Origin of the sequence: Vagococcus carniphilus (assembly GCF_014397115.1) — a bacterium.
Classification (GTDB): Bacteria; Bacillota; Bacilli; order Lactobacillales; family Vagococcaceae; genus Vagococcus; species Vagococcus carniphilus.
Genome location: NZ_CP060720.1, coordinates 2,766,847 through 2,882,189, shown reverse-complemented (window position 1 = coordinate 2,882,189; position 115,343 = coordinate 2,766,847). Strand labels below are relative to the sequence as shown.

Genomic DNA, 115,343 nt, shown 5'->3' with positions numbered 1-115,343 from the left:
AACTAATAATAACAATTTCTTTTTCCATCCCAATACTGTTGGAGACAAGGTGCGTATAGATATTGCTTATAATTATTCAACCCCTGCTAAAAACGGTTTTAATGATTCATTAAAAACACCTCTTAGAGTAATAACAATATCTCGAACTAATCCACAATTGGTAAAAGCAGTCCATGTGGATAATAAAACAGGGAAAGTTATCCAAAATGTAGAAAATTATGGATTAAAGAAAAGCTTTAATGATTCCGTTACTATTAATAATAAAAATTTTTCTAATTACAATTTTAAGTCATATGATGTATATAGGAATGGTGAATTTGTTTCATCCAGTAACAGTAACACATGGCAAGGAAATTTAACAAGACAAAAACGTGGAATAGTTTTTAAGTACGCTCCAATATACACCGTTAGTTTTGAAAGTAATGGTGGTAGTAGAATTGTGAATCAGAGAGTAGAAGATAGTAAAAAGGCAACTCAACCAATTAATCCAACTTATGCAAATAAAAAATTTGAAGGCTGGTATGAAGATAAAGGTTTGACTAAAAAATTCGATTTTAATCAGCCAATTACTGGTGATAAAGTACTTTATGCGAAGTGGACTTCGATTCATACCGTCAGTTTTGAAAGTAATGGTGGTAGTAAGGTTACAAGTCAAAAGGTAGAAAATAATAAAAAAGCAACCCAACCAACTAATCCAACTTATGATAATAAGAGATTTGAAGGTTGGTATGAGGATAAAGGGTTAACTAAAAAGTTCGATTTTAATCAGCTAATTACTGGTGATAAAGTACTTTATGCAAAGTGGACTTCGATTCATACCGTCAGTTTCGAAAGTAATGGTGGTAGTAAGGTTACAAGTCAAAAGGTAGAAAATAATAAAAAAGCGACGCAACCAACTAATCCAACCTATGCAAATAAAAAATTTGAAGGCTGGTATGAAGATAAAGGCTTAACCAAAAAGTTCGATTTTAATCAGCTAATTACTGGTGATAAAGTGCTTTATGCCAAGTGGAGGAGTAAAATTTTAGATCCAATTGATGGTAAGACACCTGTTACACCTATTATTGAAGATGAGGAAAAGCCTCAAAATAAAACACAAGAATCATTACGAATTCAATATGTTTCAGATTTTGATTTTTCAAGTGTTATTAATAGTTATCTATCAATAGAAGAAATAAGTTTAGGAGATACGGTGAAACTAGATGATGGGAAAGTTAAACATGTTCCGGCTTTTGTATCAGTTATAGATGATAGACCAGGGGAAAACAAAGGTTGGCGACTACAAGCTAAGGCATCATCCTTTAAAGATTCTATTAATCACGAAATTAATGGCGCCGAACTTTATCTATCAAATTTGAATTTCTCCAAAAACTTAACTAATGCACCTTTAATTGAAAATGAGACAGTTAATTTATCCAATTCAGTAACTTCATTAATATCTCAGAAAGCAGGAACTCATGAAGAGAAATCTTGGTCATTAGCTTTTGGAGAATTAACTAAAGAGAATAAAACATCGGGAGTATCTTTAAAAATACCATCTGGTACACAAAAAAATAATGAAGAATATTTTTCTGTAATAGATTGGCAGCTTGTTCCATTAATAGATTAGGAGAATGAGGTAGAAATGAAAAAAATAGTAAATGTATTATTAATAATTTTATTGTCAATATTTTTCTATGATATCTCTGATGCAGCAGAATATAATTCTGATAATAAAGTCAATGGAAAAGGAAGTATTACAATAGTTGATTCTTTAGGTAAAAATCAGTCAAAAATTATGGATGAAGATATAGAAAACAAAATAAGTAGTAAGTATTTACCTAGAACAAATGAAGTAAGTAATGATTATTTAGTGATATGTGGACTACTAATTTTTACATTAGTAGCCTACTTATTATATAAAAAAAATATTTTAAGGAGAGAAGTGGAATGAATAAAAAAATAATTTTCAGTTCAGTTTTAGTTGCACCTTTATTTTTACTAAGTAGTATGGGGAATGATTTTGAAGCAGCAACGTATAAAGATAGTAATAATGCTAGTTCTATTGGAAAGGTAAAATTTATTGAAGGTGAATCTGAGATTGTTGATCCAAAAGATCCAGATAAACCTGTCGATCCAGTGGAGCCTGTGAACCCTAATAAAGGTGATTTAATGATTCAGTACGTTTCAGACTTTGACTTTGGTGTTCACAAGAAAACAGTGAATGGGATAACTGCTAATTCAAAACCAGATTTAGTTGTTGATAAAAAAGATGATAAGAAGGAAAAATATGATGTAGTTCCGTTTGTTTCGACATTAGATACACGTACTAATAGAAATGGTGGTTGGAATTTGAGAGTTTCAGCTACTGAGTTTAAAGGAACAAACAAAAGTAATAATGAAGTAGTATTAAAAGGAGCAGAAGTTATATTTAGTAATGTTTCTTATGCTCAACCAAAAGCAGAAACTCCAGTGGTAAATAGTGAAGCAGCTTCTGCTGTTGTAAAAGATGGATTTAAATTACAGCAGTCACCTCAAAAAATTGCAACATCAGATGAAAGCAAAGTTGAAAGCCAAGGGATGGGGTCATATTCTTTAGCTCTAGGTTCAGAATTAGTAAATCAAACTGATGATAACTTAGATAGTACTAAGAGTAATTATAAAGTAACAAATGGAGTAACATTTAATTTACCAAAGAATACATCTGTGTCGGTGGCTGATTATACTGCTGATATTAACTGGGAATTAGTACCAGGAATTTAAGAGGAAAAATACTATTTTTCCTTTTTTTAAAAGGAGAATGTTTTTGAATAAAAAATCTTTAACATTATTTATTATCTTGTTTAGCATATTTTGTATTTCAAAGAATACTCAAGCAAGTAATAGTAATTTTAGTGTCAATCCTATTTATCCTAGTGCTCAGGACAAGGAAATAGGAGATAGTGGCTATTTTATGTTAAATATGAACCCAGACCAAAAAGAAGTATTAGAAATTGAGGTTAACAATTATAGTAATGAGAAGATAAAAATTTTAATTCAAGCAAATCGTGTACTAACCTCAGATACTGGAGTTCTTTTATATGAGCCAGTTAAAAATAAGAAAACAAGTGTAGCTATAGATGACAACTTTAACTTTGATAAAATGATAGGCTCATATGAAAAAGAAGTTACGTTAGAGGCGAAAGAGACGAATATAATATCTATTCCTATACAGACACCTAAAAAAAAGTTTAGTGGAGAAGTATTAGGAGGAATTCATTTTAGAGAAATAAATCCAAAAGAAAAAGAAGATAAGAAAATGGTGACGAATACTTTTTCTTACAGTATACCGATCATAATAAGAGAGGATACAACTTTTATTCCAAATAAAATTTCTTTAGGAAATATAGAGGCTAATTTAAGGAATTACCATCCTTATATTGATGTTAATATAAAAAACTCTAGTTTATCTATTATTAGGAATATGGATATTGATGGGGAAATCTATAATTTAGATAGTAAAAAAAAATGGTATGTTAGTAAAATATCCAACATGCAGATGGCACCATATTCAGATTTTAATTTTGGTTTTGATTTAAAAGATACTGAAATACTACCTGGTAAATATGAGGCAAAACTGAATATTAACGCAGATGGTAAAAAATATGTGTTAAATAAAAAATTTTCCATTTCTAATTCTACAGCAGAAGAAAAAAATGAAAAATCTGTATTTGTTGACTATACTAATAAAGATAAAACAAAGTATTATGTAACTGCATTTGCTCTATTAATTTTATTTCTCTTAATATTTCTATATGTATCAAAGAAAAAAAGAGCAAAAAAAGAATATTTAAAAAAGAAAAAATCTAAAAGAAGAAAATAGTATATTTTTAGGGGAGATATATCATGTGAAATATTCTTGAAGATGATAGTAAAAGGTACATAGCTATTTTAAATAGTTTGACATACAAAAAAAAGTATATTTCGTTAGTTGATTTATCGATTTTTTTGAAAGAATCGGAAGAAACTCTTTCGAGAGACTTTGATTATTTAGAGAATTTTTATGGTGATTTTGTATGTATTGACAGAGATAGGTCAAAGATAGAGCTATTGGGAAGCTATTCTTATGAAAAAATAAAATACATTCAATATAGTATTTTAAATAAATCTCTAAATATATTGTTATTAAGACAAATATTTATTAGACCATATCAGAATGTTAGATTATACGCTAAACTATTTGAAAAGAGCGAAGAATTTATAATAATTAGTATTAACCATATAAATAGTGAACTAATAAAGTATAGTATGGAAATTAAAGTAGTTAATAATAAGTGTTTTATAACTGCTGAGGTAGAAGAGAAACTTAGAAAGTTAATGAGTGTTTTTTGGGTAGAGATTAATTTATTTGCTCTTGATGAAAATTTATTCGGTTACTTGAAAGATCAAACAGAACTATCACTTGATGAAAATGAAATTTTAACACCTTATTATTTAAGTTATGTCTATGTATCATCAATAAGGGAAAAGAATGGATTTAAAATAAACAAAGATGAAAAGGTATTAGAATATTTATTTAAAGAAAAATTGATTAAATTTTTAAAGAAAGAGCTATTTAATACAAAAAATGAAGAGTTAGTAATACCCTTATTTAATTTACTAGTAAAAATTTTTGAAAACGAAACGTATTATAAAATCCCTATAAAGTTATTTATTAGCCAATTAGATTTTTTTAATAAATCATTAAAAAATAAGGTTTACCTATACCATGAATTACAATCTATAATAACTAGTCTAGTTAATATATTGGGAATAGATTTATTTGAATATGAAAATTTACTTAATTATATTTTAATTGTTAACTATCCTGATATTGTTAAATTTTATGCAAGCAAAAGAAGGTTTTTATATGTTAATAGCGAATTTTCTGTTTATCATGCAAATTTTTTAAAACAAAAATTAGTAACTTATTTTGATAATTATTATACGTTTAAAATTATATCAACTGAAGAGCTCAAATGTCTAAACGAAAATGAATTGGTAATCACTAATCAGAGGTATTTACCGTGGAAAAATAAAGTATTGGTTGATGATTATGCGAGTAGTTATGATTTAAAAAAAATTGAATTAGATATTGTATCACATATACACTTATAAATTAGTACTTCTTAATAAACTTAAACTTTATAGGGGGGAGGGGAATACACTAAAAAGTGTATAAGAGAAGGGGATAGGATAAAGTTAATTAATTTATTTATAGCATTATATGGAGATGGATAAAGAATCATATAAAATAATATGAGTTATTAACAAAAAATTTTAAAGATGTTATTTCAATATTGATAATTTGAAACTAACTAAAAATTTAAAATCGGATAAAGGATTTTTATAGCTGTTATATTGATAAGAATATGTATTCAGATTTATCCAATAAAAATAAATGTAAAAAAGAAAAAAATATCTAATTATCATAAACCAAAAAAATTAGTTTTTTGTAATATACTGGAGCATATAATTCTTCATTTATTGATAGATAGCGAAAGATAGAAAAAGTAAAGAATTTAGATTATAGTGGATATAAAACCATTATTAAAGTAAGTATTTAGAATTTGTGTATTGAAGGGGATCTACTAGGCTGTGATAAACGACAAAAGTGCATCACTAGTGTATCACTATCAAAAAAATGTTGAAATTTTAATAGAAATAACAGATCAAATAAATTCCTTTAAGTCAGTTAAAAAAATGATATACGTAACGTACACAAGTAAACCTTTTTACTTGTGTATTTTTCGTATATGTATTCCTTGGTAAATATTTCCTTCATCTGATAACATCTTGTAAGAAAAGGAAAATGACATATAGTTTTCTCTTCGTGAAATTTAAACATTACTTTATATTAATTGTATAGTATATTTGTCCCTTTAATATCGTTAATTTTTAATAAATTTTGTGAATTGATTATATTTTTAAAATTAGACATAATCAAATTTACCACCCCAATATCAAATAACGCAAAAGAGCCAATAGTGTTAGATGTACTGGGTAAAACCAATAGAATCCCCATTTTATATAGGCATTATTTTTTCCTCTTTTTCCATTATAAGAAAGAAGTAGAGGAATATTAATTAAAGGTCCAAAGCCGGTTAACAATATTCCTATATTAGGAATACTAGCTGGATAAACAAAGTATAAGATAATATAAATAAGCATTATAAAGGAAGTCATGAGGCTGACCCATAAGTCTCAAATATAAAAATAAGGATGCAAAAATCAGTTTTGTGATTTATGCGTCCTTATTTTTTTGCCTATTTTTATTAAAACACTGTCTTGTGACAGTCATCTTCCTTAAATTGATGGCCATTAAGGCAAACCCTAACTCGTTCTTCACCTTCTCTTTTCCTCTAACTGAAAAGCGAGTGAAACCCAAATTAGCCTTCAGGTTCCCGAAGGCTGGTTCTACATCTATTTTCCGACGACGGTAAATATCGCCTGTTTCTTTTGACGCTAATAGCTCTCTCACATGGGCTTTGAAATAGTCCCAATTGCCATTCTTTTGTATGACACGGTTACAGTCACTTTTAGCTGTCGTACATTGAGAACGAAGCGGACAATTTGAACAGTCTTCGCACTCATACAGTTTAAGGTGGCGCTTAAAGCCGTATTTATCTGTCCGTGTACTGTGATTTCTAAATCTTACTTCCCGATCATTTGGGCAGATATAATGATCCGTTAATTCGTCATACGACCAATTCTGTGGGTTAAATGGATGTTGTTTAAACTTCTTTTTTTGCTCTTTTCGATACATCGTATAAGTAATTAAAGGCGTCCGTTCGAAGTCATCCATGATTGCTTGATAATTTTCTTCACTCCCATAACCGGCATCTGCCACAATGTACTGAGGTAAGTCAAAGTAACGTTCTTTAATAGTGTTTAAGAAAGGGAGAAGTGTTTTAAAATCCGTTGGATTTGGAAAAATGTCGTAAGCTAAGACATACTGAGTGTTTGTCGCTATCTGTAAATTATAGCCAGGTTTTAATTGTCCATTCCTCATGTGATCATCTTTCATTCGCATAAACGTGGCATCAACGTCTGTTTTTGAATAGCTGTTTCGCGTACCAAACTTTTTTCGATGCTCTTTGTATGTTTGTTTTCTTGCCTTAAAATCTTTGAACTGCTTCAATCGTTTTCTAGGTTCTTTTCTTTCGGAGCGAATGGTCTTACGTTCTTCCGTTACTTCTGATGCCTCTATTTGAACGGTTAATTCATCGACTTTTTGCTCTAGAGATTGAACAATCGTCGAAAAATCCTCTTCTGTCAGTTGCTCATCTTCCTTTTGTAAAGCAGGTATAATCTCTTCTGCCACCATCTTCTGATAGAGTTCCTTTGATTTCCTTGTCAAACTCGTTTCGTAGTTGTCAATACTTTTCTTCCAAACAAAGGTGTACTTGTTGGCATTAGCTTCTAGTTTAGTTCCATCAATAAAAATCGCATCGGTGTCGATTAAATCTTGTGAAACCAGTTGGTTTCGGAATTGAATAAAACATTCCTCTAGAAGTGGCTGTACAAGGGGATTCACGCGAAAGCGATTAATGGTTCTGAAATTAGGGTATTGGGATTGAGTCAACCAACGCGCCCGGATACTATCTTTTGCGAGACCTTCTATTTTTCGACCAGAGAAAATGGATTGAGTGTAACCACATAAAATGAGTTTCAACATCATTCGTGGATGGTATGATGAGGCACCCATGTTATGTTGAAATAAGTCAAAAGAAGGTTCTGGTATACTTTCAACCAATTGGTTGATGGCAAAGGCAATATCATGTTCTTCCAATTCATTTTCTAAATCTAGTGATAAAACAACTTGTTTCATGTTATAATTTTTGTACATAGATAGCACCCCTTCTAGTTATTGATTAGGTACTTTAATTATACAAGGAAGTGCTATTTATTTCGTCAAAAAAGGCCAAAAATCTTAAAAAAGATTTTTGGCCTTTTGACTTATGTTGAGGACTTATGGGTCAGCCTCTTCTTTTTTTTATCTTTAATAATGTAAAAAGCAAATATAATCAGTGGCCCTATCACATTTAAATCAGATAAAATAGTAGCTAAACTAAAGAATACAACGATGGCTATCTTCATTATTTTATTTGTTGTTTTTGAATAGGACCAGATAAGTAAAAGTCCCATTAATAGAGTGAAAAAGATGTTATTTACTAATTCATCAGGTGTAATCAAACTTTTTAGCGGGTAATGTAGCCAGTGAAATGGATAGATAGAAATTAGCCAAAATATCGCTAAACGAGAAGCGTATTTTTTTACATTATGAGTATAATGAAAACCTTCAACTAAGAGAAAAGCCATTACTGGAAAAGTGATTTTTCCAATTATTTCAGTAAAACAAAAAAGTAATGGATAACTGTGGGATAGTTGAAAAGATGCTCCGAGATGATTGATAAACATAGCAACAATTGCAATGATTTTAAGATGAAAACTATCTAAGGAGATACGTTGAAACTTATTTTTTTCCATATAAAAAAACTTCCTTCATACAAATTTTTAAAATAAAATTTCTTGGGCCCAAGAAGTTTATTTCAAAAGTAAGTATAGAAAAAAGTTTTGCTGTAGCCAATGACTTATATAAAACATGGTGCACTAAATAGAAAAATTGATGTTAAATAAGTTAACTTTAGGTGTTAAAAATAGTAGCAATCCCTTTATATCAGTGTTTTATATAATAAAATGCAGAAGTAAGGAACCCACCAATTATGGTAATACCAACAAGATAAATAAGATATTTAATGATATCCCAACCGTTTGTCCTAGCAATAAATTTGTTTTCTTGTAAAGAATCTTCTAATTGTGTCACTCTATCTTCCAATATTTTTAAGCTTTCATCATTCTGAGCAGCCTCTTGATGACCACTAATTAAATAGTTTAAATCTACATTGAATATTTCAGCTATTTTTTGAGCTTTTTCAATATCAGGTAGAGATTCTCCCTTTTCCCATTTTGAAATAGTTTGTCTAGATACATATAAATTTTTAGCAAGTTCTTCTTGAGACATACTTTTTTCTTGTCTTTTTTGGGTTAGAATTGTTGAAAAATTTTCATTCATGGAAAAACTTCCTTTCATTTATATAACGTAATAGTAATTGTTTTGTACAATAATAGTTAAACATAATTGTGCTGAATCATAAATATAAACCTAGTTATTTTTTTGTTAATGTAAAACTATCATCAATTAAATTTTTTAATTCATTTATATTTCTAACTTCAGATAAATCTACCGAAATCCAATGTTCCTTATTCATATGATAAGCAGAAAAGTACTCTTTTTTTCCTTTTAAAATTGAGATTAGTTCAGGATCCACTTTTAAATCTATAATGTCTACTTTGTTTTTCCTTTTACCATAAATTTTTTCTTTTGAAACATTCATAATAAGTGCAAACCATTTATTATTTTCAACGTGCCTAAAAACACAATATTGAGGAAATTTAGCAAATGTGTATTCTGGTGAAACTTCATATTTATTACTTATATATGTAATAATATCTTCTCTTGTTATAGTCATTTTTTATTCAACGCTCCTATAAAGTTATTTTTAATCCGTGATATAATATAACTAATTATATCAAAGAAAGAATTGCATGCATTTATTTCTTAAAGTAATCAATCTTATCATTTAGGAAAACTATTTTCTAAGTTGCAGAAAAATAGGAAAGAGGTGGCTTTAATGTCTATTCGTTATTATTTTAGTTGGTTTGATGAGGGAATTCCTAATAATATTGCTACACGTCTAAAAAAAGATGTTATTGAGAAAAAATCACTTGTATTGATTAGTGGGAATCCTGAAGAAGAGGTATTTGAGAGTGATTTAATCGTAAAAAAGTGGTTTAGTGAAATAGGAATATTATTTGATGAGTACCATATTCTTAATAATAAAGTTACGAAAAAAGATATGCAAAACATACTAACTGAGGCTTCTATTATTTTTTTATGTGGTGGATATCCTAAAATCCAAAATGAGTTTCTTGTAGAAAATGACCTAGGGAATACTATCAAGTCTTGTAACTCTATTATTATTGGAGCTAGTGCTGGATCTATGAACATGTCTTTCAAATGGTTATCTTCAAAAAATACAGATCAGGTTGTAGAAAATACTTCAGTTGTTAAAGGTATTGGATTAGATGATTTTTATTTTTGTACTAAAGCCAATCAATCAATTACAGATAAAAAATTAATAGATGAATTAAATCAAAATTTACATGATACACAAACCTTTATTGCGATTGGAGAATCAGCAATTAGAATTGAGGATAAGGAAATAGGTGGTTATGGTGAAATATATTCTTTGCTAAATCAAAATATTACTAAAATGAGTCCTTCTTTCTAGTGCAGTGGATTTATTAATAATACTTTAAAAGGAGTTTTTATTATGGCTAAAAGAAAAGCTTTATTCTTAGTTTATGATGGTATGTCCCTTAGTGAGGTAACTTTATTAGCTGATTTTTTAACGGCCTTTCAACCATGTGATTCTTCTTGGCAAATTGATACAGTAGGTTCTAAAGATAAGAAAATGGTCACGACAGAGGAATCATTTCAAGTGTTGCCCAACAAAAGTTTTGAAGAAGTAGATTTTTCTGATTATGAAGTGATAATTTTAACAGGAAATATAAATCCTTATCCGATTGCTGAAGACATAGACCTGATTGAATTTTTGAAAAAAATGAATGGATTGTCTAACCGGCCACTGATTGCAGCTATTTCATCTGCACCAATGTTTCTTGCAAAAGCAGGAGTTTTAGAAGGGGTTAAATTTACTTCAGGGTTATTTGAAGAAACATTAAATGAGTTTGATTTTTTTGATAAACAAAATATTGTTAGAAAACCAGTTGTATTTGATAAAGAGAAAAATATTGTTACAGCAATTGGTTTTGCATATAGAGAATTTGCAGTGAAGGTGGCAGAGCTTTTAAGTTACGAAAATGCAGAAAGAAGTTTAGCTGGACCAAGAAAAGATAGAGAGTACACGGATGAAGAACTAACTTTTAATCGACCTTTATAGTTTAAGAGGACTGTTTAAAACCTTAAAGTATTCAAAAGACTAAATTATCAGATAAAAATAAAACAGCTCTCAAATCTTGAGAGCTGTTTACTTATGTAGCAATTATTTAATTAAAACGTTGAAGTTAAAATCAGCTGATAGATAACCTAAAACTAATAAAATGCCAGATAAAACTATTTTTTTAGTTAAATTCTTACTTTTTTCAGTCATTTTTCTCAATCTTTTTATTTTTAAGATAGACCTATTTTTTCGAAATGTCAATTATAATCGGAATTAAATCGATTAAACATCAATAAGAACATTAAGTAGTTAATTCTTTATAAAATTTACATTTCCTTTAGCTTTTTTACCGTCAACAGAAATGGTATATTCTCCATTCTTAGGGGCTTTGAAGGTAAAATAATCGGTCTCTTTTTCATAATTTTTTGTTACTAATTCTTCTTTGTCTTCATTTAAAATCTGAACAGTTATTTTTCCTTTGTTATTTGTTATCTCACAATTAACACTGTCATCCTTTTTTAAATTTAACTTGTTTTGTCGTTTCATATTTAAAATATCATAGGACATAATAAATTGCTCCTCATTTCCAGTGCTACTTCCATTAAATTTTCTTCCCAAAGTACATGAACTTAAAAGCAGTAATAAAGTAGCTAAACAAATTATTCTTATCTTTTTTGAGTTCATTTTAAAGTCTCCTTTTAAAATTTATTTTCGCTCTGATCGTAGAATACTATAAAGGGCTACGTCAACAATACCTCGATTATTCAATTTTGCCTCTCGTAAAATACCTTCAAAAGTCATACCAGCTTTTTCCATCACTCGGCCAGAGCCAGGATTTTCTGTATCATGCTCTGCTTCAATTCTATTAACATCAGTTGTTTCAAATAAAAAATCAATTACTTCTATCAGAGCTTCACTCATATAACCTTGATTCCAAAATTTCTCTCCTAATACATAGCCTAGTGCTTTCGTTTTTGTTTTAGGTTTATCATCAACAACAGAAATGTTTCCAATCAATTGATTGGTTTCTTTTAAAACGATACCCCAACCTTCATTTCTATTGTGTTCTTCAAAAGTTAAGTAGTTCTTTGTTACTTCAATCTCGGAGTGTGGAGCCCACGTTAAATATGTTGCTACATTTTCAGAACTTGTCCAATTCTCAAAGACTTCGTCAGTATCATCAACTGTCATTTTTCGTAACTTTAAACGATTCGTTTCTAGTGTTGCTACCATTTTAATCACCCTTATTTTATTGTTAATTATATCACAAATGATAGTGATATTATTTTTTCGTAGTATACTTTAAATAAAAGGAAGTGATTTTTGATGAAGCCAATAACCATTATTAGTTTAGTTATATCTGTTTTATGTTTTATTGGGGCGATAATTTTTCACTTGTTAAAATCAAAAGGAGCTATATTAGTTAGTGGTTTCGATAATATTCCCAAAAACGAACAAAAATATTATTATAAAGAAAAAATTAGCTTAGATATGAGGAATTCCTTAATAACTTGGGGAATAACGTTACTACTAGGTTCATTTTTTTCTCAGTTTCTTCATGAATATTTTGGGATAGGAGCTATAATCATCTTTTTTATTTTAATGATTCATTCTTTAGGTCCATTTGATCAATACAAATTTAAATAGAGCGCTTCTTTTTTAGTTTTAACTGACGAAAAAGCATACTCCCAATACCAGCACCGATAAAAACGATAATAAATTTAATAAGGTAACTCGAACTAAAGTCAGCAATAAAATATAGTGCTCCGTAAAGAATAAAGTAAAAAATAAATTCTAACCAATCTTTCTTATCCATACCTCTCAACATCCTTTTTATTTTTTATTATACTACTATAATGTTGCTAATTGTACTTTAACTGACGAATTAATAAATAAAAAAACATTTTAATGCTTTTATTATTTAAATACCTCTCTTTATGATACAATTTGGTTGTAATCAAAAATAATAGATAAGGAATGATTTTAATGAAAACAAGTACAAAAATTGGTGTTGGATTTAGCGTTGCAGCAGTAGCAGGTATTTTCACAGCTGTTACTTTTTCAGAAAAAATTATTGAGAAATTAGAACATGAAACAACTCGCTATAAAACAAAAAAAGTGGTTAATGAAAAATTTGGCGGTAATGAAAAATTATTGAATATGGTAGAAGATTTATCAGATAAAGAACTAGATTCAATTGGTCAAGTGGTTAAAGAAATCAAAGGAACTAGAAAAAAAGTGAATGATTTTGGAGAAAAAGTAAAGAATAGTGTTGATATTTTTTAATTGAAATTATTAGAGTGAGAAAAAATAATTTATCTTAACAAAGACAAAAAGCTTTCAGAAAAATTCTGAAAGCTTTTTTTAATTTTAAGAATTAAAACCAAAAAATAGAACAAATAACATACCGTATAAACCTAGGCCAAATGTTAGTAGACCTAAACAGCAGAGAATCAATTTGATAAATTTATTGTTAGATTTAATTCGAAACACACTGATGATTAACAAGACACCGATAAAAATGAGAATTAGAAATAAAAGAATGAGCGGTAGACGATCTTTAATTAGATTTATCATAATTATCATTCCTGACTGTTTGACTAATTTTTTTAGGTTAATAAATAATTAAAAAAACGTTTCACAACTCACCGGGTTTAGTAGCAGGGAAATAAGAAAGCGATTCTTGATTTTTAGGTATGGTAATACTAAAAATAGTAGGTCCGACCTTTGGATAAAAACCAATTGATGTAAATGAATTATCTGTCAGTATTGCTGATTTAGCATCAACTATGACTGCATTTACTTTTTTACTGAAACTAATTTTAGTGTGTAATGTATCTCTTCTATAAATCTTTTTATTTTTTTCAAAATAAAAATAATCAGGAGATTTACCTAAGTAGATGAGTGGCTCCGTTGTTTCATCGACTAATTGATAAAAAGGTAATCTCAGAGTTTCCTGAACCATGTCTTTATGTGGTTTCTTTTCTTGAAGTGTACTTATATCTAAATAGTTTAAAAAGCGTGATTCAACACTTCGATTAACTCGAGAAGCATAAGGCCTTAAATAGCGATAATCTGTGGCATATAGAAGAATACTTGATGCTATGATACCTTCGATAACGGTTAAAACAAGCATGGTTATTAAATTGTATTTCTTTTTCTTAACATAAGGAAGTGTGACGAATAAAAAGAAAAGGAGCAAGAGACATAAAAGAAGACTACAGGGTAACAGAGAGTCTACTAATTTTTCTGATTGTGCCCAATAATGACTTGTAACTGGCATAAAACTCACTCCTATTCTTTAAGTGTCTTTCTTTTATTTTACCAAATAAGAAGCTGAAAAGATATTTTAATTCTTTTATTGTTATAGTTGACATATAACAATAATTGTTATACTATGTGTATAACAAAAAGAGGTGATGAGATGATTATTGAAATAGATGTATCGAGTGAAACACCTATTTACACGCAGTTGGTCTATCAAATCAAGTTGGGACTTATTCAAGGAAAAATAAAACCTGGTGATAGTTTACCAAGTGTTAGGAGTTTAGCAGGGGATATTGGTATTAATCTACATACGGTAAATAAAGCTTACAAAGTTTTGGTTGGTGAAGGAATCGTTGAACAAGTAAAAAAAGGCTACCAAATTTCAAGCGAGACACCACCCAAAATCAGTGATGATTATTTATCGGTCTTTAAAGAACAACTATTTGATTTAATGATTGATGCTCATGTATTTAATATTGATGTGGATCATTTATTAGAGGACATGCAAGGAAAGCTAAAAGGAGATGGTACAGATGATTAATGTACTAGTGATGCTATTTTTTAATTTGATGATTGGTTTGTTAATGGGACTGACTCCTTACTATAGTAAGAGAGATATTCCTTTTGGAGTGACGCTACCAGAGACAGATGAAGCCAAAACAGTTATGGCTCATCAAAAGAAAAGTTACTTAATGATTAATCTTTTTTTGAGTTTCTTAATTGGATTAGGCATTGTGATGTATGGCTTGTTTCAACATACAATTGACTTAGAAAGATTAATGTTCTTTAGTGTTTTAGGACTCTTTATTCAATTAATTGTTTCGATGGGTGTTTACTTAGCTAAATATAAACAGTTAAAAACTTTCAAAAAGGGATTAAAAACTGATGGATTGAAACAACCAAAAATGGTAATTGATTTGTCTTTTAGAGATGAAAAGTTGATTTTTCCAACAGGTTACTTGGTCGGTGTGAATCTTGCTTTTGTATTATTAACAGTTGTTTTAACTGTTTCTCAGTATCAACACATCCCTGAATCATTTGTCACTAAGTGGGATATGAACATGAACCCTATCATCATGACAGATAAAACATGGAAGAGTGTCCTAGCAATTCCAGCATTTCAACTATTTTTAACATTTGTGATGGGAATTAGTAATCAGTCTTATCTAAAAGGAAAGCAACGAATCGATGTGAAAAATACTGAAGAGTCTATCGCTAGAAATAAAAAATTTAGAAAGCAATCCTCTTTATTAAACTTTGTTCTTTCTTTATTGGTTCAACTATTAATGATGATGATTCAGTTGTCTATTATTTTCCAACAAATTACGCCTCAAACGTTGATGGTAGCATCTCTTGTCTTTACTGTCGCTATTCTAGGAATTGTTTTATGGTTCTCTCTTTATTACGGTCAAGGTGGAGACAGGTTGAAGACGGTGAATGTTTCTAAAGAGGCACCAGTTAAGATTGATGAGTCAGCTTCTTTTGATGATGATGATCACTGGAAATTAGGCATGTTCTATTTTAACCAAGAAGATCCTTCTTTTTGGGTAGAAAAAAGAATGGGATTAGGAATGACTTTTAATTTTGCTAAATGGCAAAGTTGGGCTTTTTTAATAGGTGTTATCATCATCCCAATTGGCATTGCCTTTTTAATGATGTAATAAAAGAAACAGGATTAAGGTAAAAAGTAATGAACTTTTCCTTAACCCTGTTTTTTCTTATAGTAAGAATATTTTTTCGTGACAAGCATTGATGGTTTCTTCATCCCATAAAGAAACTTGGACTTCTCCAATATGTGCTTTTCCAAGAAGCAGCATACACATACGACTTTGGCCAATTCCACCACCAATTGTTAGAGGTAGTTCATTGTTGATAACTTGTTGATGATAAGGAAACTCTAGTCTTTCTTTAGCATTTGCTTTTTCTAATTGAGCTAATAGGGCTTGGTCATCCACTCGAATTCCCATACTAGATAATTCCATTGCGCATTGAAGAGGTTCGTGCCAGAATAATAAATCGCCATTTAAAGCCCAATCATCATAATCAGGTGCTCGGTTATCATGAGGGGTACCGTGTTTTAACACATCACCGATTTGTAAAATGAACGTTGTGGGATGTTCTTTTACATAAGCATGTTCTCTTTCTTTAGAGTCTAAATCAGGATATAAATCAGCTAATTCTTGGCTAGTAACAAAAGAAACGCTAGTATCAATTGATACATCGACATTTGGGTACTTGGTATGTAAACGACTAGCTGTTTCAGCCATTGCATTAACTAATCCTTGTACTGTCTCTTTTAAATAATCAATGGTTCGTTGTTCTTTTGTAATAACACGCTCCCAGTCCCATTGATCGACATAAATAGAATGTAGGTTGTCTAACTCTTCATCTCGTCTAATAGCGTTCATATCAGCATACAAACCATTTCCAGAGTGAAAATCGTATTGCTTAAGTGCCACTCGTTTCCATTTAGCAAGAGAGTGAACGACTTCACCGTTATCAGAAAGGGCAGGAACATCGAATTTTACAGGTCGCTCAGTGCCACTTAAGTTATCATTTAAACCGGAACGTTCATCAACAAACAAAGGAGCAGATACCCTTTTAAGTTTTAGACTTCCTGTTAAAGCTTCTTCAAAACAGCGTTTAATAAAACCGATTGCTGTTTGAGTATCGTAAACGTTTAGTGTGGATTGGTAGTTGTTAGGTATAATTGTTTTCTCCATAAGTATATGATAACTCCTCCATTATTTTTTACAGACTATTGTATCACATAATAAAAGAGGATTTAAGTCTTTCAAGCAAGATTCTCTCATTAAAATCTAATTGATTTTTTTAATGAAAACGATATAATTGAAATTGAGATTCATTATCAATAAAAAGTCAATTTTTTTGATTTTACTTGTTAAAGAATGATCATGAAAAAGATGGGGGAAAAAATATGTGGAAAAAAGTTTTATCTTTATTGAGTTTAGGGCTATTAGCCGTTTTAATTGTTGGTTGTTCAAGCGGTAAGGAAGATACAAAGGAAAAAGCAACAACTAAAGTAGTGGAAACAGAGATGGGGAAAGTAGAAGTACCTACAAAACCTAAAAAAGTAGTCGTTAATTGGTACATTCATGATGTTGCTTCATTAGGAGTAAAACCTGTTGCTTATGCTGGTTGGGCGCAAGAAGCAATGCCAATGTATAAAGAAATAAAAGATATCCCTACTATTGAAAAATGGGAAAAAGAAGAACTTTTATCATATGAACCAGATTTAATTATCTCATACGATAAAGATGATTTTGATAAATTTTCTAAGATTGCACCTGTAGTTGTTATTTCTGAGAAAAAAACACCAGAAGAAAGACTTGAACTGTTAGGTGAAGTTCTTGGTAAAGAAGAAGAAGCTAAAAAACAAGTTACTACTTTTGAAGAAAAACTTGCTAAAGCAAAAGATTCATTTGCTAAAGATGAATTTAAAGGAAAAACATTTAGTATTTTTGAAGACTGGGGTAGTGCTTCATATGGTGTTTACTATGAAACAGGCTCAAGAGGTGGAACATTACTATACGATCACATTGGCTTGAAGTACCCAGATAAATTAAAAGAATTGATTGAAAAAAGCGGTGAAACAAGAGAAGGTTTATCCTATGAAGTTGCTGCTGATTACTTTGGTGATTATGTCATCTGGTTCTTACAACCTGGTAAAAAAGATTCTGAATTTGAAAAAACAAAAATTTGGCCAACAATTCCAGCCGTTAAAGATGGTCACATTTTAACAGTGCCAGGAGACTTGAATGGATTATTCTATTATTCAGATGTTTCAAGTTTAACGCATCAATTAGACTATTTTGTTGAACATTTTGATGCTTTAGTAAAATAAGATAACAATCAATTAAGAGGCTTACTCGCGCAATGTGTAGTAGCCTCATTTTTGTTGAAAGGATAAAGACATGGAAGTAAAAGAACGTAAGAAAGGCTCTGCTAATTTTTTTGTTTATGTTGTGTTAGGCATTGTGTTGCTGTTAATAGCTTGTTTCTTTTCAATCTCATATGGAGCGGCAGCTATCCCTTTAAAAACAGCTTGGCAAGCCATTTTCTCTTTTGATGAAACGTTAACAGAACACCAAACGATACTAACTCTACGATTACCTCGAACAATAGCAGATATGATTGTTGGAGCAAGTTTAGCTGTCTCAGGAGCTATTATGCAAGGAACGACGAGAAATCCATTAGCTGATTCAGGTTTAATGGGAATCAGCTCAGGAGCCACATTTGCTATGGCGCTTAGCTTAGCTTTAATGCCTCAGTTTAATTATATTGAGATGTTAGTTATTTCTTGTATTGGAGCAAGTTTAACCACAGGATTAACCTACTTTGTTGCTTCAACTGGAAAAAAAGGCATGACACCACAACGACTTGTTTTAGCAGGAATTTCAATTTCTATGTTATTTGGAGCCATGAGTAGTTATCTTTCGATTAAGTATAAATTAGGGCATGCTTTAATGTATTTTACGGCTGGAGGAACTGCAGGAGCTAAGTGGGGAGAACTGGCTGTTATTTTCCCATTATTTGTCCTTGGTGTTTTAGCATCTATTATGTTGTCTCCCTCAGTAACAATGCTTAGCTTAGGAGAAGAAGTAGCTCTTGGATTAGGACTAAATATTAAACGTGTTAAAATTTTTTCGACCTTAATCGTTTTAGTTTTAACAGGACTTTCAGTTGTGGTAATTGGACCTGTTAGTTTTGTTGGATTGATTGTTCCTCATATGATTCGTTTTTTTGTTGGTGTAGATTATCGATTTGTTATTCCAGCAAGTATGCTTTACGGGGCTCTTTTAACTGTTGTAGCTGATATTATTGGACGTGTGATTAATCGTCCTTTTGAAACACCAATTGGTATTATATTTTCTTTAATTGGCGTTCCATTCTTTTTATATCTAGTCAAAAAAGGGGAGCGTGAATTTTAATGGAAAAGCATTTACTAAGAAAGTTTCTTTTATTGGGTTCTTTAGTTATTTTAGTCATTTTTTTAGGTGTGATTAGTATTAACTCAGGAAAGATGAGTTTACCACCAAGTACAGTTTGGCAAGTATTAAATGGTAATGGAACTTATCAAGAGAATTTGATTGTGTTTGAATTTCGTTTTCCACGAATTATACTAGCTATTTTTGTAGGTATTGGTATGGGGGTTTCAGGTGTCATTATGCAAAGTCTGCTTAAAAATGATATGGCAAGTCCTGGAACGTTAGGAATTAGTTCTGGTTCAGGTTTATTTGTTTTAATGTATATTGTTTTATTTCATTCAGAGAGTATTTTTTCAGCGTATGCTCTACCTGCTCTTTCTTTTGTTGGTGGCATTTTATCAGCTCTTATCATTTTCTTTTTATCTTATAGTCGAAAAAAAGAAATGTCTCCGACAACCTTGATTTTAACCGGAGTTGCAGTTGGTAGTGGCTATAGTGCTCTTACAACCATGCTTAGCCTTAGAATGGATGAAAGGCAAATGGAGTTTATGCAAAAATGGCAAGCTGGAAATCTTTGGGGTGACGATTGGCGTTATTTAAAAGTCTTTATCCCATGTATCATCATTCTTGTCGGCTATACCGTGTTTAAAGCCCAAGTTATTAATACGATTAATTTAGGAAATGAAACGGCAAAAGGATTAGGAGTTTCTGTAAAAGTAGAGTTTATTAGTTTGATGTTTGTTGCAGTAGCCCTTTCCTCATTAAGTGTGGCTTTAGGAGGTAATTTCTTTTTTGTTGGTTTGATTGCTCCACATATTGCAAGAAAACTTGTAGGGGCTAATCACTTCTTTGTCATTCCTGTTTCAGGTTTATTAGGAGGAGGTATCATCTTACTTGCTGATACGATTACAAGATCAATTAGTTTAGGTAGTGATGTTCCAACAGGGATTGTGATTACTGTACTTAGTACGCCGTATTTCTTATATTTATTATCAAAGGCAGATTAGGAGATTATGATGAATCAAATAGAAACCAAAGAACTATCTATTGCATATGATGAGCGAGTGATTGTTGAGGATCTGAATTTATCACTCCCGAAAGGAAAAATAACTTCAATTATTGGACCCAATGGATGTGGCAAATCAACGATTTTAAAAACAATTGGTCGAATTCAAAAGAAAAAATCAGGAATGGTTTATTTAGATGGGGACGATATATTCAATTTACCAACAAAAACAATTGCTAGAAAAATGGCAATACTTCCGCAAACACCCACAGCACCAAGTGGCTTAACAGTTAAAGAATTAGTTTCATACGGGCGTTTTCCTCATCAAAAAGGATTTGGAAAGCTAACAACTAAAGATAAAGAAATAGTTGAGTGGGCTTTGAAGGTAACGAAATTAGAAGAGTACGCTCAAAGAGAAATTGATAATTTGTCGGGTGGACAAAGACAACGAGTTTGGATTGCTATGGCATTAGCTCAACAAACGGAATTAATTTTATTAGATGAACCAACAACTTATCTTGATATGGCGCATCAATTAGAGGTATTAGAATTATTAGAAGAATTGAATCAAAAAGAGGGTTGTACGATTGTGATGGTTTTACACGATTTAAATTTAGCAGCTCGATTTTCTGATTTTATGGTGGCTGTTAATCAAGGAAAGATTAAAGCCACAGGTACGCCAGAAGAAGTTATTACGAAAGAGTGCTTGCGAGATGTTTTCCAAATAGAAGCAACGATTGTTAATGAGCCCGAAAGTCAGCGTCCCGTCTGTTTAACCTATCATTTAATGAAATAAAAGAGTATGCTTTAATTAATTATATGAGTGGAGGTTTGATGAATGAAGGCTGAACTAATAAAACAATTACAGGATTACATTCCTTTTAATGAGCAAGAAGAAAAAGATAAAGAAGTCATTATTGAAGCATTAATCAATTATGAAGACATTTTTTATCGAAGTAATTTGATGGCTCATATAACCGTTTCAGCATGGGTTACAAATGCTAATCGAGATAAGGTACTGATGGCTTATCATAATATTTATGATTCTTGGTCTTGGCTAGGCGGACATGCTGATGGAGATGAAGAGTTACTTCAAGTAGCTTTAAAAGAAGTGAAAGAAGAAAGTGGTTTGGAACATGTGACTCCAGTCAGTTCAGAAATCTACTCTTTAGAGGTCTTAACCGTAGATGGTCACATGAAACATCAAGCTTATGTTCCGTCTCATCTTCATCTCAATCTAACTTATTTGATTGAAGCAACAGAAGAAGAAACACTTCAAGTTAAAGTTGATGAGAATAGTCAACTGGGATGGTTTTCTTTAGAGAAGGCCGTTCAGGCTTCTAGTGAACCGTGGTTTAGAGATCGTATTTATTCTAAGTTAAATGAAAAATTGCTTAAATTTTAAATAAGTTGGAGATACATACGTCTACAGTTGTCGATAAATTTGTTATAATGAAATAAATTAACAAAAAAGGATGTGTTGAGATGGCTTTAACCATTCGTGATATCGCAAAAATGTCAGGCGTTTCAGTTACAACGGTTTCTCAAATACTGAATAATAAAGGTCATCGTTTCAGTAAAGAGACGAAGGGAAAAGTATTGAGCGTTGTAAAAGAGAATGAATACACACCAAATTATTTTGCTTCTAATATCATTAAAAAAAAGTCTAAGTTAATAGGTGTAGTTATGCCTTCGATGAATGAACCTTTGGCTTATTCAATTGTTAGAAATATGAGAGAATTTCTGGGACAAGAGGATTATCATCTGTTAATCAGCGAGTCTTATGGAAAAAAAGAACAAGAAGTTGAGTTGTTAAGCCAATACAACCAGCTGTCTGTAGAAGCAATTTTGCTGATTTCAACCCATGAATTTACTAAAGAAGTAATTAATCAAGGGCATTATCGTGAAACACCAGTTATTTTTTTGGACTATGGGAAAAAGGATCATTTTTTTGGAACAGTTGTTTTAGGAGAATACAAAGGAATTTATGATGGTGTTACTTATTTGATTAATAAAGGACATCAAAAAATAGGTCTTATTAAATATGAGGGTAAGGAGTATTCATTACCTGAGAGAAAAAAAGCTTATGAAGATGCTTTAACCACTAATCAATTGCCAGTTGATCCAAATTTGGTAAAGAAAACAGAACTATCTGTTCAGGCTGGGTATCAAGCAACGATTGAATTATTGAGAAAATCATCTGTAACAGCTATTTTTTGTTGTGATGATAATGTACCTATAGGTTGTTATCAAGCCATTATTGATGAGGGAAAAAGAATAAATGATGACGTTGAAGTGATAGGTTATGACGGCGTTTCTTTCCTTTCACAAGTTCGACCATCAATTAAAACGTTAAAGACACCATTTAAAGAGATAGCAAGAGCATTATCTAAGAAATTAATTCAAGCAATTAATTACCCTCATACTAAACAGAACAATCATTATTTAGAAATGAGTTTTCTTGAAGAGTAAGAATAGTCCATCCCAAAAAAAATTGTTTTTGGATGGACTTTTTTGTTGGCAAATTATTTAATTATTGATATAGTTAGTTAGACGAACTAATTAAAGGAGGTAGTAAAATGTCTGAACATATTAATTTTGACATTTATCAGTCGCTACATGAAATTTCAAGAAATATGCATCATTTAGCTCATTATATAGGTGGAGAACAAGGTGAAATGCAAGACTTGGGTCGTACTTTAAATTTTATCAAGGAAAAGGAAAGAGTCACTTCAAAAGATTTAGCAACTTATTTTAGTATTAAATCTTCTTCTGTAACAGTAAAAGTTAATAAGTTAGTTGAACAGGGATATGTTGAAAAGACAAGAGATACAAAAGATTTGAGAGTTTTCTTTTTATCGTTAACACCAAAAGGAGAACAAAAATGCTCGGAAATAAACGGGGACACACAAGTATTGGTACAAGATATTTTTGATGATTTAAGTGCTAATCAAAAGCTAGTCTTATTAGATGAGTTGAAGTTAATTGAAAAACGATTAAAAGATAAAAAGAACAGCTGGGAAAAATAAAATGATTGACAAATAAAAAAGATACTCTTATTATATAGTTAGTTAGACTAACTAGTTAAAAATATAGGTGGTGTCTTTAATGACAAGAAAAAATATTGTCTTTTTTGCCTTATTAATGGCGACAGCCTTAGCAGCTATTGAAGGAACAATTATTTCAACTGTTGCTAACTCGATAGTGGGTAGCTTAGGCAATTCGTCTTTAATAGGTTTGGTGTTTTCTGTTTATTTATTATTTAGTGGTGTGTTCTCTTTATTGTTTGGTAAGTTAGCAGATGCTTGGAGCCGCAAGGGAACTTTAATCATCGGTCTATTAATCTTTTCTAGTTTTTCTTTATTGTGTGGTTTGGCTACTAATATGATGACTTTAATTATTTTTAGAGCGTTTCAAGGAATAGGATCGGGTGCGATTGTTCCTGTTTCTCGCTCAATGGTTGGCTTTTTATTTGAAACAAAGGAAAGTCGTGCAAAAGCTCAAAGTGTTGAAAGTTCTGTTTGGGGAATTGCAGGATTAGTAGGGCCTTTTCTAGGAGGATTTATCTTAAACTATTTTAGTTGGCACTATGTCTTTTTCTTAAATGTTCCTTTAACTGTGATCGCTATTTTACTGATTTACTTCTTTGTAGATGAACCGAAAAGGCAATCACAGCTATCACTTGATTATGTTGGAAGCAGTCTTATTTTATTAGGAGCAATGACTTTATTTGGCTCATTGTATGTTAGAAATACTTTGTTAATGTTAGGGTTATTTCTTGGTTCTCTTTTACTTTTTACCATGTGGTACAAGCGTGAAAAAAATAATGTAGGAAATAGTTTAATTGATTTGAGTGTTTTGAAAAATAAGCATGTCTTAAAAATTAATGGGTTAACTCTAACAACGGGAATGATTGCGGCAGGAGTTAATGCCTATCTACCACTCTGGGGACAAGAAATGATGTCAATGAGTCCTTTAAAAGCAGGTTCACTTTTAACTCCGTTCTTAATATTTTGGACGCTTGGAACTATTATGAATACCTATTTAATTAAAAAAGTTTCGATTAATCAAGACTTGATAATTGGAACTATGTGTTTAGTTATAGGAACGCTTAGTTTAAGTTTTATGGGTATGGCTCATGGTTTAATGGCTTATTTAACGATGATGCTGATAGGGATTGGCATGGGAATTACAGTTTCTTCTTTAATGATTTATTTACAATTTAATGCACCAAAAGAGTCACTCGGAAGTGTTATGGGGTTAAATTCGTTTGTTTTGATGATGTCTAAATCAATTGGAGTTGCTCTTCTTGGGGCGGTGTATGGTAGAAATCTGACCTTCTTCTCTTATGGTTCTACATTCAGTCTCATTTTTGTTCTTATTTTTATTTTAGGGATTCAGGCTTTAAGCATTGTCAGAAGATTGCCTGAAAGTCATGTTTAATTTGAAAGGAGTTTATTTATGAAAGAAACATTGAATAATCGCCTCCGATATTTTGAAAACTTGAAACAAAGTATCGGAATTGCGTATTTAAATTTATTTGTTTTTATTGTTTTATTTATTGCTGAAATTAGTATTGCTTTAGTTAGTGGTTCAAAAGCTTTGTTGGCTGCTGGTTTTAACAATTTATCCAGTATTATTATTTCTGTTGGGTTATTGGTTGGGCTTAAGGTTTCTCTTAAAGACCCTTCTCATTCTCATAGCAAAGGCTATCAACAGTTTGAAACGTTAGGCAATCTTTTTAGTTCTTTTGTTATGTTTTTAATGTCTGCCTATATTGTGATTGAAGGAGGAAAAGGTGCTATATCTTCTTTTTATACAAGTCCTGATTCTCCAGGGAACATCTCTGTTATTGTGGCAGGAGGTTCTGGTTTTGTTATGTTAGCTACCTTTTTAATTAATCGAAAAGTCTATCAAAAAGTTGAGAGTAATTCGATTAATACATTGATGAAGGATGCACTTAGCGATACATTAATGAATTTTGGAACAGCGCTAGGGATCTTACTTTCCATTGAAATAAACCCGATGTTTGATGGATTAACAGCAGTTGTTCTTGGTTTGATTTTATGCCGTATGTCTTATTTAATTGTTAAGGAAAATGTCTTTCATTTATCTGGTGGTTTTGATCCTGAAATGGTTGAGAACTATCAAAATGTTATTGAAGGCATTCCAGGGATTGAAAGAATTGTTGATATTACTGGTAAAATGTTTTGGGACGCTGTGGCAGTCGATGTGACGATTGAAGTGACGGGTAAAATGACTGTAGAAGAGGGTGCTGTGATTGCTGAGACGATTGAGCAGGAACTTGCAAGTCGTTTTGATGTTTTTGATGTTGATGTTCAAGTTAGACCTAAAAGGTAGATAAGAAAGTAAAAAATACTTCTTACCTACCTTTTTTGTTTTGTTTAATGAGATAGATGACTAAAGAGCAAAAATAAAGAAAAAAAGTATGAATCCGTTTTATATTTCAAGATGATTACCATAAAAATAAAAGTTGTTTTAACTTAAAATAGACTGATAAAAGTAAATAAAACTTAATTATAAGATATAATTGTATTGTATATATATTAGTGATAGAATCATTTTCGGTAAGAGGAAAATGATTTTATTTTCCTTATTCGAGAATATGGAATCAAATGATTCTAACTTTTGGGGGACGCAATGAAGATTAAAATTATTGGTTTAGGTAAAATGGGATTAAATTTAGTTAGTAATTTAGTAGCAAATAAGCATGAAGTTGTTTGTTTTGATATTAATGACTCTCAAAGAGAAGCTGCAAAAAAATTAGGAGCAACGCCAACAGATACATTGGATGAATTTTTTGCCTTAGATACAGAACAAACAATCAATTGGTTAATGTTACCATCTGGAAAAATTACAGAAGACATGATTAAAACATGTCATGAAAAACTGAATGCTGGTGATATTTTAATTGACGGTGGTAATTCAAAATTTGCTGATAGCGTTCATCACTATCATTTTTTAAAAGAAAAAGATATTCACTTTTTAGATGTGGGTACTTCTGGTGGTATGAGTGGTGCTAGAGATGGTGCTTGTATGATGGTTGGTGGCGAACAAGCTATTTTCAACCAAATTGAAGAATTATTCGAGGATTTATGTGTTGAAAAGGGCTACTTATACTGTGGTGAAGCAGGTAGTGGTCACTATTTAAAAATGGTTCACAACGGAATTGAATACGGTATGATGCAAGCAATTGGTGAAGGATTTAATTTACTCCATCATTCACGATTTGATTATGATTTAGAACAAGTTGCTAGAGTTTTCAATAATGGGTCAGTTGTTCGTAGTTGGTTAATGGAATTAACTGAAAAAGCTCTAAAAGAAAACCCAACTATGTCTGGTATAAGTGGACAAGTTCCTTCTTCTGGTGAAGGTAAATGGACGGTAGAAGAGATGCTTGAGATGCAACAATCAGCTCCAGTTATAACCCAATCATTATTAACTCGTTACGCGTCTATGGATACAGAAAAATATGGTGAAAAAGTTATCGCTTCATTGAGAAATCAATTTGGCGGACATGAAATACCTAAAAAATAATAATTAAAAAGATTTAAAGATGGTGTTAGATACTAATGCCATCTTTTTTGTCTATAAAAAGACAAAAAACTAAAAAACACTGTTTACTATTTAAATGACACGATGTATACTTGATGTATTTTAAAACAACATTTCGAGGAGAATGAATATGAAAACGAAATATATGATACCTGTATTTGCAATAGGTATGTTCATAGTAGGCGGTAAAAATGTTTTAGCAACTCCAGAAGTTTACTCAGCAGTTAATGTGATTTCTATGGAAAATGAGCAGGTGCAATTACCTAATGAGATTGTTTCTTTAGATAATAAAACAACCATAGTTAAAGAAACAATCCAATGGGATAATGCAGAAGATTACATTTTTAGTCAAGCCGGAAGTTACGAAGTTTATGGAAAGACAGAAAATAATAACAAGGTAAAAGGTATAATAAATGTTTTCCCTAAAAATCAAAAAATAAAAATTGCAGCTGTAGGAGATAGTATTACTTATGGAATGAATGTAGAACGTCGAACAGTTAATTCTTATCCTAACCAACTGAATTATAGATTAGGTACTGATTATGAAGTGGAGAATTTTGGACATTCTGCTAAAACCTTATTAAGTAATGGGGATAATCCCTATTTAAAATCACCGCAGTATAAAAAAAGCTTAGCATTTAATCCGAATGTAGTGGTTATTCAGTTAGGAACTAATGATACTAAAAAACAGAATATGAAGAAGATAGAACCTTTCGTTGCTGATTATGTAAGTTTAATTGAAAGTTATAAAAATTTATCAACTAAACCTGTTGTCTATATTTCTTTACCACCTCATGTTTTTAAACCGGCTTACGGTATTACACAAGAGAAACTAGATGATATTTTACCTCAAATATTTGAAGCTGCCAAAAAAGCTGATATTGATGTGAGTATTATTGATAATTTTACAGAAACAGATTATGCTGCTGAACTTGTTCCTGATGGTGTACATCCTAACGCTAGAGGAGCTGCTATTCTAGCTAATAATGTTTACTATAATCTTAAGGGAGAAGCGCCAGTTATTAGTGAAGGCATGGCTTTAAATGATTATTATAAAACGTATGGTGGTTTAAATGTTGATCAATCCGGTTCGTTAGAAATTCAAAATCTAGCTACAAATAACTGGGTATCATTTAAGAATGTTGATCTAAAAGGAAAAGATCTACAATTGTTTGCATCAGTTCCTTATGATAATACAAAAGTGATTGTTCGAAGTGGCGATGAAAACGGAACAATAATAGGTGAAAAAATATTAACTAAAACGAGTGGAGCTAAAGATTATAGTTATCAAACTGTTCCATTAAATGGAGTGGCAGGGCTGACAGATATAACGATTACTTTTGAAAGAGCTAAGTCTAATAAATCATCAGAGATTGTAAAATTAGCAAAAGCGGATTTCTTTTATGACAGTGAAAAACCTTTAGACGTTTCAAATTTCCAAGAACTTGAAACAGCTGTTAAAAATAATATTAGTAAAATTAAATTAGGCTCAGATATTAAATTAGCTAAAAAAATTGAGTTAAAAGAAGATACTGCAATTGATTTAAATGGTTATACACTAGACACAGCTAACTATTATATTGGAAAAGATGAAAAGTCAGGAAAACGTATTGAATTATCTTTATCTAATGGTAACTTATTAGGTAAATATAGTAATGGTAGTATCTACTCAAGTAAATCAACTAAAGAAAATTATGGTTTGAATGTAAGTTTTGAAAATGTTTTATTTGCTGGAAAAGTAACTCAAACAAACTTTTCACCGAATACAATGATTATTGAAAAAGGGCAGAACCAATTAGTTCATGCTTTAAGTAGTTCTAATACATTAGTGTATACAGATGCAGATACTTCTAATGGAAGTCTAGATTTATACGGAGCAGTTCCTTATATCAATACATATATTACGATTAGAAAAGGCACTGAAAATGGTGAAGTGGTAGGAGAAAAATTATTAGATCGAACAGGTAGTATCAATAAAGATGCCACTCATTCAATTCCATTAACAAATGTATCTGAACAAGAAGACTTATTTATCAAAGTTGAAAGAAAAGGTACTAATGGTTACACAGAATTGATGAGAGTAAAATAGACTAAACAAAGAAGTTGTCCTTAATGGTCAGCTTCTTTTTTTCCTCATAAAAAATTAAGAGATAGATAAGAAAGAGTTTATAACTGAAGAAAAAACTTCCTTTATAGTGGTTATTACTAAGTGATAGAAATTTATTGGAGGTTTTCAAGAATGAAAAAAGTCGCAGTTATTTTTGGTGGGGTATCAATGGAGCATGAAGTTTCTTTGATTTCGTCCACAGCTATCTTAAAAACAATGGAAACATTAGATTATGAGGTTATAAAAATAGGAATCACTCGAAAAGGAAGTTGGTATTTTTATGAAGGACCTATTGAAGACATTCAAAATGACACATGGTTTTTACATCCTAGCTGTCAGCCTTTAGGAATTGATTTTTCAGGAAAAGGCTTTTTAAATTTAGAGACAAAAAATTATCTTTTATTTGATGTTTTGTTTCCAGTTTTACATGGTGGATTAGGTGAAAATGGAGCTATGCAAGGCTTATTTGAAATGATGGATATTCCTTTTGTTGGTTGTAGCATATTGGCTTCAGCTGTTTCAATGAATAAGCTACTACTTCATCAATATGCAGAAAAACTGGGAATTAAAAGTACACCAACTTTACAAATAAATGCCCAAAAATTAGATAAACAGGCTATTTTAGAATTTGCTAGAATCAGTGGTTATCCGTTATTTGTCAAACCAAATGAAGCAGGCTCTTCAAAAGGAATTACTCGTATCGAAAAAGAAGAAGAGTTATTTGAAGCCATTCATACTGCTAGTGAATTTGATAAAAATATACTTCTTCAACAAAGCGTTACTGGTGTGGAGATTGGTTGTAGTATTATCGGCAATGATGAATTGATTGTTGGTGAATGCGATAAAGTTGATTTAGAATCAGGCTTTTTTAATTATGTGGAAAAGTATAATTTAATCACAGCTAAAATTGAAGTTCCTGCAAAAATTAGTCAAAAGGCAACAGAAAAGATTAAACAACAATCGCAAGAATTATATCGAGCTTTGGAGTGTCGTGGTCTTGCTAGAATTGATTTCTTTGTAACAGAAGATGATGATATTTTATTGAATGAAATTAATACCATGCCTGGTTTTACAGCTCATTCAAGATTACCAATGATGATGAGTGAAATTGGAATGAGCTATGCTAACATTATTGAAAAATTAATTGAGTTAGGAGAAGAAAGTTATGAAAACAAACTTCTTACAACTCGTTAATCCAGATTATCCTATTTTAGATGAAGAACGCCCACAATTATTGGTGCCAGCGCCGTTTACAACTTCTAATATTTTGTTAGATGCAACAGTTGCTACAGAGCTTACTAACTTGATTGAAACATTAAAAATAGAAAATGATGTAATTGTCACTGATGGGTACCGAACTAAAAAGAATCAACAAGATTTATGGGATGAAACAATCAAAGAAAGAGGTATAACATTTACTAATAAATATGTGGCTAAGCCTGGTTGTAGTGAACATGAATTAGGTTTGGCTGTAGATATTGGTTTAAAAAATACAATCAATGACCCGATTAAACCAACCTTTTCAACAGGGCCTATTGTCGCTCGCTTTTTATATAACATGGCTGATTTTGGTTTTATTTTAAGATATCCTAAAGGAAAAGAATCAATCACTCGCATTAGTTATGAACCTTGGCATTTTCGTTATGTTGGGACACCTCATAGTCAAATTATGAAACAGCAGGATTGGGTATTAGAAGAATATGTCGCCTTTTTAAATGCCACAAGAGGCCAAGTCAATGAAGGATAGGTATCAAGGTATTGATTTTTTTAGAATCATTGCAGCAGCTATGGTGGTAGGGATTCATACATTTCCTTTTTCATCTATATCACCAAAGCTAGATGAATTGATTACCTTAACTGTGTTCCGAGTTGCTGTTCCATTCTTTTTTATGACAACTGGCTATTTTTTAATGGGAAAGCTGTCTTTCCAACAGTCTTATCTCAATAGAAAAAGAGTTCAATCTTTTCTGATAAAAATACTAAAACTATATGTTATCGCTATCCTTTTATTTTTACCGTTGTCTTTTTACACAGGAACTATCTCAACACGTACCTCTTTAGTTAAAGGGGTTTCGGCTTTCTTTTTTGAAGGAACGTTTTACCATTTATGGTATTTTCCGGCAGTTATTATAGGCGTTCTTCTGGTCACTTATTTGTTGAGAGTGATGTCTTTTTCAGGAGTCATGATGATTTCTTTTCTATTGTATTTAATTGGGCTAGGTGGAGATAGTTGGTATGGTTGGTTAAAAGGAATAGAGTTTGTCTCACTTTTTTATACAAATCTATTTAAGGTATTTCCTTTAACTAGAAATGGTTTGTTTTTTACACCTCTTTATCTTTGTCTAGGAATTTATTTATATCGAAAAGGTAAAACAAAGAATATAAAGGAAATTCCTTTTTTCTTAGTGATTAGTCTTATGTTAACGCTGATAGAAAGCTATCTTTTACACACTTATACAGAAATAAAACATGATAGTATGTACTTCTTTCTGCCATTTGTCATGCTGTTTTTGTATCAATTATTATTGAGATGGCAACCAAAAATAAAATGGAAGACAAAAGAAGAGTTACCACTTCTTATATATGTGATTCATCCTTTGGTGATCGTTGTAATTCATACGATTTCAAGTAGAATTTTATTTTTAAAAATCAGTCTAATTTATTATTTACTTGTTTTATGTGGCAGCTGGCTTCTTTCAGTTTTTTATTTGCATTTAAAAGGAAAGAAAAAAGAAATATCACCAGTTCCTTTTCGCGCTGAAAAAAAGATTCTAAAAGAAGACGTCTCACATAATGTTTCAGAAATAAAGAAAATTATTCCTAGAAAAACTAAAATCATAGGCGTTGTAAAAGCAAATGGCTATGGCTGTGATTTAGTTGGTTTTAGTCAGTTATTACTAAAAGAGGGCATTGATTTTTTAGCAGTTGCTACGATTGATGAAGCCATAAAGTTAAGAAAAGCAGGAATAGCCAGCGATATTTTAATTTTAGGTTATACAGATCCTAAAAGAATAGAAGAGATTGCCTTTTATGATTTAATTCAATCGGTTATTAGTGAAGAGCATGGTAGGTTATTAAATATTCGAAAAATGGCTATCCGTTGTCACTTACAACTTGATACTGGTATGCATCGCTTAGGTATGCAACCTGAATTAGGAGCAGTTGTTGGTATGTATCAGTTACCCTATTTAAAAATTGAAGGCATTTATTCTCATCTTGGTTCGGCAGACTTATTAGATGAATTTTCTGTTAATCGAACTAAGCGACAAATTGAAAGTTATCAAGCTGTTTTAAAAGGCTTGAAGGATTTAGGAATTGATTATGGTGTCACACATATTCAGAGTAGTTATGGTATTTTAAATTATCCTGAACTTAATTTTGATTATGTGAGAGCTGGAATTATTTTATATGGCTTTCTAAGTGATTCTATTCAAGAGCCAAAACAAAAAATAGAGTTAAAGCCAGTTTTAGAAGTGAAGGCTAAACTTATTTCTAAAAGATATGTCAAAGCTAATGAATATGTTGGCTACGGCACTAATTATCAGTTAAAAAAAGAAACCTTAATAGGGGTAGTTAGTATTGGCTATGCAGATGGATTACCTCGCTCGTTGTCTAATCAAGGTCTTGTCTTGATGTGTCAGGATAAAAGAATGACTCAAATAGGAAATATTTGCATGGATATGTTGTTAGTAGATTTAAGTCAGGCAGAAGATGTTCCTCTTAATTCAGAGGTGATGATTCTTTCGAGTGATAATATAGAACAAATTGTAACAGACGAAGGAACACTAACAAATGAATTATTAAGTCGTTTAGGAGAAAGGTTAACAACTGATATTAAAAATTAATAAAAGATGAAGAGCTTGACTAAATAGTCAAACACTTCATCTTTTTTAGGTGGGGAGGGTAATAGTAAAAGTAGTTCCTATTCCTAACTGACTTTCAACAGTAATGTTTCCTTGGTGAGCTTCAATGACACCTTTAACAATTGAAAGTCCGATACCTTGCCCACCTATTTCTCTATTTCTAGAAGTATCTACCATATAAAAACGATCAAAAATGAAAGGTAGTTGTTCTTTCTCAATTCCCATTCCATTATCTTTTATTTGAAGTATCGTTTTATATTTTTCTTGTTTTAAAAGAAATGCAATCTGCCCATTCTTTTGAGTGAATTTAATAGCATTGCTGAGTAGATTAGTTAAAACCTGGTTCATTTTATCTTTGTCAGCAGTGACCATTAAAGACTCACCTTCAGCAGTGACGCGTAAGTCTTTTTCTTCAATCTTACTAGAAAAATTAATCATGATAGATTGAATTAAATCATAAAGATCAAACTCAGACATCACTAAAGCTTCTTTTTTTTCTTCAATCTTATTAATCAACTCAAGGTTCCCAACTAGTCTCGTTAAACGATCCACTTCATCATAACAGGATTGTAGTCTTTCAGGAGTGGCTTTCCAAATGCCATCCATCAACGCTTCGATATTTCCTTTTAAAGTTGCTAAAGGAGTTCTTAGTTCATGAGAGATGTCAGAGGTTAGCTGTTTTCTCAGATTAGCTTGTTTTTCTAATTGATAGCTTAAATCATTCAATGAATCAATCAGCAAATTAATTTCATTGATAGAAGTTTCTTGAGGTAATGTCTCTGTATATTTTCCAATTGTTAGTTGGTGAGTAAACTGGCTAACATGCTTCAAAGGTAAGCTTAGTTTTTGTGATATCCATGAAGCAAAAATAAATGAAACGAGTAGAGCAACTAAGGCAACAGTCATTAAACTTTTCTTCATACTGGAAATAAACATAGCGTCATGTTCCGTATAAGCAAATGGACCATAGAAATAAAAGTTAACTTGTCCAAATGAAGTATTCTTTTCTTTTAAAGGTTTGGTTACAACAACCTCTTCATTTAAGGTAGCCCCTTTTGTTTTTGAAACTTTATCAGCATGCTTTTTTAAAGTATCTTTTGTTTTTTTAAGTTCAGTTTTTGGTAATTGCCAAATCGTTTTGTTATCTGACGAGTCAATGGAGAAATAGAGATGATTTTCCATTGTTTTTTGTGTTAATGCTTCTAATTCAGTTTCACTCCATTTATGTTGATTACTTTGATAGATAAGTTCAAGAGAATCAACGTATTGATTCATTAATTCATCCTGTTTTTCTTCCACAAATTGATTGAAATGATTATTCATTAAGGACAAAGTTAGAACACTTAAAGCACCTATTATCAAAATAGAAATAGTTAAAAAGGATAGAATTAACTGGGTTTTGATTGATCTTTTTTTCATTTTGGATACCCAAATCGGTAGCCAGTTCCGTGAACGGTCAAAATGTAATTCGGTTCTTTAGGGTTAGTTTCTATTTTGTGTCGCAAATTTTTAACATGAGAATCAATGCTTCGGTCTAGTCCATCAAAATCAAAGCCTTTTATGATTTCAATTAAATCACTTCTTGAAAAGGCTCGATTAGGGGACTCTGCTAATGTTTGGAGAATATCAAATTCAGAAGTGGTTAAGGCGATTTCTTGATTCTTTAAAAAGACTTGGCGACTATCCATTTGAATGAGTAACTCGCCATTGTTTCTAGATAGTTTATTAATCTCTTTTAGATTAGGAACTCTTCTTAAAACTGTTTCAATTCGGGCAACGAGTTCTTTAGGACTAAAAGGTTTGACCATGTAATCATCAGCACCAAGTTTAAGGCCTTTTAAAATATCTTCCTCTTCTGATTTTGCTGTCAGCATAATAATCGGAACGTCGGAGGTTTCACGGACTTTTTTAGCCACAGTTAAACCATCGATGTCTGGTAACATTAAATCTAAGACAATTAGATCAGGATGATGTGAGTCAAATTTTTCAAGAGCTATAAGTCCGTTGCTTGCTTTAACAACAGTGTACTGGCTCGCAACAAGGTAGGCATCAATAATTTCCAAAATTTTTGCTTCATCATCTACAATTAAAATTTTCATAAGAGCTCCTTTCCGGGTGCTTAAATAACTTCAAGCTGCCCCATCATGCCGTATTCTTCATGTTCTAGTATATGACAATGATACATGAAAATACCCTTTTTATCGAATGATACAAGAATCTCAACTTGTTCATCGGGGTTAACTAAAATAGTATCTTTCCATCCGCTTTCGTTTAGTGGAGGTTCTTCACCGTTTCTTGATAATACTCTAAACTGAACTCCGTGAACATGGAAAGGATGGATCATACCACCCATCATATTTGAAATATTGTTAACCTCCCAAACTTCTTTTGAATTTAATTTTTTGGTCATATTAATTTTATTCATATCAAATATTTCACCGTTAATATTGACCATGTGTGACATTCCTTTTAAATCAATTGTCTGTCTAGGGAGCTTTTGGGTATCATTTTTATTAATGTCAGGAATGCGATTTAGCTTTTGAGTGATATCAATCGATTTTGATTTTTTATCTGGCTTTAGATTCATTTTAAGAGCAATTTTATCATCGACTAAAAGATTCAATTTATCTTCGTCTAGACTTTTTGTTGTATCAACTAAAATTTCAGCTCGTTCACCTGGAGAAAGAATAAGTTCTTCTTTTTCAGTTGCTTTGTTTAGAAAACCTCCATCAGAAGCAACTTGATAAAAGGGCACTTGGCCATCTAGCGAAAAGGTAAAGTTAGTTGCATTTGAACCATTAACTAAGCGATATCGCATCCATCTAGTCGTTACATCAAGATACGGATTGATCGTTCCGTTAATCATCAATGTGTCTCCTTGAGTGCCATCTGATCGATATGATTTCTCGTAGTCAATTTGATTATTAGAATCAAAATAACGGTCTTGAACGATAAGAGGAATATCATCTTTTCCATAAATATCAGGTAAAGAAAGGTTGTCTGAATTCTCATCTTCGACATACATTAAACCTGCTAAACCTTGATAAACTTGTGAAGCAGTTTCTCCTTCAGGATGTGGATGAAACCATAATGTAGAAGCTTCCTGATCTGCTTTAAAAGAAATCGTTTCTGATGAATTGGGCGCAACTAATTGATGAGGGCTTCCATCAGCATTATCGTCGGTTTTAAGGCCATGCCAGTGAAAAGATGTATTCTTATTAAGTGTGTTTTCAGTCTTAATAGTAACGTCTTGTCCCTTTTTTATTTTGATGACAGGTCCTAATAAATGACCGTTGTAACCTAATGTTTTTGTCTTTTCTCCTTTTTTAATTTGCGTTTCACCCATTTGTGTCCTGACATCATAAGTAACCGATTCTTTGGTTTCATGAGTTGGCTCTAAAAGGGGAGGAATACGCAATGGGTCTTCGTTAGCAAGGCTAGTTTTTTGTAACTTTGGTTGATTATCACCATGCATACTTTGTCTCATAGAATGATTGTTTCCCATTGAAAAAAATGAGGTTCTTCTATATAGATAAATGCCTGAAATTAAAATAATTCCTAGAGTGAAGAGTATGAGTAGATAGTTTTGATTTTTTTTATTCATTTTTATTCTCCTATTAAGTGTTTGTCTTATTTATAGTTTAAGAAAAGATTATGTAGATAATATGGATAGGTCATTAAATTATTTTCTACATAAAAATGACATAACTTATTGTTAATTTGGAAATAAGCAATAAATCCCATTTTAGTGAAGGAGGAGATAATATGATGTCAGGTTGGTTGCTATTATTATTAATTTGCCCATTAATGATGATTTTTATGATGAAAGGAATGCACGGAACACATGAGAATAGTCATTCTATTAGCAAAACTGATTTCGATGAATTAAAAAAACAAAATGAGCAGCTCAGTCAGGAATTAAGTGAGATAAAATCTAAATTAAAATAAGAGTGAGATGAAATCTTTGACAAACAAATGTGAGGTGCTACAATAAGATTATAAACAGTTTACAAACGTAGACAACAAAGAGGAGGAGTTTATATGTCTGAAAATAAACACCATGAACATGACCATCATAATCATGACATGATGGCTGAAGGACATATGCATCATCATGACAACCATGAAAATCAAAAAGAACATGCAGGTCATGAACATCATGATCATTCTGGTGGGATGGATCATTCGATGCATATGGGAAACTTAAAAGTGAAGTTTTTTGTCTCTTTGATTCTATCAATTCCAATTATCTTACTGTCAACGATGATGGGAAAACAGCTACCATTTCAATTTAGTTTTCCTGGTTCGGATTGGGTTGTTTTAGTTCTAGCGACTGCCTTATTCTTTTACGGTGGTATGCCTTTTTTAAAGGGAGCAAAAATGGAACTTGACATGAAGAGCCCAGCAATGATGACGTTAATTTCTTTAGGTATCTCGGTTGCTTATGTCTATAGTGTGTATGCTTTTATTGCTAATAATTTATTAAATAGTCCGGTTCATATTATGGATTTCTTTTGGGAACTTGCTACTTTAATTTTAATTATGCTCTTAGGTCACTGGATTGAGATGAATGCTATCAGTAATGCTGGGAATGCTTTACAAAAAATGGCAGAATTATTACCTAATTTAGCGACAGTTATTAAAGAGGATGGCAGTACAGAAGAGGTTTCGCTAAAAGAAGTTCAAGTTGGACAAAAGGTATTAGTTAAAGCAGGTGAAAAGGTTCCAACAGACGGGATAATCATAGAAGGAAAAACATCTATTAACGAATCTATGGTGACAGGTGAATCAAAAGATGTTGTCAAAGGTTTACATGATAAAGTAATAGGTGGTTCGGTCAATGGTTCAGGTGCTATTACAGTTGAAGTAACAGGAACTGGTGAATCAGGGTATTTATCTCAAGTAATGGAATTAGTAGGGAATGCTCAAAAGGAAAAATCTCGTGTTGAGTCAATGTCAGATAAAGTAGCAAAAATGTTATTTTATGTTGCTTTAGTTGTTGGGATTGGAGCATTTATTATATGGTACGTCTTAACCAAAGACATTAATATTGCTCTTGAGCGAATGGTGACTGTTCTAATTATTGCGTGTCCTCATGCTCTTGGTTTAGCGATCCCCCTAGTAACAGCTAAATCAACTTCACTGGGAGCAAAAAATGGTTTGCTAATTAAGAATCGTCAGGCTTTAGAAACAGCTAAAAAAGTTGATGTTATCATGATGGATAAAACAGGAACATTAACAGAAGGAAACTTTGCTGTGAATGATTATCTGTCATTTGACTCAACTTATACGAAAGAACAAGTACTAGGATTAATGGCATCTCTTGAACAAAATTCAAGTCATCCTTTATCTGTAGGCGTTCTGAAAAAAATGGAAGAACTTAATTTATCCATTCCTCAAGCAACAGATATTACCAATTTACCAGGTATTGGAATGGAAGGAACTGTGGATGGAAAAGATGTCAAAATTGTGAGTGTTTCTTATATGAAACAACAACATATTTCTTTTGATAACGACTTATTCAATCAATTATCTAGTCAAGGAAATTCAGTTAGCTTTTTATTAGTTGATAATAAAAGCATAGGACTAGTGGCTCAAGGTGATCAAATTAAAGAAGAAGCTAAATCAATGATTGATCGATTGTTAGCCCAAGGAATTAAACCTGTTATGCTAACAGGAGATAACAGACAAGTAGCCGGTGTGGTTGCTAAACAATTAGGTATTGAAGCAGTCCATGCTGAACTGATGCCTGAAGATAAAGAAAAAATAGTGAAAGAATATAAAGAAAAAGGCCTTGTTGTGATGATGGTAGGAGATGGCGTTAATGATGCTCCTGGTTTAGTAAGAGCTGATATTGGTGTTGCAATCGGAGCAGGGACAGATGTGGCAATTGATTCAGCTGATGTCATTTTAGTTAAAAGTAATCCTTTTGATATTCTCCATTTTCTATCTCTTTCTAAAAACACTCAAAGAAAAATGGTACAAAATCTCTGGTGGGGAGCAGGCTATAACATTTTAGCCATTCCTTTAGCAGCAGGAGTTTTAGCTGGCATAGGTATTGTATTGAGCCCGGCAGTAGGTGCTATATTTATGTCATTAAGTACAGTGATTGTAGCAATTAACGCTATGACACTTAGAATTAAAGAATAATCAACCCATTAATTTTTGTTTTAAAGATCATTGAAAAAGCGTCATTGGACCTAGTAACAGGTCAAATGACGCTTTTTATTATTTAGGATGTATTGTGCGGTAACTTTGAAGCAAAGCTTGAGAAACTAGTAACCTTCTTGGGTAAACAAGATATCTTGGTTGCCAATTAGGTTTGTATTTATTTTTATAATTTCTTAATCCTTTAAAAGAATAAAGGCTAGAAGAGTTATGGTAAATACTAGTTGTCACTGTTCCTAAAAGCCCATTTGATTTTTCAAAGGTACTTGAAAGTGGAGCCATCCCTAAATTAAAAATGGTATATCCATTTTCTTTTGCCCAAAGGATTAAATCTAAATAAAGAAGATCCATCATTTGAATAGAAGGATGTTCTTTCCAACGAATTAAATCCACGGAAATTTTACCGTCGACATAAGCAGGCATCATAGAAGCAAAAGCAATCACTCGATTATTTTTATCTCGAAGTGTGGCAATATCTTGTTTCAAAAGATAGTCTTCATCAAAATTTCCTAAAGAGAAAGTCATCTCTTTTCTAATACCTAACCATTCATCAGAAACAGGTTTGATTTCTTTTAAAAGCTCAGGAGTAGACGGTTCAATTTGAAAAGAGAGTTCTTCTTGTTCTTGCTTATTAAGCAGTTGTCGAAAGACTTTACCCTTGTTACCACTTGTTTTAAAGGTGGTAACATCTAACTCACCTTCTTCACCTAAGTTAAATAGGGTGTAGTTAAATTCGGTATAAATATGAATGTTTTCTGTCGTAGTTTGATAAAAAATAAGTTCTTTTCCAATACTAGTCGCATAGTCATGTATCTTTTTAATGAAAGGGAAAAAGTTTTCTTTGTTTCCAACAGGATCACCAAGCATTAAGATGTAATAGGAATTTTCTTTAAAAATAGCTGCTGTCGAAAGTTCTTTATCAACAAGAACTTGATTAGATGGTAAAAATCCCAGATTGGCTAGATTATTTCCTTCAAAGGCTTCGATGATTTCTTTAAAATCATCTGGATTATCGCTCATATTCTCTTCTTCAACAAGGCAAGAAAAAGTATATTTGTGGCGTAATCTATAGCGATTGACATAAAGATAGATAAACCAGATAGCAGAGAAAATCAATGGATAAATAATCAACTCTCTAAAGAGATTTAATTTGAAGTATTCAGCAGTGTAATACGTTGAGTCTAAAATAAAAAATAGAAACATTAACGTAAAGAGCCAAATAAATTTTTCTCTTCGATATCGAATCGTTAAATGGTTGTTGAAGGTATTTCGAGATAAGTAAAGAACGACGCCGAAAATAAAAGTAAAGACAAAGCTTTCAACAAACAGGATAGTACTAAAGAGAACTATTTGGCAAAGTAAGATAATACCTAACATGAGAAAGAGATTTTTATAGGCTTCTTTTGAGCCATAATAAACACCCATATAATTAGGCAACATGTAGACGCTGATTACCGTATAAAGAACACTGAAGAACAGTAAGAAACGGTTGCTTTCTTCTGTCGCAATGTAAAAGAGACCAAAGATGGCATCTTGTAAGAAGTAAAGACTTCCCACAGCAAAAATGACTAGAATAAACCATCTCATCAGAGTCTGTACTCTTTTTTTAGTGATATCAACAACGATTGTGCCAAATTCTTTGGTAAAAATAATAAAGTTATTTTCGGTATTAAATTTCTCTTTAACAAGTAGCTGAAGTTCACTAACGGATAAAACAAGACCAAAGAAGAAAGGTAAAATATAATATGCTAAACGGTAAAAGACAAGTGCCAATAAAACAGGCCCTTCCTTAATATCAAATTGATGAGTCATCCCTAATAGGAAAACGACATCGAAAGCCCCCAAGCCACCTGGAACCATACTGATTAATCCAGCGATGGTTGCGATAATAAAGACACTCTCCATTTGCCAGAAACTAACATGAACCTCAACAAATCGAAGAGCTAAGAACATGACAATTCCGACAAATAGATAATCAAGAACTGATACGCAAGTGTATTTTAAACTTAGAAATCTATCTGAGGCAACTGGTGGCTTGGCGATTGTTACGATTAAGAAAATCGGCAACAAAGCTGCCAAAACAAAGAGTCCAATTTTTAGAACAGGTTTTTGCTCTAGTAAGTAAGAAGCTGAAAAGACATTACTAACAACCAAAATAGAGAGTACACCAATCCCTGTTATCATGGAAAGAAGTAAGAGTGAGATGCTTTTTTTGAGCTCCGTTTTTTCTTTCTCGTTTGTTGTATAATTTTGAAAATAATTATATCGAATGGTGGAACCAATAATACCACCAAAACCAATGAGTGTATTAAGGGAGTTTATAATCCAACTCATTTTAATTGTTTTTAGTAGAGGGACTTTTAGTTTTTGAGATTTCACAAGAACGAGATCATACAGACTAAGTATCCAAATACCCAGTAGACTAACGCCGACTAAAACAGCAATAGATGTGAAAGATCTGTTTTGAATGACATTATAAACATCCTTAAAGTTAATAGAGGCAAGTTCAGATTTTAATTTCCAAGCAGAAATTAAAAAGATTGAAAAAGCCACGAAAAACTTAATAAATTTTTTCAATGGAAGCATCTCCTTTTGTTTTTAACTATATGTTAATAGTAACAGTTGAAGGTTTAGAAATAAACATAAAACACTGGTTATCCTATTTGATTTGATTTATTAAAATAGGTACAATAAAAGAGAAGGAAAGTATAAGAAAAGGGTGATGGGATGACTTTTTGGGAGATTATTCAACGCTTGTTATTGGCAGTGTTTATGTCAGGAGCCATCGGTTTTGATAGGGAGTTTAAAAGTAGACCAGCAGGAATCAGAACACATATTTTAGTGTGTGTAGGTGCTACGGTGATAGCTTTACTTCAAACAGAGATTTATCTGCAAACAATTACCAAAATTGCTGAAAATCAAGAATTAGCTACTGTTTTACGAGTTGATCAAACGAGGTTAATTGCTCAAGTTGTTAGTGGTATTGGTTTTCTAGGGGCAGGAACGATTATTGTCACAAAACGAGCAGTAGCAGGATTAACAACAGCCGCCTCTCTTTGGACAGTTGCTTGTTTAGGACTTGCGGTTGGTATGGGATATTATCAACTAGCCTTAATTGGTTTTGTTATTATTCAAGGGACACTATCTCTATTAACAAAAGTGATCACAGTCCCCTCAATCAAAAACTTAGAAGTTAAATATGTTCATAGAGTGGAGACCAAAGAGTTTATTTCAGAATATTTTAAACAAAAGAAAGTTGAAGTAAATGATATTAATGTGTCAGTTGAAATACAGGATAGTCGCCGAATTTATACCAATGTTTACACCATTGAAATCCCTAAAAATTTTAATGTGCATGAATTAATTGAAGATTTATCAGGGCATGAAAATATGATTCAAATTAGATTAATTGATTTATAGATGTGATAGTAAGTAAAACAGATATGCTATACTGGCTATTAACGATGAAAGGAAGTTATTGAATGAGTCGAAAAAGTTATACAGGTAAAGAAGTCTCTGTTTCTGGACCTTATTCTCATGCGATTGATGCAGGAAGCCATCTCTTTTTCTCAGGTCAGGTTGCTAAAAATGCGCTTGATTATGAAGAGGTAACAGGAAGTATCGAAGAGCAGACTAAACAGTGTTTCATTAATTTAGAACGTGTCATGAAAGATGCTGGTGTGACATTTGATGACGTGGTAAAAGCTAATGTCTATCTAACAAGCATGAAGAACTTTCAAGGAATGAATGGCGTTTATGAAACGATGTTTAGTGAACCATATCCAGCAAGAACATGTGTCGCTGTGTATGAGTTGCCTTTAGGGGCAGACGTAGAGATAGAAGTAGTTGTTTATAAAAAATAAAATAGATAAAAACCTAGTTGAGCTAAAAATGCCTAACTAGGTTTTTTCGTTATCTTTAAAATCACTTTCTACTTCTTTAAAAATAGTGATGAGCTCATCTAATTTTACATTTTTTCTTTTACCTTGTAGAGTCACAATGTAGTTAGTTGACTGCATGGTGATGTTTTCTAGTTTTATTTCTACGAGAGTATGATTTCGAATTTCTTTTTTTGCTAGCGGCATTGGCAGGATAGTAACTCCCATGTGATAAATAGCATTTGTTATTAAGACTTCTGTATTAACGCTTTCTAGTAATGGAACGATTTCAATATTTTCTTTCTTTGTTGAACGATCAAATACATCCCGCAAGGAGCTCCCTTTTTCTCGAAGTAAAAAAGGAAATTGAATGAACTCTTCTTTTTTATATTTCTTTTTTTGCGCCCAAGGGCTATTAGTTCCGCAGACACAAATAATTGGATAGGTCGAAAGAAATTCTAAATCAAATAATTGATTAGACTCAAATCCTTCTGTAAAAGCCACATCAATATCTCCGTTTAGTAGACGTTCCTGAATTTGCTCAATATTTTCAGCGTAAATTTTTAACGGTGTTTCAGGGTACTTTTTTTTAAAGATTTCAATAGCAATAGGTAAAGTTTTTAAACCAATGGTAAGACTAACACCAATTCGAATCGGTGTTATATCTTCATAAACAGAAGAAAAATGAGTTAACGAATCAAAATCTTTTAATAATTGTTGGGCTTTAATTCGGAAAAGCCTTCCTTCTTCATTTAGAAAAATTTTACCATTGATACGGTCAAATAATTGGAGTCCAATTTCTTGTTCTAGCTCTTTAATGGCTTTTGAAACAGCTGGTTGAGAGAGATAAAGAGATTGAGCTGTTTTGGTGATAGACAAGTGGTTGCAAACTTCTAGAAAAATTTGAAGTTGTCTAATGGTCATATTATTTCCTCCATAACTTTTTAGTTATACCTATATTATCATATTGGTATTTTTATCTATATCAAGAAGATGCTACTATTTTTATTGGAGGGATGAAATGAAGAAAAATTTAGTTTTATTCAAGGTTTATTTAATGGCAGGAGCATTTACCTTTTCAGGCGGGATGGCAATGCTGCCATTAGTTGAGCGAGAATTATGTACGAAACGAAAGTTAATTAATCAAGAGGAGCTTCATGAATTTACGACTTTATCACAAGTATTTCCAGGAGTAATTGCTTTGACCAATGCTTGTTTTGTTGGTAAAAGAATTAATGGTAAGTCAGGCATGTTTTTTGCTGGTTTAGGAGCTATTCTTCCTGCTTATGTCTTGATGTCGATAGCAACTATTTTGTATGATTTTTTACCTAAAGAAGGAGCTGTCTTAAGTGCATTAACTGCTATAAGAGCAACGTCAGCCTCTTTTCTTTTTCTAGCAGCGTATACAATAGCTAGGTTTAATTTGAAGGAAAAAAGGTTATTATTATTTTCGTTTATTGCTTTTTTATTGACTGTATTTAATTTGTTAAGTGCTCCTAAATTAATTATAGCTGGTGCATTTTGTGGTGTCTTGTTTGTCCAATACAAGAAAGGACGTGTTTAAAAGTGTTATTTCGATTATTTTTTTCTTTTCTAAAAATCGGCTTTCTTGGATTTGGTGGAGGTTATGCGATGTTGTCACTCATTTTTGAAGAGATGACTTCTTTTGGCATGACAGTTGAACAATATGCTGATTTAAATGCGCTAGATGTTCTCATACCTGGTCCGATTGCTATTAATTCAGCTACCTATGTCGGACAACTATATGCTGGATTTTTAGGGGCATTTGTAACAACTTTAGCAGTTTGTATCCCTTCAGTTGTTTTTGTTAATTTGTTTTCAACTTATGAAAATAGAATCAGAGAAAATCTTTATTTAAATGGTATTTTAACTAGTATCAAAATTGTTTCAGTGGGACTTATTTTTTCAGTAGCACTGATATTAATGCTATCAACCACACTAGGTGTTGATAGACTATCAGATATAGGTAGTGCAAACTTAGATGTCACTGCTCTTGTTGTTATGATAGGGACTATTTATTTAAGCTTACGTTTTCAAATCAATCCATTATTATTAACACTTTTAGCAGGGTTAGTTGGATGGTTTCTATTTTTTTTATAGTAAGTTGTGTAGTAGACGTCTTTTTAAACATATTTATGTGATATGATTTAATAAAACGTTGTAGGTGGAGAATATGAAAAAAGAAATACAAAAGGGTAATTTAAGAATAGATGATTCTATTTTTGAAAAAGTTTGGCATTTTGGTAGGAGAAGATATTTTTATTCGTATTTTTTTATTTGTCTGTCACTTGGCTTAATTTTACTTAGCTTTTTTATCAGTTTTTCTGGTTTAGTGGATGTGAAAAATGATATTTGGTTGAGATCATTAAACACACAGAAAATTAATGAGTTAAAAAAAGAGAAAGAGTCAATTGAAGAATCTTTTGAAAAGAATAAGACAAAAAATCCAGAAGGAACCTTTGATAATGCTAAGAAAGATTTGCTGAATGAATGGGATATTACGGAAAATAATCAAACTGTTTCAGTTAGTGGTACTGAGTTAGCGATTAATCAAAATAATGTTTTTGTCTCAGATAATGCGAAAGTCTTAACGGATACTGCAAGAAGAAAGATTTATGATTTTAATAAACAGATGGCTGAAACGCAAGATGAAGAACAGTTGGTTGTTGTAACAGTTCAAGAATTACCTTCTGGAGAAACTGTGGAGACTTTTTCTCAAGCTGTTTTTGAAACTTTAGGTATTGGTCAAAAGAGTAAAAATAATGGGGTTCTCTATTTGATGGCTATTAATAATCGAGCTACACGTATTCACGTTGGCTATGGATTAGAAGAAAAACTGACGGATTCAGAGAGTTTTAGTATCTTACATGATGAGAAAGTTAAAAAAGCTTTTCAAGAGGAGAGTTATTCAAAAGGTGTCTCAAGAATAGTTGATTTAATATCAGAAGAAGTGTTATCTAATACACCAGAAATTGATTCTGAAATAAGAGAATATGAGTATTATCTAAAAAATACAAGAACAGACTTTTGGCTAGGAATAGTTCTTACTTTAGTTTTTCTTATTGGAATAATAGTAGGAAGTTTTTGTTGTCTGATTAGTACTTATAAGTTAAATAGAAAATTAAAAGAATTAATTCGAAAAGATAACTTTCTTGAGGAAAAAGAGTTTTGTATTGCTAAAATATCTAAAGAACAATATGATGTTGATTTATTTTATCTCTATAAAGGTTGTCCTCTTGTTTTATTCTTTTACTTCCAACTAGTTAGAGCAATAAAAGCAGGGCGCGTTCTGATATTAGCCCCTAAAGGAGCAAAAACGAGAAGAATGGGCAAGCAAATCTTGATTAATGAAACACTTTACGATATTGATGGCCGAATATTAACAACTCGTTATTCTAGTTCCTCTTATCGTTCAGGCGGAGGAGGAGGAAGTAGTAGCGGAGGAGGTTTTGGTGGTGGTTCATTTGGCGGAGGTTCTTCAGGAGGCGGTGGCGCTTCAGGTGGTTGGTAAAATGGCGTATAATAAAAATAAAAAGGGTGAGTAAAAATGGTTGAATCTGTCATAGATGCGTATATTGCTGAGTGCCCAGCGGAAAGACAAGAGATATTAACTCAATTGAAGCAAGTTATTAAAGACGTTTTACCAGAAGCAGAAGAAAAAATAAAATATGGAATACCTACTTTTTATCAAAATGAAAATATTATTCATTTTTCAAACGCCAAAAATCATATAGGGTTTTATCCAACACCAAGTGCGATAAATCATTTTGAAGTCAAATTGATTCCTTATAAAACAAGTAAAGGTGCTATTCAATTTCCTGCTGAAAAAGAACTTCTTTTTGAGTTGATTAGGGAAATTTGTTTATGGAGATTAGAAGAAATGAAGAGAAAATAAGAGATTAGACTTTATGCTAATCTCTTATTTTTCTATTAACACTTAACTTATAGTGTAGTCTTCGATAATATCAATTACTTCAATGTTTCCATTAACTAAGAGTTCAGGTAGATTGTTCTCTTTGTTTCCATTCCAATAAATTTTAGCTTGTTCTATTTTTTTATCAAAAGGAAGACTATCGGTACTAGGTAATAGATTTCCATCACCTTCAAAATAAGTTCCTTGTACTTTTAATTTAACAATTTGTAAGACTTTTCTATTGAAGGAATCAAAAATCTTTTTCCATTCTAGAGCATCAGCATAAGTTCTTGTAGTGTATAAACATGATAGCCTAGAAGGATACTGAGGATAGTGTTCAAGTCTTACCATTTCAACAATTGTTTCTCTAACAGCTCTAATTGTCTGTTCTAAATACTGCATACTTACTTTACTGTCTTCTTCATTTAGTTGAATTTGGTTATTAATATAGTTGTTAGTTATGATCTGGGTAAAGTTTTGCTGATTGGAATTTCTTTGTTCTTTCTCAAAAAAGAATTGATAAAGAGTATTTTTTTCGTTGTTATCAAATACAAATTTTTGACCAACTTTCATTTTTTTATTTGTAACTAGATGATATACAGTAAAATCTTTTTTCATTTACAAACTCCTTTGCCTTGATTATTAATTTGGACTAAAAGGTACCCTTGTTAGCCATTATAACAAGTAACAGAGTGTATAATACAATAAATGAGGTGAGAGAAATGAAAAATAGAAAGAACTGGATACTACTAATTGTGGGTATTATTTGTGGACTACTTATGAGAGAAGTAATTCGTTTTATTTTTCATATTTAGTGTAAATGATTGGAATTTTCAAATTTTATAAGGAAGATAAAAGTGTTTAAGGAATTTTTTCAAGTAAGTTCTTTAAACCTTTTTCTTTTTTGTTAAGAACAATCCTGCTTTTGTATAAAAATATCTGTTAATGTTCACTATTATTGATATAATACCTATTGTACAGTTTATTTTAAGGAGGAGTTAGATGAATCAAAGAAGATGGTTGGCAGTTGCGATTGCCGTTGGTTTATTTTTATTTTCAATTGTAACAAGCATGATGATGCCTGAGACAGATGAAAAAATAGGTAGTGATAGCTTAAATAGTTTGTTATATGGGACAGATGAGTTAACCCCTAAAATTATTGAAGATGGTAATAGCAATAAAAAAATAGCACGTCTATCTGTTGAAGGAGCTATTATTGATAGCAATCCAACAAGTTTTTGGTCTCAAGAAACATATAATCACCAAAACTTTTTAGAACAAGTTAAAGCAATTAAGGAAGATGTTACTGTTCAAGGTGTTTTACTTGAAGTGAATTCACCTGGTGGTGGTGTTTACGAAAGTGCTGAAATTACTAAAGAGTTGAGTAATTTAAAAAAAGAACGTGACATTCCAATTTACGTTAGTATGAAAAACCTAGCAGCAAGTGGTGGATACTACATTTCAGCTGGAGCAGATAAGATTTTTGCGACGGAAGAAACAACGACAGGCTCAATTGGGGTTATCATGTCAGGTACTAACTATTCTGGTTTAATGGAAAAATTAGGAATTGAAGATGCTACCTATAAGAGTGGTGCTTTGAAAGATATGGGATCAGGTCAACGTCCGGTTTCTGAAAAGGATAAAGAAGTTTTCCAGTCTTATATAGATAGTGCTTATGGACGTTTTGTTAAAGTAGTAAGCGAAGGCCGTAAAATGTCTGAAGATAAAGTGAAAAAAATTGCGGATGGTCGTATTTATGATGGGAAACAAGCCAAAGAAAATGGACTAGTTGATGCGATTGGTTATCCAGAAGATGCACTAGAAGCATTACGTAAAGATAAAAATTTAAAAAATGCAGTGTATGTAGAATACCAATCTGACTCAACAGGATTTGCTAATACATTATTTGGCGCACAATTTGGTAAAGGATCAGATAAAGATGATTTCATGTCTATCTTAGAAAACTTAACAACTAAAGAAGCTCCAAAAGCAATGTATTACTACGGAGGTGAATAAAATGATGGAGGAATATATCGAACAACCACAGCAAGTAGCAGATAATCCTTATGAATTTCCTACTTATTTTTTCGCCGGTTTTTGGATTCGTTTTTTTGCCTTTCTAGTTGATATGATTTGTATTAGTGCCATTTCAACAATTGTTATCAATATTTTTTCAATTGGTTACCCATTAGCTGAGCAAACAGGAGCATTAACTGTAAGTAGTGGTATTAAATTGATTGTTTATTTAGGGTATTTCATTTTGTTAACGAAACTAAACAAAGGTCAAACAATTGGTAAAATGATTTTTGGTCTACAAGTTATCAGTATGGATGAAATTCAATTAAGCTGGGCAACTGTGTTGGTTAGAGAAGGTGCTTGTCGTTTTATTTTAAAAACACCTCTTTTAGCAGTTGGTTATGTGGTAGCGGCCTTTACTCACCGAAAACAACATGTAGGAGATTTATTTAGTCAAACAAGTGTTGTGGCATTAAATGTGGTAAAAGCATCTAAAAATAAATAAAAAATAATCGCTGAATTGATGAGATAGAGGTATAATAACTTCATATAAAAAAAGAGAGAAGATAAAATATGCCAAATATTCTCTTTGCCTATTCTACTGTGGATGGACAGACACAAAAAATTGCTGAAAGGTTATCGAGAGAGGTAACAGGTAAAGTAAGCGTAAAAAGATTTGAAGAGGTAACTTCAATAAAGGATTTTGATAAAGTAATCGTAGGTTCTTCCATTAGATATGGAAAATTTCCTAAAAAGCTATATCGATTTGTTGAAGAAAACCAAGAACTACTAGAAGAAAGACATGCTGATTTTTATGGAGTTAATTTAATCGCACGAACACCAGAGAAATGCCAAGTTGAAAACAATGTCTATGTTAGAAAATTTTTAGAAAAAACAACATGGAAACCTAAGGATGTTTGTATTTTTGCTGGAGCATTAAAGTATACGACGTATCGTTTGTTTGATAAGAAGATGATTCAACTTATTATGAAAATAACAAAAGGTCCAACTGACTCAAGAGTAGATTTAGAATTCACAGATTGGCAACAAGTAACTCAGTTTGCTGAAAGAATTAATCAAGAAATTAATAGATAAAAGAGGCTGACCCAAAAGTCTCTTAAAACAAAGCAAGAATTCTAAAATGAGGTTTATCATTTTGGAATTCTTGTTTTTTCTTATTTTTCTGTCTATATCCTTCCTAAATTTACTTAGTTTTCTCAAATTTAGAGCCATAAACGCAAAACCTAACTCCTGTGTTACTTTCTCTTGACCTCTAACCGAGAATCGATTGAACGACAAATTAGCCTTTAGATTTCCAAAGGCTGGTTCTACGTCAATTTTTCTTCGACGGTAAATCGCTCCTGTTACATCATCGCTCAAAAGCTCTCTTGCGTGAGCTTTAAAATATTCCCAGTTACCATTTTTTTTGAATGACTCTACTTTTATTACTTTTTGCTCGGGTACACAAAGATCTGACAGGGCAATCTATACATGTTTCACATTCATACATTTTTAACTGTTTTGTAAATCCCTGTTTATCATTGCGAGTAGAGTAATTTCTAAAACTCAGTTCTCTATTGTTAGGACAAGTATAGCTATCTGTTAATTCATTGTATTTCCAATTATTAGTAATGAATGGGTTTTGTTTATATTTTTTGGTCTGTTCTTTTTGATACATAGTGTAGGTGATTAATGGTGTTCTCTCAAAATCATCCAAGATGGCTTGGTAGTTTTCTTCACTTCCATAACCGGCGTCAGCTACAATATAATTAGGTAACTCAAAATAAGATTCTTTGATAGTGGTCAAAAAAGGAATCATCGTTTTAAAATCTGTTGGATTTGAAAAAGTATCATAAGCTAGAACGTATTGATTGTTGGTTGCGATTTGGACATTGTATGCCGGTTTCAGTTGACCATTCATCATATGATCTTCTTTCATTTTCATAAAAGTAGCGTCTATATCTATTTTTGAAAAACTATTTCTCTCTTTAAAAATCTGATATTGTTGCTTATATTTTTTCTTCCTATCACTGAATTCTCGAAAAGCCTTTAAGGCTTTTTTAGGTTCCTTTCTTTGACGACGGAGTTCTTTTCTAAGTGTAACGTCTTCTGTATCATCTATTTGTTCAGTCAACTCAGATACTTTAGTTTCAATAGAATCGGCAATGAGATTCAACTGTTTATCATCCCATTCCTCATCTTCATTATGAATCGACGGAATGATTTTTTCTTTGACTAATTGTTTATAATATATTTTTGATTTTTCTGTTAGAGAATCGTCAAATCTGGTCGTACTCTTTCTCCAAACAAAACTATATTTATTGGCATTAGCTTCCAATTTGGTCCCATCAATAAAAATAGAATCTTCTTCAATCAATTTCTGCGAAACTAATTGATTTCTAAATTGAATAAAACACTCTTGAAGAATTGGCTGAACCAAAGGATTCACTCGAAAACGATTAATGGTTCTGAAGTTAGGAAATTGTGATTGAGTCAACCACCTAGTACGAATACTATCTTTAGTCATCGCTTCAATTTTTCTACCAGAAAAATTAGACTGTGTATATCCACATAAAATAAGTTTCAACATCATTCTTGGATCATAAGACGAGGTTCCCATTTGATGATCAAAAACAGAAAAAACGTAACTTGGAATACTCTCTACTAATTCATTAATCGCGAAAGCGATGTCGTTTTTTTCTAAATAAATTTCTAAATCTAGTGATAATGTAACTTGTTTCATGTTATAATTTTTATACATAAATAGCACTCCCTTTTGATTTGGTTTCGACGCTTTAATTATAAAGGATAGTGCTATTTTTTTCGTCAAAAAAAGGAACAAAATCTAAAAAAAAGATTTTGTTCCTTTTATTTTATTTAAGAGACTTTTGGGTCAGCCTCTTTTTTATTGATACAAATCTGCTGCCATTTCTTCAAGTTGCTTCACATCAATAATGACAAAACCTTTATCTTGTCTTTTTAGTATTTTTTTCTGACAAAGTGTTTCAAATGAGCGGTGTAAGTGACGATAACTTGCTCCTAAAAGCTCGGCCAACTCAGTTAGATTTTCTTTGAAAACAGGAGCTTGCTCTGTAGAGTAATCGACGGTTGCAAAAATATAACTGGCTAAGCGATTTTCAAGTGGATAGAGTAAATTAATTGAGCTATTTTTAGAAGATCTTTCTAATTCCAAACTTAAAGATTGGCACATAAATTGTAAAAATAAAATATCATTTAACAAATATTTCCTAACAATATTTTGATGAATACCGATACAATAAGCATCTTCTATGACTTGAACACTAGCTGTAGAAGTCTTAGAATGAATAATTTCTAAATCACCAATTAGTTTGAAGTCTTCATAAAAGCAAAGTAGCAAAGATTTACCATTTTTAAGTGTGATATAAATCTTTGCCTTACCTTGAACAAAAAAGAAGAGGTGATTAACTGGTTCATCTTCAAAACAAATATGCTCACCTTTTTTCCAGAAAAAAAGATTTAAATAAGGTGTCATGTCTTTAGTGAAATGTTGTGAAATTTGATGTTGATTCAGAAAAGTATGAAGTAATTCTTGATTATCAATTTGTTTCAAAATAAATACCACCTTTTTATAGTAAGTGGGACATATGTCCTATTTGTAAAAAAGTAAGCCATGCTATAGTAAAGACAACCTTAAAAGAGTGGAGATGATGAGATGACAAAGTTAATTTCAATTTTAATTGGTGCCTTAATTACCTTAATGATAACACTGAATGGTACCTTATCAACAGGTGTTGGTAACTATACTTCAAGTGTTGTGATTCATTTTTTAGGTTTGGTTGCTACTATTTTGGTCATTGTCTTTACTAAATCAACATTTAAAGTCAGAAATCACTTATCTTGGTATCTTTATAGTGCCGGTGCAGTAGGTGTATTTACCGTTTTATTTAACAATATAAGCTTTGCTGCATTAGGAGTCTCGTTGACAGTTGCATTAGGTTTATTAGGTCAAACAGTCTCATCACTGATTATTGATCACTTTGGTTTATTAGGAATGAAAAAAATTGAATTTGAAAAGAAGAAAATAATTGGTTTACTATTTATTATGGCAGGAATTGCCGTTATGACATTTTACTAAAAGGAGGACAATAAAATGATTTTATTCTATTTTTTAATGGCAGTTTTAGCGGGCATTTCGATTGTTGTTGCAAGAATTATTAATGCTAACTTAGCTAATCGAATCGGTTTATTTCAAGGAACAGTATTTAATTATTTAACTGGCGTTTTGTTCTCTTTAATTTTTTTACTTTTTAGTAAAGAAATGTTGTCTCTAGGTAATATTGATTGGAAAAGCATTCCAATCTGGGCTTATTTAGGTGGTATTGTTAGTGTAGCAGTTGTTGTTTTGTCAAGTTACGTAACGCCGAAGATTTCTGTGTTCTACCAAACTTTATTTGTTTTTATAGGTCAATTATTTGTCGGAATTATTGTAGATTTCGTTGTGTTAAATCAATTATCCATTGGAAAAGTTATTGGAGGAATTCTTGTTTTAGTTGGATTGACACTTAACTTAGTGCTTGATACGAAAAGCTTGAAAAAGGTTGGTTGAAAAAGACCAATCTTTTTTATTGACGGTAATTAGTTTAGTTGCTAAACTAATTACATGAAAAATAAAGAGATAACAGATAAATTAGGTGAGTTGTTTCATTTAGTTTATCAATACGAAAAAATGGGATTAGAAACAAATCAAACAGATTGTCTAACGCCAAGCGAAATGCATTTTGTAGAAAGTATTGGTTTAAGCCAAAAGATGACAAGCAAAAAAATAGGAGAAGTCCTCAATATAACTAAAGGAGCAGTGTCTCAACAATTAAGTAAACTAACTAAAAGCGGATACGTCACTAAAGAAATGAGTAAAGAGGACAGACGGAAAAGCTATATTAAACTGACGGAAAAAGGATTAGCTTGTTATGAAGAACATCAAGCTATCAAATTAAACTTTGATGAATTATTAACACAAAAATTAAATGAAGAAGAGATAGTTGGATTTGTTAAAGGATTAAGCGAGTTGAATCATTACTTAGGTGATCAGATAGAACAGGAGACAAGAAATGAAAGATAAATTATTATTGATTGGTGGTCACGGTGCTGTTGGTCGGATTATTTTAAGAGACTTATTAAAAAGAGGTATCTCTGAAACTAATATGGTTATCGCAGGTCGAAATAAAGAAAAAATGACTTCTTTTTTGGCAAGTGAAAACTTACAGATTGAAAGCCGTGTACTAGATATTAATCAGGAAATAGATGAAAAAGTTTTCGAAGATATTAAATTAGTGGTTATGTGTATCGATCAAGAAGACACTCGATTAGTGTCACAATTAATAGCTTTAAAAATTGACTATGTTGATATTACGGCTAATAGTGATTTTATAAAACAAGTCAATCAATTACCAAATACCAGTGAGATTTCCGTCATAACAAGTGTTGGTTTGGCACCAGGATTAACGAATCTTGCAACAACAGATTTCATTAAAAAGCATCAACCAAAGGCAGTCGTGATTGATATTTTGTTAGGAACAGGTGAGAGTCATGGAGAAGCAGCCGTTCATTGGATGTTTGATAAAATCAATCAGCCTTACCAAATAAAACAAGTGTCTCGGCAAATAAAAAACTTTACTTTAAAACGAGTGGTTGATTTTACACCAGATTTAAGAAAAAAAGCAACTTATAATTTTAACTTCTCAGATCAACATATTTTAAATGAACAATATCCAGATATTCCTATTACAACTTATTTTGGTTTTGATGTAAATCTTGTCTCAAACAGTTTACACTGGTTAAATAAAATCAATCAACTAGGCTTGCTGGAGAAAAAAGGAACCATTAATATTCTAAAAAAAGTGATGCAAAAAGAGATGATAGGCTCAGATGATTTTGCTATTCATATCTCAAGTGGCAAGAAGCATGGTTTTAGTTTGTATGGAAAAAATGAAAAAGAAATTACAGGAAAAATAGCTAGTTTAGTTATTTTTAGGGTTTATCAGAAAGAAGAAAAACTCGGTATTAGTAGTATTGAATCTGTCTGTTCTTTAGAAGATGTTTTGAGTGAAACACCAGTTAAGATGTATCAAGAAAAATAATTAATTTAAAAAACTATGAAAAACTTTAAATAATTTTTCATGGTTTTTTGTTTTATCTGTTATAAGATAGAGATATAGAACATTAATAAGAAAGTAGGCGTTTCTTTATGTTGAAAAATAATGGTCAAGATGTTCCTGTATTTGGTTCTCTTTTTGCAGACGAACAAGTATTACTTAGTAAGTTGAGAAAAGAACCTGTTTCTGCTCAAGTTTCTTATCGGTTGTTAAAAGATCAATTGATTGATGAAGGTGATGCAAGACAGAATTTAGCCACTTTTTGTCAGACTTATATGGAACCAGAGGCTAGTCAATTAATGGGGGAAACGATGGAGAAAAATGCCATTGATAAATCAGAGTATCCTCAAACAGCTAAAGTTGAAGAATCTTGTGTGGCGATTTTAGCAGATTTATGGCAGACACCTAAGGAATATAAAGCAATTGGAACGTCAACAGTCGGCTCAAGTGAAGCGTGTATGTTAGCTGGGATGGCAATGAAATTTAGATGGCGTAATAAACGAAAAGAAAGAGGCCTTTCGATAGAAGGTAGACAACCTAATTTAGTCATCTCTTCTGGTTATCAAGTTTGTTGGGAGAAATTTTGTGTTTATTGGGATATTGAATTACGTGAAGTTCCTATGGATAAAGATCATTTAAGTATAGATGTCGATCAAGTACTTGATTACGTTGATGAAGATACGATTGGAATTGTAGGGATATTAGGGATTACATATACAGGGAAATTTGATGACATCGAAAAACTGGATAAAAAAGTAACTGAATATAATGCAAATCATGAGCATGAATTAGTCATTCATGTAGACGGAGCAAGTGGTGCTATGTTTACGCCTTTTGTAGATCCAGAACTTCCTTGGGATTTTAGATTAAAGAATGTGGTTTCAATCAATACATCAGGCCACAAATACGGATTAGTCTATCCAGGAATTGGATGGATTCTTTGGAAAGATGAAGAATACCTACCAAAGGAATTAATTTTTGAAGTTAGTTATCTAGGCGGAAAAATGCCGACAATGGCCATTAATTTTTCAAGAAGTGCCAGCCAAATTATCGGTCAATATTATAACTTTTATCGTTTTGGTTATGATGGATACCGAGCAATTCATGAAAGAACACAAATGGTAGCTAAAGAGATTGCTAAAACTATTGAAGAAACAGGGCTATTTGAAATGTATAACAAAGGAGAAAATATTCCTATTGTTTGCTATGCATTGAAAGAAGATAGTAAAGTTAAATGGAACCTATATGACTTAGCGGATCGACTACAGATGAGAGGATGGCAAGTACCAGCTTATCCATTACCAAAAGATTTAGATGAAACAATCATTCAACGAATTGTTTGTCGAGGTGATTTAGGTAAGAGTAGAGGAATAGCTTTTATTGATGATTTCCATCAATGTTTAAAAGAATTAAACGAAGCACATATTCTATTTCATGAAAATAGAGATGACACATACGGATTTACTCATTAATCTATTAATTTGAACCATTCAGTTTTTTATAAAATTGAATGGTTTTCTTTATTTTAATATCTTCTTACTTAAGGTAAGCATATTAATTGCGAATTAATAAAAAAAGAGTATTATATAATTATAAAGGTCAAAGATGGTCAGTGAATCATCTAAAATAAATTGACTTTTACACTTCAAAAAGAAGTGCCAAGCAAATTATAGGAGGTTTGTGTTATGGCAAAACAACATTTTGAAAGAACAAAAGAACACGTAAACATTGGAACAATCGGACACGTCGATCATGGTAAAACAACATTAACAGCGGCGATTACAAGCGTCTTAGCTAAAAAAGGCCTAGCAAATCCCCAAGATTATGCGAATATTGATGGTGCTCCAGAAGAAAGAGAACGTGGTATTACAATTAACGCATCCCACGTGGAATATGAAACTGAAAAAAGACATTACGCTCATATAGATGCACCGGGACATGCGGATTATGTTAAAAACATGATTACAGGTGCTGCACAAATGGATGGTGCGATTCTTGTTGTATCAGCAACAGATGGTCCAATGCCTCAAACAAGAGAGCATATCTTGTTATCTCGTCAAGTAGGTGTAAAATACTTAATCGTTTTTTTAAATAAAACAGATCTAGTAGATGATGATGAATTAATCGATTTAGTAGAAATGGAAGTTAGAGATTTATTATCAGAATATGGTTTCCCAGGTGATGATACACCAATTATCAAGGGTTCTGCTTTAAAAGCAATTGAAGGAGACGAAGAGGCAGAAGCTGCGATTTGGGAATTAATGGATGCAGTTGATAGTTACGTTCCAACACCAACTCGTGATATTGAAAAACCACTCTTATTACCTGTTGAGGATGTCTTCTCTATCTCAGGTCGCGGGACAGTTGTTTCTGGACGTATTGAAAGAGGTACTGTAAGTGTTGGTGATGAAGTTGAGATTGTTGGGATTAAAAACGAAACTAAAACAGCTGTTGTAACAGGTATTGAAATGTTCCGTAAAACATTAGAACGCGGAGAAGCTGGAGATAACGTTGGTGTTCTTCTTAGAGGTGTGACACGAGAAGAAGTTGAACGTGGTCAAGTTTTAGCAAAACCAAAATCTATTACACCACATACTAAATTCAAAGCCGAAATCTATGTATTGAGTAAAGAAGAAGGCGGACGACATACACCATTCTTCAATAATTACCGTCCACAATTTTACTTTAGAACGACTGATGTAACAGGAAATATTGTCCTTCCAGCAGAAACTGAAATGGTGATGCCAGGAGACAATGTGACTATTGATGTCGAATTAATTCATCCAGTAGCAATTGAAAAAGGAACAACATTTTCTATTCGTGAAGGTGGAAGAACAGTTGGTTCTGGTATGGTTATTGAGATAGAAGAATAAAATTAAGCGTATCCTAATCCACTAATGTGGTGAAGGATACGTTTTTTTAGTATGCCTTTTTATGAAATGAGCTATTCGTAAATGGACAGAACGACTATATGAAAGCGTTATACAAAATGCTATTCTTAGGGTATTCAAATATTAAAATGAGGGAAGGTAGGCGTATGAAAAAGTATATTGGTATTTTAGGGTTACTGACTGTTGCCGTCATTTGGGGTACTGGATTTGTTGCAACTGCTGTCGCATTAGACAATTACACACCGTTTCAAATATTAGCTATCAGATTCACTGTTGCCTTTTTGATTCTTTTAGGAATGAACATAACCAAGATAAAAACAATTTCCAAGAAATCTTTTAAAAGAGGTTCTTTGCTAGGTGTTTTCTTATTTTTAGCCTTTGCTTTTCAGACAGTCGGGTTGCAATTCACAACACCTTCTAAAAATGCTTTTCTAACAGCAGTTAATGTTATTATTGTGCCGTTTCTAGGCTTTTTAATTTTTAAGAAAAAAGTTCCTATTAAGGGAGTTGTTGGTAGTTTTGTGACTTTAATAGGTATTGCTCTTCTCTCATTAACCAGTTCTTTAGGTGGTATTAACCTAGGTGATATGCTGACTTTAGTTTGTGCGGTGTTTTTCGCCTTACAAATTTTTGTGACAGACTTCTTTGTAGATGAGGAAGAAACTTGGGTGTTAATGCTCCTTCAAATGGGAAGTGCAGCTGCTCTGTCTTGGCTGACGATTTTTATCACAGGAGAAGGATTACCTTCTATCAAAATGGAGACGGTCTTTCCAGTTCTCTACTTAGGGATAGCTAGTACTTTGATTGCCTATTTCTTACAAACAGCTTCTCAAAAGTATACAACCAGTTCTCAGGCAGCTGTCATTCTATCAACTGAAGCTTTTTTTGGAATGTTGGGTTCAGTTCTGCTTTTAGGAGAGAAAGTCTCTATTAATATGTTAATAGGTTCTATATTTATTTTTATAGGAATTTTGATTGTGGAGTTAGATATCCCGCAATTTGCTAAAAAACAAGGTTAGCCATTGAAACGGCTAACCTTGTTTTTATCTTGACATTAAATGAAAAGTGGTCTACATTTTACATAGACGTTTATCTATATAAGGAGATGTAAAATGAATTATGAAGAAATATCAAAAGTTTTGAAAGCTATGGCAGATCCCAATAGAATCAAAATCATTGATTTATTATCCAATGGGACGCTTTGTGCCTGTGAGGTTTTAAAACATTTTGAGTTTACACAACCGACACTTTCTCATCACATGAAAGTTTTGGAAAAAGCAAATATCGTTTCAGTCGATAAACAAGGAAAGTGGTATCACTATACTTTAAGAGATGAATTTGTGACAGAATTTATGAAAAATATGCATGTTTTACTAGATAAGGAGTTAAAATAATATGGCAAATGCGCTAGAAATAAAAGGGTTAAAAAAAGTATATAGCACAGGAGTAGAAGCTCTAAAAGGAATCGATTTAGCTGTAGAAGAAGGTGATTTTTATGCTTTATTAGGACCTAATGGAGCAGGTAAGTCTACAACGATAGGAATCATTACTTCTTTAGTTAATAAAACATCAGGGCAAGTAAAAGTATTTGATTACGATTTGGATAAAGATTTAGTAAGAGCCAAACAACAAATTGGATTAGTTCCTCAAGAGTTTAACTTCAATCCTTTTGAAACAGTTCAACAAATTGTAGTGAACCAAGCAGGCTACTATGGCGTTTCCAGAAAAGAAGCGATTAAAAGAAGTGAAAAATATTTGAAACAATCTGACCTGTGGGAAAAACGCGATGTTCGAGCGAGAATGCTTTCTGGTGGAATGAAGCGCAGATTAATGATTGCAAGAGCACTTATGCATGAACCTAAATTACTTATTTTAGATGAGCCAACAGCAGGAGTTGATATTGAATTACGTCGTGAAATGTGGTCATTTTTAAGAGAATTAAATGAGCAAGGAACAACAATTATCCTGACAACTCATTACCTAGAAGAAGCAGAAATGCTATGTCGTAATATAGGCATTATCCAAGCAGGAGAGTTGATTGAAAATACGAGTATGAAAACTTTATTATCGAAATTACAATATGAAACCTTCATTTTTGATTTGGAGCCTTACGAAAAGCAACCTGAAATTGTAGGGTACAAAACACAGTGGGATGATGAGTTAACTCTTGAAGTAGAAGTTGAAAGAAACCAAGGTATTAATAAAGTGTTCGAACAATTTAGTGACCAAGGAGTCAAAGTTCTTTCAATGCGTAATAAATCGAACCGTTTAGAAGAGTTGTTCCTTAAAATCACTGAAGAAAATCAACCTGTCGTGGAGGTAGCCAATGTTTAGTTTATATTTTACAGCCTTAAAAAGCTTAGCCGTTAAAGAAACAAATCGATATTTGCGTATTTGGGTTCAAACCCTTGTTCCACCAGTTATTACAACCTCTCTTTATTTTATTATTTTTGGTAAAATGATTGGTGGTCGTATTGGAGAAATGGGTGGGTTTACATATATGGAATTTATTGTTCCAGGTTTAATTATGATGTCAGCCATTACAAGCTCTTATTCTAATGTTTCTTCTTCCTTTTTCTCACAGAAGTTTCAAAAAAATATTGAAGAATTACTAGTTGCACCAGTTCCAACTCATGTTATTATTTGGGGATTTGTCAGTGGTGGAGTAGGAAGAAGTTTACTCGTAGGTTCATTGGTAACTATTATTTCTCTCTTTTTTGTTCCGCTTAATGTCTTTTCGTGGGGCATTGTTATTGTGACTTTATTGATGACAGCAATTCTATTTTCATTAGCTGGTTTGATTAATGGTATTTTTGCTCAAAGTTATGATGATGTTTCAATTGTTCCAACATTTGTATTACAACCTTTGACTTATCTTGGGGGAGTTTTCTATTCTATTTCAATGCTCCCACCAGTTTGGCAAGCTGTTTCAAAAGTAAACCCAATTGTTTATATGATTTCAGGATTTAGATATGGCTTTTTAGGAACGGAAGACGTGCCATTAGGTATTTCATTAACCATTATTATTGGATTTATTATTGTTCTTTACAGTGTTTGTTGGTACTTAATCAATAAAGGTCGAGGACTTAGAAGTTAATAGAAGAAAAGAAAGGCTGACAATTTGTCAGCCTTTTTAGTTTAGTTTATTGGTCATTAATTTATTGATGATATTAACAATAGTTTCGGGAGATTCTTTTTGTCCATTATTAATCCATTCTTGTAAAACACCAAAAAGGGCATTACTCAAATAAGCTAAAATATATTGTTCCTCAACAGTTGAGCTGATATCGACGTTAAGAAAAGGAAGAATATTTTTTCTAGCATTTTCTTTAACCATTTCTTTAATGCTAGTCTGTACGTCAATCGAACCATTTTTTGATAATAATAAAGCAATTAGTTGTCCCTCATTTTTTAAGTGGGTCAACATAGTTAGCATGAAGTCTTTTTTGTTAAGAATATCATTTGTTTGAATCAGCTGATTAGCTTTTACCATATAATCTTTTAGAAAAGACTCAACTAAATCATATTTATCAAGGTAATGAAGGTAAAAACCACTACGGCTAATTTGGGCTTCTTTGCAGATACTAGTGACAGAAATATCGTTGAAATTGGAAGTTTTTAATAGGTTTACCATAGCTTCGATAATCATTTTTCTGGTTCGTAGGTATCTTAAATCATTTTCTTTCATAGCTTTCTCCTGTTACTGTTCTTTGTGTTGTAAAGCTATGATACAAGGTAATGGAGAGTCTGTCTAATAACAAAAAAGCAAATTCTGTTTTTCCAGAATTTGCTTTTTTGTTATTCAGCAGATAAAGCTGCCATTGTAATGTAGTTATAAGGTTGGTTAAAGTGTGGTAAAAAGAAAATATCTAGTAACTTCAATTTATCAATGGTTACTTTTTCTTCTATTGCTAGAGAGAACATATGAATTCCCATTGAGATATCTTCTGTTGAAGCCATTTGAGCACCAAGAACACGACGAGTTTTGGCATCATAAACAATACGGATTTTAACGTTACCATTTTTCTCGATGAATCCTGGTTTTTGTAAATCTTCGAAATCAGTATATTTTACTTCATAGCCAGCTTCTTTTGCAGCAGCTAGATTAAGACCAGTTGATACCATATTGTAACCAAAAATAGAAATACCATTTGAGCCTTGCACACCAATTGATTCTAAAGGAGTACCAGCAGCGTTGTGACCACCTACAATACCACTTCTTACAGCATTTGTTGCTAATGCGATATAAGTAGTGTCTTCAATCGCATTACTATAAATAGTAGCGCAATCACCAACCGCATAAACATCAGGTAAACTTGTTTCTTGTTTTAAATTAACTAGATAAGCACCATTATTAAAAGTTTCAAGTTTGTCTTTTCCTAAAGAGTTATTAGGAGAAAAACCAATAGCCATAATAACTAAATCAGTTTTATAAGTTCCTTTATCTGTTGTAAGATCAGTTACTTTACCATCTTTTCCTTCAAAGGACTGAACCATTTCACCGTAATGAGTTTGAATCCCATTCTCAGTTAAAACGTTGTCCATGTCTTCTGTAAACCAAGGATCATAATAAGTGTTTAATGATGTGTCAGCAGCGTCAAATAGGCGAACATTTTTTCCGCGACGTTTAACGGCTTCAGCCATTTCAACACCGATATACCCAGCCCCGATTACAGCTACTTCTTTGATTGAATCGTCACAAAGTGCTTTATCAGCAACTTGGCTGTCTTGGAATAATTTAACAAATTGGACATTTTCTAAATCGGTTCCTTTGATATTTGGAGCAATAGGAACAGAACCAGTAGCTAGAATAACCTTGTCATAAGATTCTTCAAATTTTTCGCCATTAGCGCGAGTTGCATGGATTAGCTTATTGTCAAAATCAATGGATTCAACAGTTGTTTCCATTAAAATTCTAGCACCTTTTTCTTCAAATGCTTCTTTGTTGGTATAAAATAAATGTTCATAAGAATCAATGTGGCGACCAACCCATAAAGCTGTTCCACAACCTAAATAACTTAAGTTGGTATTTTTATCAATAATAACTACTTCATTTTCTGGATAACTATCTAAAATAGTGTTAGCCGCAGCGATACCAGCATGATTGGCACCGATTAATACGATTTTACTCATTTAAACATCTCCTAAATATTAGTTTTTTTGCAAAAATAATTTGTAACTTAATTAACATTATGTAGATATATGAAAGGGTTGTCAAGAAAATGTTCAATTTTTCACTAATATATTTCTAAAGAATAAATGAAGTTAAAATAACTTAAGTTACTTACTTAATATAAGCATATTTATTGAGTTATGAAATGAGTATCTCTATACTTAACTTATCAAAGAGAAGACAAAGGAGATATAATTTATGGGCTTATTAGTAGAAGGCGAGTGGCATGATCAATGGTACGATACTAAAAGTACAGGTGGACATTTTGTCCGTAAAGATTCACAATTTAGAAATTGGATAACGAAAGATGGTGGTGCTGGACCAACTGGTGAAGCAGGTTTTAAAGCAGAGCCTAACCGTTATCATTTGTATGTTTCATATGCGTGTCCTTGGGCGAGTCGTGCCTTAATTATGCGAAAACTAAAAGGATTAGAAGAAATGATTTCGTTATCGGTTGTTAATCCTTATATGGGAGAAAATGGTTGGACCTTTGAAGAGGGAAAAGATGTTATAAAAGATCCTATATTAGATGCTGATTATTTATATCAAGTTTATACACATGCTGATTCTAACTATTCTGGACGTGTGACTGTTCCTGTTTTGTATGACAAAAAAACGAATCAAATTGTCAATAATGAATCATCAGAAATTATGCGTATGTTAAACTCAGCTTTTGATGAAGTTGGAGCATTACCTGGTGATTATTATCCAGAAGAGCTACGTAGTCAAATTGATGAGATGAACGATAAAGTCTATCACGGTGTGAACAATGGTGTTTACAAAGCTGGTTTTGCAACTAAGCAAGAAGTCTATGAAGAGGAAGTTACAAAATTGTTTAATGTTTTAGATGAGTTAGAGGAACATTTAAGTACAAGAAACTATTTAGTTGGTGAAAAACTAACAGAAGTAGATTGGCGATTATTTGTGACATTAGTTCGTTTTGATTCAGCTTACTATGGTCATTTTAAATGTAATATTCGTGAGTTAAGAGAGTATCCAAATCTTTGGCGCTACACGCGAGAGCTGTATAACTATAAAGAAGTAAAAGAAACAGTGAACTTTTATCATATTAAGCATCATTATTATGGCAGTCACCCAACGATTAATCCAAATCGAATTGTTCCAAAGGGACCAGAACTTGATTGGTCTATATAGAAAAGAATCCTGTCTGATGAATTAATTCAACAGACAGGATTTTTTTAATTGAGTAATTCAGTTCTTAAAATACCAAACTTAACAGAATCATAATATTGTCCATTCCAGTATCGAACTTTTCTGATGACTCCTTCTTTTGTCATACCATTTTTTTCTCCGACCTTTTGCATGCCAATGTTACCAGACCAAGTGGTAAATCCGATATGAGGTAAATAATCATACAGTTGAAATAATTCATGAAGCCATTTATTTAGTGCGATGCTTCCAATGCCAGTATTCCAAGTGTTGGCATCATAAATTAAAAGCCCCACTTCTAGCCATTGTTTTAGTGAACCATCTTGCCAGTAAGCAGTAACTAAACCTGTTATTTGCTGGTTTTTCATAATGACTTTAGTCATAGGATTATTGATTAATGTATTTCCATAACCAGTTGAAAAACTTTCCCATGTTTCAACTGGGTCTTTAAAATAGGGTCCATTAAATTTCATCCATTCTAAATCAGCTTTAGGTCCGTAGCTTATCTCCCATATTTCTTTTAAGTCATTTGTTTCGATTGTTTTTAGCCAAATCTCTTGTGTCATCATAATCTCCTTAATTAGTTAATGAGTCGATTATTCTAGTTGAGACTTCTAAGCATTACGACTATCGTGTTTAGCAGTCTTTTTTACAAAATTCATTCTGATCAACACCTTTCCTATTATTAAATTATATCACGAAAAATAAGAGGCTGACGTCATCTGTCAGCCTCTACACTATATATTTTTAAGTTCTAGGTCTAGGATCTGTAAAGTAAAGCATGTCTTCTCTGTATTTAATTAATGCTTTATCCCAAACGGCAGGAGCATTCATGACACAAGAGCGACCATTTAATACTTGACCCACTTGATAGTCAGTTCCTTCTTCTAAAATATCAAGAATACGGTCATAACGTTGTTCAAAACCATTGAAATCATGTCGTAAAACATTCATTGTGATAGTTTCTTTATTTTCAAGAATGATCTTATAGTCATAATTATAGTTGAATAAATATTCGGGAAGCACCATCTCTTCAACTCCGTGTAAGCTTGTGTTTCTAGCAAAAGGAGCACCAAGCATAACGATTTTACCGCCACGTCTATATGCTTCACTTAGTGGAGAGTTAACACCAACTGGACTGTGGTCTTTGTAGTGATTTTTAGTAAAACTATCAGCATCTTTTCCCCAAGCAGCCAAGCTATGAGTGGGGTGAACACTTCTGACAACATCTTTTGATAAACGCATTGTTTCAGGCAAAATACCAATACAAACTGGCGTGTTTAAAACATCAAACACTCGGTTATCTATATCCACATTTTTATAAGTGAAAGTGGGAATAATAAGAGTTCCTTCTGAGACTGTTTCTTTTAGAGCTTCAATGACTGCTTCTGGGCCACCTTCAATTTGATCCTCTCCGCGAAGACTATTGTATGATGAGTGGACAACAATAATATCATCTTTTTTGACACCTAGTTTTCTAAGGTCTGTCATAATTTGTTTTGGATTTAACATATAATTCTCCTTTACTATTCTTGAAAAATAAAGACAAACGCGTTGTCTGTTGAGTGTTCAGCAGAAAAGTGATAATGAGGATGTTCAAAATTCTTAATTCCTTCTAAAGTAGTCACTTGATTTTCAGCTAAATAACGAACCATTTCACCACGAGCCATTTTGGCAATCGTTGCTTTTACTTTTAGTTTGTCATCAACGACATGATAAAAATGAATATCGATTAATTGATCTGTTTCCTTAAGAAAAGGAGTAATTGCTTTAGAGTACTCTTTAGAAGCTAAATTAACAACTGGATGATTGCTAAAATCAAGAGCTTCATAAATTTGATTGCCCCAAAACTTATACAAATTAGTCGATTCTTCTACAGCTAAAGGTGCCTGCATTTCCAATCGATAAGGAATAATGGCATCAAAGGGGCGTAAAATACCGTAAAAGCCAGATAAAATTCGTACATGTTCTTGAAGATACTCTAGAGCAGGTTTTGTTAATAAATCTGGAGCCATATACTGGTACTGAATACCTTTGTAACTCATAATGGCAGGAGCTGTTTGCGTATTAAAGCCAAATTCATGTAATCGTTCGTAATTTTCTTGAGCTAACTTGTCGCTACAATGCCACATTTTTTTAGCTTCTGAATAAGATAGAGTGACTAACTGATTGAATATTTTTTTCGTCTGAGTCAAAAAAATAGGCTGACTTTCGGGAAAGAAAAAATCTTGATCGTTAGTCATTTGTTTAGTGGGTGAGATAATGATTTTCATAAAAAAACCGCCTTTTTATTTATCTCATTCATTTTAGCTTACTATTTGAATAAAAGAAACTAAATTGAAATTAGGTGGGTAAAATGAACATTAGTTATTTTTGATAACTAAAATTAAGGATATATCAGTTTTTAATTAACTATTTATTACTTTTATCTAATTTCGTTCGCATTTTGTGTTGATTGTTTTAAAAAATATTGTTATGATAGCTCAATAAGAAAACCATATAATTCTAGTAATACGGTCTGGAAGTTTCTACAAGTTACCCGTAAAGTAACTTACTATGGCAAAGGTCTTTTTGTCCTTCTGCCATTAGAGTGGATTTTCGCTACTTAAGGAGGAGAAAAAGAAAAAATGAAAGAAAAAATGGACCAATTTTTTGGTATTACAGAATCAGGATCAACTTACAAACGTGAGCTAACAGGAGGAATTACTGCCTTTTTGTCTATGTCTTACGTTATTTTTGTTAATCCGATTATTTTAGGACAAGCGGGATTACCTGAAGATGCAGTCTTTATGTCAACTATTATCTCTTCAGCTTTAGCGATGTTAATCATGGGATTGTGGGCGAGGTTTCCACTTGGATTAGCACCTTGTATGTCGATGAATGCTTTTTTTGCTTATTCAGTTGTTTTACAAATGGGAAAAACTTGGCAAGAAGCTTTATCCAGCGTATTAGTTGCTTCAATTCTCTTTTTAATTTTAGCTTTTTCTGGAGCAAGATCTAAAATTATTAAAGCTATTCCGATGACTGTTAAACATGCTGGAACAGTAGGTCTTGGGATTTTTATTGCTTTTGTTAGTTTTAAAAATTCTGGCATTATTGTTCCTGATGAAGGAATGTTCATTAAATTTGGAGGATTCAATAACCCTAATGTTATCATTGCCTTTTTCGGTATTATAACAGCTGCTTTCTTTTTAGTAAGAAAAAATCAATATGCTGTTTTTTTAGGAATGATAGGAGCCGCACTTTGTGGTTTGTTTATTCGTTTTGGCGCAAGTATGGATTGGTTTCATTTAAGTGAAAGTGTCGTGGCAACTCTACCACAATTACCAAAAGGTTCACCAGTTGTTGTACCAACAGGACCTTTTCAATCAATGATGAATGAAACCTTTTTAGTCTCAGTTAAAAATTTAGATAAAATGTTATCTCTTGATTCACTTATTGTTATTTTAACGTTCTTATTTTTAGATTTCTTTGGTACAGCAACAACTCTTTCTGCTGCTGCAACACAAGTATCAGACATTAGACGAGAAAATTTTGAAGACAATAAACGAATTTATAGTGCTGACGCAATCGGAACATTCTTTGGTTCTATTTTTGGAACATCAAGTTTATCTACTTATATAGAATCTGTTTCAGGAATTATTGCTGGTGCTAGAACTGGCTTAATGAGTGTTATTGTAGCTGTTTTATTCTTATTGTCAGCTTTCTTTTATCCTGTTTTATCTCTTGTTACACCAGCAGTTACAACACCTGCTATGGCTGTTATTGGTATTTTTATGATGCAAAATATCACGAATATCAAATGGGACGGTGGATTTGAAGAAATTATTCCTGCTTTTCTAACAATTGTTATGATGCCCTTAACAGGCTCAATTGCTCTTGGTTTAGTTTTAGGCTTTTTATCTTATGAGTTATGCATGATTTTTGCTGGACGTACAAAAGAAATTCCTAAAGTGATGCATGTAATAACTGTTATTTCCATAGCCTATCTATTTACTATATAAAATAAAAAAAGGAAACTTCGTAAAGAAGTTTCTTTTTTTTTGTTGACTCTAACGTTACGTTATACCTTATAGTAATGATAAAGGAGGAGACGGATATGTTTAAGATTAATGAAGTAGCTAAGTTAGTTGGTGTAAGTGTTAGAACCCTTCATCATTATGATGAGATTGACTTATTTAAACCAACAGAAATTTCAGAAGCTCGTTATCGTTTTTATTCAGAAGAAGACTTAGTTAGACTCCAACAAATATTATTTTTTAGAGAACTTGGTTTCACGTTAAAAGAAATCAAAAAAATAGTGCAAAGTCCAAGTTATGATCAAAAAGAAGCCCTACAGCTACAAAAGAAAATGTTATTAGAAAAGCGTGAGCAAGTAGATAACATGTTAGAAACAGTTGATAAAACAATTCGAGAATTAGAAGGAGAGATTAAGATGACACAAGAAGAACGCTTTTTTGGTTTTAATAAAGAATGGCATAAATACGAAGAAGAAGCTAAAGAACGTTGGGGAGAAGAGGTAGTAGATGAAAGTCATGCTAAACTTGAAAAATTGACAATAAATGAACAAAAAGATTTGGCAAATGATGGGGATATTATCTTTAAAAAATTAGGAAAGCTTCAAGAAAAAGGATCAGAAGATGAGGCTGTTCAACTAGTCATTAAAGAATGGTATGAATTTTTAAATAACAATTTTGGTACTTATTCTCTAGAAGCGTTTGAAGGATTAGGACAGCTTTATATCATGGATGAACGTTTTACTAAAAATATTGATAAGTATGGAAATGGTGTAGCTCAATTAATGAGTGAAGCAATGAGGGTATTTGCTAATAACAATTAGTGATATAATAAAATTAATATTACTTTTGGAGGAAGACGATGAGTGAAATAGATCAATTATTAGACGATTTACGAGTAGTCTACAATAAAATGGCTTGGTTAAATGGCGATAAAATGAAGAAAGCTTTAGAAGGATATACGGCTTCAGAAGTTCACTGGCTTGAATTTATCGAAAATACACCAGATGTAAATGTCACCAAATTATCAGAACACTTTTTCATGACTCGTGGTGCCATGAGTAAAGCCACTAAAAAGCTCATTGCTAAAGGTGCTATTTATAGTATTAAAAAAGCGGATAATAAAAAAGAAATTTATTTTGAACTGACAGAAGAAGGCAGACGGGTTTATAACCTTCATGAAACCCTTCACCAAGAATTTAAAATAAGAGATAAACATATATTTGACACGTTATCAAAAGAGACTATTTCAGAAGTTGATACGTTTTTAAAAAAATACAATCAGCATCTCACTTCAGAAATTAAAAAGAATGATTTAAAAATCCAATAATTAAGAGCTGACTGCTTCAACCTTTAAAGCTAGCCTAATTAATCGAAAACTGATTATTTAGGCAGGCTTTTTTATTTTGAATATTTTTTGTTGACAAAGAAACAATAAAGTTGTACTCTTTTTGTTGAACAGGAAACAAAAGGGAGGATAAATAATGTTTTCTAATAATAATCAATCAAATTTTACTCATCAATTAATTTTTGGGTTAGTTGCAACGTTTCTATGTGGTTTAGGTTTTAGTATTGTCATGCCAGTTACTCCGTTTCTAGTAAGTCCTTATGTAAACAACGCCAATCAACAGGCACTCGTTGTTACCTTGTTGATGTCAACTTATGCTGTCTGCGTATTTCTTACAGCTCCTATTATTGGATATTTCAGTGATCGGTTTGGAAGACGCCCCGTACTTTTATTTTCATTACTGGGTGCTACACTTGGTTTTCTCATATTCGGCTTAGCTAATTCCTTAGAGATGCTTTTTTTAGGTCGTATCATTGAAGGAATTACAGGTGGCAGTATAGCAACTATTTTTGCTTATTTCGCAGATATTACGCCAGAAAAGGACCGAACTAAGTATTTTGGCTGGATTAGTGCAGTAGCTGGTTTTGGAACAGTTATGGGACCAACGATTGGTGGACTACTGACCAAATTTGGTAATAGTATGCCCTTATTTTTAGCTACAAGTATTTCGTTTTTAAACTTTATTTTAGGCTACTTTGTTATGAAAGAAACAGTTGTCAAAGAAGAACAGCTTGAAAAGATATCTCTAACGGCTCTTAATCCGATTAATCAAATGAAGGGGTTATTTGCTAATAAAAGTGTTAGAATCATTTTATTTTTAGGCTTTTTATTGTGGATGCCAAATGGAGCACTCCAGTCAATTCTTTCTCAATTTTCAATTGATACATTTCAGCTATCTCCAAGTCAAATAGGGATGGTCTTTTCGATAATCGGTATTCAAGATATTTTGTCTCAAGTTTTTGTTATGCCGAAGTTACTGTTGAAGAAATCAGATAGACAGATTGTGTCTTTAGGAATTACCTTTCAATTGTTAGGCTATAGCTTTATTGTCTTTTCTCAAATAAGTTCTATGATTGTCTTATTCATTGTAGGGATGCTGTTATTTGGGTTTGGTGAATCTATTTTTAGTCCAGCTTTTAATGGTTTATTATCAAAATCAGTTTCTAAAAGTGAACAAGGAAAGATTCAAGGAGGCAGTCAATCCATTCAATCGTTGGCACGTATTTTTGGACCTTTAATTGGCGGACAGCTATATGTTTATGCTGGTCACTTTGCACCAGCTGTGATGGGAATTTGTTTATCTGTCATGGCAATTTGGTTAAGCTCAAAAGTGATTCGACTTCAATTGGTAAAAGACAATTAAACTTTTGAAAAAAGGATTGAGTTATGGTAAATATAAACTAACAATAGAAGGAGGGATTTACTTGAAACAAATAGAAGTTTACCGTTATGATGCTTTTTCTAAAAAAACAGGGATGGGAAATCCTGCGGGAATTGTTTTAAACGGGGATGAGTTGACGGAAGAAGAGATGCAAGAAATTGCTTATAAAGTTGGTTTTAATGAAACAGTCTTTTTATTAACTTCAATTTGTGCAGATTACCAGTGTCGTTTTTTTACACCAGGTCAAGAAGTTCCTCTTTGTGGTCATGGAACAATTGCTATGTTGTCTGCTTTAAAAACAAATGGTTTATTGATGGATAAATCAGTGATCATGGTTGAAACAAAAGCAGGTATTTTACGATTAGAAGTTTCTACAGATAATGGAGAAGCCTTTATCTCAATGGAGCAAGCACCCGCAAAATTTGAAACTTTTTCTGGTTCTAAATTAGAAGTAGCTGATTCAATGGGGATTAGTGAAGAAGAAATAGATGAGCGTTTTCCCATTGTATATGGAAGTACTGGAAGCTGGACTTTGTTAGTACCAATCAAAGAATTAAAAAGCTTTGAGCGGATGGTTCCTAAAAATGAGCGTTTTCCAAGTCTGTTAGAAAAATATCCTAGAGCGTCATTCCATCCTTTTTGTTTAGAAACATATCATGAAGAAGCGATGATGCATGGACGGCATTTTTCATCCTTTTATTCTGGAATAGAAGAAGATTCTGTAACGGGAACAGCATCTGGTGCTATGGGAGCCTATTTCACAAAATATATTGATGATAGATCAGAAATAAAAATGACAATTGAACAAGGGCAAGAGATGGGAAAAGATGGTTTACTCCAAGTTGAAGTATTAAATAAAAGAGATGTCAAAATTACCGGTACGGCTGTTTATGTGGAAACTTTTTTAATTGAAATTGATGGTTAACTTTTAGGAAAGGTTGTATTCTAATAGAGGTTGTGATTTAAACAAATCACAACCTCTATTTTATTTATAAGCAACTGCTTTAAAGAGAGTTGCATCTTGTTTCATGAAGAGATTTTTTCCTGAATGGAAATTATTAGATGAAATCTTGTTAAAGCCAGTTTGCTCTAAAAGCGTTGTTAATTTCTCTTGATCGAAACCATTATGAACACGAGGATCATTAATTTTTTCATTTAAATCAAAATCAACAATAATGAGTTGTCCACCTTCATTTAAAGAAGCGTACAATTTTTCTAAAAGAAGAGAAGTATCTGGTACGTGGAGTAAAACCAATGAAGTGATGATAGTATCAACTTTTATATCAGTGTCTTTTTCGATTAAATCAAGTTGAACAGTAGTCGCATTAGTAAGACCAAGTTGTTCTATTTTTTGTTTGGTTAGTTGAAGCATTTCAGAAGAAGCATCTGCTAAAATTAATGATTTTACTTCTTTACTAAAGTCTAAACTAACTAATCCAGTTCCACAGCCATAATCCAATAAAGATTTATTTGTGTGTTCTACTATATCGGGACGAATTTCATTTTGGATAATCTTGGCTAGTTCAAATCTTTCTTTTGTATCGTATTTATGAGAAAGTTGATCGAATAAATTTTTTTCCATGTTCTATACCTACTTTCTAAAGTTGCTACTTATTATATCAGACCTAGACGAATTGGAATAAATAAAGCACCTCACTAAAATTAATAAGTGAAGTGCTTTTTTTATTAAAGTATCGGTTGATCACTAATACCTCGGCCAACCCATGTTTTTAGAACATCAATTGAAGGGAACATAACTTGACTTGCAAAAGAATCACGTAAAAGCATTTCAATAGGACCTTGTTTATTGTAAGCTTTTCCGCCACCAATTCTCATCGCAAGGGTTGCTGCTTCAATCGAGTTTTCAGAAGCGATAATACGAGCTGTCATAATATTAATTAAGCCTTCAGGTTCTTCATTAATAAGAGATTCTACAGCAAAATCTAAACTAGCGCGAGCACTCACCATACCACTATAAATATTAGCTAAATGAATTTGAACGGTTTCAATATTTGCCAATGTTTTATCTGGATAATGGCGAGAAGTAGCATGCTCAACAGCAGCCTCTAAAATTGTTTTTGTCATACCTGAGTAGACACCAGCTAAACCAGTCATGAAATAAATAACGTCAATATTAACTGGGTATTTTTGATTAGCTTTCACTCGGTCAATGTAAACAGCATACTTATTATCAATTTTCATATCTTCCATAATCATAGGACATGAAATATTACCTCTCATACCAAGGCCATTCCATTCATTCTCTTTAAAAGTTAACCCTTCAGTGTCATAAGGAACTAGCCAGTTAACGGGACGATTATTTTCATCATTTGGGACAGAGATTAAATAGTAATCTGCATAGTTAGCAGAAGTAATCATACTTTTAGCTCCGTTAATAATTGAATAATCATCAAAAGTTTGGACACTAGATTCTGATTTAAAGACATGGACGCCTGTTCCAAATTCACTTCGAGCAAGAGACAGCATTTTATTATGTTCTACAACTTCTTTAATGATGAATTTTTTTAGTTCGTCATTTCCGAAGGTCAAAATGAATTTTAATGCCACATTGTGCATTGTGTAACATAACCCAACAGTTGGAGAGCCTTCACCAAAAGCTTGGCTGACATAAGCTTGAGCGTCAATATTAGCTCCTTCACCACCAAACTCTTCAGGAATAATTAATTTGAAAAAGCCTTTCTCACCAATTAAATCCATGGTTTCTCTAGGGAAAACACCTTCTTCATCGATTTTACTAGCGATAGGGACAATATATTGATCAGAAAATTCTTTAGCTCTTGTATAATAAGTGTTCATAAAAATCCTCCTTTAGTTTGTGATAATGATAACTATTCTCATCGTACCTTAGGGTTAGCCAAATAACAATACTTTTAAGTGTTAACTCATTCGATTGTAGCTATTTTTTTATTGAATTGTAAACTAGTATAAAAATATAAAAAAAGTCCTAGATAATAAGAAATTATCAGGACCATTAAAAATTACTATTTCTTTTTTTTATTCTTCAAATATGACTCACGTATTTCTTGAAGTTGTTTCTTTTTATCTACTTTTTCAGGCATATTTTTTTCGTGAAACTTAGCTACGGAAGCTTTACCTTTATAATCTAATTGATATTTTCCCATGTTGCTCACCTACTTCTATTGTTTGAAACAAAATTATTATATCTTTTATCTACTATACTTAATTTCTTTCAAATATTCTAGCAATTTTAATTAATTTATAAAATCAACTCACATCTAATTAATTGACAATTTTAGAAAAAGAAGTTATTTTAAAATAGACATGTGTATCTGTTTTATAGAAAGGTGATGAATGATGCCCAGAGTAAGTGAGGAATATTTAGAAAAAAGAAAACAACTAATTGTTAATTCTGCTGCATTAGTTTTTTCTAAAAAAGGTTTTACAGAAGCTACAATGAAAGACGTTATGACTGAAGCAGGTATTTCTAGAGGTGGTTTATATGCTCACTTTGAAAATATCGACGCTCTTTTTTTAGAAGTTTTAAAAATGGATGATGAGAAAGATAAGCAATCCCTTTTAAAAATAGGAGAAAATCCATCTGTTTTAAAAGGAATTGAACTGTGGGTAAGAGAACTATTTGAGGAGATGAATCTGCCTGATAGAGATTTAATTCGTGCTAGATCAGAGTATTTTTTAAAATATACAGAAAAAGAAGTTCCATATTTAGCTGAAAGAAGAAATGGATTAGAACAAATGTTGTTAACTGTTTTAACAAAAGGCGTAGAAGAAAAAGAACTGTCTAACATAATAGAATTACCTATTTTTGTTTCTGTTTTTATTTCTTCAATTGATGGATTGATGCTTAGTGAACATCGAGAACTATCAACAAATGATGAGAAGCAGAAAAAAGTAACTATGTTAATTGAGATGTTGCAACAGTATTTAGTATAAGGAGAGATAGAGATGTTTGAAAATGAAAGAATCAGATTAAGAAAAGTAGTAGAAACAGATGCAGAAATTTATAATCATTGGCGTAACGACACAGAAGTAATGGCTTCAACTAGTCCAGAACTAGATCAATTTACGTTGAAAGAAACAGAAAACTTCATTGGCTTTATTACAAGTTCTAAAAATAGTAAAAGCTATATCATTGAATTAAAAGAAGGCAATCGACCAGTTGGGATTATTTCGATGATTAATATTAATACGAAAGACCGTTCGGCAGAGTGTATTATCGATATTGGTGAAAAAGATGTTTGGGGACAAGGCATTGGAAAAGAAGCATTTAGTTTAATGATGGCTTATGCGTTTAATGAATTAAACTTTCATCGCTTGAGTTTACAAGTCTTTTCATTTAATAAAAGAGCGATTTCGCTATATGAAAAATTAGGATTTAAAGAAGAAGGCGTGATGCGAGAAGCCTTTTATCGTTTTGGAAAATGGCATGATGTTCACATGATGGGAATTCTGAAAAAAGAATACGTGGCATTATAAGAAAGAGGAAAGTACATGCAAATAGTTGCACTATTACGAGGAGTAACGCCTGTTGGGAAAAATAAAATTCCTAAAATGTCAGCTTTAGTTGAATTACTAGAACAAGAAGGATTTCAGCAAGTTAAAAGCTATATACAAAGCGGTAATATTATCTTGGATACAGATTTATCACATGAAGAAGTGAGTAAAAAAATTCATGATGTTATTAAAGAAAACATTGGAGCAGATTTATCGGTTATCATAAAAACAAAAGAAGATTTGAAAATAGCTCTTGCTGAGAACCCATTTGATGACTCCTATGATTATTCTAGAATTCACCTAGTTTTTACAAATGATGCAATCGATGAAATGAAATTAGAAAAAGTACGTCACACTGTATTTTTCTCTGAAATATTTCAAGAAGGAACAAGTTGCATGTATCTTTACTTACCAAGGGAAGCTCCTAAGAAAAAATTAAATACGAATTTTCTTGAAAAAAAGTTAGGTATTACTGGAACGATGAGAAAAGCAAACGTCATCCAACATCTATTTGATATGATGGATGACGCTGATTAATTGTTGATAATAGCTGGAATTAATAGAAGTCACCTATCGTCTTATAAATAAGTTCCTTTTATGACGAAAAATGAACCTCTAATAGTTCCGGCTAATTTTGATTTTTGACGAGCAAATTTGAATTTTCCTTCAAACTCAACAGGAATTTCCATGGCATCAGATAACTTAAAACCAACAGCGCGTTTACCACCCTCTTCAAGGGTATACATGATATTAACGGATAAGCCGTTTTCATAAAAAACATAAGCCATCCTAATACCCTCCACTTCAAAAGAAGAAACCTCTAGTGGTTGATAAGGAAAAATCATATCCCGTTCAGCTAAAATAGATTCAATCCATTTCAATGTTTCAGTATCTTCTGTAGCAGGAACTGTCACAAATTCATGTTTGTATTTATTCCAAAAATAACGAGCTTCGTTTGCTCGTAGTCCAGCCATTGCTTCACTAACAGGAGAATTTTCAAATCCAATAGTAGACACTTCTTTAAAATCAACTTTGTAAGACATGAAAAAAAACCTCTTTTCTTTTTTAAAAATTATACTCTAGTAAAGAATAGAAAGGAAATAGTTTGCGTGGTAACTATTAAAAAGTTAACGTCATAATAACTTCACCATTTTTTTCATCTACAGTATGTGTATTTATGAACCCTACAGATTCGTAAAAAGAAAATATTTTTTTATTCTCTTTAGTTGCGCTTAAAAAAATTGTCTCAACAGACCAGTTATGTTTGATATGTTCAACAATAGTTTTTAAAAACTTTTTGCCATATTTTTGACCTTGAAAATGTTGATCAATCATAAAACGGTCTAACCAGATGCTTTTTTCAACTTCTTTAAAGTCACCAATCATAGTAAATCCAACCAAAACATTATCATCATACAGAGCTAATGGTATCCAGTCAAAGGTTTTATCAAATGCTGCTTCCAATAAAGAATCTTTATTGGATTCAATAAAAGTAGTTTGTTCACTGCTGACAGATAAGTTAGCTACTAAACGCCAATTTTCTTGAGTAATTGTTTTTAAAAGTAGCATGTTTTATGCTTCCTTTCTTTTTATGTCATTGTATCACGGTAATGTTTGCTTAGTCTTATTATAGTATAATAAAACATGTTATTTATTGTAAGAGGAATGTATCAGTTACAACACATTGAAGATATTAATAATTCTGAACGATTGACTGATACAGATATTTTGATTCTATTGAAAATACTTAATTCAACAAGAGCTGAAGATGTATGAATTGAAACAAAAATTGTAGAAGAATAAATTATTTTTTGAGATATTCATATTATGAAAAGGTGTTATTTTATAATTAAATATGTAACAAAAAATTAATTACATATTTAGGAGGAGCACTAAAAATGAAAAAAACAGGATTGAAAAAAGTATTAGTAACTATGCTAATAACGCCAATTATGGTCGGAACAGTATTCGCCTTCGATAATTTAGCCTCTGTAACAGTTGAAGCCAATGAAGAAACTACTGAAACAAGCTCGGTGGAGGATATCGCCCCATTAAGTTTATCAGATTCATCAGAGGAAATTTGTATTATACGAGCTGAAGGTTGGGATATGAAAGAAGGTAGAGCTTTATATACCGATCTGTATCGAGTTAAAAAAGGTGAAGAGCTTGTGTATCATGCGAGAGTTTTAGATGGTTATAAATTAGTAACACCATTTTCAACAAGAAAAATGATCGTAACATCAAATGAAACATTCATTGCTTTTAATTATGAAAAAATTAAGCCGGAAAAACCAGAAGGAAATTATATTGCGGATGGACGTTATGTGACAGTGACCAACAAGAACTATAATACATGGTCAAATTTTTCATGGAAATACCGTCAATTAGGTAATGACTTATTGAATAAAACTTTCCAAGCTAAAGGAAGATATGAACATCAAAATGGATCAACTTACCTGTCACTCTATGACGCTAACGGAAAATGGTACGGCTACATCAATGAAAAAGGCGTTAAATTTGGCCAGGGAAAACAAGGTGCTTACATTGGATACAACAAATATGTAACCATCACAAGTAAAGGTTATAATACATGGTCAAACTTTTCATGGAAAACACGTCACTCAGGTACTACAATAACCAATAAAACTTACTTAGCAAAAGGAAAGTATCATCATATTAACGGCTCAACTTATTTATCACTTTATGACAAACAAGGAAAATGGTATGGTTACATTAATGAAAAATCAGGTAAAGTTGGTAAAGGTCAAGAGGGCTCTTATATAGCTGATGGAAGAAAAGTAAAAATAGCTAGTAAAAATTACAACACATGGTCAAATTTTTTATGGAAATACCGTCAATCAACTAAAAATATGTATAATAAAACATATACAGCACGTGGAAGATATCAACATGTCAACGGTTCAACCTACTATTCACTCTATGATGGAAAAGGAAACTGGCAAGGTTATATAAATGCAGCTGCTGTAAAATAATATTAGGAATAAGCTAGTCATAAATAATCAGATATTTTGATTATTTATGACTAGCTTTATTTAATAGATGACTATCTTTTTGATCAACTTTATTATATTTATTTATAATCGTTCAATACTTAGAAAGTGTAAGTCTAATTATATTGAAATTAAATAAAAACTATCATCTGATTGTGTTTTATCCTATAATATCTTTTGAATGACTAAAAAGGGAGAGTTGTTATGATGAATTCTCAACAACGAATGTTGATTATCTTTCTTCGTTTATTGAGTGGTAAAAAGATAACCAAACGTGAACTAATGGAAGAATTTGATAAGCAAAGCTCAACTATTCAAAGAGACATTGGTTATATTGAGGAAGTATTGCTAAGTGAAGAAAACGGAGGAGTACTATCTGATAACGTTAATATTGAACGAGATGGAAGAGGAAATTATCAATTAAAAAATATTGGTGATATTAGTAATTTAGAACGATTGACAGACACAGATATTTTGATACTTTTAAAAATACTTCACTCGACGAGACTTTTTAACCAAGAAGAATTTTTTTCTCTATCCAATAAATTGATTGCTACTGCTGATAATCAAGAAGTATTAAAGCAGTTCATCGCAAATGAACAACTTTACTATGAGGGAATTTCATCAAATGGTGTTATTGAAAAATTGGAGATGGTTATTAAGGCGATTGTTAACCATAATATGTTGGAATTTTCTTATGCTAAAAATGGTGTTACTGCCGTTTTTCAACGAGTTCCTAATGCGATTTATTTTTCGGATCTGTATTTCTATATGATGTCATCTTCTCATACGGCACAAGATGATTTTGACTTACTAGCTATGAATAAATTCAAAGTACATAGCATGATAGATATAAAAGTAATATCATCTCATAATAGAGTAGATTATAAAGATAAGTTTGAAGGTGGCGTTCTTAGAAACCAAGGTGTTCTTCCGTTTTTTGGCAACCCAATAACAATTGTTTTAGATTTTTACTATGATCCTATTTATGTATTAGATCGTTTTCCAAATTCAACAATTATTCAAGAAAATGATGATGGTAGTCTTAGAATTTCGATACAGGGAAATGATGGGTATGGAGTAAAAATGTGGTTATTAGGTCAAGGGCATCATGTTAAAGTAATTTCACCCAAACATATTAAAGATTATCTCATTCAAAATATGAAAGATACGTTGAACTATTATGATATTGAAACGAATAAAAAATAGTTTTTATTACATAAACGGAAATAACTAAGTATTATGAATTTTTTAAAAGGATGTTGTTTATGGAAGAAAGAAAAGCAGAGCTTAAAGTCTTAACTTTATGTGCTATTGCAGTTGCTATGAATGTTATGTTAGGTACTTTTATAGCCTTTATGAATATTCCGTTAGTTTATTTAAGCGGAATAGGAACAATTTTTATCGCAGTAAATTTTAAAATGAAATATGGTGTTCTCACAGGATTTACAACTCACTTGTTGTTAGCTATTATACACGGGCCTTCTTCTTTAGCTTTTGGTTTATCCAGTATGGTGAACGCTATTGTAGCCAATTTATGTTCCAGACGAAAATTTGATGTGAAGCAAGCTATTCTCACAGGGATTTTGGTTTCTTTAATAGGTTCTTTTGTTAGTGTTTGGATACGATTAATTCTTTATGGTGGCTTTTCAAACTCGATCACAGATGTCTTGATTTTAGCCATTCGAAGTTCAGGAGTTGCGATGTTTTTTGCTGCTTATATCGGTGCAGTAACAGATAGTATCATTGATAAAATACTTTCATGCTTATTGGTGATGCAATTAAGCAAGTTACCCCAACTTCAAAAATTTTTTATCTCAATCGGTAAAGGTGTAAAAGAATAATTTTAATAAAAAAGTCTCTGAAAGGGTTTCTAGTAAACTTTTTCAGAGACTTTTTTTATTATACAGATGCCCACAATATGCATAGGTTGTATTTTATAATAACGGTTGTAAGTATATTTAACCATGTAAAAAGTGTAAGGAGAGTAAGAAATGAAAGATAATAAAAAGAATGGTTACGTACCATATGAAGTCCAACAAGATTACAAGCCTAAACTAGTTAGAGGACGTAACGGATGGGTTATTAAAGGTCTAGTTTATCTTAGCTTAATTGGTGTAGGTATTGTCACAACTAATGGTAGTGAGGTACAAGCAGCTGAATGGAGACCGAATACGGCTGAAGAAATTAGAGAAAAGATTAATGAAACTGATACATCCTATACGTTTGCTGATGGTGATACGTTTTATGAAATAGGTCGTGCTATCAATGTAAAACATACTGTGTTAATGGAACTAAATGGCTTTGAAGAAGGTTCGCAATACACTGTACCAATTGGCACAACGATTACTTTTGATGGACAAAAAATTACATTAACTGATAAAGATGGCAAAGTTTTAAATGAACAAATTTTATCTGATGGAGATAAGGTTGATAAAGATCAACCATTTATGAATCAAACATCTAATCCAGTTATAGGTAAATCAATTGACTCAGCAACTAATAAAACAAAAGAATCGACAGACAAAACTGATACAACACCTGTTAATCAATCAAATTTTGATAATGGTAAACATAGCAATCAACGAAATCCAATTAAGTCAGTTGACGCTAATCCAGATAAGCCCATTAAACCAATAAAACCGACTGTACCTGTTAAACCTATTGAACCTAAACCAGAGGGAAATCGATTAGAAGAACTAAAAAAACAATTAGCTGACTTAGAAGCGCAATTAGGAAATAAACAAGTAGAATTGGAAGCAGCGTTTGTAAGACTCAATGAGGCTAATGCTAAAAACAAAGAAAATTCAATCATTTCAGCGAATGCTCAAATGGTAGTTAATGAATTGGTTGATAAGCTAGCAGTTGCTGAAGCAGCAATTATTGCAGCTCAAAATAGTGTGGTTGAAGCTCAGTCTGCCATCGATGCTTGGCAACCAACAGAAGAAGAAAAAGAAGTCCCAACATCCCTTAACGAAGCATTAATCAATGCTCAAGCAGGATTAGAAGTGGCACAAGCAAATAAACAAGCTATCTTAAATGAACAAGCAATTGCATTACAAGACTTAGAGGCAGCCAAACAATTACCAGTAATTGATGCAAATTCTATTGCAGAAGAAACATCTGCTATTAATGATGAAATCAATCATTTACAACAAAAAATTGACGAAATTCAAGCTGAAATTGCTAAACTGGAAGGTAGCACAAAACCAGAAGAAGATAATGGGTTAGAAGAAGCCAAACAGTCAGCAGTAGAGACTTTGGCTAATTTGAATTTATTACCAGAAGAATTGACCGATTTTAAATCAGTCATTCAAGCTGCTCAATCAGTGGAAGAAATTAATAATTATATTGCACAAGCTCAGACAGCTCATGAAAAAAATGAAGCTATAAAAAATGAGAGTGAAGAGTTAAAAAAAGAGAAAGCTAATGCGTTAATTCAACTAGATAGTTTAAATTTAAATAGTGAAGATAAAGAGATTCTTATTTATCAAATTAATTCAGCCACAAATCTTGCTGACATTAGTGATATTTTAACTCATGCTCAATCACTAAGTACTGAAAATAATAAAAAAGAGGAAGCTGAAAAATCTAAATTAGAAGCAGCTAAATTAAATGCTAAAAAGGAAATTAAAACACTTCATTTGTTGGAAGAAGAGCAAGCAACATTTCTTTCTTTAGTTACTAATGCAAAATCAGTTCCAGAAGTTTCAGATGCGCTAGAAAATGCGCATCAAGTGAGCGATAAAAATAATCAGAATGAACAAAATCAATTAGAGAAAGTCAAAAATGAGGCAATTGCTTCATTAGAGAAATTAAATTTAACAGAAGCAGAAAAATCAGCATTTAAGAATCGTATTAAAACTGCTAAGAAAACTACTGATATTAACTCAATACTGAATGAAGCAGTCGTAAGTTCCAATAAAAATGATGAAGCCGTAAGTAAAAAAGAATTGAATGATGCAAAAAAGAAAGCTAAGTCTGACTTAAGTAAAATGAATTTAATAGAATCTCAACAGACTGAATTTGATAAACAAATAGATGAAGCTAAAACAGTTAGTTCAATTAATACAATTGTGGCAAAAGCCAAACAAGTATCTGATAAAAATAATGAAGAAACAGCTAATAAAGAAAAATTGGAAAAAGAAAAAGAACAGGCTAAACAAAAAATTACCCAGTTAGAATATTTATCTGAAGCTAATAAAAAAGATGTGAATGGATTAATTGATAAAGCAAAAACTTCTGAAGAGATTAATAAAATTGTAGTAGAGGCTAAAAATCAAGATGATCAATTTAAGCAAGATAAAGAAACATCAGAGAAACTAGAAACAACTCGCAAAAATGCTCTTAAAGAATTAGCAGGATTGAACTTGAAAGGAAACAAATCGTTTGAAGAACAGATTAAAATAGCAAAAACTGAAGCTCAGATTGCGAGTGTCTTAGAAGCAGCTAAAGTTGAAAGTGCTAAAAATGATAAAACAGAAAATACTGGCTTAGAGAGTCAAAAAAAATCAGCGATAGATGTGATTAATGGAATGAGTCATATTACTGATACTCAAAAACAAACGTTTATCTCCCAAATTAACAGAGCAAAAACAAAAGATCGGATTGATAAAATAATAGGTTCAGCAACAAAAGAAAATGAAGTGACAGACTATATTGAAGACTATAAAGAAATTTCAGTTGAAACAGTAAAAGAGGTTGTTCAAGGTGTTCAAAAAGGTTTGGTAGATGATTATACAGTTTATGACTCCATAGAGAGTATTTTATCTAAAAAAACTGATACAACAGATGAAGTATTTGAAAAAGTACACGAGGAAATAAAAAAAGATATAAATTATGAAATATCTGAATCAGATTATGAAAAGTTACAAGTTTATTTTGAAATCAATGATCGTTATACAAAACGAATGATTGAGAACATTAATACTCTTCGTTCAGAGCTAGGATTATCTCCTTTAAATTATATTGAGTTATCTGATAAAGCTAAAGCAGCAATGTTTGCTCATACGATTGCAGAAGGGTACGAAAAAGAGCATTTAACATCCAATAATAGTTCAGTTTTAGCTAGTGAATTAGGAAATAATGGTGAAAACATGATCCCACTTAGTTCAGCTCCAGTGTCTAATGTTTTAGGTATAGCGGCAACAGTAGAAGAGTTGGCAGATATAATGTTTAAAAAAGAATTAAATGAATCTGAGTTTTATTCAACTGAAGGTAATAAAGAAGATGGTCATTTGCATAATATTATTAAAGGGAAAAGTAATAGTATAGCATACGGTGCCCTTGTAATTACAGGAATCAAAAATGGGAATGGTCCATTTGGTAGAGATATATTATATTATGACTATTCAATAACAGAAATATTTAGTTACAAATAAGAAAAACTCTAAATAGTCATAAAGAAGTGTGAAAGATAGTAAGATTTTATGCTTGTAGACTAAATCGTATTGCTAGATTAAATTCTATCAATGCGATTTTTTTATTTAGATATAGAAAAATAAAAAGCATTCATAAATAATTTAAATAAAATAAGACACTCCTTTCAAAAAATAAACTAAGAAAGGAGTGCTTTATTTTATTTAAATCTAAAATGGCATCTTTTTAACAGGTCCAGATAACCATTCAATTAATTGATCCACAAAAACAGATCCAGTTTGGACTAAATCTTTCTTTCCATCCTCAAGACACCAATTGTAAGTCAAACCAAAACTAAAAATAAAAAAGTACTCAATTAAAGTTTCGGTATCAACACTAAAATGAAATTCTTCTGTTGCTACTCCCAATTTAACAATTTTATCTAAGTATTTGTAATGAGGTCTATTGTGATCTTTTAGAAGTACTTGACGTTCTCCTAAGCTAATTTGGTTCATGTAAACAATTTTCATGATATCAACATCTTGAAAATTAGAACAGTATTCAAAAAGTGTTTTAAACAAAACACGTAATTGATCACTTGCCGATGTGTCATCTGGTAAAACCTCCATAGCTTCTTCAAAAACGCCATCAATAGAATTAAAACTTTCTACTAACACTCTATCTTTAGATGAAAAATGAGTATAAAACGTTCCTTTTGAAACACCAGCTTTTTTGACTATGTCATCAATAGTGACGGAGTCATAGCCGTGGGTAGTAAATAATTGAAGGGATGTTTCTAACACTTTACGTTTTGTTTTTTGAGCATTTATTTCTCTTTGAGTCATTTTTTTTTCTACGATTGCCATAATCTTCTCCTACTTACAAATGATATGATTTATTTCTTTTTTTAAAACTGACTTGATAGGTTATTGGCTAATCATATCATACAGTTTTTTTTTTTTTCTAGATGAGGCTATTACTAGAAAATAAGCCTTTTTTTCTAATTACGGAAATAAGAAAGAGTTTTTTTGAAAAAAAGTAGTTGACAGAATCATTTTGAAAACACATAATTGACTCAAGTCAGCGACTGGAGTCAACGACTTGAGTATAAAAATTAAAATTATCGAGGAGGATGTTGATAATGGAACATCGAACAGACAAATATTGGGTAACAGATTTCAACTATATGGAGGATATGCTAGTTGGGTGTGATTACCCAAAACGTGTTGGAATCCATGAAGTTTCTCTTAGAGAAGGAGATCAAAATCCAGGATGTGTTCTAACAGCAGCAGAAAAATTTGAACTAGCTAAAGATTTTGATGATATGGGTGTTGATAGAATTGAGATGTTTGCCATGGTATCTGATGAAGAACGTGAAGCATTAAAAGCTTTATCTAAACCAGGTGTCTTAAAAAATGCTAAACTTGCTTCTCTTGCTCGTACAGTACCAAAAGATATTGAAACAGCTGCTAAATGTGGTGTAGAAGTAATCGGAATTGAAGGACCTGGAAATGGATGGGTTGCTAAAGCAATCGGAGTTAATTCAGAAGAAGAATCTATTGCTAGCTTTGTAGCGGCAGTTAAACAAGCAAAAGAATGTGGCATAAAAGAAATTATTGTAGGTCCATGGGATATCGCCCGAGGAACTAATTTAAACTATATTGAACGATTTATTAAAGAAACAGTAGAAGCAGGAGCAACTGAAATTTCATACGCTGATACGTTTGGTTTCACTATGCCTTGGGTAGTTCAAGGCATGATTAAAAAATACCGTGAATGGGCAGGCGAAGGTGTGGATGTTTCTTGTCATTTCCATAATGATTATGGTCTTGCAACAGCCAATACTTTAGCAGCCGTATCAGCAGGAGCTAATTATGTTCAAGTAGCTATGAACGGATTAGGTGAAAGAGCAGGAAACACACCAACAGAAGAAGTCATTTTAAACTTAATGCTTAACATGGGAATTGAAACAGGTGTTGAACTTGAAAAAATGTATCCTCTTGCTAAAAAATTGGAAACAATGTCTAAGACACCTTTTGCTGATAATAAACCTCTTCTTGGTTCAAGAAACTTTAAGATGGGTTCTGGTCTTATTGTAGATATGCTTAATAAACTTGAACCTCAAGGTGGAGTTCCAGCCGTTTTACCATTTGTACCTTCTTTAATCGGATGTCCACCATATGAAGTTGTTTACGGAAAAGGTGTGGGAGCAAACATGATTGCTAAGCGCGTTGAAGATATGGGATTAACCGCAACAAAAGAAGAAACACGTGCTATTTCTGAAATGATTAAAAAAGAATCAGTGATGATTAAAGATATTCTTCCTGAATATCGAGTAGATAACTTAATTAAAAACTATCTTACTAAATAATAAACAACAGCAAGTAAAAGAGGAAAAGTAATGAAAAATAGAAGAATTATTCAAAAAGAACGCGTTAAATTTATTGAGATTGCTGATGATATTTTTGCAGCAGTTTCACCATATAAAGGAATTAGTTGGGCAAATGCAGCTTTCATTAATCGAGGACCAGGATTAGTTTTTGATACATTTTTTGACTTGTTTCATGCTGAAGAGATGATGGAAGCTTTCCAAGAAGTAAGTGGCGGAAAAAAACCTGCTTATGTAGTGAATTCACATTATAACTGCGATCACACTTGGGGAAATAAAGTGTTTGAAGATTCTTGCTTTATCATGCATGAATATGCGAATACAGAAAGAATACCTGAAACAAACTCACTTGGAGCTTGGAGTAAATTAGTTAAATTAGGAAAAGATGCTCAGGGCGTAACACCAGGTCAACAATTCCTTGCTAATGAATTAAATGGGTTTGATTTAGCAGGTGTTGAATGGATTAATCCAGATATTGAAATCAGTGGTGATATCGATATTCGATTAGGAGATACTGTGGCTAAAATTTTAAATGTGGCTCCTGCTCATTCGGACAGTGACTTACTTCTTTGGTTACCAGAAGATAAAGTTTTATTTGCTGGAGATATTGTCTTTAACGGATGTGGCGCTTATAGCGAAGCAGGTATTCATAACTGGGTGAACGTATTGAACCGTATTATTAATGAGTTGAAACCAGAAGTGGTTGTTCCAGGTCATGGGGCTATCTGTGGCCTAGAATTTGTTATCGAACAACGTGACTACCTACTAACAGTATTAGAACAATTTGAAACTCATTATGATGATGAAATTGATTCAGTTGAGCTATGTAACAAAATGGATATCTCAGATTACTTACACTGGATTAGACCAGAACGTCTTTACGCAAGTGTAGATGCTTTATTAAAGGCTAAAAGAGGCATTAATGAGCCTGCAAGTTGGGAAGTTCTTCCTGAAAAATTTGTTCAAGTAAGAGCAGATATGGAGAAAAAATACGGTGATAAAATGACCGAATGGGACCCAATGAGTGTTTGGTCTGAAGAATAATTTTTAATGAACGAGAGGACAGTTTAGATGAAGTCTTATAAAATTTTTACAATTAACCCAGGCTCAACATCGACTAAAATTGCATTATTTAATGATGATGAACTTATTTTTAGTCAAAATATTATGCATAGTACAGAAGACTTAGCTATTTTTTCGGAAATCAACGATCAATTAGATTATCGTAAAGAGATTATATTGAAAGTTTTAAAAGAAAAAGGTCAAACACTTGAAGGTACTGATGCTTTTGTTGGCCGTGGTGGAGGATTTAAAACTGTTAAAAGTGGTGTGTTAGCTATTAATGAATTAATGTTGAAAGATGCTTTTGATGGTTTTGCAGGACAACATCCATGTAATTTGGCTGTCCAATTAGCTAATGAATTTGTTCGCGAATTTGGCGGTGTTGCTTACACTGTTAATCCACCAGTAGTAGATGAACTCCAAGATTTAGCACGAGCAACAGGTCTTAAAAATATTTATCGAAAAAGTAGTATTCATGCTTTGAATCAAAAGGAAGTTGGCATTCGATATGCTCACTCACAAGATAAACAATATGAAGATTTAAATCTCGTTATTGCTCATCTTGGCGGAGGGATTTCAGTAACGGCTCACGAAAAAGGGCGTATGATAGATTCTAGTGATAATATCAACGGTGACGGCCCAATGAGTCCAAACAGATCAGGATCAATACCTGCTTTAAGTGTCTTACGTTTAGCTTTTTCAGGTGACTACACACAAAAAGAATTAGAAAAACTTCTAACAAGAGAAGCAGGGTGGATGGATCACATTGGTATAACGGATGGAATCGAGTTAGCGGATCGAATTAAACAAGGTGATTCATATGCAAAATTTGTCCATGATGCACTCGTTTATCAAGTGGCTAAAAATATTGGCTCATACGCTACCGTTTTAAAAGGTGATGTAGAGGCAATTATACTAACAGGTGGTTTAGCATACGACAAATCTCTAGTAGAGCAACTAAAAGAGATGACAGGATATATTGCTCCAGTTATCTCAATGCCAGGAGAATATGAAATGGAAGCTTTAGCTGCAGGTGCGCTTCGAATTTTCCGCAGAGAAGAAGAAGCTCAAGAATATACAGGAGAGGCTGTTTGGCAAGGGTTTGATTTTGAGGAGGCGAGTCTAGATGGTGTTAACTAACTTTCAACAAATTGAAGATAAGCTTAAGCTTCAAAGTAGACAAATTCGCGTAGCAGTCGCTGCTGCAGGAGATAAACATACCTTAGAATCTATTTTTACAGCGATGAAAAGAGGTATCATCATTCCTATTCTAGTTGGTGATAAAACTAAAATCTTAGAAATAACAGATGAGTTAGGAATGACTATCGAGTCAGAACAAATTATTAATGTGTCAGATAATGTAGCGGCTTGTCAAAAAGCAGTTTCTCTTGTAAGAGAGAAAAAAGCTGATTTCATTATGAAAGGCTTGGTGGATACATCCGTTTTATTAAAAGAAGTTGTTAATAAAGAAACGGGTTTAGGAACAGGAAATGTAATGTCCCATGTGGCATTTCATGAAGTACCAACTTATCATAAATTACTTTGTATTGTTGATTGCGCGATGTTTCCATATCCAACTCTGCAGAATAAGAAAGATATCATTAACAATACAGTAAATACTTATCTATCTTTGGGCCAAGAAAATCCTAAGGTTGGTGTACTTGCCTGTGTAGAAAAAGTAAATCCTAAAATGCCAGAAACAGTCGAAGCAAACGAACTAAGCAAGATGTGTGATCAAGGTGAAATTCCAAATTGCATCGTTCGAGGACCTATCTCATATGATTGTGCAGTGAGTAAAGAAATAGCCGAGCATAAAGGGTATGCAAGTGATATTGCAGGAGATGTAGATGTGTTAGTTGCTCCCAACATACATGCCGGAAATATCATGACTAAGATGTTAACTTGTACAAGTGGAGCCAAAGCAGCAGGAATTATTGTAGGAGCAATGTGCCCTATCGTATTAGCCTCGCGAGGCTCTTCCTCAGAAGAAAAATACATGTCACTTGTATTAGCTGCAGCAAGTGCATAAAATATAAAAAAAGCTGATAACATTTGAGTAGATGTTATCAGTTTTTTTGTTGTAGGTGTGTGATTGTACTATACTAGAATAAATAAAAAAATAATAGAAGGAGGCTAAAATGAAAATAGAACGTATGTTAACAATCATTGTGATGTTACTTAATAGAAATCGCGTCACAGCCAATGAATTGGCTGAAAAATTTGAGGTTTCAGTTAGAACGATTTACAGAGATATTGAAACGATTAATTTGGCAGGAATTCCGATTATTTCTCATTCTGGAAACAATGGTGGATTCAGTATTTATGAAAATTACAAGTTGAATCATCAAGTATTAACCATAAATAATTTATCTTCTTTACTTTCTGTTCTTAAGGATATTAATTCTACAGTTGATGATATTGAATTAGAATCATCCATAGAAAAATTACAAAATATTGTACCTGATAACAAGATGGATCACTTAAAAATTCAATCGGAGCAAATTATCATAGATTTGCATCCTTACGGTGACTCGCCAGCTCAAAAAAAGTTAGTTAAAACACTAAGGCAAGCAATCACACAGACTCGTTTACTGACTATTGACTACAGAAATTATGATAATGTTGTTAGCAATAGAAAAATAGAACCTATGTCATTAATCTTTAAAAATTATACGTGGTATTTGTTTGCTTATTGTCTTTTAAAGGATGATTTTAGATTATTTAGAGTTTCTCGTATAAAGGATTATCATATGGAAGAACAATTTTTCAAACGTCGTGAAAAATCCTATCATGAGATTATAGCATTAGAAAACGAGCAAGCAAAAATGATAGAGCTTGTCTTGAAGGTATCACCTTTAATGAAATCACGAGTAGAGGATATATTTAATGAAGAAGATATTGAGATGTTAGAAACAGGGGAATTGCTTGTAACAGCTAGTTTTCCTGAAAAAGATTGGTTATTCTCTCTTATCTTTAGTTTTGGAGAACATGTAGAAGTTTTAGCCCCAAAAGAAATGCGTGAATCAGTTGCTTCTAAGCTTAAATTGATGGCAAACAAATATCAATAATAAAATTTTCAAAGCTGACAGACTGTTGTCAAACCACCATGATAATATTGTTTTTGTAAGACACATATTGATTAATTAGGGGGAAATAAAATGACAAACAATAAGAACTTTCCAACATCAAAACTTATCTCGGTGAACGGTGTGGATTTAGAAGTTTTCGAAGCAGGACAAGAAAATAAAGGTGAACCTATTATACTTTGCCATGGATGGCCTGAGCATGCTTACTCTTGGAGATACCAAGTAGCTCCATTAGTTGAAGCTGGCTATCATGTCATCATTCCAAATCAACGTGGTTATGGTAATTCTTCTTGCCCAGAAGAGGTAACGCAATATGATATCGAACATTTAACAGGTGATTTTGTGGCTCTTTTAGATTACTATGGATACAAAAATGCTGTTTTTATGGGACATGATTGGGGAGCAAGTGTTGTTTGGAGTATGGCTTTACTGCATCCAGAACGTGTCAAAAAAATGGTTAATTTATGTTTACCTTATCAAGTACGTGGTGAAAAACCATGGATTGATTTTATGGAAGAGTTTTTAGGAGAAGACTATTATTTTGTTCACTTTAACAAACAACCAGGTGTTGCAGATGCAATATTAAATGCAAATATCTCACAATTTTTGAATAACTTGTATCGAAAAAATGTTCCAGCACAAGACCCTGGTGAAGGTATGGAAATGATTAATTTAGCTAATGCAACAGTTGCTTTAGGTGAGCCTGTAATGAGTGATGATGATCTTTCTGTTTATATCTCAGGGTTCAAACAAAATGGTTTCACTCCAAGTATTAATTGGTATAGAAATCTAAATCGTAACTGGCATTTGTTAGGTGAGGTTTCACCAATCGTTCATCAGAAAACATTAATGGTTTACGGGGAGAAAGACGTCATTCCACCACTACCAAATATAAAAGACTTTGTTCCTAATATTGATGTTAAGACGTTAGATACTGGACATTGGATTCAAGAAGAGAGACCCGATGAACTCAATCAAATGATCTTACAATGGCTAGAAAAATGAGTGAGGTTCTATATTTTAGTAATCAAAAAGAATTTATTGATTGGTTAGAGAATCATCACCAAACAACAAATGAAATCTGGGTCGGTTTTTTTAAGAAAAAAAGTAATAAAGTTAGTCTTACTTGGTCTGAGTCAGTGGATTGCGCTCTTTCCTTTGGTTGGATAGATGGCATAAGAAAAAAAGTAGATGAAGATAGTTATAAAATCCGTTTTACACCGCGTAAACCTAATAGTGTCTGGAGTAAAGTAAACGTTCAGAAGGTAGAAAGACTAATTGAACTTAATCAAATGAAGCCAGAAGGATTAGTTCTTTATCATCAAAGAAAAGATCAAGAAGGATACTCAGCAGTTAGTAGGAATATTCAACTTACAAAAGAGTATGAAGATGAAATTAAAAATGATCCAAAGGCTTGGGAGTTCTTTAATCAACTTCCAGCTTCTTATAAAAGGGATTCTATTTGGTGGATAATGAGTGCTAAAAAAGAAGAAACTAGACTGAGAAGATTGAATCGATTAATAAGTTCTTGGAAGAAAGAAGAGATGTTTAGGCCTTGAGTGTTGATATAGAAACGCACTCTCATTTTTATCCGACTACTGGCAGATAAGTCAGCTGATTTAATTACTGCAGCAATGTTTCAACAATACGTTGAAGAAGAACGTAATGCAGCATTAAACGGTGGACCCGGAGTATCAGGGCACTACGAAAACATCATTATGACCAATCACGAAGACATGATTGTTGCTGTTTACATTGTAGACATGGGTTCTTACTATCAAGTTTCAACAGTTGTATGTACTGGTAACACGTATTAAGGGAATGAACATCTTTAGAATGAAATAGATTATTAACGAAGTGAGGGAAGAATTTCTCTCACTTTTTTGTATGATTTGAAATATGTAATTTTGAATCAAAAAAATAACCGCTGTACAACAAATTTCACTAGTTTTTTTGATATTACTTTGCAATCGATGTATCCGCTAGAACTGCTTTGAGCAATGAAAGTATCCCAGTCTCCAGTAATTGTTCCATCATCATTTACTTCAAATTATATAAATTAGCACCTATTTTATTAGTACTAAACCCTCTACTTAATGTAATTGTACCTTGAGTAATAATATAGTTTTGATCTTTACTTACATTTTTCTCTCTTTTGGATAGTTCCCCTTTTTCTTTGGTTTGATCATTAAATTATTCTATTGCTTTTTCTAAGCTATTAGTGCCGGTATTATAAAAATATTTATCATGATAAGGAAAATAAATAACACCACATTTATCGTTGATAGTTTTACCGTTTGTATCAAGTAGCTCATATGTAAAAGCTTTGTTTTTGATTGTCTCTTCAAGTGATTTTGGTTTGTTAGACAGGGAACAACCTCCGATAAGTAAAAAATAAAACATTAAAAATAACATAACTGTTTTTTTAGTAATCATATTAACTCCTCCTGAATTATACTATAATATATTTATAGTTATGAGATGAATTTTTTCAATATAAATAGCTTTATTTGCAACTTACTATTTATACTTAACAAACCTACGATTGAGTTAATACAATTATAGAGGTGAGTTTATGAGTGGTCTAAATAGTGAAGTAATAAAAAAGATAAAAAAACTTAGAATTGAACAAGGATTAGGTCAAGAAAGACTTTCAGAGTTAGCAGGATTAGACCCTAAATATATATACAAATTAGAGAATGGAAGGTTTAATTTAACTTTACCTACTTTAGAAAGGAGAATTAATGGGCTTCAAATGTCTAATGATGACTTTTTCTATTTATTGATTAATAGTCGTGTAAGTGATTCGGAGATAGTTAATGAACTATTAGATTCGATGAATATTTGAGAAGATAAATAAAGTTTTACATAGCATAAAAGAATTGCTGCTAGCGTTAGAAAACTAGTTGGAAAAAGGAGTAATAAAATGTCGTTAGAAAAAAACAAAATTGTTGCTGGACAATATTTGATATTGAAAGAAATCCATGTTTCTAAGTCGATAGATTCTAAAATTTTTTTAATTCAGAATATCGAGGACGAAAAAGTTTATGTGTTAAAAGCGCTTTTTAAACAACCGGAAATGGATGAAATATCAGAATTATTTAACAGAGAGATTAAATCTTTAAATTTATTAAATCATCCAAATATTGTTACAATCTTTGACTCAGGAGAAGAGGAAGATTTTTATTATATTATTTTAGAAAATTTGGGTGGAAGTGTTACATTAGAAAAGTATATTGAATCAAATAATGATTCAATATTAGCAACTTTGATAATTTTCAAAGATATACTATTAGGTGTAAATCATGCTCATGACTTAGAAATTATTCATAGAGACTTATCACCATCTAATATTCTAATAACAAGTGATATTGGTGATAAAGATATCAAAATAATAGATTTTGGCATTAGTAAGATACGAAGCCTTATTTTTGAAGAAACAACGACAGTAAATCATTATCATAATGTTTTATACTCATCACCAGAACAGAGGGATAGGGAGAGGGTTTCGAGCTATTCTGATATATATTCTTTAGGATGTATTTTATTATTCATGCTATCAAAAAAACATCCTAAAAGTACCGAAGATGGATTAGAAGAGCAAATTCAAAATTTGAATGTTAATAGTGATATAAAAAGAATATTAATGAAAGCAACAAATAAAGTAATCAGTTCACGCTTTACGGCTATTGAAACTTTTATAAATGATATTGACCACCAAATTTCATTAATTGAAAACAAGGATACGACATTGCACTTGAAAGTTACTGATTCAGTGGTCGAAAGTTTACACAAATTAGGTGTATTAGATTTTCCTAGACGTGAAGAAGCTCAACAATATATAAAAAATAGCTCAGACTATTTTATTTATAGAACCAAGAATAACGAATATCATTTAATTTCAGGGCTTATAAAGTATAAATGTGTGTTTGATAAAAATATAGGTGCCCTAATATTGAAGCATGCTAACAGTATCCCTGATTATTCTCAGCAAGAAAATGAAATTAAAAGAGCTTTTCCAATAAATTCCAATATTGACTTATTTAATTTTAAAGTATTAAAGAAAGATATAGTATTTTTAAATAAATTTATGGAAAAAGTTGATAACGAATACAGGAATTTTGTGAAGGAGAAGAACAACAAAAAAAATGAAGATCGTTTAATTGGATTGTGGACAGAAAAAATAAAGAAAGAAGAGTCTTATTTACATAAAAAGAAAAACATAGGGTATTATTCAGGGTTAGAAAAGAACATAGAAACTGGATATTACTATTTTGAGATTGATGAAATTGATGATCTAGATGATATAGTCATTGGTAAAAAGATTACATTCATGAATAATGATAAGGTAAGGAAACAAATGAAAGTAGGGGAAATCAAGAAATTAGTTGCTAACAGAGTGATTTTTTCTCCTGAACTAGATTTTGATGACCAAAATTTTTCGGAGTCAGGAAAGTTTGGTATAGATTACTCTGAAAATTTAATTGTTACTAGGAGAGCAAGAAGAGCATTAGACACTTTGAGTTTAGGTAAATCGAAAAATAAAAATTTGTTGAATATTATTGTTGACCCTTCGATTGCATCTGTAAAGAAACCGACAGAAAAGATTATTTTTGCTAATGCTGAAATGGATGATTTAAACAAAGAAGCCGTTGTAAAAGCCCTAGGAACACAGGATATTTTTTTGATACAAGGACCACCTGGAACAGGGAAGTCTACAGTGATTAATGAATTGATTTATCAAATAAAAAAACAAGAAAAAAACTCTAAAATTTTATTAGCTTCTCAATCTCATGTAGCAGTTGATCATATTTTTAATAAATTAAAAAAATATTTTGAAAAAGACTTATTAGTTAGAGTGGGTAACAGTGATAAAATATCCAAAGAATCTGAATCAAATAAAATTATGAATCAAACAAAATTATGGACAGATTCAATAAAAAATAAATCCTTTACCTATATTAGTAGTAATCATTTAGATATAGATGAAGAATTAGAAGAAATTTTAGAAAAAATGAGTGCTTCAGATTTTGAAGTGACAGATTTCTATAAAGAGTATGAAAAAATTGAGAAAAATGAATCTAATCAAAAAGATACAGCTAAAAGTATAGCTAAGTGGTATAAAAGTTTGGATTCCTTAGAAAGCTTTGATCAATTATTATTGGATAAGGCTTCTATAATAGCTTCAACATGTACAGGGATAGCATCTAATAATATTATGGATTCATTATCTTTTGATTGGGTAATCATTGATGAGGCAGCTAAGTCTACTGTACCAGAAATTTTGATTCCAATGACTAAAGGAAAGAAAGTGATTTTAGTTGGAGATCATAAACAATTACCACCAATAGTAAATGAATTTAGTGAAAAAACATTAGAGAATACAAATAAAAATGCACTATCTGAAAGTTTATTTGAAGATCTATTTACATTAGCAAAAGAGACAGAAATAACTCTTACTTTATCAAAGCAATTTAGAATGCATCCAGCAATTTCGAACTTAATTGATAAAGTGTTTTATACTGATGATGTTGATATCATTACCGATATTAAAGATACTGATAGATTAACGAATTATAGGATTGATGAACCGATTGCGTGGCTTTCAACTGAACGACTGAGTAATAATCAACAACAAGAAACTAAATCTAAGTCATTTTCAAATGTCTGTGAAGCTCAGATAATTTTAAAAGAATTAAAGACATTAGAAAAAATGAATCCAACAGATAAAAAAATAAAAGTGGGAATTATTTCTGCATATAATGGACAAAAAGCAATTCTTGAAAAATATATATTTTCTAATTCTTTAGAATGGAAAAATTTAGAAATTGTAATAGAGAATGTAGATGCTTTTCAAGGATCGGAAGTAGATGTTGTTTTTTACAGTATAGTTCGATCAAATATGAATAAAAAAATTGGTTTTCTAAGTGAACAAAGAAGATTAAATGTTGCGTTGTCTCGAGCGAAATCTAGAATTATCATTGTAGGGAATGCACTTTTTATGAAAGAGGCTTCTAAAAAAGAACATAACTATTTTGAAGATGTATTGATTCATATGAATAGGTTTAATAGTGAAAGTAAGATAGAGGTGTTACGCGATGGGAATTATTAATGAAATAAAAAAAATTGGGTGGGAATACTTACCTTCATGTGAGTTAATAAATGTGTTTGAAATAGGTATCCCTATCTATTCACTAGAAATTACTTGTTTTTGTAATAAAACGGGAACATTACCATCTATTCAAGATACAATTCTTAGGTTAGTTGATCAAGGTATAAGAAAAGAAGAAATCCCATTGTTGATGGGATTAGAGGAAGACTTAAATATATTTACAGTAGCGTATAATGAATTAATTCATCAAGAGTTTATCAAAAGAAGAGGGATGCTGAGTGATTTAGGAAGAGAGTATCTAAAGGAAGACAAATACACTAGAAATATAAAAAAAGTAAATAAAATATTTATAGATGGAGTTTCTAATACTTACTTTCGTTCAAGAGAAAATTTTGTTAATTCGCGTAATATGAGAGGGAAAAATATAAGAGATATAAAGATGGTAATTGAGAGACCAAATTTAAAAGATTTAAATTTCTATGAAGCTAAAAGAATAATGAATAAAAATGAAGAAGACGAACTTGTAGTTGATTTGTTAGAAATAAAAAATTCTAATGTTTTTTATAAAAGGGCACAAATAGCGATTTTTTACGATAAGAAAAGTGAAAAAAACTATTATTTAATTTTTGATCGATTAAATATGCTAACAGAATATGACGAGTTTTTACAAAGTAAAGATATTACAGAGTTTTTAAATTTAGAAGAACAAATATATGATTATGAATATTCCGATAAAGTAAAAAAATATAGAGAAGTTGTATTTGATAAAGACAATGTTAGTGATGAATATGATGAATTTAAACAAATTATTGAGAAGTCTAAAGATATTGTTAGAATTTATGTACCTATGATAGATTCGTTACTTCCCACAGATTCACTAATCGAAACATTTAAACACAAACTAAATAATAAAATTAAGATAGAATTGTTCTTTACAGGTGAAATGATATCGACTAACTATGGCTTGTTGAGAATAGGTGAAATTGAAAAACTGGCGAAGAAGTATAAAGGCTTAAAAATATCGCACTTACCAGAGTATTATCCAATGAGTGTTTCGGATGGAAAACTATTTTTTTGTATCGATTTTTATAAACATATCATCATAAATTCAAATAAAGACATTAATACTTGTTGTTCAGTTGGTTCATTTTTAACGATTGAAGAGTATAATCAGTTAGACTTAGAGTCAGTTGTTTTGTTAGATGGGTTGCCTATTTATACTAATAAAAAACATATGGAAATGGATGTAAAAAAAATAATAGATGAATTTTATCTTTTTGATATGGAGCAAAGAAAAAACAACCGAAAAGCTTGGCTTGCAAGCTCTGAGGAGATTAATGAAAACCAAGATAGTTTAGAAAGATTACCATTTGTTAAAAATAAGAATGATTATGAAATTATGCTAACTAACTTAAACAAATTCTTTTTTGAAACATTGAAAAATAAATACAGAGCTAATTATTTTTTCAATGATTTTAAAAATTATTATCCAAAGCTTCAGAAAATAATGTTAAAAATAAGAATATATCGAAATGCAGTACAACATATTGAATTATCAGATCCTGAAGACCGTCAATCATTAAAGGATTTTCTAAAGGAGGATACTGGTGGAAGTTATCCGGGATTAGTTGATAATGGTTATGCTAAAATGCAATATTTAATATTAAATGAACTTTTGGAAGCGTTAAGGGAAGAAAGAGAGAGTTTAAGAAAAGTTGAATAAAATAAACCCTGCTAAGAATTTTCTTGGCAGGGTTTTTGGCAGGGAATCATATTAAATTAAGTCATTTTTGTCCGTTTTACATGTCCATAAATACTGTTAAATAGGCATTCCCCATTCATATTATGTTAGCTCTTTATTCCCACTCTGTTTTCAGCGTGTAGAGTATAAAGACAAATGCAGTAATATGAAGGTTTTTAGTAAAGTATTAAATCATATAAATGAAGATAAAAATAATAAAAAGTGCACAAAAAGTGCAAAGTGCAACTGATCAGGCATAATTATTTGAGTCTGTTAAAATAAATTCTAGTTCTAATATTCTTAAAAAGATATTCTTCAATGAGTATCTTTTTTTATGCATAATCTATACTATGATTAAACAAATTTTTGTTGTTTTGTTAATTAGATTTAAAGTTTTATTGTTTGATTTCTGATAAATACAGTTTGCTTTGTAAGATGATAGATTATTAACGAAGTACAAGAGAGGTCAAGAAATTTTTTACTTATTCTGAATTAGAAAGTTAAAATAAAAGTTGTATATTCTATTATGTTATAATACAGGTGTAATATAATTTGTCAGTTTGGAGGAGTTTTTAATGAGTAAGCAATCCCAATTTTTAAAATTATTATCTGATATTGAACCTAGTAGGACTACAAAGAGTAATTGTGTAACTGCTCACACTAATTTAAGAATTTTTTTAAAAAATCATACTACTTATAAAGATATTCACTTAGATACTATGTTGTCAGGATCATACAGGAGAGAAACTGCTATTCGTCCTAAAGCCCAAAATGGAGTAATTAAAAGGCCTGATGTAGATGTTGTTATAGTTACTAATTATGATTTAAGTGATTCTCCAAGTGAAGTAATAGACGATTTGTATAATGTTTTAAAGGACAAATATTTTAACATAACTAAACAAACACGTTCTATTGGTATAACAACAGCTAATGTTGATATGGACGCTGTACCCGTGATTGCACCATATGGTATCGACGGAACTTGGTATATTGCTGATAGGGATTTAGACGAATGGTTAATTACAAACCCTAGAGGTCAAATTGAACACTCTACAACCACCAATACTAATAATAATTATCGCTATAAGCCTCTTGTAAAACTATTTAAATGGTGGCGTAGAGAAAACCCGACAATTTATAAACGACCTAAAGGTTATCTTTTAGAATTAATGGTTGCAGAAAACATTTCAAAGAATAATAGTAATTATGCTATTTTATTTACTGAAACTCTTGAATCGATGGTTGACAAGTATTCAATTAATATTCTTTTGGATATTGTTCCTTTTATTCCTGATCCTGGAGTTCCTAATAATTCTGTTTTAAATGGAATTACTTCGGAACAATTTAAAGCATTGTATAAAAAAATTGAAGAACATGCAATAATTTCTCGTCAAGCTTTGGACACAGAAGATGGTGAAGAGTCGACAAAACTTTGGAAGAAAGTGTTTGGTAATGAGTTTCCAGTAAGTACTAGCTCATCTAATTCTTTATATAGCGAGCAAAATGCATCAACAAATTTTAACTTTCCAAATAAGCCGCTGAAACCAAACGGTCCAAATGGATTTGGGAAATAAATATGTGGTTAGAAGAAAATAATAAGAGATTTATTGAAGAATATGATTTGCTAAATGATCTTGAAAGAAAAAATGATTGGATAAAAAACACTAATTGGAATATAGAAAATGAAGAATTATTAGTTTATTACTTTGATATTGATATTGATGACAAATTGTATTCATTAAAAATGATTTTTCCTCGTTTTTTCCCTAATTCTCCAATTACAGTTAAAATAAACGAGAAAGAAGTGAGCTGGACTAGTCATCAGTATACTAATGGTGTTCTTTGTTTAGAGTGGGGGCCTGATAATTGGTCTGATGTCGTTTATGGTGTTGACATGGTTAAGAGTGTATATGCTCTATTAGATGCAGAAAGACCAAAGAGCACAGGTACAAATAAAAAAATTGTTCCATCTAGAGATAATTTTTCTTTAGGTCAACAGATGCGTTTTAAAAAAAGAATTCAATATTTAACTAAAGAAATGGTTGAGCTTTTTCTGACAGTGAATAGTAATTTAGTATTAAATTTTAAAGAAAATTTTGTGGATACTTCTTCAGCTGTTTATCAATTAAGTGGTTTGTATATTAAAGACGAGGAGATTAAATTATTACCTGATGAACAATTTAATCTCTTATCTGGATATCGAGATATTCCAGGTTTTTTACAAAAAGTAACAGAATTAAAATCAACTTACGACTATGAAGATTTTCTTGAAGAGTTGGATATAGAAGAAATAAAAGAATATATGATAAAAGCTCTTCAAAAAAATTCTTTAGATAAAATTATTGTGTTACTAAGTAATTCACAGGTAATTTTGCCATACTATATAGATTTAATAGATAAAAAAGTTTACGATATTTTTCTATTAAAAGATAATGATTGTGAGGAGCGAAATCCCTATGTAGGGAAAATATCTAAGGAAACGAAAATAGCAGTTGTTGGAGTGGGTTCTTTGGGAAGCAAAATCAGTATTTCATTAGCAAGAAGTGGGATTAAAAATTTACTACTGGTTGACGATGATGTTTTTCTTAGTCATAATATTCAAAGACATGAACTTGATATTCGTCATCTTGGACAAATGAAGGTTGATGCTTTGTCTAAAAGATTAAAAAAAATTAATACTGATATTTTTGTACAGACGAGTTGTTTGGCGTTATCGACGTTAGAATCAAATCAAGCATATAATAATTTAATTAACTTGATATCAGGATGTGACATTATAGTAGATGCTACTGCGAATGACGAGGCTTTTTATGTTTTAGCAAATATTTCTATCATGAGTAATAGGCCAATGGTCTGGGGGAAAGTTTTTGCTGGTGGACTTGGTGGTGTTATTGCTAAAAATAATCCTGAGAATAACACTACGCCATTTCAAATTCAAGAAGGAATAAAAAACTTTTATATAGATAATCCTCATGAAGCAAACCAAATCACTCAAAATTATACACAATTTATTGGAGATGAAGTGTTTATCGCAAGTGATGCTGATGTAAGCATTATAACTTCGTGGATGACAAAAATTATTTTTAGCATTTTAGAACCAAACAATAAATCGATTCAGTTTCTTTCAGATATATATTTCATTGGAGGTAAGCAAGAATGGATATTCAAACAGCCTATGCAAGTTATCTCTTTGAATGTAGAGAAGAATGAAATAGTAGAGAAAGTAAAAACAGATATTAGTGATAAAGAGAAAATAAGAATAAACAAGATAATTACTCAAATTCGTGGAGAAAAAGATGCTAAAAATAATAATACCAAGTAATATAAAAATACTGATTAAAGAGCAACTAATTTCAAATGGTGAAAATGAAATTGGTGGGACACTGTTAGCTGAAAAAATTGGTAATAATTCATTCAAAATCAAAGAATTAACAACTCAGAAAAGAAGTGGTACAAAAGTTTTTTTTGTAAGAGAGTGGACAATAGGATTAAATCGATATTTTCATAATTTTTTTAAGAGAACAAATCATGAGTATTCTAGATTTAATTATATTGGTGAGTGGCACTCTCATCCATTATTTGAAGTTCATCCGAGTCAGACAGATATTTCCACAATGAATGATTTGATAAATTTCAAAATACCTGATGCGAATTTTTTAATCTTATTAATTGTAAAGCTTGATTCAAATCAAGAAATAGAAGCTTCAGTAACATGTTTTTTGAAAAATGGATATTTTGAAAACGCTGAATTGAAGTGGGAGGATTGATCATATGGGAAAAGTTGATATTAAAGAATTATTTTATAACATGCAACAAGAAATGATTTTTAATCTTAAGACTTTAGATGCTGTTACTCATTCTGGAACAAAAGGAGAAGCTACAGAAGATAGTTGGTTAGATTTTTTTAAAACATATCTACCAAAAAGATATAAATCTGATAAAGCAATTGTAATAGATCATGAGGGAAATACTAGTGATCAAATTGACATAGTCGTTTATGATAGGCAATATTGTCCTATGGTGTTTGAACATAACAGTGCCAAATATATTCCAGCAGAAAGTGTTTATGCTGTTTTTGAAGTCAAACAAGTATTAAATTCTAGTCATCTAACCTATGCCTCAAACAAGGCTAAGAGTGTGCGAAATCTTAAAAGAACTTCAGCAGATATATATCATGCAGGTGGCGTTCAAAAAGGAAATCCACCTAAATCAATTATTGCGGGTATTCTGACAACTAGATGTGATTGGAAAGACGGAATGAATAGTACCTCTTTATATAGTAATTTAAAGAAAAATGAGGAATCAGTTATAGAAATTGGATGCAGTTTAGATGCAGGTACATTTACGTTTGAAAATAGTAAATTCCAATCAAGTACTAAAGATGAATCGTTAATTTACTTCTTTATTCAATTTCATGAAATGTTACGCAAGAAAGGTACTGTTACTGCGTTAGATATTCTTGCGTATGCATCTGCCCTAGATTCTATTTAGATGCTTATTAAAAAAATAGATAGATAAAAAATTTTGACAAAGATAAGATGATAAATCTAATGAGTTATTAATAACTATGTGTTGCTTTATAATGTGAATTTTTTTGCATCAATGCATAAGACAAATCAATTGTGCTATTTTGAAATAAAAAATAGTAATAAAAACACTTTTTGAAGTGTTTTTTTATTTTATTCAGCAGATGAACATATAGTTAGTAACGGTAAAAGAGTTAGAATCAATATAATAAATCACAAACTAGTACTTATATTAATTCAGAAAATAATGCCGGTTTTCTAAACTTTTCTTTCAATGTGTGGAATATAAAGTGTATGGTGAAGCTAATCAGATATAATTGTTAATTTTTTTAATATTAGTTTAATTTCAATATTCAATAAAAACATTATGAATTTAGTATCTTTTTTTATTAATAAAGTTACAGTATCACTTACCAAGTTTCATTAGTAGTTGTTTGAATGTTTTTGTTCCTAGTGATATTTATTAAAGGATAAAAATGATAATATGTTACTTAAAATCTGGTTAATGATTAGTAAATATAATGAATAGTTCTATATTGATATTAATTAGACTTTTATATATTTTTGGTTTATATTGAATGATAAGTGTTTTAATTATTGAAATAAAATATTTTTTGTTAGGAGTATGTACATGTATAAAATAAAAAGTAATCTTTCAGAAAAACAGATTGAAGCTGATGTTGCAAATTACTTTGGTTGGATTTCTGAAAATAGTCCATTTAGACTTTTAGATATTGATGAACAATTAACTGGTGCGGATAAAATATATTTTGATTCAGGGTTTTCATTTTTTATTCAATTTAAAAAATCTGAAGGTCTTAAGCCTATTTGTGACATTCCAGCCTCAGCTAGAAAAAATAGAAGTAAACTTGAAGATATTAGAGAATTTAGAGATGTTAAAGGTCTAGATGACGACCCTACTCTATATTTTAAATTAAGAAAAATGGCTAAAAATGCAACTGATTTTCAGCATAATATACTGCTTAAGTATGCTAATCAACCTAGTTCTCAAGCTTTTTATGTCGCACCACTACATTTGGATAAAGATGAATACTATAAATGCTTATTCGATTCAACAGCTTTTTCTCTATCTTCAGTTCATACTAGATTCTTGAAAAGTCCATTTACTAAACAAAACATTTATTATTATGGTGATAAATGGATTTCTCTTGTTAAGAATATTCCGTATTTAAAGGAACATGTATCTATTGTTCCGCATGAGCCTGTGACCGATTATAGACATTTTTATTCATATTCATCAACAGGATGTGATATTGGCTGGCATTCGCCAGAGCTCTTAAATGAGTCTCCATCTAGATTGAGTGATTTATTATCTTATGAAATAAATAAATGTATCAATGAAAATCGTTTCATTAATCTCTCAGAATTAAATAACTCTATTTACTTACCTGAAGACGTTAAACTTAACCTTGAAAATTTTGGTTTGAAAGAAAATGAATTTCCTATTGATAGTATTCAGATGAAAGGGAAACTAATTAATGAAAAACATAAAATTCGGATGTTTACCCTGTTAACAAATCGAAAACTTCTTTCTTCTTATAAAGAACAAATAGAGTTTGAAAATAGATATTTAAAAGACAAAGATTGGTAAATTATAACTTTTTATACAATTATCAATTCTAAAAAGTATAAAGAATGGTACGCTAAAATAAAATTTTTAAATTATTAATGTTTGTATAAATAAAACTTAGTGTAGTTATAATGATTTTGGGAGATTGTCATGGGAAAAAATAAGAATAAAAAAAACTAAAATAGAAAAAAATTAGAACAATTACAACGACAACTAGACGAACAGAAACAAGCACAGCAAGTCGAACAACAGAAAAGTCAGGAAGTAGATAATGAACGACCTCAAACAAAATTAAAAAGAAATCAAATTAGTTTTACACAGCGAATTATTTTTATATTTGTGTATACTTTATTTCCTACAATAATTGTTTTATGTTCATATTTTTATATAAGAAATTTCTTTATAAACTGCTTCGTTAATATGAAAACAGATGCCATTAATTTAAAGAATTCTGAGTATGCTATCAATAATGTTATAGCACCTTTGTCTCAATTTATTTTTTCTATTTCAAAATATTTTAGCGTAGTTGTTACAATAGCTGGTGCTATTATTTTTCCACTAAGAAATTATACTGGAGAGAATAAAAAATCTATACGTAAGAAAGATATATAAGAAATTAAGATATCAATTTTGAATTATAAATATTTAAAGACGTTTCTAATAATATGGAAGCGTCTTTTTTTTGTAGAAAATTAATTTTAAATGGAGTTGATTCAAATAACAAATTTAACACTAGGCAGTTTATTCGATGGAATAGGTGTGTTTCCTCTTGCTGCCATAAGAAACAACATCACACCAATTTGGGCCAGTGAAATAGAAAAAGCCCCAATCAGAATTACTAAACGTCAGTTTCCAAATATGGTTCATCTTGGTGATTTAACAAAATTAAAACGTAGTTCTATTCCACCAGTTGATATGATTACTTTCAGATCACCTTGTCAGAATCTATCAACCATTGGTAATCGTGAAGGTTTGGCTGGTAAGAAGTCGAACCTTTTTTATGAAGCTATCAGAATAATTGAAGAAATGAGGAATGCTACTGATGGAAACTATCCAACTCTCGCTATTTGGGAAAACGTCATGGGAGCTTTTTCATCAAATGACCGAATGGATTTTAAAGCCGTGTTGGAATCCTTCCTTAAAACCGAAGTTCCAATTCCTCCCTCTCATAGATGGGCAAACGCCGGAATGGTGCGAGGGAGAAATGCTGATGTCTGTTGGCGAGTCCTTGATAGTCAATATTGGGGTGTGCCCCAACGTCGTAGAAGAATCTTTCTCGTCGCAGATTTTAGAAAGTTCCGTGCTAGAAAAATACTTTTTAACACCGAAGGAATGCAGTCGGATATTGAATCTAGCTACAAAGGCAGGTTGTTCACCACCAAAGACAATCGAATCCTTTCTATTGAGACAAGGCGGAGCATACAAATCTTCCCTTTTCAAGAAAGACGAATGCGAACCTACGCTAAAGAAGGAAATAAAAAAGGGTTTATCTCAAGCTTCGGCAGATCAACTGACCCTTTTCCCACTCTCTTAGCTGGTACCGTTGATACTTTTGCTTTTTGGCATGATGGCTTGGAATCAGAGGGATTTGTTAGAAGATTAACACCACTTGAATGTGAACGATTAATGGGACTACCAGAAGGTTGGACGGAATACGGAAATGATAACAAAATAATTAGTGAATCAGCCAGGTATAAAGCATTAGGTAATTCTATTGTTTTACCATGTGCTGATTTTATTTTGTCCAATGTTGCTAAAGTATATGGAAAGGAGAAAACAAAATGAGTCAAGATTCAGAAATAAAAAAAGCAGCTCAACAGACCTTTTGTCATTTGGCTGTTAATTGTTTAAATGATACTATTAAATATTTTGAATCTATCAAAAGAACCAAGGTTATCCACCCAAGAGATAGACAGCCTTATCTAGAACAGTTGAAGGTAATTGAAGAAAATTTACTAATGATTAACAACCAAGTACGTGCTCTGAAATTACTTTATAGAGAGGAGTGATGATAATGTGAATACTGAAAAAACAAATAAGAGCACACTAAACAGATGTTTCTAGTAAAAAAATAGGAAATGTCTTTTTTTGTGTCTTAAAGTAAAGAAAGGAATGAAAATAATAATGAAATTAAAATGGTTTAATGTGTTGATGGTGTTGATGACTTTACTAGGAACATTCTTCACTAGTACTGTATCAGTAAAGGCAAGTAGTCTTAGTTTAAATGAAATGACTTCATATAGTTACACTGGTCACAGCCCGAATGTTGGTTATGTTATGACTCATCAAATCTACGTCTTAAAGATGGATGGGAAAAAAGTTTTTTGTATCCAATCAGGAATTCCTACTAGTAGTGGTGAGGGTTATATTCCTGAAATATACATTAGTTCTAAAAAAGAAAAGTTATCTCAAATTGCTTATTATGGGTACACTGTGTCAATTTTAGTTTTATTTGGCAATATTTCAACAAATAAATGGCATTTTCTACTAGATTAGAAAATGCCATTTTTTATTTATATACCAATTACTAAACTGTCTCTTGCAGCTTCAACTACATCGACTGTTATAACATCTAAATTATTAATCTTTAGTATCCTATCAATTTGAGCAAACAGTCGATGAATTAATCTGAAATTACCTTAACCAGAATGAATATTATTTTACTGAACCAAAAACGAGTGCGAGTACTCGAAAAATTGTTTTAGATAAAACTACACTACTGCTGTTAAAAAAATGGCATAACGAGCAACAAAAAGTTGTTAAAACACATTATGTAATGAGTTATAATGGTATTCCAACTCAAAAGCATACACTTTCTTATGCGATTGATCGTTTTTCAAAAAAGCTGGAGTACATCGTATTCGAATTCACGGATTAAGACACTCTCACGCGTCACTCTTGATTAGCATAGGAGAGAATCCATTAATCATTAAAGAATGTCTTGGACATGAAGATATTCAAACCACACTAGGTACTTATGGTCATCTTTATCCTAATAGTAATTTCCAAGTAGCTGACAAATTAAATGGTATTCTTGATTTTGAACCAGCTAAAGAAAACCTAGATACTTCACCTAAAAATCAGTTCACTGTAGATTACTAAAGAGGTAAGGAAACAAAAAGTGCAATGAAAGCGCAATTTAAGAATAAAAAAGCCTGAAACCATTGATACATAAAGGTTTCAAGCTCTCCAACGATTATTCCCACTCTACTGTTGCAGGTGGTTTACTCGTAATGTCGTACACGATACGGTTAACGTGAGCCACTTCGTTTACGATACGAACTGAGATTTTTTGTAATAAGTCCCAATCAATACGAGCGAAGTCAGCAGTCATTCCATCAATTGATGTAATGGCACGGATACCTACAGTGTAGTCATAAGTACGACCGTCTCCCATAACACCTACTGAGCGGATGCCTGGTAGAACTGTAAAGTATTGCCAGATGTCGCGGTCTAAGCCAGCTTTAGCAATTTCTTCACGTAAAATCGCGTCACTTTCGCGGACGATTTCTAATTTTTCTTCTGTAATTTCACCAAGAACACGGATACCTAATCCAGGTCCTGGGAATGGTTGGCGCCATACTAATGATTCAGGCATGCCAAGCTCAATTCCTAAAGCACGTACTTCATCTTTAAATAAAGTATTTAATGGTTCGATTAATTCGAATTCCATGTCTTCAGGTAAGCCACCAACGTTATGATGTGATTTAATAACTTCAGCTGTATCAGTACCACTTTCGATAACGTCAGTGTATAAAGTACCTTGAGCTAAGAAATCAATACCATCTAATTTAGCTGCTTCATCATCGAATAAGTAAATGAATTCATTACCAATGATTTTACGTTTTGTTTCCGGATCAGAAACGCCAGCTAATTTGCCTAAGAAACGCTCTTTAGCGTTCACACGGATGATATTTAAGCCGAATTTACCAGCTAAACTATCCATTACTTGATCGCCTTCGTCTTTACGTAATAAACCGTGGTCTACGAAGATACAAGTTAATTGATCGCCAATTGCTTTTTGTAAAAGAACACCAACGACACTTGAATCTACACCACCAGAAAGAGCTAGCAAGACTTTTTTGTCGCCAACTTGTTCACGGATTTTGTTGATTTCAACATCAATGAAGCTTTCCATTGACCAATCACCTTTAGCGCCACAAATATCAAAAGCAAAATGACGTAGAACGTCGTTACCATGTTCAGAGTGACGGACTTCTGGATGGAATTGAACGGCATAAAGGCCTTTTTCTTGGTTTTCCATCGCTGAAATAGGGCAGCTTTCACTTGTCGCTACAACGTCAAATCCTGCAGGAACTTCTGTTACTAAGTCACCATGACTCATCCATACTTGATGATGTTCAGGCAAGCTCTTAAATAATTTTGTAGATGAATCAGTAACATCTATCATGGCTTTTCCGTATTCTGGAGCTCCAGCACTTTTAACAACGCCACCTAATTTGTGAGTCATTAATTGCATACCGTAGCAAATACCTAAAATAGGAATGCCTAATTCAAAAATTTCAGGGTCAATTGAGAAACTCTCTTCGTCATAAACGCTGTTTGGTCCACCTGAGAAGATAATACCTTTAGGTGCAATTTCTTTGATTTCTTCCACAGTGATTTTGTGGCTCATTAATTCAGAGAAAACTCCAAACTCTCTAATGCGGCGTGTAATTAATTGATTGTATTGGCTACCAAAATCCAAAACAATGATTTTTTCCATGTCTTTAAAATCTGACGTGTTTGTCACTTGCTTCACCCTATCTTTCTTTTATTTTTTAGAATTTCCTCAAAGAGATTTCATCAATAGTATGGTTATTTGTTTTATGAATAACCACATCTGCGCGACTTCTAGTTGGTAAAATAAACTGTTCTAAATTCTTTAAGTTCACATCTTGCCAAATTTTCTTCGCAAAACCTAAAGCGGCATCTCTTGGTCCATTCGCATATTCATAATAATAATTAGTTTTGTCATCTTTTGCAAGGTTTAATAATGCTTCAAAGCGTTCTAAGTACCATGATTCGATTAAATCAGGCTCTGCATCGACAAAAACAGAGAAATCAAAAAAGTCACTAACATAGATTTGTTGGTTAGCAGGAAGCTGTAAAACATTGATTCCTTCAACGATTAATATGTCAGGTTGTGTGATTAACTCAAATTCATCAGGAATAATATCATAAATTTCATGAGAGTATTTAGGAATCTTTAAATCATCTTCTCCATTTTTTACGGCATTTAAGAAATTAAGTAATCTTTCCATGTCGTAACTTTCAGGAAATCCTTTTTTATCCAAAATATCTCGTTTGATTAACTCATCAGTTGGATATAAAAAGCCATCCGTTGTAATAAGTTGAACGTTACGTCGCTTGAATGTTCTAGATAACATCATCTGAAGGAGTCTTGCGGTTGTACTTTTCCCAACTGCCACACTTCCAGCAACTCCTATGATAAAAGGAGCTGGTGGGGCAAATTCTTGCATGAACAATCCCTTACTCAAATGGAGTGAATCATATTCTTTCATATAAATATGGATTAAATGAGTTAAAGGAATATAAATCTCTTGGACATCCTGCAAAGAAATCTGGTCGTTAAATCCTTTGATTTGTTGCAATTCGGTATCTGATAAAGGGGCGATTCCGTTTCGATAAAAACTTCGCCACTCATCACGAGTTAAATGATAGTAGTTTGTTCGCTCATCCATGGCTATTCTCCTAAATCAGAGCCATCCATCCAAGGAATACTTAATGAGATATGATTGCCTAAGTCTTTGTTGTGCTCTAATTCTTTCATTCTTATGGCACGTCTCTTTTCGTATCCTTGATGAATCATTTTTTCTTCATTTGTTTCTGGAATAACGCCAGGTACGCCTTTAAAGTTATACTCTGTTTCAACGACAACAAAAGTCATAAAACAAGTGGCAGCTAAGTAGCGTTCGCCTGTTTCTAAGTTTTCACCTAAGACTTTTGCAAAAATCTCCATTGATTTTTTACCAGTACCTGAGACATAAGATTCTACACAAACAGAATGATTTTCATAAATTGGATGAAGAAAATCTAGTTTGTCGGTAGAAGCAGTCATACTTGGTCTTCTGCAGTGTCTTGAAGCAGAGATAGAAGTTGTGTCATCAATTAAAGACATCAACTTACCGCCATAAAGTGCGCCAAACGCGTTTAAATCAGAAGGGAAAACCCGGTGCGTTTGAATAATTCTCGATTCGCGGCATTTTTTTGTTTTTGGTAACTCAATAAACATTTTTACAACTCCTTATTTCGTGCTATGATGTTAAAGTCTTAATGATTATATCACAAATGCTTCATTTTGATAGAATAGAGAGGGTTTAAAAATGAAAAAAATCATTCTTTTTGGCGACAGCATTACAGCTGGCTATGAAAATGGCTTAACCGATTTTCGATTAAACGAACGAATAATGGCACAAGTTGAAGACGTTGAAATAATAAATGCAGGAATTCCAGGGGATACAACAAGAGGAGCAAGAGCCCGTTTAAGTGATCATGTTTTAAAATATGATCCTGATATAGTAACAGTCTTTTTTGGTGCAAATGATGTGTCAAATTTGACAGGGCTTTCTATAGAAGAATATGAAGAAAATTTAGACGAAATAGTTAAAGAAATAGGTATTTCAAAAGTTATATTAATTGGTGTTCCATTCTGTGATCAAACTATTTATCAAGATGAAAGACCAATGGACCAATTAAAAGCATTTAACAGTGTTGCGCAAAATTTAACGACTAAATATCGCTTGGACTATATAGATATGCTTTCAGAGATGCAACAAGTCGATCCGTCGATTTATCTACAAAGAGACGGTATTCATTTCTCAAATGAAGGTTACGATTTACTTGGACAACTGATTAGTCAAACAATTAATAACCGATAGGAGAAATAAAATGGGAAATCATTATTATACGAACCAGCCAGAAGTTGCTCATGACCGAAAAAAATGGACATTTCCTTTAAGAGGAAAAAACTTTACATTTATCACTGACAGTAATGTTTTTTCAAAAGGCACAGTTGATTTTGGTTCAAGAGTCTTGATTGATGCTTTTGACGATACCAATTTACCAGAAGGTGACATTTTAGATGTTGGCTGTGGTTACGGTCCGATTGGCTTATCTTTAGCTCATAGTACTGGTCGACATGTTGAAATGGTAGATGTTAATGAACGAGCTGTTGAATTGGCAAAAGAAAATGCTGATTTAAATGGTATTAAACATGTGACAATCTACCCATCTAATATTTATGAAAAAGTGGATAGAACAGATTTTGCAGCAGTTGTCAGTAACCCACCGATTAGGGCAGGAAAATCAGTCGTTCATGGTATCATTGAAGAGTCTTATGATAAACTAGTAAAAAGCGGAACGCTAACGATTGTTATTCAAAAGAAACAAGGTGCTCCTAGTGCAAAGAAAAAAATGGAAGAGATTTTTGGTAACGCAGAAGTGGTAGCAAAAGAAAAAGGCTATTTTATTATAGTGAGCGAAAAGTAGGCGTTAATGCGCTTACTTTTTTATTTTATATAGGAACTCAATAACTGGACTTTCAACAGAACATGCTATTATAATCATTATAATAGAGTTAACAGAAATATTTTGTTTATTATAGGTTTGTTTTATATAAAGAATACTTTGTGAAAAAAGTAACAATAAGATATTTGTAGTGCATTTTTGTTTTCACAATTAGAGTATCACAAAAACTTAAAACGTATTCATTTTATAAATTATCTGTAACTTTTTAAAAGTTAAAACAGTTTAATGAAGGAGTCTATTGAAAAGTAATTGTTGTTATTTTATTATAGTAATAATAATAAATTGTGAAGTTCTCTTCTATCTCTATTGCCTAAGTTTGTTAAAAGATATCAATGTTCAGATGTTACCTATTGATAGGAAAATTGTGACAACTATTTGTGAGAATATGTAATATAATAATTTATGCAGTTCCGATTTAGTGTTTTGTGTTTGAAAAGTGATTTACTTTTTTGTTTTTTTGATAAAAAAGGTCTTCTTTTGAAAAGAGCTTATTCTTAAAAAAAGTTTTTTAGATTATTTTAAGTATCGATAGGGGAATCTGTAAGGGACGGTATTTAAAATTAAGCAACTTGATGATTTTAGAATAAATTCTTTTTGTCAGAAACTTCTCAATATGTGGAATGATAGAGTGCCCACTTGGAGATTTATTACTTTTTCTCATGAAACGGGAACTTATAGTCCTGTCATATGGAAAGTCGGGCTTTTTATATGATATGTCACGTTGAAATGAGAGTTGATACGAGGACAAGGATTAATGGGGAGGAAGCCAGGTGGGGATCTGGCTTTTTTTGTTGTTGACAAAAAGACGCTGAGGCGTTAAAATGATTATTTGCAGAAGGTTTTATATTTATGAATGAAAAGGCGTATGAAATATTGTCCATACTCCTTTAGTTATAAGGAAAAACAAAGATAGACTGACCATATCTGATATGTTCTACATCTATTTTTGGTTTTTTTTTACTTAAAAACTGTTTGTTACAGTTTTTGTAACAAATACTTAACATTTGTAATATAAGATTGTTTTGAAGCAAACTCAGAAGGGGTGACTTAATTTGGTTGGACACGTAGTCAAATACGGAAAACACCGAGAAAGACGCAGTTATTCAAGAATTAGTGAAGTATTGGAACTGCCAAACTTAATTGAAATTCAGACAGATTCTTACAAATGGTTCTTAGATGAAGGTTTAAGAGAAATGTTTGAAGATATCTTACCAATCACAGATTTTAGCGATAAATTATCATTGGAATTTGTAGATTATGAAATGAAAGAACCGAAATACACAGTTGAAGAAGCTCGTGCGCATGATGCAAACTATTCAGCGCCAATTCATGTCACATTAAGATTAGACAACCAAGTAACTGGAGAAATCAAATCACAAGAAGTATTCTTTGGTGATTTCCCATTAATGACTGAAATGGGTACATTTATCATTAATGGTGCAGAAAGAGTTGTTGTATCACAGTTGGTTCGTTCACCCGGAGTTTACTTTAATGGAAAAACTGAAAAGAATGGACAAGAAGGATTTGGAACAACTGTTATTCCAAACCGTGGTGCTTGGCTAGAATTAGAAACTGATGCTAAGAATTTATCATATGCTCGTATTGACCGTACAAGAAAGATTCCGTTTACTGTTGTAGTACGTGCTTTAGGTTTTGGCTCAGATTCAACTATTATGGAAATCTTTGGTGAAAGTGAAAGCTTACAAGCTACTATTGAAAAAGATATCCATAAAAACTCAGGTGACTCTCGTACAGAGGAAGCCTTAAAAGATGTCTATGAAAGACTTCGCCCAGGCGAACCTAAAACAGCGGAAAGTTCAAGAAACTTATTAAACTCTCGTTTCTTTGATCCAAAACGTTATGATTTAGCTTCAGTGGGTCGTTACAAAGTTAACAAAAAATTAAACTTAAAAACTCGTCTGTTAAACCAAACATTAGCAGAAACTTTAGTTGATCCTGAAACAGGAGAAATTGTTGCTGAAAAAGGAACAGTTATTTCTCGTCAAGTTATGGATAACTTAGAAGAGTACTTAGATAATGGTATTAACAGTGTTACTTATTACCCAAGTGAAGATGGTGTAGTAACTGAGCCAATGACTGTTCAAGTTATTAAAGTATTATCACCAAAAGATCCTGAACGTGTTGTTAACGTGATTGGGAATGGTAACTTAGGCGATAAAGTTAAGACAGTTCGTCCTGCTGATATTATTGCAACAATGAGTTACTTCTTGAATTTACAAGAAGGCATTGGCCAAGTAGACGATATCGACCATTTAGGAAATCGTCGTATTCGTTCAGTTGGTGAGTTATTACAAAATCAATTCCGTATTGGTTTATCTCGTATGGAACGTGTGGTTCGTGAACGTATGTCTATCCAAGACACTGAAACGTTAACACCACAACAATTAATTAATATTCGTCCAGTTGTTGCTTCAATGAAAGAATTCTTTGGTTCTTCTCAGTTGTCACAATTCATGGACCAAACAAATCCACTTAGTGAGTTAACTCATAAACGTCGTCTATCTGCCTTAGGGCCTGGTGGTTTGACTCGTGACCGTGCCGGTTATGAAGTACGTGACGTTCACTACTCACATTATGGTCGTATGTGTCCGATTGAAACGCCTGAGGGACCAAATATCGGGTTAATCAATAGTTTGTCTAGTTATGCGAAAGTGAACAAATATGGTTTTATCGAAACACCATATCGTCGTGTAGACCGTTCATCTGGAAGAGTAACAGCTCATATTGATTATTTAACAGCTGATGAGGAAGACCATTACATGGTAGCTCAAGCGAACTCTCCATTAAATGAAGATGGAACTTTTGCTGAAGAACTTGTTATGGCTCGTATTCAAAGTGAAAACTTAGAAGTTTCAACAGAAAAAGTTGACTACATGGACGTTTCTCCTAAGCAAGTAGTTGCGGTAGCGACAGCATGTATTCCTTTCTTGGAAAACGATGACTCTAACCGTGCACTTATGGGTGCGAACATGCAGCGTCAGGCAGTTCCTTTAATCCAACCTCGTTCTCCAATCGTGGGTACTGGTATGGAATATAAAGCAGCTCATGACTCTGGTGCAGCTCTTTTATGTAAAAATGATGGTGTTGTTGAATATGTGGATGCAAAAGAAATCCGTATCCGTCGTAACAATGGCGCTTTAGATAAATATAATGTAATTAAATTCCATCGTTCAAATGCTGGTACAAGTTACAACCAACGTCCAATCGTTAAGTTGGGAGAAATTGTTGAAGCAGGAGATACATTAGCAGATGGTTCTTCTATGGAAGAAGGCGAAATGGCTTTAGGTCAAAACGTATTGGTTGCCTTCATGACTTGGGAAGGTTACAACTACGAAGATGCGATTATTATGAGTCGTCGTCTTGTTAAAGATGATGTTTATACTTCTATTCATATTGAAGAATACGAATCAGAAGCTCGTGATACTAAATTAGGACCTGAAGAAATCACTCGCGAATTACCTAACGTCGGAGATGACGCTCTTAAAGATTTAGACGAAATG

Annotated in this window: 112 protein-coding genes, 3 pseudogenes and 1 riboswitch (2 of these 116 only partly in view); of the genes and pseudogenes, 82 read left to right on the top strand and 33 right to left on the bottom strand. The window is 31.8% G+C overall.

All coding sequences use genetic code 11. From position 1 onward, the window contains the following. The 5 genes from H9L18_RS14015 to H9L18_RS13995 form a co-directional block, all read left to right on the top strand. On the top strand, nucleotides 1-1,609 hold the 3' portion of the coding sequence (locus H9L18_RS14015) for an InlB B-repeat-containing protein (protein WP_126794283.1). Its footprint begins 695 nt before the window's first position; 1,609 of the gene's 2,304 nt are visible here — the last part of the coding sequence; its start codon lies off the left edge, out of view; it ends in the stop codon at nucleotides 1,607-1,609. A gap of 15 nt (nucleotides 1,610-1,624) precedes the next feature. Continuing rightward, nucleotides 1,625-1,933: a hypothetical protein gene (locus H9L18_RS14010; protein ID WP_126794280.1), complete on the top strand. Its 309-nt coding sequence runs from the start codon at nucleotides 1,625-1,627 to the stop codon at nucleotides 1,931-1,933. Beyond that, entirely contained in the window at nucleotides 1,930-2,742 is an 813-nt protein-coding gene (locus H9L18_RS14005; RefSeq protein ID WP_126794277.1) for a WxL domain-containing protein, read from the top strand. The genes H9L18_RS14010 and H9L18_RS14005 overlap by 4 nt, the downstream gene beginning before the upstream one ends. A 43-nt stretch (nucleotides 2,743-2,785) precedes the next feature. Further along, complete coding sequence (locus tag H9L18_RS14000) at nucleotides 2,786-3,841, top strand: WxLIP family cell surface protein (RefSeq protein ID WP_185847491.1); 1,056 nt, start codon at nucleotides 2,786-2,788, stop codon at nucleotides 3,839-3,841. A gap of 125 nt (nucleotides 3,842-3,966) precedes the next feature. Beyond that, nucleotides 3,967-5,115: a hypothetical protein gene (locus tag H9L18_RS13995; RefSeq protein WP_126794271.1), complete on the top strand. Its 1,149-nt coding sequence runs from the start codon at nucleotides 3,967-3,969 to the stop codon at nucleotides 5,113-5,115. A gap of 1,126 nt (nucleotides 5,116-6,241) precedes the next feature. Here the strand turns inward: H9L18_RS13995 and H9L18_RS13985 are convergent. From H9L18_RS13985 to H9L18_RS13970, 4 genes are all read right to left on the bottom strand, one after another. Next, complete coding sequence (locus H9L18_RS13985; protein WP_126796650.1) at nucleotides 6,242-7,846, bottom strand: IS1182 family transposase; 1,605 nt, start codon at nucleotides 7,844-7,846, stop codon at nucleotides 6,242-6,244. Nucleotides 7,847-7,956: 110 nt separating this feature from the next. Next, nucleotides 7,957-8,487, bottom strand: a complete 531-nt coding sequence (locus H9L18_RS13980) for a TraX family protein (RefSeq protein WP_126796321.1) — start codon at nucleotides 8,485-8,487, stop codon at nucleotides 7,957-7,959. A 190-nt stretch (nucleotides 8,488-8,677) separates the two neighbouring features. Continuing rightward, a complete protein-coding gene (locus tag H9L18_RS13975) occupies nucleotides 8,678-9,073 on the bottom strand; it encodes a helix-turn-helix transcriptional regulator (RefSeq protein ID WP_126796323.1) in 396 nt (131 codons plus the stop codon). 94 nt (nucleotides 9,074-9,167) lie between these two features. Further along, entirely contained in the window at nucleotides 9,168-9,530 is a 363-nt protein-coding gene (locus H9L18_RS13970; RefSeq protein ID WP_126796325.1) for an MmcQ/YjbR family DNA-binding protein, read from the bottom strand. Nucleotides 9,531-9,692: 162 nt separating this feature from the next. Here H9L18_RS13970 and H9L18_RS13965 point away from each other — a divergent pair, with 162 nt between their 5' ends. Next, a complete protein-coding gene (locus H9L18_RS13965; RefSeq protein WP_126796327.1) occupies nucleotides 9,693-10,352 on the top strand; it encodes a Type 1 glutamine amidotransferase-like domain-containing protein in 660 nt (219 codons plus the stop codon). 42 nt (nucleotides 10,353-10,394) lie between these two features. Next, nucleotides 10,395-11,024 carry a DJ-1/PfpI family protein gene (locus H9L18_RS13960; RefSeq protein WP_126796329.1) on the top strand — a complete coding sequence of 210 codons (630 nt, stop codon included), beginning with the start codon at nucleotides 10,395-10,397 and terminating at the stop codon, nucleotides 11,022-11,024. 309 nt (nucleotides 11,025-11,333) lie between these two features. Here the strand turns inward: H9L18_RS13960 and H9L18_RS13955 are convergent, their stop codons facing one another. Together H9L18_RS13955 and H9L18_RS13950 are read right to left on the bottom strand one after the other, a co-directional pair. After that, nucleotides 11,334-11,708, bottom strand: coding sequence for a hypothetical protein (locus H9L18_RS13955; RefSeq protein WP_126796331.1), 375 nt, complete (start codon nucleotides 11,706-11,708; stop codon nucleotides 11,334-11,336). Between the two features lie 21 nt (nucleotides 11,709-11,729). Further along, nucleotides 11,730-12,257, bottom strand: a complete 528-nt coding sequence (locus H9L18_RS13950) for a GNAT family N-acetyltransferase (RefSeq protein WP_126796333.1) — start codon at nucleotides 12,255-12,257, stop codon at nucleotides 11,730-11,732. Nucleotides 12,258-12,350: 93 nt separating this feature from the next. On the opposite strand from H9L18_RS13950, the gene H9L18_RS13945 reads away from it, so the two are divergent. Beyond that, the gene (locus H9L18_RS13945; protein ID WP_126796335.1) at nucleotides 12,351-12,671 is read left to right on the top strand and encodes a DUF3784 domain-containing protein; all 321 of its coding nucleotides are present in this window, start codon (nucleotides 12,351-12,353) and stop codon (nucleotides 12,669-12,671) included. On the opposite strand, the gene H9L18_RS13940 is transcribed toward H9L18_RS13945, so the two are convergent. Beyond that, a complete protein-coding gene (locus H9L18_RS13940) occupies nucleotides 12,664-12,840 on the bottom strand; it encodes a hypothetical protein (RefSeq protein ID WP_185847533.1) in 177 nt (58 codons plus the stop codon). The two genes, H9L18_RS13945 and H9L18_RS13940, sit on opposite strands and share 8 nt — an antisense overlap. A 170-nt stretch (nucleotides 12,841-13,010) precedes the next feature. Between H9L18_RS13940 and H9L18_RS13935 the strand changes: the two genes are divergently transcribed. Continuing rightward, nucleotides 13,011-13,310, top strand: a complete 300-nt coding sequence (locus tag H9L18_RS13935) for a hypothetical protein (RefSeq protein WP_126796337.1) — start codon at nucleotides 13,011-13,013, stop codon at nucleotides 13,308-13,310. A 352-nt stretch (nucleotides 13,311-13,662) separates the two neighbouring features. Here H9L18_RS13935 and H9L18_RS13930 read toward each other — a convergent pair whose 3' ends face one another. Further along, the gene (locus H9L18_RS13930) at nucleotides 13,663-14,307 is read right to left on the bottom strand and encodes a hypothetical protein (RefSeq protein WP_126796339.1); all 645 of its coding nucleotides are present in this window, start codon (nucleotides 14,305-14,307) and stop codon (nucleotides 13,663-13,665) included. 141 nt (nucleotides 14,308-14,448) lie between these two features. Between H9L18_RS13930 and H9L18_RS13925 the strand changes: the two genes are divergently transcribed. Together H9L18_RS13925 and H9L18_RS13920 are read left to right on the top strand one after the other, a co-directional pair. Further along, nucleotides 14,449-14,832: a GntR family transcriptional regulator gene (locus H9L18_RS13925; protein WP_126796341.1), complete on the top strand. Its 384-nt coding sequence runs from the start codon at nucleotides 14,449-14,451 to the stop codon at nucleotides 14,830-14,832. Next, nucleotides 14,825-15,952 (top strand): DUF1648 domain-containing protein, encoded by a 1,128-nt coding sequence (locus tag H9L18_RS13920; protein ID WP_126796343.1) that lies wholly within the window; start codon nucleotides 14,825-14,827, stop codon nucleotides 15,950-15,952. Before H9L18_RS13925 ends, H9L18_RS13920 begins: the two co-directional genes overlap by 8 nt. Before the next feature lie 57 nt (nucleotides 15,953-16,009). Here H9L18_RS13920 and asnA read toward each other — a convergent pair whose 3' ends face one another. Further along, nucleotides 16,010-17,014, bottom strand: a complete 1,005-nt coding sequence (asnA, locus tag H9L18_RS13915) for an aspartate--ammonia ligase (protein ID WP_126796345.1) — start codon at nucleotides 17,012-17,014, stop codon at nucleotides 16,010-16,012. Nucleotides 17,015-17,229: 215 nt separating this feature from the next. Here asnA and H9L18_RS13910 point away from each other — a divergent pair, with 215 nt between their 5' ends. From H9L18_RS13910 to vanT, 14 genes are all read left to right on the top strand, one after another. Continuing rightward, nucleotides 17,230-18,156: an ABC transporter substrate-binding protein gene (locus tag H9L18_RS13910; RefSeq protein WP_126796347.1), complete on the top strand. Its 927-nt coding sequence runs from the start codon at nucleotides 17,230-17,232 to the stop codon at nucleotides 18,154-18,156. Between the two features lie 70 nt (nucleotides 18,157-18,226). Then, nucleotides 18,227-19,243, top strand: coding sequence for a FecCD family ABC transporter permease (locus H9L18_RS13905; RefSeq protein ID WP_126796349.1), 1,017 nt, complete (start codon nucleotides 18,227-18,229; stop codon nucleotides 19,241-19,243). Further along, nucleotides 19,243-20,247: a FecCD family ABC transporter permease gene (locus tag H9L18_RS13900; RefSeq protein ID WP_126796351.1), complete on the top strand. Its 1,005-nt coding sequence runs from the start codon at nucleotides 19,243-19,245 to the stop codon at nucleotides 20,245-20,247. Before H9L18_RS13905 ends, H9L18_RS13900 begins: the two co-directional genes overlap by 1 nt. Before the next feature lie 9 nt (nucleotides 20,248-20,256). Continuing rightward, a complete protein-coding gene (locus H9L18_RS13895) occupies nucleotides 20,257-21,042 on the top strand; it encodes an ABC transporter ATP-binding protein (RefSeq protein WP_126796353.1) in 786 nt (261 codons plus the stop codon). A gap of 42 nt (nucleotides 21,043-21,084) precedes the next feature. Then, the gene (locus H9L18_RS13890) at nucleotides 21,085-21,651 is read left to right on the top strand and encodes an NUDIX hydrolase (RefSeq protein WP_126796355.1); all 567 of its coding nucleotides are present in this window, start codon (nucleotides 21,085-21,087) and stop codon (nucleotides 21,649-21,651) included. An 80-nt stretch (nucleotides 21,652-21,731) separates the two neighbouring features. Further along, nucleotides 21,732-22,718 carry a LacI family DNA-binding transcriptional regulator gene (locus tag H9L18_RS13885; RefSeq protein ID WP_126796357.1) on the top strand — a complete coding sequence of 329 codons (987 nt, stop codon included), beginning with the start codon at nucleotides 21,732-21,734 and terminating at the stop codon, nucleotides 22,716-22,718. 107 nt (nucleotides 22,719-22,825) lie between these two features. Then, a complete protein-coding gene (locus H9L18_RS13880; protein WP_126796359.1) occupies nucleotides 22,826-23,275 on the top strand; it encodes a MarR family winged helix-turn-helix transcriptional regulator in 450 nt (149 codons plus the stop codon). A 79-nt stretch (nucleotides 23,276-23,354) separates the two neighbouring features. After that, nucleotides 23,355-24,689 carry an MFS transporter gene (locus H9L18_RS13875; protein ID WP_126796361.1) on the top strand — a complete coding sequence of 445 codons (1,335 nt, stop codon included), beginning with the start codon at nucleotides 23,355-23,357 and terminating at the stop codon, nucleotides 24,687-24,689. 18 nt (nucleotides 24,690-24,707) lie between these two features. Continuing rightward, nucleotides 24,708-25,607, top strand: coding sequence for a cation diffusion facilitator family transporter (locus H9L18_RS13870; protein WP_126796363.1), 900 nt, complete (start codon nucleotides 24,708-24,710; stop codon nucleotides 25,605-25,607). Between the two features lie 300 nt (nucleotides 25,608-25,907). After that, nucleotides 25,908-26,804, top strand: a complete 897-nt coding sequence (gene gnd, locus H9L18_RS13865; RefSeq protein ID WP_126796365.1) for a phosphogluconate dehydrogenase (NAD(+)-dependent, decarboxylating) — start codon at nucleotides 25,908-25,910, stop codon at nucleotides 26,802-26,804. A 148-nt stretch (nucleotides 26,805-26,952) separates the two neighbouring features. Beyond that, nucleotides 26,953-28,911 (top strand): GDSL-type esterase/lipase family protein, encoded by a 1,959-nt coding sequence (locus tag H9L18_RS13860; protein ID WP_185847534.1) that lies wholly within the window; start codon nucleotides 26,953-26,955, stop codon nucleotides 28,909-28,911. Nucleotides 28,912-29,061: 150 nt separating this feature from the next. After that, entirely contained in the window at nucleotides 29,062-30,123 is a 1,062-nt protein-coding gene (gene vanC / locus H9L18_RS13855) for a D-alanine--D-serine ligase (protein ID WP_126796369.1), read from the top strand. Continuing rightward, nucleotides 30,095-30,676, top strand: coding sequence for a D,D-carboxypeptidase/D,D-dipeptidase VanXY (gene vanXY, locus H9L18_RS13850; protein WP_126796372.1), 582 nt, complete (start codon nucleotides 30,095-30,097; stop codon nucleotides 30,674-30,676). Before vanC ends, vanXY begins: the two co-directional genes overlap by 29 nt. Continuing rightward, on the top strand, nucleotides 30,666-32,774 hold the full coding sequence (gene vanT, locus H9L18_RS13845) for a membrane-bound serine racemase VanT (protein WP_126796374.1): 2,109 nt from the start codon (nucleotides 30,666-30,668) through the stop codon (nucleotides 32,772-32,774). The genes vanXY and vanT overlap by 11 nt, the downstream gene beginning before the upstream one ends. Before the next feature lie 45 nt (nucleotides 32,775-32,819). Here the strand turns inward: vanT and H9L18_RS13840 are convergent, their stop codons facing one another. From H9L18_RS13840 to H9L18_RS13830, 3 genes are read right to left on the bottom strand one after another with little or no spacing between them, the layout of a single operon-like run. Further along, nucleotides 32,820-34,211, bottom strand: coding sequence for a sensor histidine kinase (locus tag H9L18_RS13840; protein WP_126796376.1), 1,392 nt, complete (start codon nucleotides 34,209-34,211; stop codon nucleotides 32,820-32,822). After that, a complete protein-coding gene (locus tag H9L18_RS13835; RefSeq protein ID WP_126796378.1) occupies nucleotides 34,208-34,891 on the bottom strand; it encodes a response regulator transcription factor in 684 nt (227 codons plus the stop codon). The genes H9L18_RS13840 and H9L18_RS13835 overlap by 4 nt, the downstream gene beginning before the upstream one ends. Before the next feature lie 20 nt (nucleotides 34,892-34,911). Then, complete coding sequence (locus H9L18_RS13830; RefSeq protein WP_126796380.1) at nucleotides 34,912-36,396, bottom strand: multicopper oxidase family protein; 1,485 nt, start codon at nucleotides 36,394-36,396, stop codon at nucleotides 34,912-34,914. Between the two features lie 161 nt (nucleotides 36,397-36,557). On the opposite strand from H9L18_RS13830, the gene H9L18_RS13825 reads away from it, so the two are divergent. Together H9L18_RS13825 and H9L18_RS13820 are read left to right on the top strand one after the other, a co-directional pair. Continuing rightward, nucleotides 36,558-36,740 (top strand): DUF2933 domain-containing protein, encoded by a 183-nt coding sequence (locus tag H9L18_RS13825; protein ID WP_126796382.1) that lies wholly within the window; start codon nucleotides 36,558-36,560, stop codon nucleotides 36,738-36,740. A 93-nt stretch (nucleotides 36,741-36,833) separates the two neighbouring features. Then, on the top strand, nucleotides 36,834-38,942 hold the full coding sequence (locus tag H9L18_RS13820) for a heavy metal translocating P-type ATPase (protein ID WP_126796384.1): 2,109 nt from the start codon (nucleotides 36,834-36,836) through the stop codon (nucleotides 38,940-38,942). Between the two features lie 78 nt (nucleotides 38,943-39,020). Here the strand turns inward: H9L18_RS13820 and H9L18_RS13815 are convergent, their stop codons facing one another. Next, on the bottom strand, nucleotides 39,021-41,537 hold the full coding sequence (locus H9L18_RS13815; protein WP_185847535.1) for a phosphatidylglycerol lysyltransferase domain-containing protein: 2,517 nt from the start codon (nucleotides 41,535-41,537) through the stop codon (nucleotides 39,021-39,023). Between the two features lie 150 nt (nucleotides 41,538-41,687). On the opposite strand from H9L18_RS13815, the gene H9L18_RS13810 reads away from it, so the two are divergent. Continuing rightward, nucleotides 41,688-42,380 (top strand): MgtC/SapB family protein, encoded by a 693-nt coding sequence (locus H9L18_RS13810; protein ID WP_126796387.1) that lies wholly within the window; start codon nucleotides 41,688-41,690, stop codon nucleotides 42,378-42,380. Nucleotides 42,381-42,442: 62 nt separating this feature from the next. Then, nucleotides 42,443-42,823 carry a RidA family protein gene (locus tag H9L18_RS13805; protein ID WP_126796388.1) on the top strand — a complete coding sequence of 127 codons (381 nt, stop codon included), beginning with the start codon at nucleotides 42,443-42,445 and terminating at the stop codon, nucleotides 42,821-42,823. Between the two features lie 36 nt (nucleotides 42,824-42,859). On the opposite strand, the gene H9L18_RS13800 is transcribed toward H9L18_RS13805, so the two are convergent. Next, nucleotides 42,860-43,762: a LysR family transcriptional regulator gene (locus H9L18_RS13800; RefSeq protein ID WP_126796389.1), complete on the bottom strand. Its 903-nt coding sequence runs from the start codon at nucleotides 43,760-43,762 to the stop codon at nucleotides 42,860-42,862. 97 nt (nucleotides 43,763-43,859) lie between these two features. Here H9L18_RS13800 and H9L18_RS13795 point away from each other — a divergent pair, with 97 nt between their 5' ends. From H9L18_RS13795 to H9L18_RS13780, 4 genes are all read left to right on the top strand, one after another. Beyond that, nucleotides 43,860-44,402: a chromate transporter gene (locus H9L18_RS13795; RefSeq protein WP_126796390.1), complete on the top strand. Its 543-nt coding sequence runs from the start codon at nucleotides 43,860-43,862 to the stop codon at nucleotides 44,400-44,402. A gap of 2 nt (nucleotides 44,403-44,404) precedes the next feature. Beyond that, complete coding sequence (locus H9L18_RS13790; RefSeq protein WP_185847536.1) at nucleotides 44,405-44,959, top strand: chromate transporter; 555 nt, start codon at nucleotides 44,405-44,407, stop codon at nucleotides 44,957-44,959. Between the two features lie 73 nt (nucleotides 44,960-45,032). Beyond that, the gene (locus H9L18_RS13785) at nucleotides 45,033-46,370 is read left to right on the top strand and encodes a TPM domain-containing protein (RefSeq protein ID WP_185847537.1); all 1,338 of its coding nucleotides are present in this window, start codon (nucleotides 45,033-45,035) and stop codon (nucleotides 46,368-46,370) included. Nucleotides 46,371-46,406: 36 nt separating this feature from the next. Beyond that, the gene (locus H9L18_RS13780; RefSeq protein ID WP_126796394.1) at nucleotides 46,407-46,754 is read left to right on the top strand and encodes an iron chaperone; all 348 of its coding nucleotides are present in this window, start codon (nucleotides 46,407-46,409) and stop codon (nucleotides 46,752-46,754) included. A 42-nt stretch (nucleotides 46,755-46,796) separates the two neighbouring features. On the opposite strand, the gene H9L18_RS13775 is transcribed toward H9L18_RS13780, so the two are convergent. Beyond that, entirely contained in the window at nucleotides 46,797-47,390 is a 594-nt protein-coding gene (locus H9L18_RS13775; protein ID WP_126796396.1) for a DUF2441 domain-containing protein, read from the bottom strand. Nucleotides 47,391-47,774: 384 nt separating this feature from the next. On the opposite strand from H9L18_RS13775, the gene sppA reads away from it, so the two are divergent. The 3 genes from sppA (at nucleotide 47,775) to hemG (ending at nucleotide 49,883) form a co-directional block, all read left to right on the top strand. Then, nucleotides 47,775-48,788 carry a signal peptide peptidase SppA gene (gene sppA, locus H9L18_RS13770; RefSeq protein ID WP_126796397.1) on the top strand — a complete coding sequence of 338 codons (1,014 nt, stop codon included), beginning with the start codon at nucleotides 47,775-47,777 and terminating at the stop codon, nucleotides 48,786-48,788. Between the two features lies 1 nt (nucleotide 48,789). Next, nucleotides 48,790-49,293, top strand: coding sequence for an RDD family protein (locus tag H9L18_RS13765; RefSeq protein ID WP_126796399.1), 504 nt, complete (start codon nucleotides 48,790-48,792; stop codon nucleotides 49,291-49,293). Between the two features lie 68 nt (nucleotides 49,294-49,361). Further along, entirely contained in the window at nucleotides 49,362-49,883 is a 522-nt protein-coding gene (gene hemG, locus H9L18_RS13760) for a menaquinone-dependent protoporphyrinogen IX dehydrogenase (RefSeq protein ID WP_126796401.1), read from the top strand. Here the strand turns inward: hemG and H9L18_RS13755 are convergent. Further along, nucleotides 49,815-51,531 (bottom strand): annotated as a pseudogene (locus H9L18_RS13755) (IS1182 family transposase). The gene hemG and the pseudogene H9L18_RS13755 overlap by 69 nt on opposite strands. A 162-nt stretch (nucleotides 51,532-51,693) precedes the next feature. Continuing rightward, nucleotides 51,694-52,380, bottom strand: a complete 687-nt coding sequence (locus H9L18_RS13750; RefSeq protein WP_126793008.1) for a cyclic nucleotide-binding domain-containing protein — start codon at nucleotides 52,378-52,380, stop codon at nucleotides 51,694-51,696. Between the two features lie 102 nt (nucleotides 52,381-52,482). Between H9L18_RS13750 and H9L18_RS13745 the strand changes: the two genes are divergently transcribed. The 10 genes from H9L18_RS13745 to H9L18_RS13700 all read left to right on the top strand — a co-directional run bounded on the left by H9L18_RS13745 (nucleotide 52,483) and on the right by H9L18_RS13700 (nucleotide 60,910). After that, nucleotides 52,483-52,905: a DMT family transporter gene (locus tag H9L18_RS13745; RefSeq protein ID WP_126793006.1), complete on the top strand. Its 423-nt coding sequence runs from the start codon at nucleotides 52,483-52,485 to the stop codon at nucleotides 52,903-52,905. A gap of 15 nt (nucleotides 52,906-52,920) precedes the next feature. Next, the gene (locus tag H9L18_RS13740; protein ID WP_126793004.1) at nucleotides 52,921-53,376 is read left to right on the top strand and encodes a DMT family transporter; all 456 of its coding nucleotides are present in this window, start codon (nucleotides 52,921-52,923) and stop codon (nucleotides 53,374-53,376) included. A 54-nt stretch (nucleotides 53,377-53,430) separates the two neighbouring features. Then, entirely contained in the window at nucleotides 53,431-53,889 is a 459-nt protein-coding gene (locus H9L18_RS13735; protein ID WP_126793002.1) for a MarR family winged helix-turn-helix transcriptional regulator, read from the top strand. Beyond that, nucleotides 53,879-54,907 carry a saccharopine dehydrogenase NADP-binding domain-containing protein gene (locus tag H9L18_RS13730; protein ID WP_126793000.1) on the top strand — a complete coding sequence of 343 codons (1,029 nt, stop codon included), beginning with the start codon at nucleotides 53,879-53,881 and terminating at the stop codon, nucleotides 54,905-54,907. The genes H9L18_RS13735 and H9L18_RS13730 overlap by 11 nt, the downstream gene beginning before the upstream one ends. A 107-nt stretch (nucleotides 54,908-55,014) precedes the next feature. Then, on the top strand, nucleotides 55,015-56,394 hold the full coding sequence (gad, locus tag H9L18_RS13725) for a glutamate decarboxylase (protein ID WP_126792998.1): 1,380 nt from the start codon (nucleotides 55,015-55,017) through the stop codon (nucleotides 56,392-56,394). A 213-nt stretch (nucleotides 56,395-56,607) separates the two neighbouring features. Beyond that, on the top strand, nucleotides 56,608-57,795 hold the full coding sequence (gene tuf / locus H9L18_RS13720) for an elongation factor Tu (protein ID WP_126792996.1): 1,188 nt from the start codon (nucleotides 56,608-56,610) through the stop codon (nucleotides 57,793-57,795). 164 nt (nucleotides 57,796-57,959) lie between these two features. Continuing rightward, nucleotides 57,960-58,832 (top strand): DMT family transporter, encoded by an 873-nt coding sequence (locus H9L18_RS13715; protein WP_126792994.1) that lies wholly within the window; start codon nucleotides 57,960-57,962, stop codon nucleotides 58,830-58,832. 93 nt (nucleotides 58,833-58,925) lie between these two features. Beyond that, the gene (locus H9L18_RS13710) at nucleotides 58,926-59,207 is read left to right on the top strand and encodes an ArsR/SmtB family transcription factor (RefSeq protein WP_126792992.1); all 282 of its coding nucleotides are present in this window, start codon (nucleotides 58,926-58,928) and stop codon (nucleotides 59,205-59,207) included. A 1-nt stretch (nucleotide 59,208) separates the two neighbouring features. Beyond that, the gene (locus H9L18_RS13705) at nucleotides 59,209-60,147 is read left to right on the top strand and encodes an ABC transporter ATP-binding protein (RefSeq protein ID WP_126792990.1); all 939 of its coding nucleotides are present in this window, start codon (nucleotides 59,209-59,211) and stop codon (nucleotides 60,145-60,147) included. Then, entirely contained in the window at nucleotides 60,140-60,910 is a 771-nt protein-coding gene (locus tag H9L18_RS13700) for an ABC transporter permease (protein ID WP_126792988.1), read from the top strand. The genes H9L18_RS13705 and H9L18_RS13700 overlap by 8 nt, the downstream gene beginning before the upstream one ends. A 36-nt stretch (nucleotides 60,911-60,946) precedes the next feature. Here H9L18_RS13700 and H9L18_RS13695 read toward each other — a convergent pair whose 3' ends face one another. Both H9L18_RS13695 and nox read right to left on the bottom strand, forming a co-directional pair. After that, complete coding sequence (locus tag H9L18_RS13695; protein ID WP_126792986.1) at nucleotides 60,947-61,501, bottom strand: TetR/AcrR family transcriptional regulator; 555 nt, start codon at nucleotides 61,499-61,501, stop codon at nucleotides 60,947-60,949. A gap of 110 nt (nucleotides 61,502-61,611) precedes the next feature. Further along, entirely contained in the window at nucleotides 61,612-62,946 is a 1,335-nt protein-coding gene (gene nox / locus H9L18_RS13690; protein ID WP_126792984.1) for a H2O-forming NADH oxidase, read from the bottom strand. Nucleotides 62,947-63,184: 238 nt separating this feature from the next. On the opposite strand from nox, the gene H9L18_RS13685 reads away from it, so the two are divergent. Further along, on the top strand, nucleotides 63,185-64,141 hold the full coding sequence (locus tag H9L18_RS13685; protein ID WP_126792982.1) for a glutathione S-transferase family protein: 957 nt from the start codon (nucleotides 63,185-63,187) through the stop codon (nucleotides 64,139-64,141). 44 nt (nucleotides 64,142-64,185) lie between these two features. Here H9L18_RS13685 and H9L18_RS13680 read toward each other — a convergent pair whose 3' ends face one another. The 3 genes from H9L18_RS13680 to yaaA form a co-directional block, all read right to left on the bottom strand. Beyond that, on the bottom strand, nucleotides 64,186-64,722 hold the full coding sequence (locus tag H9L18_RS13680) for a GNAT family N-acetyltransferase (RefSeq protein ID WP_126792979.1): 537 nt from the start codon (nucleotides 64,720-64,722) through the stop codon (nucleotides 64,186-64,188). A gap of 181 nt (nucleotides 64,723-64,903) precedes the next feature. After that, nucleotides 64,904-65,668, bottom strand: a complete 765-nt coding sequence (locus H9L18_RS13675) for an AAC(3) family N-acetyltransferase (RefSeq protein ID WP_126792977.1) — start codon at nucleotides 65,666-65,668, stop codon at nucleotides 64,904-64,906. A 14-nt stretch (nucleotides 65,669-65,682) separates the two neighbouring features. After that, nucleotides 65,683-66,429: a peroxide stress protein YaaA gene (yaaA, locus tag H9L18_RS13670; RefSeq protein WP_126792975.1), complete on the bottom strand. Its 747-nt coding sequence runs from the start codon at nucleotides 66,427-66,429 to the stop codon at nucleotides 65,683-65,685. A 202-nt stretch (nucleotides 66,430-66,631) separates the two neighbouring features. Further along, nucleotides 66,632-66,733: riboswitch (purine riboswitch) on the top strand. 50 nt (nucleotides 66,734-66,783) lie between these two features. On the opposite strand from yaaA, the gene H9L18_RS13665 reads away from it, so the two are divergent. From H9L18_RS13665 to H9L18_RS13645, 5 genes are all read left to right on the top strand, one after another. Continuing rightward, the gene (locus H9L18_RS13665) at nucleotides 66,784-68,160 is read left to right on the top strand and encodes an NCS2 family permease (protein WP_126792973.1); all 1,377 of its coding nucleotides are present in this window, start codon (nucleotides 66,784-66,786) and stop codon (nucleotides 68,158-68,160) included. A 95-nt stretch (nucleotides 68,161-68,255) separates the two neighbouring features. Then, nucleotides 68,256-68,996, top strand: coding sequence for a MerR family transcriptional regulator (locus tag H9L18_RS13660; protein WP_126792971.1), 741 nt, complete (start codon nucleotides 68,256-68,258; stop codon nucleotides 68,994-68,996). A 38-nt stretch (nucleotides 68,997-69,034) separates the two neighbouring features. Beyond that, nucleotides 69,035-69,502, top strand: coding sequence for a MarR family winged helix-turn-helix transcriptional regulator (locus H9L18_RS13655; RefSeq protein WP_126792969.1), 468 nt, complete (start codon nucleotides 69,035-69,037; stop codon nucleotides 69,500-69,502). Between the two features lie 154 nt (nucleotides 69,503-69,656). Further along, complete coding sequence (locus tag H9L18_RS13650) at nucleotides 69,657-70,883, top strand: MFS transporter (protein WP_126792967.1); 1,227 nt, start codon at nucleotides 69,657-69,659, stop codon at nucleotides 70,881-70,883. A gap of 61 nt (nucleotides 70,884-70,944) precedes the next feature. Beyond that, entirely contained in the window at nucleotides 70,945-71,826 is an 882-nt protein-coding gene (locus H9L18_RS13645; RefSeq protein ID WP_126792965.1) for a PhzF family phenazine biosynthesis isomerase, read from the top strand. Between the two features lie 60 nt (nucleotides 71,827-71,886). Here the strand turns inward: H9L18_RS13645 and H9L18_RS13640 are convergent, their stop codons facing one another. The 3 genes from H9L18_RS13640 to H9L18_RS13630 form a co-directional block, all read right to left on the bottom strand. Beyond that, a complete protein-coding gene (locus tag H9L18_RS13640; protein ID WP_126792963.1) occupies nucleotides 71,887-72,483 on the bottom strand; it encodes a class I SAM-dependent methyltransferase in 597 nt (198 codons plus the stop codon). A 104-nt stretch (nucleotides 72,484-72,587) separates the two neighbouring features. Beyond that, nucleotides 72,588-73,718, bottom strand: coding sequence for an acyl-CoA dehydrogenase family protein (locus H9L18_RS13635; protein WP_126792961.1), 1,131 nt, complete (start codon nucleotides 73,716-73,718; stop codon nucleotides 72,588-72,590). 185 nt (nucleotides 73,719-73,903) lie between these two features. Further along, complete coding sequence (locus tag H9L18_RS13630) at nucleotides 73,904-74,044, bottom strand: hypothetical protein (RefSeq protein ID WP_185847451.1); 141 nt, start codon at nucleotides 74,042-74,044, stop codon at nucleotides 73,904-73,906. 190 nt (nucleotides 74,045-74,234) lie between these two features. Here H9L18_RS13630 and H9L18_RS13625 point away from each other — a divergent pair, with 190 nt between their 5' ends. The 3 genes from H9L18_RS13625 to H9L18_RS13615 are packed head-to-tail and all read left to right on the top strand — an operon-like array spanning nucleotide 74,235 to nucleotide 75,932. Further along, entirely contained in the window at nucleotides 74,235-74,834 is a 600-nt protein-coding gene (locus H9L18_RS13625) for a TetR/AcrR family transcriptional regulator (RefSeq protein ID WP_126792959.1), read from the top strand. 12 nt (nucleotides 74,835-74,846) lie between these two features. Next, on the top strand, nucleotides 74,847-75,377 hold the full coding sequence (locus H9L18_RS13620; RefSeq protein ID WP_126792957.1) for a GNAT family N-acetyltransferase: 531 nt from the start codon (nucleotides 74,847-74,849) through the stop codon (nucleotides 75,375-75,377). A 15-nt stretch (nucleotides 75,378-75,392) separates the two neighbouring features. Then, nucleotides 75,393-75,932: a DUF1697 domain-containing protein gene (locus H9L18_RS13615; protein ID WP_126792955.1), complete on the top strand. Its 540-nt coding sequence runs from the start codon at nucleotides 75,393-75,395 to the stop codon at nucleotides 75,930-75,932. 41 nt (nucleotides 75,933-75,973) lie between these two features. Here the strand turns inward: H9L18_RS13615 and H9L18_RS13610 are convergent, their stop codons facing one another. Continuing rightward, complete coding sequence (locus tag H9L18_RS13610; protein WP_126792953.1) at nucleotides 75,974-76,438, bottom strand: phage tail protein; 465 nt, start codon at nucleotides 76,436-76,438, stop codon at nucleotides 75,974-75,976. Between the two features lie 76 nt (nucleotides 76,439-76,514). After that, nucleotides 76,515-76,964: a GNAT family N-acetyltransferase gene (locus H9L18_RS13605; protein WP_126792951.1), complete on the bottom strand. Its 450-nt coding sequence runs from the start codon at nucleotides 76,962-76,964 to the stop codon at nucleotides 76,515-76,517. Between the two features lie 329 nt (nucleotides 76,965-77,293). Between H9L18_RS13605 and H9L18_RS13600 the strand changes: the two genes are divergently transcribed. The 4 genes from H9L18_RS13600 (at nucleotide 77,294) to H9L18_RS13585 (ending at nucleotide 83,787) form a co-directional block, all read left to right on the top strand. Next, nucleotides 77,294-78,388 (top strand): hypothetical protein, encoded by a 1,095-nt coding sequence (locus H9L18_RS13600; protein ID WP_126792949.1) that lies wholly within the window; start codon nucleotides 77,294-77,296, stop codon nucleotides 78,386-78,388. A 222-nt stretch (nucleotides 78,389-78,610) separates the two neighbouring features. Continuing rightward, nucleotides 78,611-79,615 carry a helix-turn-helix transcriptional regulator gene (locus tag H9L18_RS13595; RefSeq protein WP_126792947.1) on the top strand — a complete coding sequence of 335 codons (1,005 nt, stop codon included), beginning with the start codon at nucleotides 78,611-78,613 and terminating at the stop codon, nucleotides 79,613-79,615. A 59-nt stretch (nucleotides 79,616-79,674) separates the two neighbouring features. Continuing rightward, a complete protein-coding gene (locus tag H9L18_RS13590) occupies nucleotides 79,675-80,250 on the top strand; it encodes an ECF transporter S component (RefSeq protein WP_126792945.1) in 576 nt (191 codons plus the stop codon). A 150-nt stretch (nucleotides 80,251-80,400) separates the two neighbouring features. Continuing rightward, on the top strand, nucleotides 80,401-83,787 hold the full coding sequence (locus H9L18_RS13585; protein ID WP_126792943.1) for a coiled-coil domain-containing protein: 3,387 nt from the start codon (nucleotides 80,401-80,403) through the stop codon (nucleotides 83,785-83,787). A 207-nt stretch (nucleotides 83,788-83,994) separates the two neighbouring features. On the opposite strand, the gene H9L18_RS13580 is transcribed toward H9L18_RS13585, so the two are convergent. Continuing rightward, complete coding sequence (locus tag H9L18_RS13580) at nucleotides 83,995-84,630, bottom strand: TetR/AcrR family transcriptional regulator (RefSeq protein WP_126792941.1); 636 nt, start codon at nucleotides 84,628-84,630, stop codon at nucleotides 83,995-83,997. Between the two features lie 275 nt (nucleotides 84,631-84,905). Between H9L18_RS13580 and H9L18_RS13575 the strand changes: the two genes are divergently transcribed. The 8 genes from H9L18_RS13575 to H9L18_RS13540 all read left to right on the top strand — a co-directional run bounded on the left by H9L18_RS13575 (nucleotide 84,906) and on the right by H9L18_RS13540 (nucleotide 92,118). After that, entirely contained in the window at nucleotides 84,906-86,135 is a 1,230-nt protein-coding gene (locus tag H9L18_RS13575) for a LeuA family protein (protein WP_185847449.1), read from the top strand. Nucleotides 86,136-86,165: 30 nt separating this feature from the next. Continuing rightward, entirely contained in the window at nucleotides 86,166-87,197 is a 1,032-nt protein-coding gene (locus H9L18_RS13570; protein WP_126792937.1) for an MBL fold metallo-hydrolase, read from the top strand. 27 nt (nucleotides 87,198-87,224) lie between these two features. Beyond that, nucleotides 87,225-88,355 (top strand): butyrate kinase, encoded by a 1,131-nt coding sequence (gene buk, locus H9L18_RS13565; RefSeq protein WP_126792935.1) that lies wholly within the window; start codon nucleotides 87,225-87,227, stop codon nucleotides 88,353-88,355. Beyond that, nucleotides 88,342-89,244: a bifunctional enoyl-CoA hydratase/phosphate acetyltransferase gene (locus tag H9L18_RS13560; protein WP_126792933.1), complete on the top strand. Its 903-nt coding sequence runs from the start codon at nucleotides 88,342-88,344 to the stop codon at nucleotides 89,242-89,244. Before buk ends, H9L18_RS13560 begins: the two co-directional genes overlap by 14 nt. A 109-nt stretch (nucleotides 89,245-89,353) precedes the next feature. After that, nucleotides 89,354-90,283 carry a helix-turn-helix transcriptional regulator gene (locus H9L18_RS13555; protein WP_126792931.1) on the top strand — a complete coding sequence of 310 codons (930 nt, stop codon included), beginning with the start codon at nucleotides 89,354-89,356 and terminating at the stop codon, nucleotides 90,281-90,283. A 90-nt stretch (nucleotides 90,284-90,373) separates the two neighbouring features. Further along, a complete protein-coding gene (locus tag H9L18_RS13550) occupies nucleotides 90,374-91,306 on the top strand; it encodes an alpha/beta fold hydrolase (protein WP_126792929.1) in 933 nt (310 codons plus the stop codon). After that, nucleotides 91,291-91,860 (top strand): YdeI/OmpD-associated family protein, encoded by a 570-nt coding sequence (locus tag H9L18_RS13545; protein WP_246433294.1) that lies wholly within the window; start codon nucleotides 91,291-91,293, stop codon nucleotides 91,858-91,860. The genes H9L18_RS13550 and H9L18_RS13545 overlap by 16 nt, the downstream gene beginning before the upstream one ends. Nucleotides 91,861-91,935: 75 nt before the next feature. Continuing rightward, the gene (locus H9L18_RS13540) at nucleotides 91,936-92,118 is read left to right on the top strand and encodes a hypothetical protein (RefSeq protein WP_126792927.1); all 183 of its coding nucleotides are present in this window, start codon (nucleotides 91,936-91,938) and stop codon (nucleotides 92,116-92,118) included. 376 nt (nucleotides 92,119-92,494) lie between these two features. Here the strand turns inward: H9L18_RS13540 and H9L18_RS13535 are convergent, their stop codons facing one another. Next, nucleotides 92,495-92,737: a hypothetical protein gene (locus H9L18_RS13535; protein WP_126792925.1), complete on the bottom strand. Its 243-nt coding sequence runs from the start codon at nucleotides 92,735-92,737 to the stop codon at nucleotides 92,495-92,497. 139 nt (nucleotides 92,738-92,876) lie between these two features. Here H9L18_RS13535 and H9L18_RS13530 point away from each other — a divergent pair, with 139 nt between their 5' ends. The 11 genes from H9L18_RS13530 (at nucleotide 92,877) to H9L18_RS13475 (ending at nucleotide 106,767) form a co-directional block, all read left to right on the top strand. Beyond that, nucleotides 92,877-93,149 (top strand): helix-turn-helix domain-containing protein, encoded by a 273-nt coding sequence (locus tag H9L18_RS13530; RefSeq protein ID WP_126792923.1) that lies wholly within the window; start codon nucleotides 92,877-92,879, stop codon nucleotides 93,147-93,149. Between the two features lie 78 nt (nucleotides 93,150-93,227). Beyond that, complete coding sequence (locus tag H9L18_RS13525; protein WP_246433293.1) at nucleotides 93,228-96,413, top strand: serine/threonine-protein kinase; 3,186 nt, start codon at nucleotides 93,228-93,230, stop codon at nucleotides 96,411-96,413. After that, a complete protein-coding gene (locus H9L18_RS13515; protein ID WP_126792919.1) occupies nucleotides 96,400-98,136 on the top strand; it encodes a hypothetical protein in 1,737 nt (578 codons plus the stop codon). The genes H9L18_RS13525 and H9L18_RS13515 overlap by 14 nt, the downstream gene beginning before the upstream one ends. 593 nt (nucleotides 98,137-98,729) lie before the next feature. Then, nucleotides 98,730-99,728, top strand: coding sequence for an SMODS domain-containing nucleotidyltransferase (locus tag H9L18_RS13510; protein WP_126792916.1), 999 nt, complete (start codon nucleotides 98,730-98,732; stop codon nucleotides 99,726-99,728). Between the two features lie 2 nt (nucleotides 99,729-99,730). After that, nucleotides 99,731-101,476, top strand: a complete 1,746-nt coding sequence (locus H9L18_RS13505; protein WP_126792914.1) for a ThiF family adenylyltransferase — start codon at nucleotides 99,731-99,733, stop codon at nucleotides 101,474-101,476. Beyond that, the gene (locus H9L18_RS13500; RefSeq protein WP_126792912.1) at nucleotides 101,451-101,921 is read left to right on the top strand and encodes a Mov34/MPN/PAD-1 family protein; all 471 of its coding nucleotides are present in this window, start codon (nucleotides 101,451-101,453) and stop codon (nucleotides 101,919-101,921) included. The genes H9L18_RS13505 and H9L18_RS13500 overlap by 26 nt, the downstream gene beginning before the upstream one ends. Before the next feature lie 4 nt (nucleotides 101,922-101,925). After that, nucleotides 101,926-102,645 carry a DUF6602 domain-containing protein gene (locus H9L18_RS13495; RefSeq protein ID WP_126792910.1) on the top strand — a complete coding sequence of 240 codons (720 nt, stop codon included), beginning with the start codon at nucleotides 101,926-101,928 and terminating at the stop codon, nucleotides 102,643-102,645. A 666-nt stretch (nucleotides 102,646-103,311) separates the two neighbouring features. Continuing rightward, nucleotides 103,312-104,292 carry a hypothetical protein gene (locus H9L18_RS13490; RefSeq protein WP_126792908.1) on the top strand — a complete coding sequence of 327 codons (981 nt, stop codon included), beginning with the start codon at nucleotides 103,312-103,314 and terminating at the stop codon, nucleotides 104,290-104,292. Between the two features lie 681 nt (nucleotides 104,293-104,973). After that, a complete protein-coding gene (locus H9L18_RS13485; protein ID WP_221884890.1) occupies nucleotides 104,974-106,056 on the top strand; it encodes a DNA cytosine methyltransferase in 1,083 nt (360 codons plus the stop codon). Then, nucleotides 106,053-106,280 carry a hypothetical protein gene (locus tag H9L18_RS13480; protein WP_126792906.1) on the top strand — a complete coding sequence of 76 codons (228 nt, stop codon included), beginning with the start codon at nucleotides 106,053-106,055 and terminating at the stop codon, nucleotides 106,278-106,280. Before H9L18_RS13485 ends, H9L18_RS13480 begins: the two co-directional genes overlap by 4 nt. A 115-nt stretch (nucleotides 106,281-106,395) precedes the next feature. Then, a complete protein-coding gene (locus H9L18_RS13475) occupies nucleotides 106,396-106,767 on the top strand; it encodes a thioester domain-containing protein (protein WP_126792904.1) in 372 nt (123 codons plus the stop codon). A 17-nt stretch (nucleotides 106,768-106,784) separates the two neighbouring features. Here H9L18_RS13475 and H9L18_RS15580 read toward each other — a convergent pair. Then, a pseudogene (locus H9L18_RS15580) lies at nucleotides 106,785-106,910 on the bottom strand (AAA family ATPase); the annotation flags it as partial. On the opposite strand from H9L18_RS15580, the pseudogene H9L18_RS13465 reads away from it, so the two are divergent. Then, a pseudogene (locus H9L18_RS13465) lies at nucleotides 106,907-107,373 on the top strand (tyrosine-type recombinase/integrase); the annotation flags it as partial. The pseudogenes H9L18_RS15580 and H9L18_RS13465 sit on opposite strands and share 4 nt — an antisense overlap. 94 nt (nucleotides 107,374-107,467) lie before the next feature. Here H9L18_RS13465 and guaA read toward each other — a convergent pair. The 3 genes from guaA to H9L18_RS13450 are packed head-to-tail and all read right to left on the bottom strand — an operon-like array spanning nucleotide 107,468 to nucleotide 110,527. Further along, nucleotides 107,468-108,997 (bottom strand): glutamine-hydrolyzing GMP synthase, encoded by a 1,530-nt coding sequence (gene guaA, locus H9L18_RS13460; RefSeq protein ID WP_185847453.1) that lies wholly within the window; start codon nucleotides 108,995-108,997, stop codon nucleotides 107,468-107,470. Between the two features lie 55 nt (nucleotides 108,998-109,052). Beyond that, on the bottom strand, nucleotides 109,053-109,976 hold the full coding sequence (coaA, locus tag H9L18_RS13455) for a type I pantothenate kinase (protein ID WP_126792899.1): 924 nt from the start codon (nucleotides 109,974-109,976) through the stop codon (nucleotides 109,053-109,055). A gap of 2 nt (nucleotides 109,977-109,978) precedes the next feature. Beyond that, nucleotides 109,979-110,527: an acyl-CoA thioesterase gene (locus H9L18_RS13450; RefSeq protein ID WP_126792897.1), complete on the bottom strand. Its 549-nt coding sequence runs from the start codon at nucleotides 110,525-110,527 to the stop codon at nucleotides 109,979-109,981. A gap of 91 nt (nucleotides 110,528-110,618) precedes the next feature. On the opposite strand from H9L18_RS13450, the gene H9L18_RS13445 reads away from it, so the two are divergent. The 3 genes from H9L18_RS13445 to rpoB form a co-directional block, all read left to right on the top strand. Next, the gene (locus H9L18_RS13445) at nucleotides 110,619-111,173 is read left to right on the top strand and encodes an SGNH/GDSL hydrolase family protein (RefSeq protein WP_126792895.1); all 555 of its coding nucleotides are present in this window, start codon (nucleotides 110,619-110,621) and stop codon (nucleotides 111,171-111,173) included. A gap of 10 nt (nucleotides 111,174-111,183) precedes the next feature. Beyond that, entirely contained in the window at nucleotides 111,184-111,783 is a 600-nt protein-coding gene (locus H9L18_RS13440) for a class I SAM-dependent methyltransferase (protein WP_126792893.1), read from the top strand. Between the two features lie 1,091 nt (nucleotides 111,784-112,874). Next, a protein-coding gene (gene rpoB, locus H9L18_RS13435; protein WP_126792891.1) for a DNA-directed RNA polymerase subunit beta crosses the window boundary here: on the top strand, nucleotides 112,875-115,343 show its 5' portion. The gene runs 1,107 nt beyond the window's last position; only the first 2,469 of its 3,576 coding nucleotides appear in the window; its start codon is at nucleotides 112,875-112,877; its stop codon lies off the right edge, out of view.

Excerpts from the sequence above, each read along its gene's own strand:
- H9L18_RS14010 (WP_126794280.1), top strand. The coding sequence starts at position 1,625 with ATGAAAAAAATAGTAAATGTATTATTAATAATTTTATTGTCAATATTT.
- H9L18_RS14005 (WP_126794277.1), top strand. The coding sequence starts at position 1,930 with ATGAATAAAAAAATAATTTTCAGTTCAGTTTTAGTTGCACCTTTATTT.
- H9L18_RS13985 (WP_126796650.1), bottom strand. The coding sequence starts at position 7,846 with ATGTACAAAAATTATAACATGAAACAAGTTGTTTTATCACTAGATTTA.
- H9L18_RS13980 (WP_126796321.1), bottom strand. The coding sequence starts at position 8,487 with ATGGAAAAAAATAAGTTTCAACGTATCTCCTTAGATAGTTTTCATCTT.
- H9L18_RS13975 (WP_126796323.1), bottom strand. The coding sequence starts at position 9,073 with ATGAATGAAAATTTTTCAACAATTCTAACCCAAAAAAGACAAGAAAAA.
- H9L18_RS13970 (WP_126796325.1), bottom strand. The coding sequence starts at position 9,530 with ATGACTATAACAAGAGAAGATATTATTACATATATAAGTAATAAATAT.
- H9L18_RS13965 (WP_126796327.1), top strand. The coding sequence starts at position 9,693 with ATGTCTATTCGTTATTATTTTAGTTGGTTTGATGAGGGAATTCCTAAT.
- H9L18_RS13960 (WP_126796329.1), top strand. The coding sequence starts at position 10,395 with ATGGCTAAAAGAAAAGCTTTATTCTTAGTTTATGATGGTATGTCCCTT.
- H9L18_RS13955 (WP_126796331.1), bottom strand. The coding sequence starts at position 11,708 with ATGAACTCAAAAAAGATAAGAATAATTTGTTTAGCTACTTTATTACTG.
- H9L18_RS13950 (WP_126796333.1), bottom strand. The coding sequence starts at position 12,257 with ATGGTAGCAACACTAGAAACGAATCGTTTAAAGTTACGAAAAATGACA.
- H9L18_RS13945 (WP_126796335.1), top strand. The coding sequence starts at position 12,351 with ATGAAGCCAATAACCATTATTAGTTTAGTTATATCTGTTTTATGTTTT.
- H9L18_RS13940 (WP_185847533.1), bottom strand. The coding sequence starts at position 12,840 with ATGGATAAGAAAGATTGGTTAGAATTTATTTTTTACTTTATTCTTTAC.
- H9L18_RS13935 (WP_126796337.1), top strand. The coding sequence starts at position 13,011 with ATGAAAACAAGTACAAAAATTGGTGTTGGATTTAGCGTTGCAGCAGTA.
- H9L18_RS13930 (WP_126796339.1), bottom strand. The coding sequence starts at position 14,307 with ATGCCAGTTACAAGTCATTATTGGGCACAATCAGAAAAATTAGTAGAC.
- H9L18_RS13925 (WP_126796341.1), top strand. The coding sequence starts at position 14,449 with ATGATTATTGAAATAGATGTATCGAGTGAAACACCTATTTACACGCAG.
- H9L18_RS13920 (WP_126796343.1), top strand. The coding sequence starts at position 14,825 with ATGATTAATGTACTAGTGATGCTATTTTTTAATTTGATGATTGGTTTG.
- asnA (WP_126796345.1), bottom strand. The coding sequence starts at position 17,014 with ATGGAGAAAACAATTATACCTAACAACTACCAATCCACACTAAACGTT.
- H9L18_RS13910 (WP_126796347.1), top strand. The coding sequence starts at position 17,230 with ATGTGGAAAAAAGTTTTATCTTTATTGAGTTTAGGGCTATTAGCCGTT.
- H9L18_RS13905 (WP_126796349.1), top strand. The coding sequence starts at position 18,227 with ATGGAAGTAAAAGAACGTAAGAAAGGCTCTGCTAATTTTTTTGTTTAT.
- H9L18_RS13900 (WP_126796351.1), top strand. The coding sequence starts at position 19,243 with ATGGAAAAGCATTTACTAAGAAAGTTTCTTTTATTGGGTTCTTTAGTT.
- H9L18_RS13895 (WP_126796353.1), top strand. The coding sequence starts at position 20,257 with ATGAATCAAATAGAAACCAAAGAACTATCTATTGCATATGATGAGCGA.
- H9L18_RS13890 (WP_126796355.1), top strand. The coding sequence starts at position 21,085 with ATGAAGGCTGAACTAATAAAACAATTACAGGATTACATTCCTTTTAAT.
- H9L18_RS13885 (WP_126796357.1), top strand. The coding sequence starts at position 21,732 with ATGGCTTTAACCATTCGTGATATCGCAAAAATGTCAGGCGTTTCAGTT.
- H9L18_RS13880 (WP_126796359.1), top strand. The coding sequence starts at position 22,826 with ATGTCTGAACATATTAATTTTGACATTTATCAGTCGCTACATGAAATT.
- H9L18_RS13875 (WP_126796361.1), top strand. The coding sequence starts at position 23,355 with ATGACAAGAAAAAATATTGTCTTTTTTGCCTTATTAATGGCGACAGCC.
- H9L18_RS13870 (WP_126796363.1), top strand. The coding sequence starts at position 24,708 with ATGAAAGAAACATTGAATAATCGCCTCCGATATTTTGAAAACTTGAAA.
- gnd (WP_126796365.1), top strand. The coding sequence starts at position 25,908 with ATGAAGATTAAAATTATTGGTTTAGGTAAAATGGGATTAAATTTAGTT.
- H9L18_RS13860 (WP_185847534.1), top strand. The coding sequence starts at position 26,953 with ATGAAAACGAAATATATGATACCTGTATTTGCAATAGGTATGTTCATA.
- vanC (WP_126796369.1), top strand. The coding sequence starts at position 29,062 with ATGAAAAAAGTCGCAGTTATTTTTGGTGGGGTATCAATGGAGCATGAA.
- vanXY (WP_126796372.1), top strand. The coding sequence starts at position 30,095 with ATGAAAACAAACTTCTTACAACTCGTTAATCCAGATTATCCTATTTTA.
- vanT (WP_126796374.1), top strand. The coding sequence starts at position 30,666 with ATGAAGGATAGGTATCAAGGTATTGATTTTTTTAGAATCATTGCAGCA.
- H9L18_RS13840 (WP_126796376.1), bottom strand. The coding sequence starts at position 34,211 with ATGAAAAAAAGATCAATCAAAACCCAGTTAATTCTATCCTTTTTAACT.
- H9L18_RS13835 (WP_126796378.1), bottom strand. The coding sequence starts at position 34,891 with ATGAAAATTTTAATTGTAGATGATGAAGCAAAAATTTTGGAAATTATT.
- H9L18_RS13830 (WP_126796380.1), bottom strand. The coding sequence starts at position 36,396 with ATGAATAAAAAAAATCAAAACTATCTACTCATACTCTTCACTCTAGGA.
- H9L18_RS13825 (WP_126796382.1), top strand. The coding sequence starts at position 36,558 with ATGATGTCAGGTTGGTTGCTATTATTATTAATTTGCCCATTAATGATG.
- H9L18_RS13820 (WP_126796384.1), top strand. The coding sequence starts at position 36,834 with ATGTCTGAAAATAAACACCATGAACATGACCATCATAATCATGACATG.
- H9L18_RS13810 (WP_126796387.1), top strand. The coding sequence starts at position 41,688 with ATGACTTTTTGGGAGATTATTCAACGCTTGTTATTGGCAGTGTTTATG.
- H9L18_RS13805 (WP_126796388.1), top strand. The coding sequence starts at position 42,443 with ATGAGTCGAAAAAGTTATACAGGTAAAGAAGTCTCTGTTTCTGGACCT.
- H9L18_RS13800 (WP_126796389.1), bottom strand. The coding sequence starts at position 43,762 with ATGACCATTAGACAACTTCAAATTTTTCTAGAAGTTTGCAACCACTTG.
- H9L18_RS13795 (WP_126796390.1), top strand. The coding sequence starts at position 43,860 with ATGAAGAAAAATTTAGTTTTATTCAAGGTTTATTTAATGGCAGGAGCA.
- H9L18_RS13785 (WP_185847537.1), top strand. The coding sequence starts at position 45,033 with ATGAAAAAAGAAATACAAAAGGGTAATTTAAGAATAGATGATTCTATT.
- H9L18_RS13780 (WP_126796394.1), top strand. The coding sequence starts at position 46,407 with ATGGTTGAATCTGTCATAGATGCGTATATTGCTGAGTGCCCAGCGGAA.
- H9L18_RS13775 (WP_126796396.1), bottom strand. The coding sequence starts at position 47,390 with ATGAAAAAAGATTTTACTGTATATCATCTAGTTACAAATAAAAAAATG.
- sppA (WP_126796397.1), top strand. The coding sequence starts at position 47,775 with ATGAATCAAAGAAGATGGTTGGCAGTTGCGATTGCCGTTGGTTTATTT.
- H9L18_RS13765 (WP_126796399.1), top strand. The coding sequence starts at position 48,790 with ATGATGGAGGAATATATCGAACAACCACAGCAAGTAGCAGATAATCCT.
- hemG (WP_126796401.1), top strand. The coding sequence starts at position 49,362 with ATGCCAAATATTCTCTTTGCCTATTCTACTGTGGATGGACAGACACAA.
- H9L18_RS13745 (WP_126793006.1), top strand. The coding sequence starts at position 52,483 with ATGACAAAGTTAATTTCAATTTTAATTGGTGCCTTAATTACCTTAATG.
- H9L18_RS13740 (WP_126793004.1), top strand. The coding sequence starts at position 52,921 with ATGATTTTATTCTATTTTTTAATGGCAGTTTTAGCGGGCATTTCGATT.
- H9L18_RS13735 (WP_126793002.1), top strand. The coding sequence starts at position 53,431 with ATGAAAAATAAAGAGATAACAGATAAATTAGGTGAGTTGTTTCATTTA.
- H9L18_RS13730 (WP_126793000.1), top strand. The coding sequence starts at position 53,879 with ATGAAAGATAAATTATTATTGATTGGTGGTCACGGTGCTGTTGGTCGG.
- gad (WP_126792998.1), top strand. The coding sequence starts at position 55,015 with ATGTTGAAAAATAATGGTCAAGATGTTCCTGTATTTGGTTCTCTTTTT.
- tuf (WP_126792996.1), top strand. The coding sequence starts at position 56,608 with ATGGCAAAACAACATTTTGAAAGAACAAAAGAACACGTAAACATTGGA.
- H9L18_RS13715 (WP_126792994.1), top strand. The coding sequence starts at position 57,960 with ATGAAAAAGTATATTGGTATTTTAGGGTTACTGACTGTTGCCGTCATT.
- H9L18_RS13710 (WP_126792992.1), top strand. The coding sequence starts at position 58,926 with ATGAATTATGAAGAAATATCAAAAGTTTTGAAAGCTATGGCAGATCCC.
- H9L18_RS13705 (WP_126792990.1), top strand. The coding sequence starts at position 59,209 with ATGGCAAATGCGCTAGAAATAAAAGGGTTAAAAAAAGTATATAGCACA.
- H9L18_RS13700 (WP_126792988.1), top strand. The coding sequence starts at position 60,140 with ATGTTTAGTTTATATTTTACAGCCTTAAAAAGCTTAGCCGTTAAAGAA.
- H9L18_RS13695 (WP_126792986.1), bottom strand. The coding sequence starts at position 61,501 with ATGAAAGAAAATGATTTAAGATACCTACGAACCAGAAAAATGATTATC.
- nox (WP_126792984.1), bottom strand. The coding sequence starts at position 62,946 with ATGAGTAAAATCGTATTAATCGGTGCCAATCATGCTGGTATCGCTGCG.
- H9L18_RS13685 (WP_126792982.1), top strand. The coding sequence starts at position 63,185 with ATGGGCTTATTAGTAGAAGGCGAGTGGCATGATCAATGGTACGATACT.
- H9L18_RS13680 (WP_126792979.1), bottom strand. The coding sequence starts at position 64,722 with ATGACACAAGAGATTTGGCTAAAAACAATCGAAACAAATGACTTAAAA.
- H9L18_RS13675 (WP_126792977.1), bottom strand. The coding sequence starts at position 65,668 with ATGTTAAATCCAAAACAAATTATGACAGACCTTAGAAAACTAGGTGTC.
- yaaA (WP_126792975.1), bottom strand. The coding sequence starts at position 66,429 with ATGAAAATCATTATCTCACCCACTAAACAAATGACTAACGATCAAGAT.
- H9L18_RS13665 (WP_126792973.1), top strand. The coding sequence starts at position 66,784 with ATGAAAGAAAAAATGGACCAATTTTTTGGTATTACAGAATCAGGATCA.
- H9L18_RS13660 (WP_126792971.1), top strand. The coding sequence starts at position 68,256 with ATGTTTAAGATTAATGAAGTAGCTAAGTTAGTTGGTGTAAGTGTTAGA.
- H9L18_RS13655 (WP_126792969.1), top strand. The coding sequence starts at position 69,035 with ATGAGTGAAATAGATCAATTATTAGACGATTTACGAGTAGTCTACAAT.
- H9L18_RS13650 (WP_126792967.1), top strand. The coding sequence starts at position 69,657 with ATGTTTTCTAATAATAATCAATCAAATTTTACTCATCAATTAATTTTT.
- H9L18_RS13640 (WP_126792963.1), bottom strand. The coding sequence starts at position 72,483 with ATGGAAAAAAATTTATTCGATCAACTTTCTCATAAATACGATACAAAA.
- H9L18_RS13635 (WP_126792961.1), bottom strand. The coding sequence starts at position 73,718 with ATGAACACTTATTATACAAGAGCTAAAGAATTTTCTGATCAATATATT.
- H9L18_RS13630 (WP_185847451.1), bottom strand. The coding sequence starts at position 74,044 with ATGGGAAAATATCAATTAGATTATAAAGGTAAAGCTTCCGTAGCTAAG.
- H9L18_RS13625 (WP_126792959.1), top strand. The coding sequence starts at position 74,235 with ATGATGCCCAGAGTAAGTGAGGAATATTTAGAAAAAAGAAAACAACTA.
- H9L18_RS13620 (WP_126792957.1), top strand. The coding sequence starts at position 74,847 with ATGTTTGAAAATGAAAGAATCAGATTAAGAAAAGTAGTAGAAACAGAT.
- H9L18_RS13615 (WP_126792955.1), top strand. The coding sequence starts at position 75,393 with ATGCAAATAGTTGCACTATTACGAGGAGTAACGCCTGTTGGGAAAAAT.
- H9L18_RS13610 (WP_126792953.1), bottom strand. The coding sequence starts at position 76,438 with ATGTCTTACAAAGTTGATTTTAAAGAAGTGTCTACTATTGGATTTGAA.
- H9L18_RS13605 (WP_126792951.1), bottom strand. The coding sequence starts at position 76,964 with ATGCTACTTTTAAAAACAATTACTCAAGAAAATTGGCGTTTAGTAGCT.
- H9L18_RS13600 (WP_126792949.1), top strand. The coding sequence starts at position 77,294 with ATGAAAAAAACAGGATTGAAAAAAGTATTAGTAACTATGCTAATAACG.
- H9L18_RS13595 (WP_126792947.1), top strand. The coding sequence starts at position 78,611 with ATGATGAATTCTCAACAACGAATGTTGATTATCTTTCTTCGTTTATTG.
- H9L18_RS13590 (WP_126792945.1), top strand. The coding sequence starts at position 79,675 with ATGGAAGAAAGAAAAGCAGAGCTTAAAGTCTTAACTTTATGTGCTATT.
- H9L18_RS13585 (WP_126792943.1), top strand. The coding sequence starts at position 80,401 with ATGAAAGATAATAAAAAGAATGGTTACGTACCATATGAAGTCCAACAA.
- H9L18_RS13580 (WP_126792941.1), bottom strand. The coding sequence starts at position 84,630 with ATGGCAATCGTAGAAAAAAAAATGACTCAAAGAGAAATAAATGCTCAA.
- H9L18_RS13575 (WP_185847449.1), top strand. The coding sequence starts at position 84,906 with ATGGAACATCGAACAGACAAATATTGGGTAACAGATTTCAACTATATG.
- H9L18_RS13570 (WP_126792937.1), top strand. The coding sequence starts at position 86,166 with ATGAAAAATAGAAGAATTATTCAAAAAGAACGCGTTAAATTTATTGAG.
- buk (WP_126792935.1), top strand. The coding sequence starts at position 87,225 with ATGAAGTCTTATAAAATTTTTACAATTAACCCAGGCTCAACATCGACT.
- H9L18_RS13560 (WP_126792933.1), top strand. The coding sequence starts at position 88,342 with ATGGTGTTAACTAACTTTCAACAAATTGAAGATAAGCTTAAGCTTCAA.
- H9L18_RS13555 (WP_126792931.1), top strand. The coding sequence starts at position 89,354 with ATGAAAATAGAACGTATGTTAACAATCATTGTGATGTTACTTAATAGA.
- H9L18_RS13550 (WP_126792929.1), top strand. The coding sequence starts at position 90,374 with ATGACAAACAATAAGAACTTTCCAACATCAAAACTTATCTCGGTGAAC.
- H9L18_RS13545 (WP_246433294.1), top strand. The coding sequence starts at position 91,291 with ATGGCTAGAAAAATGAGTGAGGTTCTATATTTTAGTAATCAAAAAGAA.
- H9L18_RS13540 (WP_126792927.1), top strand. The coding sequence starts at position 91,936 with ATGTTTCAACAATACGTTGAAGAAGAACGTAATGCAGCATTAAACGGT.
- H9L18_RS13535 (WP_126792925.1), bottom strand. The coding sequence starts at position 92,737 with ATGATTACTAAAAAAACAGTTATGTTATTTTTAATGTTTTATTTTTTA.
- H9L18_RS13530 (WP_126792923.1), top strand. The coding sequence starts at position 92,877 with ATGAGTGGTCTAAATAGTGAAGTAATAAAAAAGATAAAAAAACTTAGA.
- H9L18_RS13525 (WP_246433293.1), top strand. The coding sequence starts at position 93,228 with ATGTCGTTAGAAAAAAACAAAATTGTTGCTGGACAATATTTGATATTG.
- H9L18_RS13515 (WP_126792919.1), top strand. The coding sequence starts at position 96,400 with ATGGGAATTATTAATGAAATAAAAAAAATTGGGTGGGAATACTTACCT.
- H9L18_RS13510 (WP_126792916.1), top strand. The coding sequence starts at position 98,730 with ATGAGTAAGCAATCCCAATTTTTAAAATTATTATCTGATATTGAACCT.
- H9L18_RS13505 (WP_126792914.1), top strand. The coding sequence starts at position 99,731 with ATGTGGTTAGAAGAAAATAATAAGAGATTTATTGAAGAATATGATTTG.
- H9L18_RS13500 (WP_126792912.1), top strand. The coding sequence starts at position 101,451 with ATGCTAAAAATAATAATACCAAGTAATATAAAAATACTGATTAAAGAG.
- H9L18_RS13495 (WP_126792910.1), top strand. The coding sequence starts at position 101,926 with ATGGGAAAAGTTGATATTAAAGAATTATTTTATAACATGCAACAAGAA.
- H9L18_RS13490 (WP_126792908.1), top strand. The coding sequence starts at position 103,312 with ATGTATAAAATAAAAAGTAATCTTTCAGAAAAACAGATTGAAGCTGAT.
- H9L18_RS13485 (WP_221884890.1), top strand. The coding sequence starts at position 104,974 with ATGGAGTTGATTCAAATAACAAATTTAACACTAGGCAGTTTATTCGAT.
- H9L18_RS13480 (WP_126792906.1), top strand. The coding sequence starts at position 106,053 with ATGAGTCAAGATTCAGAAATAAAAAAAGCAGCTCAACAGACCTTTTGT.
- H9L18_RS13475 (WP_126792904.1), top strand. The coding sequence starts at position 106,396 with ATGAAATTAAAATGGTTTAATGTGTTGATGGTGTTGATGACTTTACTA.
- guaA (WP_185847453.1), bottom strand. The coding sequence starts at position 108,997 with ATGGAAAAAATCATTGTTTTGGATTTTGGTAGCCAATACAATCAATTA.
- coaA (WP_126792899.1), bottom strand. The coding sequence starts at position 109,976 with ATGGATGAGCGAACAAACTACTATCATTTAACTCGTGATGAGTGGCGA.
- H9L18_RS13450 (WP_126792897.1), bottom strand. The coding sequence starts at position 110,527 with ATGTTTATTGAGTTACCAAAAACAAAAAAATGCCGCGAATCGAGAATT.
- H9L18_RS13445 (WP_126792895.1), top strand. The coding sequence starts at position 110,619 with ATGAAAAAAATCATTCTTTTTGGCGACAGCATTACAGCTGGCTATGAA.
- H9L18_RS13440 (WP_126792893.1), top strand. The coding sequence starts at position 111,184 with ATGGGAAATCATTATTATACGAACCAGCCAGAAGTTGCTCATGACCGA.